84 protein-coding genes and 2 rRNA genes (2 of these 86 running past the window's edge) are annotated in these 115,343 nt (G+C 59.8%); 35 read left to right on the top strand and 51 right to left on the bottom strand.

The window, feature by feature from the left end; genetic code table 11:
* On the top strand, nucleotides 1-431 hold the 3' portion of the coding sequence (locus SFUM_RS04080; RefSeq protein WP_041439800.1) for a hypothetical protein. The gene continues 862 nt to the left of window position 1, outside the view; the window shows 431 of its 1,293 coding nt (coding positions 863-1,293); its start codon lies off the left edge, out of view; its stop codon occupies nucleotides 429-431.
* A gap of 26 nt (nucleotides 432-457) precedes the next feature.
* On the opposite strand, the gene SFUM_RS04075 is transcribed toward SFUM_RS04080, so the two are convergent.
* From SFUM_RS04075 to cysC, 10 genes are all read right to left on the bottom strand, one after another.
* On the bottom strand, nucleotides 458-1,498 hold the full coding sequence (locus SFUM_RS04075; RefSeq protein WP_011697655.1) for an IS630 family transposase: 1,041 nt from the start codon (nucleotides 1,496-1,498) through the stop codon (nucleotides 458-460).
* A 366-nt stretch (nucleotides 1,499-1,864) separates the two neighbouring features.
* Nucleotides 1,865-3,364: an O-antigen polymerase gene (locus tag SFUM_RS04070; RefSeq protein ID WP_011697654.1), complete on the bottom strand. Its 1,500-nt coding sequence runs from the start codon at nucleotides 3,362-3,364 to the stop codon at nucleotides 1,865-1,867.
* Between the two features lie 331 nt (nucleotides 3,365-3,695).
* Nucleotides 3,696-4,646: a hypothetical protein gene (locus SFUM_RS04065; protein ID WP_011697653.1), complete on the bottom strand. Its 951-nt coding sequence runs from the start codon at nucleotides 4,644-4,646 to the stop codon at nucleotides 3,696-3,698.
* Nucleotides 4,647-4,648: 2 nt separating this feature from the next.
* Nucleotides 4,649-6,121: an MBOAT family O-acyltransferase gene (locus tag SFUM_RS04060; protein WP_011697652.1), complete on the bottom strand. Its 1,473-nt coding sequence runs from the start codon at nucleotides 6,119-6,121 to the stop codon at nucleotides 4,649-4,651.
* Between the two features lie 213 nt (nucleotides 6,122-6,334).
* Nucleotides 6,335-8,251 carry an alpha-amylase family protein gene (locus tag SFUM_RS04055; protein ID WP_011697651.1) on the bottom strand — a complete coding sequence of 639 codons (1,917 nt, stop codon included), beginning with the start codon at nucleotides 8,249-8,251 and terminating at the stop codon, nucleotides 6,335-6,337.
* Between the two features lie 313 nt (nucleotides 8,252-8,564).
* On the bottom strand, nucleotides 8,565-9,332 hold the full coding sequence (locus tag SFUM_RS04050; protein ID WP_208597105.1) for a sulfotransferase domain-containing protein: 768 nt from the start codon (nucleotides 9,330-9,332) through the stop codon (nucleotides 8,565-8,567).
* A 233-nt stretch (nucleotides 9,333-9,565) separates the two neighbouring features.
* On the bottom strand, nucleotides 9,566-10,474 hold the full coding sequence (locus tag SFUM_RS04045) for a sulfotransferase domain-containing protein (protein ID WP_011697649.1): 909 nt from the start codon (nucleotides 10,472-10,474) through the stop codon (nucleotides 9,566-9,568).
* A 193-nt stretch (nucleotides 10,475-10,667) separates the two neighbouring features.
* A complete protein-coding gene (locus tag SFUM_RS21370; protein WP_049766282.1) occupies nucleotides 10,668-12,011 on the bottom strand; it encodes an oligosaccharide flippase family protein in 1,344 nt (447 codons plus the stop codon).
* Nucleotides 12,012-12,578: 567 nt separating this feature from the next.
* On the bottom strand, nucleotides 12,579-14,237 hold the full coding sequence (locus tag SFUM_RS04030) for a capsule assembly Wzi family protein (RefSeq protein WP_167321313.1): 1,659 nt from the start codon (nucleotides 14,235-14,237) through the stop codon (nucleotides 12,579-12,581).
* 309 nt (nucleotides 14,238-14,546) lie between these two features.
* Nucleotides 14,547-15,137 carry an adenylyl-sulfate kinase gene (gene cysC / locus SFUM_RS04025; protein WP_011697645.1) on the bottom strand — a complete coding sequence of 197 codons (591 nt, stop codon included), beginning with the start codon at nucleotides 15,135-15,137 and terminating at the stop codon, nucleotides 14,547-14,549.
* Between the two features lie 872 nt (nucleotides 15,138-16,009).
* Here cysC and SFUM_RS04020 point away from each other — a divergent pair.
* From SFUM_RS04020 to SFUM_RS22330, 6 genes are all read left to right on the top strand, one after another.
* Nucleotides 16,010-16,306 carry an HPr family phosphocarrier protein gene (locus SFUM_RS04020; RefSeq protein ID WP_011697644.1) on the top strand — a complete coding sequence of 99 codons (297 nt, stop codon included), beginning with the start codon at nucleotides 16,010-16,012 and terminating at the stop codon, nucleotides 16,304-16,306.
* Nucleotides 16,307-16,442: 136 nt separating this feature from the next.
* Entirely contained in the window at nucleotides 16,443-18,287 is a 1,845-nt protein-coding gene (ptsP, locus tag SFUM_RS04015) for a phosphoenolpyruvate--protein phosphotransferase (RefSeq protein WP_011697643.1), read from the top strand.
* Nucleotides 18,288-18,304: 17 nt separating this feature from the next.
* Nucleotides 18,305-18,790, top strand: coding sequence for an SsrA-binding protein SmpB (gene smpB / locus SFUM_RS04010; protein WP_011697642.1), 486 nt, complete (start codon nucleotides 18,305-18,307; stop codon nucleotides 18,788-18,790).
* 133 nt (nucleotides 18,791-18,923) lie between these two features.
* Nucleotides 18,924-19,889, top strand: a complete 966-nt coding sequence (locus SFUM_RS04005) for a zinc-dependent alcohol dehydrogenase (RefSeq protein WP_011697641.1) — start codon at nucleotides 18,924-18,926, stop codon at nucleotides 19,887-19,889.
* Between the two features lie 421 nt (nucleotides 19,890-20,310).
* Entirely contained in the window at nucleotides 20,311-21,378 is a 1,068-nt protein-coding gene (gene trpD / locus SFUM_RS04000) for an anthranilate phosphoribosyltransferase (RefSeq protein ID WP_041439790.1), read from the top strand.
* Between the two features lie 577 nt (nucleotides 21,379-21,955).
* Nucleotides 21,956-23,296 carry a HEAT repeat domain-containing protein gene (locus SFUM_RS22330; protein ID WP_011697639.1) on the top strand — a complete coding sequence of 447 codons (1,341 nt, stop codon included), beginning with the start codon at nucleotides 21,956-21,958 and terminating at the stop codon, nucleotides 23,294-23,296.
* Between the two features lie 331 nt (nucleotides 23,297-23,627).
* On the opposite strand, the gene SFUM_RS03995 is transcribed toward SFUM_RS22330, so the two are convergent.
* The gene (locus SFUM_RS03995) at nucleotides 23,628-24,761 is read right to left on the bottom strand and encodes a metallophosphoesterase (protein WP_011697638.1); all 1,134 of its coding nucleotides are present in this window, start codon (nucleotides 24,759-24,761) and stop codon (nucleotides 23,628-23,630) included.
* Between the two features lie 202 nt (nucleotides 24,762-24,963).
* Nucleotides 24,964-26,739 carry a type IV pilus assembly ATPase TfpB gene (gene tfpB, locus SFUM_RS03990; protein WP_041441658.1) on the bottom strand — a complete coding sequence of 592 codons (1,776 nt, stop codon included), beginning with the start codon at nucleotides 26,737-26,739 and terminating at the stop codon, nucleotides 24,964-24,966.
* A gap of 264 nt (nucleotides 26,740-27,003) precedes the next feature.
* Between tfpB and SFUM_RS21365 the strand changes: the two genes are divergently transcribed.
* The 5 genes from SFUM_RS21365 (at nucleotide 27,004) to SFUM_RS03965 (ending at nucleotide 34,433) form a co-directional block, all read left to right on the top strand.
* Nucleotides 27,004-27,690, top strand: coding sequence for a TetR/AcrR family transcriptional regulator (locus SFUM_RS21365; protein WP_011697636.1), 687 nt, complete (start codon nucleotides 27,004-27,006; stop codon nucleotides 27,688-27,690).
* Nucleotides 27,687-28,844, top strand: coding sequence for an efflux RND transporter periplasmic adaptor subunit (locus SFUM_RS03980; protein ID WP_011697635.1), 1,158 nt, complete (start codon nucleotides 27,687-27,689; stop codon nucleotides 28,842-28,844). Before SFUM_RS21365 ends, SFUM_RS03980 begins: the two co-directional genes overlap by 4 nt.
* Nucleotides 28,844-31,963, top strand: coding sequence for an efflux RND transporter permease subunit (locus SFUM_RS03975; RefSeq protein WP_011697634.1), 3,120 nt, complete (start codon nucleotides 28,844-28,846; stop codon nucleotides 31,961-31,963). Before SFUM_RS03980 ends, SFUM_RS03975 begins: the two co-directional genes overlap by 1 nt.
* A 102-nt stretch (nucleotides 31,964-32,065) precedes the next feature.
* Nucleotides 32,066-33,406, top strand: a complete 1,341-nt coding sequence (locus tag SFUM_RS03970; protein ID WP_011697633.1) for a TolC family protein — start codon at nucleotides 32,066-32,068, stop codon at nucleotides 33,404-33,406.
* Nucleotides 33,407-33,650: 244 nt separating this feature from the next.
* Nucleotides 33,651-34,433: a sulfite exporter TauE/SafE family protein gene (locus tag SFUM_RS03965; protein WP_011697632.1), complete on the top strand. Its 783-nt coding sequence runs from the start codon at nucleotides 33,651-33,653 to the stop codon at nucleotides 34,431-34,433.
* A gap of 95 nt (nucleotides 34,434-34,528) precedes the next feature.
* On the opposite strand, the gene SFUM_RS03960 is transcribed toward SFUM_RS03965, so the two are convergent.
* Nucleotides 34,529-34,969 carry a hypothetical protein gene (locus SFUM_RS03960; protein WP_011697631.1) on the bottom strand — a complete coding sequence of 147 codons (441 nt, stop codon included), beginning with the start codon at nucleotides 34,967-34,969 and terminating at the stop codon, nucleotides 34,529-34,531.
* A 533-nt stretch (nucleotides 34,970-35,502) separates the two neighbouring features.
* Here SFUM_RS03960 and SFUM_RS03955 point away from each other — a divergent pair.
* Complete coding sequence (locus SFUM_RS03955) at nucleotides 35,503-35,976, top strand: hypothetical protein (protein ID WP_150109423.1); 474 nt, start codon at nucleotides 35,503-35,505, stop codon at nucleotides 35,974-35,976.
* A gap of 34 nt (nucleotides 35,977-36,010) precedes the next feature.
* Here the strand turns inward: SFUM_RS03955 and bamA are convergent, their stop codons facing one another.
* From bamA to SFUM_RS03900, 10 genes are all read right to left on the bottom strand, one after another.
* The gene (gene bamA / locus SFUM_RS03950; protein ID WP_011697629.1) at nucleotides 36,011-37,843 is read right to left on the bottom strand and encodes an outer membrane protein assembly factor BamA; all 1,833 of its coding nucleotides are present in this window, start codon (nucleotides 37,841-37,843) and stop codon (nucleotides 36,011-36,013) included.
* 204 nt (nucleotides 37,844-38,047) lie between these two features.
* Nucleotides 38,048-38,842, bottom strand: coding sequence for a tol-pal system protein YbgF (gene ybgF, locus SFUM_RS21360; protein WP_011697628.1), 795 nt, complete (start codon nucleotides 38,840-38,842; stop codon nucleotides 38,048-38,050).
* A 231-nt stretch (nucleotides 38,843-39,073) separates the two neighbouring features.
* Entirely contained in the window at nucleotides 39,074-39,643 is a 570-nt protein-coding gene (gene pal / locus SFUM_RS03940) for a peptidoglycan-associated lipoprotein Pal (RefSeq protein WP_011697627.1), read from the bottom strand.
* Nucleotides 39,644-39,672: 29 nt separating this feature from the next.
* Complete coding sequence (gene tolB, locus SFUM_RS03935; RefSeq protein WP_041441646.1) at nucleotides 39,673-41,016, bottom strand: Tol-Pal system beta propeller repeat protein TolB; 1,344 nt, start codon at nucleotides 41,014-41,016, stop codon at nucleotides 39,673-39,675.
* Between the two features lie 33 nt (nucleotides 41,017-41,049).
* Entirely contained in the window at nucleotides 41,050-42,003 is a 954-nt protein-coding gene (gene tolA / locus SFUM_RS21355) for a cell envelope integrity protein TolA (RefSeq protein WP_011697625.1), read from the bottom strand.
* Nucleotides 42,004-42,217: 214 nt separating this feature from the next.
* Nucleotides 42,218-42,652 (bottom strand): protein TolR, encoded by a 435-nt coding sequence (gene tolR / locus SFUM_RS03925; RefSeq protein WP_011697624.1) that lies wholly within the window; start codon nucleotides 42,650-42,652, stop codon nucleotides 42,218-42,220.
* Between the two features lie 38 nt (nucleotides 42,653-42,690).
* Nucleotides 42,691-43,497 carry a protein TolQ gene (gene tolQ, locus SFUM_RS03920; protein WP_011697623.1) on the bottom strand — a complete coding sequence of 269 codons (807 nt, stop codon included), beginning with the start codon at nucleotides 43,495-43,497 and terminating at the stop codon, nucleotides 42,691-42,693.
* Between the two features lie 12 nt (nucleotides 43,498-43,509).
* Nucleotides 43,510-44,256 carry an SIR2 family NAD-dependent protein deacylase gene (locus tag SFUM_RS03915; RefSeq protein ID WP_011697622.1) on the bottom strand — a complete coding sequence of 249 codons (747 nt, stop codon included), beginning with the start codon at nucleotides 44,254-44,256 and terminating at the stop codon, nucleotides 43,510-43,512.
* A 171-nt stretch (nucleotides 44,257-44,427) separates the two neighbouring features.
* On the bottom strand, nucleotides 44,428-45,708 hold the full coding sequence (locus tag SFUM_RS21350) for a lytic transglycosylase domain-containing protein (RefSeq protein WP_049766280.1): 1,281 nt from the start codon (nucleotides 45,706-45,708) through the stop codon (nucleotides 44,428-44,430).
* Between the two features lie 488 nt (nucleotides 45,709-46,196).
* Nucleotides 46,197-46,703, bottom strand: a complete 507-nt coding sequence (locus tag SFUM_RS03900) for a lytic transglycosylase domain-containing protein (RefSeq protein WP_208597104.1) — start codon at nucleotides 46,701-46,703, stop codon at nucleotides 46,197-46,199.
* A 162-nt stretch (nucleotides 46,704-46,865) separates the two neighbouring features.
* Here SFUM_RS03900 and SFUM_RS03895 point away from each other — a divergent pair, with 162 nt between their 5' ends.
* The 8 genes from SFUM_RS03895 to SFUM_RS22845 all read left to right on the top strand — a co-directional run bounded on the left by SFUM_RS03895 (nucleotide 46,866) and on the right by SFUM_RS22845 (nucleotide 57,759).
* Nucleotides 46,866-47,510 (top strand): hypothetical protein, encoded by a 645-nt coding sequence (locus SFUM_RS03895; RefSeq protein WP_041439784.1) that lies wholly within the window; start codon nucleotides 46,866-46,868, stop codon nucleotides 47,508-47,510.
* 217 nt (nucleotides 47,511-47,727) lie between these two features.
* The gene (locus tag SFUM_RS03890; RefSeq protein ID WP_011697617.1) at nucleotides 47,728-49,632 is read left to right on the top strand and encodes a bifunctional acetyl-CoA hydrolase/transferase family protein/GNAT family N-acetyltransferase; all 1,905 of its coding nucleotides are present in this window, start codon (nucleotides 47,728-47,730) and stop codon (nucleotides 49,630-49,632) included.
* A gap of 359 nt (nucleotides 49,633-49,991) precedes the next feature.
* A complete protein-coding gene (gene acs, locus SFUM_RS03885; RefSeq protein ID WP_011697616.1) occupies nucleotides 49,992-51,944 on the top strand; it encodes an acetate--CoA ligase in 1,953 nt (650 codons plus the stop codon).
* A 713-nt stretch (nucleotides 51,945-52,657) separates the two neighbouring features.
* The gene (gene pgm / locus SFUM_RS03875; RefSeq protein ID WP_011697615.1) at nucleotides 52,658-54,310 is read left to right on the top strand and encodes a phosphoglucomutase (alpha-D-glucose-1,6-bisphosphate-dependent); all 1,653 of its coding nucleotides are present in this window, start codon (nucleotides 52,658-52,660) and stop codon (nucleotides 54,308-54,310) included.
* Between the two features lie 326 nt (nucleotides 54,311-54,636).
* Complete coding sequence (locus SFUM_RS03870) at nucleotides 54,637-54,972, top strand: hypothetical protein (RefSeq protein ID WP_011697614.1); 336 nt, start codon at nucleotides 54,637-54,639, stop codon at nucleotides 54,970-54,972.
* Nucleotides 54,973-55,296: 324 nt separating this feature from the next.
* Nucleotides 55,297-55,851 carry a hypothetical protein gene (locus tag SFUM_RS03865; RefSeq protein WP_041439775.1) on the top strand — a complete coding sequence of 185 codons (555 nt, stop codon included), beginning with the start codon at nucleotides 55,297-55,299 and terminating at the stop codon, nucleotides 55,849-55,851.
* Between the two features lie 149 nt (nucleotides 55,852-56,000).
* Nucleotides 56,001-57,527, top strand: coding sequence for a bifunctional metallophosphatase/5'-nucleotidase (locus SFUM_RS03860; RefSeq protein WP_011697612.1), 1,527 nt, complete (start codon nucleotides 56,001-56,003; stop codon nucleotides 57,525-57,527).
* Nucleotides 57,514-57,759 carry a hypothetical protein gene (locus tag SFUM_RS22845; RefSeq protein WP_011697611.1) on the top strand — a complete coding sequence of 82 codons (246 nt, stop codon included), beginning with the start codon at nucleotides 57,514-57,516 and terminating at the stop codon, nucleotides 57,757-57,759. Before SFUM_RS03860 ends, SFUM_RS22845 begins: the two co-directional genes overlap by 14 nt.
* A 100-nt stretch (nucleotides 57,760-57,859) precedes the next feature.
* On the opposite strand, the gene SFUM_RS03850 is transcribed toward SFUM_RS22845, so the two are convergent.
* From SFUM_RS03850 to uvrA, 9 genes are all read right to left on the bottom strand, one after another.
* Complete coding sequence (locus tag SFUM_RS03850) at nucleotides 57,860-60,523, bottom strand: M1 family metallopeptidase (protein WP_011697610.1); 2,664 nt, start codon at nucleotides 60,521-60,523, stop codon at nucleotides 57,860-57,862.
* Between the two features lie 110 nt (nucleotides 60,524-60,633).
* Nucleotides 60,634-61,821, bottom strand: coding sequence for a DNA polymerase IV (locus SFUM_RS03845; protein WP_208597102.1), 1,188 nt, complete (start codon nucleotides 61,819-61,821; stop codon nucleotides 60,634-60,636).
* A gap of 86 nt (nucleotides 61,822-61,907) precedes the next feature.
* On the bottom strand, nucleotides 61,908-62,324 hold the full coding sequence (locus SFUM_RS03840; RefSeq protein ID WP_011697608.1) for a universal stress protein: 417 nt from the start codon (nucleotides 62,322-62,324) through the stop codon (nucleotides 61,908-61,910).
* 125 nt (nucleotides 62,325-62,449) lie between these two features.
* Entirely contained in the window at nucleotides 62,450-63,700 is a 1,251-nt protein-coding gene (gene ilvA / locus SFUM_RS03835; protein WP_011697607.1) for a threonine ammonia-lyase, read from the bottom strand.
* A 36-nt stretch (nucleotides 63,701-63,736) separates the two neighbouring features.
* Nucleotides 63,737-64,948, bottom strand: a complete 1,212-nt coding sequence (locus tag SFUM_RS03830; protein WP_011697606.1) for a PAS domain-containing sensor histidine kinase — start codon at nucleotides 64,946-64,948, stop codon at nucleotides 63,737-63,739.
* A 171-nt stretch (nucleotides 64,949-65,119) separates the two neighbouring features.
* The gene (locus SFUM_RS03825) at nucleotides 65,120-66,544 is read right to left on the bottom strand and encodes a hypothetical protein (protein ID WP_011697605.1); all 1,425 of its coding nucleotides are present in this window, start codon (nucleotides 66,542-66,544) and stop codon (nucleotides 65,120-65,122) included.
* Between the two features lie 431 nt (nucleotides 66,545-66,975).
* Nucleotides 66,976-67,179, bottom strand: coding sequence for a cold-shock protein (locus SFUM_RS03815; RefSeq protein ID WP_011697604.1), 204 nt, complete (start codon nucleotides 67,177-67,179; stop codon nucleotides 66,976-66,978).
* Nucleotides 67,180-67,638: 459 nt separating this feature from the next.
* Complete coding sequence (locus SFUM_RS03810) at nucleotides 67,639-67,941, bottom strand: hypothetical protein (RefSeq protein ID WP_011697603.1); 303 nt, start codon at nucleotides 67,939-67,941, stop codon at nucleotides 67,639-67,641.
* Nucleotides 67,942-68,014: 73 nt separating this feature from the next.
* Nucleotides 68,015-73,702: an excinuclease ABC subunit UvrA gene (gene uvrA, locus SFUM_RS03805; RefSeq protein WP_011697602.1), complete on the bottom strand. Its 5,688-nt coding sequence runs from the start codon at nucleotides 73,700-73,702 to the stop codon at nucleotides 68,015-68,017.
* Between the two features lie 228 nt (nucleotides 73,703-73,930).
* Here uvrA and mutS point away from each other — a divergent pair, with 228 nt between their 5' ends.
* The 3 genes from mutS to SFUM_RS03790 are packed head-to-tail and all read left to right on the top strand — an operon-like array spanning nucleotide 73,931 to nucleotide 80,090.
* The gene (gene mutS, locus SFUM_RS03800) at nucleotides 73,931-76,600 is read left to right on the top strand and encodes a DNA mismatch repair protein MutS (protein ID WP_011697601.1); all 2,670 of its coding nucleotides are present in this window, start codon (nucleotides 73,931-73,933) and stop codon (nucleotides 76,598-76,600) included.
* Nucleotides 76,597-78,051, top strand: coding sequence for an N-acetylmuramoyl-L-alanine amidase (locus SFUM_RS21345; RefSeq protein ID WP_011697600.1), 1,455 nt, complete (start codon nucleotides 76,597-76,599; stop codon nucleotides 78,049-78,051). The genes mutS and SFUM_RS21345 overlap by 4 nt, the downstream gene beginning before the upstream one ends.
* On the top strand, nucleotides 78,048-80,090 hold the full coding sequence (locus SFUM_RS03790) for a ribonuclease catalytic domain-containing protein (RefSeq protein ID WP_011697599.1): 2,043 nt from the start codon (nucleotides 78,048-78,050) through the stop codon (nucleotides 80,088-80,090). The genes SFUM_RS21345 and SFUM_RS03790 overlap by 4 nt, the downstream gene beginning before the upstream one ends.
* Nucleotides 80,091-80,445: 355 nt before the next feature.
* On the opposite strand, the gene SFUM_RS03780 is transcribed toward SFUM_RS03790, so the two are convergent.
* The 9 genes from SFUM_RS03780 to SFUM_RS03735 all read right to left on the bottom strand — a co-directional run bounded on the left by SFUM_RS03780 (nucleotide 80,446) and on the right by SFUM_RS03735 (nucleotide 90,268).
* Complete coding sequence (locus SFUM_RS03780) at nucleotides 80,446-81,795, bottom strand: ammonium transporter (RefSeq protein ID WP_011697598.1); 1,350 nt, start codon at nucleotides 81,793-81,795, stop codon at nucleotides 80,446-80,448.
* Between the two features lie 68 nt (nucleotides 81,796-81,863).
* Entirely contained in the window at nucleotides 81,864-82,202 is a 339-nt protein-coding gene (locus SFUM_RS03775) for a P-II family nitrogen regulator (protein ID WP_011697597.1), read from the bottom strand.
* Between the two features lie 562 nt (nucleotides 82,203-82,764).
* Nucleotides 82,765-83,610 (bottom strand): undecaprenyl-diphosphatase UppP, encoded by an 846-nt coding sequence (gene uppP / locus SFUM_RS03765; protein WP_011697596.1) that lies wholly within the window; start codon nucleotides 83,608-83,610, stop codon nucleotides 82,765-82,767.
* A gap of 92 nt (nucleotides 83,611-83,702) precedes the next feature.
* Nucleotides 83,703-84,837 (bottom strand): peptide chain release factor 2 gene (gene prfB / locus SFUM_RS03760; RefSeq protein ID WP_150109422.1). Its coding sequence is split into 2 segments (ribosomal slippage): nucleotides 83,703-84,770 and nucleotides 84,772-84,837, totalling 1,134 coding nucleotides; the frame shifts between segments, so codons are not numbered across the junction.
* A gap of 13 nt (nucleotides 84,838-84,850) precedes the next feature.
* Nucleotides 84,851-86,383, bottom strand: a complete 1,533-nt coding sequence (lnt, locus tag SFUM_RS03755) for an apolipoprotein N-acyltransferase (RefSeq protein ID WP_011697594.1) — start codon at nucleotides 86,381-86,383, stop codon at nucleotides 84,851-84,853.
* Between the two features lie 133 nt (nucleotides 86,384-86,516).
* Nucleotides 86,517-87,389, bottom strand: a complete 873-nt coding sequence (locus SFUM_RS03750; RefSeq protein ID WP_041439764.1) for a hemolysin family protein — start codon at nucleotides 87,387-87,389, stop codon at nucleotides 86,517-86,519.
* Between the two features lie 101 nt (nucleotides 87,390-87,490).
* On the bottom strand, nucleotides 87,491-88,414 hold the full coding sequence (gene speB, locus SFUM_RS03745) for an agmatinase (protein ID WP_011697592.1): 924 nt from the start codon (nucleotides 88,412-88,414) through the stop codon (nucleotides 87,491-87,493).
* A 7-nt stretch (nucleotides 88,415-88,421) separates the two neighbouring features.
* On the bottom strand, nucleotides 88,422-88,889 hold the full coding sequence (gene speD, locus SFUM_RS03740; protein ID WP_208597101.1) for an adenosylmethionine decarboxylase: 468 nt from the start codon (nucleotides 88,887-88,889) through the stop codon (nucleotides 88,422-88,424).
* A gap of 455 nt (nucleotides 88,890-89,344) precedes the next feature.
* Nucleotides 89,345-90,268 carry a GGDEF domain-containing response regulator gene (locus tag SFUM_RS03735; RefSeq protein ID WP_011697590.1) on the bottom strand — a complete coding sequence of 308 codons (924 nt, stop codon included), beginning with the start codon at nucleotides 90,266-90,268 and terminating at the stop codon, nucleotides 89,345-89,347.
* Nucleotides 90,269-90,535: 267 nt separating this feature from the next.
* On the opposite strand from SFUM_RS03735, the gene SFUM_RS03730 reads away from it, so the two are divergent.
* Complete coding sequence (locus SFUM_RS03730; RefSeq protein WP_011697589.1) at nucleotides 90,536-91,387, top strand: NAD(+)/NADH kinase; 852 nt, start codon at nucleotides 90,536-90,538, stop codon at nucleotides 91,385-91,387.
* 34 nt (nucleotides 91,388-91,421) lie between these two features.
* On the opposite strand, the gene SFUM_RS03725 is transcribed toward SFUM_RS03730, so the two are convergent.
* Nucleotides 91,422-92,291 carry a radical SAM protein gene (locus SFUM_RS03725; RefSeq protein ID WP_041441614.1) on the bottom strand — a complete coding sequence of 290 codons (870 nt, stop codon included), beginning with the start codon at nucleotides 92,289-92,291 and terminating at the stop codon, nucleotides 91,422-91,424.
* A gap of 143 nt (nucleotides 92,292-92,434) precedes the next feature.
* Between SFUM_RS03725 and SFUM_RS03720 the strand changes: the two genes are divergently transcribed.
* Entirely contained in the window at nucleotides 92,435-93,367 is a 933-nt protein-coding gene (locus SFUM_RS03720) for a PP-loop family protein (RefSeq protein WP_011697587.1), read from the top strand.
* Here the strand turns inward: SFUM_RS03720 and lon are convergent.
* The 7 genes from lon to SFUM_RS03680 form a co-directional block, all read right to left on the bottom strand.
* Nucleotides 93,340-95,712 (bottom strand): endopeptidase La, encoded by a 2,373-nt coding sequence (gene lon, locus SFUM_RS03715; protein WP_011697586.1) that lies wholly within the window; start codon nucleotides 95,710-95,712, stop codon nucleotides 93,340-93,342. The genes SFUM_RS03720 and lon overlap by 28 nt on opposite strands.
* Before the next feature lie 169 nt (nucleotides 95,713-95,881).
* On the bottom strand, nucleotides 95,882-96,478 hold the full coding sequence (locus SFUM_RS03710; RefSeq protein WP_208597100.1) for a GNAT family N-acetyltransferase: 597 nt from the start codon (nucleotides 96,476-96,478) through the stop codon (nucleotides 95,882-95,884).
* Nucleotides 96,479-96,488: 10 nt separating this feature from the next.
* Nucleotides 96,489-97,487: a D-alanine--D-alanine ligase family protein gene (locus SFUM_RS03705; protein WP_208597099.1), complete on the bottom strand. Its 999-nt coding sequence runs from the start codon at nucleotides 97,485-97,487 to the stop codon at nucleotides 96,489-96,491.
* A 71-nt stretch (nucleotides 97,488-97,558) separates the two neighbouring features.
* Nucleotides 97,559-98,539, bottom strand: coding sequence for a D-alanine--D-alanine ligase family protein (locus tag SFUM_RS03700; protein ID WP_011697583.1), 981 nt, complete (start codon nucleotides 98,537-98,539; stop codon nucleotides 97,559-97,561).
* Between the two features lie 4 nt (nucleotides 98,540-98,543).
* Nucleotides 98,544-99,926 (bottom strand): KamA family radical SAM protein, encoded by a 1,383-nt coding sequence (locus SFUM_RS03695; protein WP_011697582.1) that lies wholly within the window; start codon nucleotides 99,924-99,926, stop codon nucleotides 98,544-98,546.
* 101 nt (nucleotides 99,927-100,027) lie between these two features.
* A complete protein-coding gene (locus SFUM_RS03690; protein WP_011697581.1) occupies nucleotides 100,028-100,321 on the bottom strand; it encodes a hypothetical protein in 294 nt (97 codons plus the stop codon).
* 514 nt (nucleotides 100,322-100,835) lie between these two features.
* Nucleotides 100,836-102,884 (bottom strand): acetate--CoA ligase family protein, encoded by a 2,049-nt coding sequence (locus tag SFUM_RS03680; RefSeq protein WP_011697579.1) that lies wholly within the window; start codon nucleotides 102,882-102,884, stop codon nucleotides 100,836-100,838.
* A 622-nt stretch (nucleotides 102,885-103,506) separates the two neighbouring features.
* On the opposite strand from SFUM_RS03680, the gene SFUM_RS03675 reads away from it, so the two are divergent.
* From SFUM_RS03675 to ltaE, 9 genes are all read left to right on the top strand, one after another.
* Entirely contained in the window at nucleotides 103,507-104,190 is a 684-nt protein-coding gene (locus SFUM_RS03675) for a response regulator (protein WP_011697578.1), read from the top strand.
* A 3-nt stretch (nucleotides 104,191-104,193) separates the two neighbouring features.
* Nucleotides 104,194-106,029, top strand: coding sequence for a HAMP domain-containing sensor histidine kinase (locus SFUM_RS03670; protein ID WP_011697577.1), 1,836 nt, complete (start codon nucleotides 104,194-104,196; stop codon nucleotides 106,027-106,029).
* Nucleotides 106,030-106,323: 294 nt separating this feature from the next.
* Nucleotides 106,324-107,316 (top strand): PstS family phosphate ABC transporter substrate-binding protein, encoded by a 993-nt coding sequence (locus tag SFUM_RS03665; protein ID WP_011697576.1) that lies wholly within the window; start codon nucleotides 106,324-106,326, stop codon nucleotides 107,314-107,316.
* The gene (gene pstC / locus SFUM_RS03660; RefSeq protein WP_011697575.1) at nucleotides 107,303-108,214 is read left to right on the top strand and encodes a phosphate ABC transporter permease subunit PstC; all 912 of its coding nucleotides are present in this window, start codon (nucleotides 107,303-107,305) and stop codon (nucleotides 108,212-108,214) included. Before SFUM_RS03665 ends, pstC begins: the two co-directional genes overlap by 14 nt.
* A complete protein-coding gene (gene pstA, locus SFUM_RS03655; protein WP_011697574.1) occupies nucleotides 108,214-109,059 on the top strand; it encodes a phosphate ABC transporter permease PstA in 846 nt (281 codons plus the stop codon). The genes pstC and pstA overlap by 1 nt, the downstream gene beginning before the upstream one ends.
* A complete protein-coding gene (locus SFUM_RS03650; RefSeq protein ID WP_011697573.1) occupies nucleotides 109,053-109,811 on the top strand; it encodes a phosphate ABC transporter ATP-binding protein in 759 nt (252 codons plus the stop codon). Before pstA ends, SFUM_RS03650 begins: the two co-directional genes overlap by 7 nt.
* Before the next feature lie 10 nt (nucleotides 109,812-109,821).
* Nucleotides 109,822-110,574, top strand: coding sequence for a phosphate ABC transporter ATP-binding protein PstB (pstB, locus tag SFUM_RS03645; protein WP_011697572.1), 753 nt, complete (start codon nucleotides 109,822-109,824; stop codon nucleotides 110,572-110,574).
* Nucleotides 110,575-110,839: 265 nt separating this feature from the next.
* The gene (gene phoU / locus SFUM_RS03640) at nucleotides 110,840-111,499 is read left to right on the top strand and encodes a phosphate signaling complex protein PhoU (RefSeq protein WP_011697571.1); all 660 of its coding nucleotides are present in this window, start codon (nucleotides 110,840-110,842) and stop codon (nucleotides 111,497-111,499) included.
* A gap of 171 nt (nucleotides 111,500-111,670) precedes the next feature.
* Nucleotides 111,671-112,732, top strand: a complete 1,062-nt coding sequence (ltaE, locus tag SFUM_RS03635; protein WP_011697570.1) for a low-specificity L-threonine aldolase — start codon at nucleotides 111,671-111,673, stop codon at nucleotides 112,730-112,732.
* 326 nt (nucleotides 112,733-113,058) lie between these two features.
* Here ltaE and rrf read toward each other — a convergent pair.
* Nucleotides 113,059-113,175 (bottom strand): 5S ribosomal RNA (gene rrf / locus SFUM_RS03630).
* Between the two features lie 81 nt (nucleotides 113,176-113,256).
* Nucleotides 113,257-115,343: ribosomal RNA gene (locus SFUM_RS03625) — 23S ribosomal RNA — on the bottom strand; it runs 916 nt beyond the window's last position.

Raw genomic sequence — 115,343 nt, 5'->3', positions numbered from 1 at the left:
ATAATGGGCTTTCCATCAGCAGTGCAGCCCTGCAGATTATTGGAAAGCACGTCGCGATTAAACATCGAATGTGGCGCGGGCAGTCGGAACTGGTCCTCCCCATGATTGATGCGCTGCGCTTGCGGGTTTGTGATTACATGGCCGGAAAACATGGATGTGATTGGCCCATAGCCCATGTTGAGCCGAAGGACCTTCAGGAATCGGTGGCAGTTCGCCAGACACACTACAACTGCCAACTGGGTCACATGGAAACCGTGCTTGCCAGTTGGCCGAGCAGGCAGCCGGTCATGCGCGAGACAGCTGCCTGCATCCGAGGTCTCAGACCTCTTCGAAATGATCTTGCTCACAATCGCGTTATGACCTTCTCAAAGTACCAGGACCTGTGTGAGCGGATCGATAGGGTACTCAACCTGCTTAACCGCAGCAGCTAGTGTAGCATTTCTTAAGTTCATTGATATTATGCGACCAACGGTTTGCCCGTGTACGTCCAATTAAACGGGGCCGCATTTGTTTCGTTATAGCGTTTTATGTACAGCATGGTCTGCTTGACCAGTGCCTGCTTGCTTTGCCAGATGCCACCGCGAATGACATCGCGAGTGAAGATGCTGAACCAGATCTCAATCTGATTCAGCCATGATGCGTAGGTGGGCGTGAAGTGAAGTGTGAGTCTTTTGCGCTTTGCCGCCCACTCCATCACCTTCTGGTGCTTATGGGCACTGTAATTGTCCACTATCACATGAAGGTCCCGATGGGGGAATTTCCGATACAAGTGCTTCAGGAAGCCGAGGAACTCCGCATGGGTATGGGAATCGACACATCGTCCCTCGATGAGACCTTCGTGAACGAGCAGGGCGGCCAACAGACAGGTCGTGCCATGGCGCGTGTAGGTATGGGTTTGCCGCCTGGCCTGGGTGGGACGCAGGGGCAACATCGGTTGGGTTCGATCAAGTGCTAGGATTTGGGATTTTTCGTCCACCGAGATCACCAAGGCGTTTTCCGGAGGGCTGAGGTAAAGACCAAGAATGGCTGCCTGTTTAGGTTCAAATTCGGGGTCCGGGCTTTTTCCGCACCACTGGTCGATTTTGTGTGGTTTAAGGGAAGCCTCGTTGAGAATGCGGAAAACCGTCGCCCTGGAAAAACCCGACGCATCGGCAAGCTTCGTCATGGTCCACTGGTTGCTCGCGTCGTCAGGTTTAGTGCAGGCAAGTGCCATCACCTGCACACGCTCCTCGGGAGTGATGACGGCGGGCCTACCCCTGCGGGGGATGTCCCTCAAGCCCTTAAGTCCTTGCTCAACAAAGCGCTTGCGCCATTTCAAACAACTCTGCCAAGTCAGCCCGACCTTGGTTTCCATATCCTTGAGCCCCATCCCGGCGGCGGCACACAAAATCACCTGTGCCCGTTTGGCAAGTCGCTGCTCGGTTTTGCCGGCCGTAACCCACATGAGCAAAGTGGAACGCTGTTCATCGGTCAATTCGACACTGGAAGGTCTTCTCATTTTTCGCCCCCTTTTGGGAGGCATATTATATAGAATTATTTATGAAATGCAACACTAGGACCCTCGGGTATCCGTGCGGCGGACGAAATTCGGGGGCATCCGCACCTTCTCCATGCCTCCGTCACAAGATGGCATGGCTCCACCCGGGGCCCGAACGTGTGTTGCCCGCCGCACAGCCTGGCGAACCGGTGTCGTGTAATTTTGAACGCACCTCCGGATGAGGTGTCGCCTCCCGGGCTGGTGGATTGTCTCGATCATACGAGGAGGCACCCGGCCTGAGGAGGTTCATCCGAGGGCACCACGGCATTCGCACCTCCTCCGGAGCGCTTGCGTTCCGTTTCCGAAAGCCTGCGGGCCGGCAACAAGCTACCCTTGGGCGGGAACGGGTTCTCGATCCTGGTTGCGGGAAGCGGGGGCCGCCCGGATAAACCACACGGCCGCGAAAAGAGGAATCGTCTGAGTGAGCGTCTGAATGATTGCTCCGCTCAGCGTTCCCCCCATGAGGTAGAAAGAGAAGCTCGTCATCGTTGTTACATATATGACCAGGGCGGCTTTGTTCGTGCGGATGTAAGGTTCGAAACTGCGGTAAAGGAATTTGAGCCACCCGCCCAGCAAAAAAACACCCACTATGGTTCCCGGCACGCCGCAATTCCAATACAGTTCCGGAATGAAGCCGGGGGGTACCCCGGCCCCGCTTCCACTCGGGTCTTTGGTTTCGTAGACGAGTTGGCCGATAGTCGCACCCGCCAGTATGATGGGTTTATCGGGCCATGACGTTCTCGGCACGGGGGCGACAACCCAGGTCACGAGCGTGCTTCCGAACTCGTAGGGCAGCTTGTCGGGTATGGCGTTCACGATCTGGCCGGCTTTGTCGATTCCGAGATAGTTCCGATTCCCCACCGTCTTGTCCAGGATGGTCTCCCCAGTCAGATAGCCGGCGACCTCGCTCCATCCTGAGGCCCGCGCCCGCAATGCCAGCATGACCACAAGCAGGAGTATGATCATCGTGGCGGTCAACAGGATGGTCCGCACTTTGACCTCCCCGCGTACATAGTGCCAGAGGACCATGGCAATGACGATGATGATCACCACATCGTGGCGACTGCTGTTCATTATCGGAAAGACCGCGGCCAGCATGCAGGTAAGAACCACCAGGAAGCCCATCGGCGATATCCAACGCCGACTGGTGCCGGCAAACCAGCACAGGAGCAGATAGAATGCCGGGATGATCAGCGAGGCAGCCCATCTGTAATAACCCAGCACGGTCTTCTTGTAACCCTGTGATTCCGAGATGGTGTAAAAATGTTTGGTGGAGATGGTCGAGAGCACGAACTCCTTGAGTCCCATAGTCTTAAAATAGAAATACATGGCGACCAGGGCGACTACGGTATAGAATCCGATGACAAGAAAAAGGCGCCAGGTAATCCAGGGTCTGTTGCCGAGCAACGGATAACGCTCGACTCTTACGACCGGCAGATTCAACATATATCCGGCGGTAAGAAAGAGGAGGGCGATCAGTATGAGCGCGCCTCCCCCGATCATGGCGCCGGGGTGCTTGTACAGAAGCAGCTCTTGAGTAATGGTCGCATTCTCGTACAGAGCCATATAGATCGCACGCAACGTGACCCCGAACACCGTCGAGAGCATGATAAAGCTGATCGGCTCAAAAACGTCGTATTCCCGGCGGAACAGCGTCGGGAGTGTCATGACCAGCAGGCAGCATACTCCCTCAGCCCACAACACGGACCTTTCCAGGCCAACCCACGCGAGAGAGAATGGAAACGCCACGATGGCGCCGACACCCAGAAAGAGACACAATCCCTGGAGAAGCGCCAAAGAGTTGTAGCGTTCAACCGTTTTTTCCATGTCCACTCCCAAAGCGGTCGGTTGGCGTGGTCGGATCAAACCGGCCTGTGCGGGGTTCTCCCCGCTCTACGGAACGACTTCCCGCACCAGGATTTCCAAATGGGCACCGACCGGGCACGGGCAGGAATATACCAGGAACGGCGGCCGGCAGCAAGTTCGTTGGCAAGGCAGTTCGTTGGCAAGGCAGTTCGTTGGCAAGGCAGTTCGTTGGCAAGGCACAGTTCGTTGGCAAGGCACACTCATCGTGGAATCGCGTGCGACCGGAGCCTGCAATCGCATCCGGGCCGGACGGGAACGCTCCGACGACACTCTACCGCCGGCACAGCGACCTTCATTGCGATCTCCATTTTCGTTCCGACAACAAATCCGCCATCCGTTCCGTGAACACCTCACGTCCTGTTCTGGAAAGATGGTTGTTATCCACGAACAGCGACGGATTCCGCGTATCGAAACCCACGGCGCCGTCCACGTAAACAAAACCTTCGTTCCGGATCAGATCGCCCACATACCGCTTATTGAGTATAGTCCCAGGGTCTTCTTCCACCGGAGCCGGCATAGGGGTTTCAACGAAAACAGCTTCCAGATTCCGTTCTTTGACGTACTGAAAAATGTTCCGGAGAGAAGCAAGCTGCCTGGGGTCGGGTCTGACTGCGTCGATGCCCGGCATGGGACTTTTCAGGTTGTCGAACTCGTCGGACCGGAGCGCTCTTCTTTCCCTCTTCAGGTATCCCCCCTTGTAGGAGCCTCTCGAAATCAAAGGATTGCTGACGGGAGCCGTGAGGATCAGATCGTTGTTGCTCACCACCACCAGTTCGTAAAGGCTGTAAAGGTCGAAACCCGGAATGTCGTTCCAAGCCAACCGCAAGATCCGATGTTTCAAAGTCCGGGGAGCGTCGAAAAACAGGCGGGTATCCTGCAGCGCGGGGGGGTGCAGGATACCGAACACCCGAACCTCGAGCACATAAGTCTTGATCCTCACCCGGTCGTTTTCAGCGACAAAACGGATCAGAGGCTCCATGAGAAAAGGGCCGAGGCCGTTGTAGGAAACGAGGTAGGCGGACTTGCCGGTGTGCCTTTCCAGGAGTTGGACATCGTAGCTCTGGCGCGTGTGGGATGATCCGATGAAAAGGAAGTCTACTTCCTTTTCCCGGAGAAGTCCTCCCAGACCCAGAGTCTGAGGGGCCAACCGGTCGGAAAAACAATATTTCATGGCCACGAGCGCCGACAAACAAGCCGTCACGACAAGGACGAATGCAATGGACTTGAACCAGAATACTCTCATGGCTAGAACTGACGATAGATAAAGGTGGTGGATGAAAATTCCCCAAAAAGAAGGATGATCAGGGCCAGCCCCACCAGGCAGCCTCCCCTGAACCTTCCCGATGAACGCCACAGTTTGAGAATCCGCGCGTCCCCTGTTTCATTGATGAATTCCACGTACTGCATGAAAGCGATGAACAGGACTGAGACCAGGAAAGCCGCCACGGCCGAACTGTCGTTGGTGAACGGTAGAATCACGAGGCCGGCGTAATTCAGATTGAACTGCCATCCGCTGAATATCTTTGTGACAATGGTCCACGCTTCGGCAATCGACGACGCCCTGAAAAAAACCCATGCCATGGATACCATATGAAAGGTGAGAACCACCTGGACGATTGCCGCAAGCTGCCCGTGGTTCTTCAAGCCCATGATCGTGACGGCGCGTTTTCTGAATCCGGAGGTCCATTCGGCGAGGATCACGCCCAGGCCGTGGATGCCCCCCCACGCGACGAACGTCCAGTTGGCCCCATGCCACAAACCGCTGACCAGGAAAACAACGGCGAGGTTGAGCACGTGTCGGGCGCGGGATACCCGGTTGCCGCCAAGGGGTATGTAGAGGTAATCCCGAAACCACGTGGACAGGGAGATGTGCCACCTCGTCCAGAATTCCCGCAGTGACCGGGAAAAATAGGGACGCCTGAAATTGATCACCAAATCGTAACCGAAGATGCGCGAGGCTCCGACCGCAATGCTGGAGTACCCCGCAAAATCGCAGAATATCTGATACGTGAACAGGTAGGAGGCGAGCAGGCAATGCCCTCCGGAATATGCATGCGGATTGTTGAAGACGGCATTGACGTAGACGCCGATGCGATCCGCGATCACCAGCTTCATAAAGAAGCCCCAGAGCATCAGGGTGAATCCCTCGGTGAACTTCTCCGGGTCGAAAGTTTTCCTTTCGTGCAGTTGCGGTATCAGGTGAGGAGACCGTTCAATGGGGCCGGCGATCAACTGGGGGAAAAACGAGACGTAGAGGGCGAAGACCCCGAGATGCTTCTCTGCCCCAACTTTGCCTCGATAGACATCCACAAGATAGCTGACCGTGCGGAACGTGTAGAAGGATATCCCCAGCGGCAGCAGCAAGTCGATGCGGGGTATGTTGACCGAAACGTTGATTGAGCTCAACAAAGCCGTGATCGAGGTGCCGAAGAAGTTGTAGTACTTGAAAACGAGCAGAACGGAGACGTTCAGGCCGATGCACAAACCAAGGAGAATCCGCTTCTTTCTTTGAGTTCCGGCATCCTGCATAGCCTTGGCAAAGGCAAAGGAAACCATGGTCGTCGCCATGATAAGAGCAAGATACCCGGGCTGGCAATACCCGTAGAAGAAGTAGCTCCCGGCGAGAAGCAGAATCCAGCGCAGGCGATGGGGCAGCGCAAAGTACGCGATGACGACGGTGGTGAAGAACACGAGGAAACTGATGGAGTTGAACGACATACCGCGGGATTCCCATGAGCCTCTGATGCGTCAGGCGGAATTGTGAACCGGCCGGACTGCACGTCCCATTCCCGACAGCGCCTGCGTCGATGCGCCTCGATCGGAGTTTTCGTGCAATCGCAATTCTAATGGTCAATCCATGCAACTGCCCGGGTCGACAGACCTCGGGCAGTTCGTCATCACTTCGGACGCAAGCCGTGTACTTAGCACGGATCAGCCTTCCCATTCAACAACCACGACGGCCATGTATTCAAAACGGGGCACGTCGATAACGGTATCTTCACCCGATGCCCCGGTGGACAGGCTCTTTCCGGACACTGCCTCGAAAATCTTCCGAGGCGGCCTTTTCCCTCGCAGCAGTATCTTCACGCCATCGCACGGCGACGGAATACCGTCCCTCTCCGAAAGACCTCGCGCACGCTCCCGCCAGTTCGCGGGACCGCCCGTCGGGACCCAGGAGAAATCGTTGCACAGCGAAACCGTAAGCCGCGTTCCCGCGGGGTTGGTGAAAAAGACCGCGTGCATCTTCTCGGGGCCGCCCGATACCCTGACCGGCACCTTGGACATTTGCGGCCCGAGCGCCGCGAGGAAATCGTTTACCGCCCTGTCGGATCCGACGTTCGCATGCCAGGCCCATTCGTCCCTGTTTTCAACGACCAGGTTGCCCTGGTCCCTGAACTTTTGAACGGACTGGGCCATCGTCCCGGTCAGCGTCTTCGGAGCGGGGAGAAACAAAACCTTGTAGTCTTCCAGGTTTCCTTCTTCCAGTTGGCTGTCACTGATGACTCCAACGGGCACGCGGGACCTCAGCAATGCCCGGTAGGCGCCGTAATACGGATAGAGGACCCGTGTCAGGGCCGCCTCCGGCGAAGCGAGGTACTGATCCCGTCCATGCTCCGTAAAATGGACGGCCGCCCAGCGCATCGGCCGGCTCCCGGAAAAATAGGGCGAAACCGTATTGCCGAGCGCCACGGCCTTCTTGAACGGGTGGGCGGAGATGCTGTTCTCCGGAATATCGAGGTTTGCGATGCAGCCGTGGCTGACAACGCCCGCCACCGCATAGAGCGACGACAAGTCGTCTTTGAGACCGTATATCCAGATGTGTCCGGGCCTTCCATCGGCAACATCCCTGATCATGGTGTATCCGAGTGCGATTTTTGCGTCCGTCTCGAATGGTTTCATGTCACTGCTCAGGTGGTAGAGCCTCCACTTCGGGAACTCCCTGGCGGGCAGACTGAATTCGCTCTTGCCGGAATCCGCGATTCGGAAGACGCGATCCGTCAAATGCCTGTCGACGATTGCCGGCCAAGTGTTCCCGGACACCAGCAACACCACGTTGGGATTCTCGTTGTGCAACCCATGGGACCACTTCCGGAATGCCCTCTCGATGGTCCAGTTGTTGAAATCGATCAATTTGTTCCAGACGGGATCGCGGGCATCGGGCCTGCGCGGGTGGGCCTGGCCGGTTTGCTCTCTGAACAGTTTTCTACAATACTGGCACCAGCATCCTGTTTTCGGCATGTGAGAGTCATCGAAATAGAAACCGTCGGCGCCCATTCTCACCAGCTCCGTGACCCGCTGGAGGTAGTAGTCCGTATAGGGTGAGTTCAGGCACATGTATTTGCCCCTGCGGGTACGCATCGGCCTGCCGAGCCAGTCCTTGCACACCCAGTCCGGATGCGACTCGGCCATGTGGTCGTCTTCCATATGCCGATGGTAGACGATTATGTTGAGCCCTTCACGGTGCGCGCTCTCGATGATTTCCCTGGCGATGTTCCGGTTCTTCGCCTCCGGAGCCGTTGCACCGACCGCACTGGGCCACCACGCTCCTTCGCTGCCCGACTTGATATGCCTGACGACAACATGAACCCCCATTGCCCTGAAGTGTTGGGCCGCCCTGGAGAATACATCCTCACCCAGCATGCGCAACGTCAGGCGGGTATGAGCGTGCACCCGGTATTTCTCAAACCAGGCGGGCGCACTGCGCGGACCCGGCTGCGCGCGGTCGGCGGGACGTGTTGGCGAGGCCGCCTCGGCAAGGAAACGAGCTCCCGGCAGGATCGAGTCCAGCCACGGGGCGCTCTGGAGCCCCAGCAGTCCAAGAATCTTGAGGAAAAATCGACGTTTCATTGTTTTCGATTTCCTTCTTCTTAGGTTTTCACCTGGGTTTCAGCCCTCCTCCCCGCTTCCCCGGGGGACGGCCAAAACACCAATGTGTCACGATGAATCGGCGGGCCTGTGCCGCGTCGCCCCCCTCCGTCCTGCAGGCCTTCGTTAACTCGTTCGTAATGCGGCCTGAATCGCCGACTGATACGCCTGCAAGTGCTCCCCAGCGGGAAAAGGCCCTTCCGGAAACCCCTTCCCCGGAACATTGCGCCAAGAGAACGTCGCTCCAGCACTGCGCTCCGGTCCGACCGGATCGCGCTTCCGCCTCGGAGAACCATCAATAGTGTGCGAGCCGATACTTCCGACTCAATTCGGTATAGTATTCCAAGTCCTCATTGGAGAAGTAATCGTGCCAGCCCCCGGTTTCTCCGCTGCGCGCAAACATGTAGTCTGCTTTGAACCGGTCGGTTTTGGTCTGCCCGAATTGCCTCTCGATCTTCTTGACCCTGCCGAACCTCGACCGTTCGGCGGCGGCCGCCAGGAGGTCATCGCTCATACGGATGCTCAGCGCGTCGAGCATTCGTCTGAAATGCGCGATGTCGTCCACTTTCAAATCCTCGTACCTGAGAAGAACCGTACAGTGGTCGACCCACGAACGATAGTGCCTGAACCACCTCTCGAGCCCGAAAGCTTCGCTCCTGATGAACTCGGAAAACGTCCCCTTGAAACGCGGGGTTTTCTTCCCATTTTCGAAATGGAAGAAGGAGACCATTGTGTCGCGGGGGTCCCTGATGACCAGAACGCTTTTGCGGTTCCTGAATATGGGCCAGCAGCCCTTATGCGTCTTGACGATTCGAGGGATCGTCGTGTGTTGCCACGGAAGGAGCAGGTTGTTCACCCCCAACTCGGGCATGGTCCTGTCGAGAGTGGGAAAATCAACGACCCTGTCCCCCCACTCGGCCAGGGATATGACATGGCAGAAGAAAAACCTGACCCAGGTATTCCCCGATTTCGGAAAGGACGTGAGAATGACGTCGTCCTTGCGCAATCCGAGGATCCCCTGGGCATAGCGGATCGCTCTCCTCACTTTGTCTCGGTCCGGCATCGCAAGCATGACTTCCTCCAACGCGGAAAAACACGATATCACCGAGGGCGAGCCAAAGGGAGGGCCACGCTTCGCTCATCGCGCACTCGGTCATATCCTGCCTGAACATCGATCATCGAATAGCCCCGCGGCCGCTTCAGGAGCCTTGAGGCGGCACCGGAAAACACCGCCTCACGGAAACCCCTTGCCGTGCCCGGTTCCCAGGCGCGGCAGGCGGTCGGCGCTGCGACATCCTAAACGCGGCCCCACGTCCTGGACCAGGCTTTCCTGAGATCGGGAGTCAGCGGCCGCCGTTCGCGGGAAACCCGCTCCAGAATTCTCTGGGTTTGTTCGACATGCGGACGGTAGAGCGCTCGAAGCCCATCCGTCGTCGCGCCGGACAGGTCCGGTTTGCGGGACTCGATACCCAGCCGGTGAGACCACTTGTTTGCGATGTCCATCACCTTCCCCAGGGCACGCGACCTTGGGATGATCCGTTCGAGACTGATCAGCGGCCGCAGGTAGGTGTTGTGCTTCGGCCTCTCGTTGAGGCTGGGCGGTTCGAAGTCGGGATTCACCCCGATGAATTCGTAAATCCTGCGCAGTACCGCCATGGGCTTCTCGCTTATGTCCTCATAAAGAACGAACAGGAACCGATCCAGATCGAAGTGCCCCAGATACCTTTCCATCTGCACGTCATAATATCCGCGATGGATGATATCGCGATACTGCATCTTCACCCCGGGGTCCCCCTCCGCGGAATCCGCATTCATCGCCCGGTTTATTCCTTCTTCCAGGGGCAGGTCGGGAATGACGCCCTTCCTCAGCACCCAATGATAGGCGGAAATGACGCGGTCGATGGGATCGCGCATCGACAGGATGAACTTCACGTTCGGGGCGTGCTCCCGGACCGCCCCCGGCGCCCTTGGATCATAGATATACTCCACCGAGACATCCCCCAGCTTTTTCGCCTCCGACGGTTGCCCCAGCAGCCCGAAATACCAGTCCGCGCCTCGCGCTTCGTACAAGTCCCCACCAAGGTATTCGACTTCCCGCTTCTTCGCGGGCAACTGCAGTTCGGGATGCTCCCGCAGGCAGTAATACAGCCAGGAAGTCGCGCACTTCTGCGCGCCGACGACCAGAAAATCCAACCTTCCCGCCATCTATTCGACTCCTTGTTCCGTCTCCCCGGGAACGCTCGAGCGGTTTCCCCGGAAGGCAGGATTACCATAAGGGTGGTTTTCGCCCGCAGCCGTGGACGGGCGACGATGCAACCCGACGACTCGAATCCGTTTCATCGGTATACACCCGCCCTTTTTGCTCTCCACGTCAACCGCACATTGTCTGAGACTGAATTCATCGTTGGGCCCTCTTCGAAAAAAGGCCCGGAATGGTCATGATTCCCAACAGCCGCCAGACCATTACCACGCCGAGAAGATTCTGCGCAATCAAAGTGATTGCCGTCGCCGCAGCCGCTCCCAGAACGCCCCAGAAAGGGATGAGCGCCAGGTTCGCGACAACGCAGCACAAAGCACTGAAAGCCATGATGTTGTTGGCCACCCGTTCATACCCGCACATCATCAGCACGGCAGTCACCGAACCGGTCGCCACGTTCACGAACTGCCCGAGCGCCAGGAGCGCGAGCGAAGTACCCCCTCCGGCAAATTGCGGGCCGAACAGGCCCATCACCAACCCGGGAGCAAACACCAGGGGGATGATAATCGGTACGCTCATGATCGTCATCATCTTGGCGGAACCCCTCGCCAGGCGTCCAAGTCCCGAAAGATCACCGCGACTGTAAAGCGCGGCGAATTTCGGAGCGGAAATGCTGTTCACGGCGACCAGGATCAGCGTGGTCAGGCTGGCCGTGCGGTTCGCCACCGCGAAGATGCCCACGTCGGCGGAGGTGCTCCATACCCCCAGAAAGCAATTCGAGCACCATTGCATGATCAGTTGCCAGCAGGACGCGAAAAAAAGCGGAATGCTGCTCGCGAGCAGTTCCCCGGTCTCGAAGTGCCCTTTTATTCCTCTCAGGCAGGGTGTCTCGCGTCGCCAGACCCACATCGCGATCAGCGTGGTGAGCACCGTCGCCAGAATGTAGGCCCATACCGCGCCGCGGGGGCCAAAAGAGGGCGCGAGCGCGACCGTGCCGACCGTGAAGAACAAAGGCACCCACGCGCTCAAAACCATCATCGCATCCCGAATATTGTCCACCGCCCTGAGAAGCTGGGCATAGAGAGCGGAAATCGCGAGGGGAATCGCGGCCAGTGACATCCAGCGGAGCAGGCCGGTGAGCTCGGGGTTGTTGAAAAGCCTTTCGGCCACCACGGGAGCGGACACAAACATGAGGATGCCCGTCAGTCCGGACGCACCGACCGCGAATCCGATCCCTTTGGCGTAAACCCCTTTGACGGATTCCCAGTTGCCCTGGGACACGTTCGCCGAGGCGAACCTCAGGATCGTATTGTTCAGCCCCATGCGGCCGAAAACCGCCGCGACGGTCACTACGGTCAGGACAAGGAAATAATGGCCGGCCCCTTCCGCTCCGAGGCACCGGGCCAAAACGATGTTGGACGCGAATCCGACGCCGGCTGCCAGGATCTTGATCAAAAATGCCGTCGATGCACCCCGGACGACCTCTTGCATTCGTCCGTCAAGGTTTTTGAGCGACAGCAAAGCCATGATTCGCTCACCCAACATCCTGCGGCTCTTTTCCTTTCACGAGACTGTCGGCTGTTGCGGGTCCGCCTCAGGCGCAAAGAATGAACGCCCTTCAACGGATTCTCGTCTCGAAATCATATTGAATCAATCAAAAAAGAACAAAACCTCGCCGACTGCCGCCATCCCGGCCATGCCATCCGCTGCGCTCCCTGGACGACCGCAGCGCTCGGGCTTGCGACCGGACTGGCCCGGCTTCCCGAAGGCCGGACCGTACACGATCGCCTCCTCCCCCCCCGGCCCACGCTTCGATTCGCAACATTGCAGCGCATTGTCGCCGGACGGACGAGAACATTCAATCACGGAGCGGAGCAACGGCAGGCACATCACGAATTCCCGGTCACAGGTGGTTGGATTCCCGGCGGGGGGTGAATCGGCTGGGGTGAACGGCTCAACATCATGCAAGGCGTCCCGCACGGTCAGGCCATCCGATTGTTCTCGGGCATGAGCGTGGGCATGGTGCCCACAATCGATCAGACAGGCGGCGTTCATCGGACTCAAGAAGAAAATCCATCCGTCGAGCGAGATCCGTCGTGCCGGACCGTACCGCTAGAATTCCACTTTCAGCATCGTCATCACCAGATTGTTGTGTCGTGTGTCCCCCTCGACCAGATCGAAATTATCCACTATCTCGAAGCCGTAGCGGGCGGTGACGCTGAAATGGGCGTTGATGTCGTAAGTGATGTCCACACCCCACTGGTTGATCGACTCCTGAACGGGGCTCAGCGTGATTCCCCTTTTCATGTAATCGTAGTCGAGCCCCACCAGCAGGTCCTTGTTCAGGTACCGGGTGATGCGTACGAAAAGATCCTCGGCGTCGCCAAACATATGATGGCCGATCATGAGGTCGTCATGCGCGTACCCCCCGATGAAAATGTTGTGACCGTACCAGACGCCGGGCGTCGGGCCCACGATGTGAGCATTTTTCGCCCATTCCACGCGCAGATCGGTCATGCCGTCATCCGTCAGTCGGGGCACATAGAGTCCCAGGGAATATCCCACGTCGTTGAACAAGCTTGTATACCAGGGGCCGCCGATACCGCCCGCATCCTCTCCGGCGTACTCGCCGTAGATCACCGAATTGCGAAGCCACGGCAGCCGGAGCCGGAAATCAAAAGAACCCAACTGGTTGATCTTGTTGTTGGCCGCGGTGACATTGCCCAGTCCGAACAATCCCAGCACATCACCGAAGTCGAGGCTCGGAATGCCCGGTCCTCCGAAAATGAAGGTCGAGCTCACACCTAATTCAAACAGCGGATGCGGTTTACAGTCGACCCGCCACCCGCCGAAACTGGAGGTCCCGACATAGACCGGCCTCTCGTCGATGGGGCCCGGCGCCAGGGGACGAACCCTGTAATCTTCAAGCCTCGATAAGAAAATGGTGTACTTGAAAGGTCCCAGGTAGCTGAAGTACCACGGAAGGAGCACCGGCTCGGGATTGGAGAGCTTGAGCATGTCAAACGGGGTGGCGTTGTTCGTCATGAGCAGTTCCCCATGCCGCCCCGGTCCCCACCACATGGAATCCCTGCCGAATTCCAGTTCGACGTTCCAGCGCGACAGCTTCCCGTAGCCTTTGAGCAGGTCGGCACTCACCGTTCCCGGTACATTGTCGTTGTGTCCCTCATTCTCCTGGACGAGAAAAATCGGCTCGATGGAACCCGCGAAGAAATCCCCTACCCCGAATGTGGAAGCGAACTGAACGGAGAAATTGTTGTACTTGCCGTAGACGACGCCCTCGTTGTTGTACACCAGGGGAGTGCCCTCGGTCACGTCCGCCTCGAAAACGCTGCCGGGATACCCGGTGTAGCGGCGCGGATCGCCGTCCGTATACACGTAGCGTATCTGCGCTTCTTCGATGGGCTTGAGGTAGCTGCTTCGAGCGCATTCGGTCCCGTAGACGTCGAGTTCGGGCTTGAATTCGCGCTGCAGCTTTTCCAGCAGATGCATGATGATGGGCGGCAGGGGCTTGCCGGAAGACTCCTTTGCCGTCAGAGCCTCCTTGATCAGACGGGCCGTTTCCTCCCGGCTGAAAGGACGCGTGCCGTGAAGGCTCGAATGGATCAACCCGAAAGCTTCAATTCGCTCGAGGGCCGGATACGACCAGTGGTCCACCGGCACGTTCGGCGAAGCCGCGGAGAACGCGGACGGGCACCATCCGGGACAGACCAGAATACACAGCACCATCAGCTGCGATACAGACTTCCTCAACCATGCACCAGTCCCGTCCAACATCCCCACCTCTCGATCCTCTCTAACTCCGGCCATATGCGAAGCCCGATTCGCGATCAACACCCGGGGCACAATCTCCGAGAGTTGCAGGTTGCCGGGTTCCTCCCGGTTTCACATGCCGGGACCCGGCTGAGCCGCTTTCACCTATTCCTTTGAACACACAGGAGGCTTTCCGGGCGGAAAGCCTCCTGTGTTCGTGCCAACGACGATTTTGCCGCGGATATTCCCGTCGGAAGAGAACCGGATGTCCCTGCATCCTCTTCCCGTCGCAAGATGTGGAGGCCAGGGCTAGTCGATCATCTTTTGAGCCTGAAGAAACGCGATCACGGCGTCCACGGAAGCATCGAGGGAATTCCGATCGGTCTCCACGATCAGCTCCGGGTTTTCGGGTTCTTCATAGGGGGCCGACAGACCGGTCATGTTGAGGATCTCGCCGGCCCGGGCCCTTTTGTACAATCCCTTGGGGTCTCGTTGTTCGCACACTTCGAGCGGGCATTTGACGTAGCACTCGTAGAACGGCCACTTCGACATCAATTCCCGCACGAATCGCCTGCTCTCGCTGTACGGCGCGATGAAAGCCGTGAACACCAGCAGACCGGCGTCGACCATCAACTTGGAGACTTCCGCGATGCGGCGGACGTTTTCCATCCGGTCCTCGGGGGTCAAACCCAAATCCTTGTTCAGCCCGTGCCGAATGTTGTCGCCATCGAGCACGTAGCTGCGCACCCCTATTTGAAAGAGTCGCGCTTCAACGGCATGCGCCAGGGTCGACTTGCCGCTCCCGGAAAGCCCGGTGAACCACAGCAGCCCGCTCCTGTGCCCATTCAGAATGTACCTGTCGGCACGACTCACGGAAGATTCAAAACGGTAAAAATTCACTTGGTTGAGCTCCTGTCTCGAACAAAAGAAAAACTCCGAACGAGTGCCTCTTATACCACAGCAAACCTTTCATGGGGCGCAAAAAAAGCTGCCTTGGGCCCGCCGCCTTTTCCCATGCGGTTCTTCATCCTTTCCGGGGCCCATGCGGGATGAACCTCGCAAGGCTCAACCCGTCCTTTTCGGATTTTACGGGCTTGGAATTCGACCGCCGGGACAGCCCCGTTGCAAATGGCTTCGAATTCAGCTAAACGTATATATCCAGGAGAAAACATGATCGTGGTCTGCCGTAACCGGGAACTCCGTCGGTCCGCGAGAGGATCATCGCGCCGTCAATTGCGAATCGGAGCGAAGCAAAAAGCGCGGTGCTCATCCGACGGGTTGCCCCACGAATGGACGCTTCCGGCGGAACCGCCGTCGACGTGCAACACGGCCTGTGCCCACCATGGGAAGGACGCGGGCGCGGGTTGTTCATCCGCTTTGGGTCGGCGCCTTGACTTGACGACAAGACACGCTTGGTCCCGGCCCGGCCGCCGACGCAGTCCGCATGCGGCTCTGTCCTCCGTTCGATCCGTAAACATGGAATTGGGGCAACGCATTCTGCGCCGCACGGGCAAACGGGTTTGGATTTCCACCCGGTCCCGTCCGCTTCGGACAGTGCCGCCGCCGGCATCCCATTCAGGCTTGCCTGCCGGTCTCGGTGAATCTCCCCCGTGCGCGCCCGAACGGATGCTTTCAGACGCCTCCGTCGAGGCGGCTTCCTCCAGGTCGAGCCGACACGCAGCGCCCACTGCGTGCTGCATTCGAGTGTGAGTTGACTTCGGATAACCCGTATGCTAAGAGACGGCGGGACTTTTTAACGAGGGGATTTTGCTTTGAACCATGATTCCAGAGAGACAGTCACTTTGGAGCAGGAATTCACAGTAGCAAATCGTTTGGGAATACACGCCCGGGTTGCCGCTCAAATCGTCAAGGTTGCAAGCCAGTTCGAAGCTGAGGTCTGGGTTTCCAAGTGCGATAACCACAAGGTCAACGGAAAGAGCATTCTCGATCTGATGACCCTCGTTTGTCCGCACGGAAGCAAGGTGCGAATATACGCCAGCGGTCCCGATGCCGGTCAAGCCATGAACGCTCTGGCGGCTCTCTTTCAAACGAAGTTCGGTGAGCTTTGATCGATGCCCCCGGTTTCATTCCGGCCGGGGCGCTCGTTCTGAATCCGCCGGACTCAGGGCCGAAAGGCTCATCGATGATTTTGCATTTGGGCTCTGAAGCCCTTCCCGCTGAATACTCGCACCCTGGGATGTCGACATGAATCGATCCTCGAGAATCATCCAGGGCATCGGGGTCTCTCCCGGAATCGCCATCGGCAAAGCGTTCCTCCTCGAACGGGGGCGTGTCCCCATTCCCAAGGACAAGGTGGAGGGGGAAGACGCCGTCGCCGAGGAATGCTTAAGGTTCGAGAAAGCCGTTTCAACGGCTGAAAGAGACCTCGAAGCCATAAGGAAAGGCATACATCGGGATTTCAAGGAACAGGCCCACGTTCTGGAAGTCCACCAGATGATCCTGCGGGATCGGCTCATCTATTCCGAAACCCTCCGCCTGATCCGCGAGGAATCGCTCAACGCCCAATGGGCGCTCATGCGTTGCCTCGCCAAGGCCAGGGACCTCTTCGACTCCCTGGGAGACGAATACATCCGCAGCCGCATCGTGGACATAGAAGCCGCGGGGGAACGCGTTCTGAGGATCCTTGCCGGGCAGGAACGCAACGTCCTTAACGATATCCGGGAACGGGTCATCGTCGTCGCGCACGATCTTTCGCCCGCCGATACCGCCCAACTCCAGATCGAACGCACCCTCGGCCTGGTCACCGAAATGGGCGGGCGCACCTCGCACACCTCCATCATCGCCAGGTCGCTCAACATGCCCGCCGTCGTGGCCGCCGAACAGGCCACCAAGTGGGTCCCCACGGGCGATATCGTCATCGTCGACGGCACATCGGGCAAGGTCATCGTCAACCCGACGGACGAGCAGATCAGTTTCTACTACGAACGGCAGCAGGAGCTCGACAACTATCTCCAGGAGATCAACCGCACCGCCCACCTGCCCGCCCGCACGATGGACGGCCACCTCGTGAAGGTGGAGGCCAACATCGAGCTGCTCGAGGAAGTGGTGGGCGCAAAGGACTTCGGAGCGGAAGGGATCGGGCTCTATCGCACCGAGTTCTTCTTCATGAACCGGGCGGACCTGCCCGACGAGGATACGCTTTTCAGGGAATATCGCGATCTCTCCGAGCTCATGGCGCCCCAGTGGGTCACCATGCGCACCCTCGACCTCGGCGCCGAGAAGCTGGCCACGTGGTATCCCAGGCTCGACGAGCCCAACCCGGCCCTGGGGCTTCGCTCAATCCGGCTCTGCCTCCACTACCGCGAAATCTTCAAGACCCAGCTCCGCGCGATCCTGCGGGCAAGCGCGGTCTGCAGGAACACGCGCCTCATGTTCCCCATGGTGTCCGGGCTCGGTGAGCTGATCGAGGCCAAGAGGATGCTTCAAGAAGTCCGCGAAGAACTGCAGCGCGAGAGGATCCCGTTCGACGAACGGATGCCGGTCGGGGTCATGATCGAAGTCCCGTCCGCCGTGGCGGTGGCGGATATGCTCGCGCCCGAGGTCGATTTTTTCAGCATCGGCACCAACGATCTCATCCAGTACAGCCTCGGCATCGACCGCGCCAACGAGCACGTCGCCTACCTGTATGAGCCGCTTCATCCCGCCGTGCTGCGGTTCATCAAGCACACGGTGGACGTCGGCCGCAAGGCCGGCATAGAGGTGGCCCTCTGCGGCGAAATGGCCGGAGAGCCGCTCTATGTTCCGATTCTGCTCGGTTTGAAAGTGAACACCTTCAGCATGAACCCCCAGTCCGTTCCCCGGGTCAAGAACCTGATCTGCCGCTCGTACATGAAGGAGTGCACCCGGTTCGTGAACAAGGTGCTTCGCATGGGCACCGCCGATGAAATCAACCGGGTCCTCGAAAAAGTGGTGACTCGGTACTTTCCCGAGGAATTCCGGGTATTCGATCCGAGCAACCTGGTTCCGGGCGGCATCGCCCCGTCATATCGGCGCAACAGGACCAGGACGGACCCCAACCACAGAAAGTAGACGCTCCGGCTTCGCCTATGACCAAGAACAAGCCCTCGACCGCTGAAAAGACCCGACTGATCTGCCAGAACAAGAAGGCATATCACGACTACGATATCCTGGAGAAATTCGAGGCGGGAATCGTCTTGCTGGGCACCGAGGTGAAGTCGCTGCGGGAAGGCAGGGCGAACCTCAAGGACAGTTACGCCCGGGTGAGGAAGGGGGAGGTTTTCCTCCAGGGGCTTCACATCAGTCCCTACACTCACGCCTCCTACAACAACCATGAACCCGAACGGGTTCGCAAGCTCCTGCTCCATGCCCACGAGATCAAGAGACTGACCGGCAAGACCCAGGAGCGGGGCCTCGCGCTGATTCCTTTGAAACTCTACTTCAGCAAGGGAAAAGTGAAGGTGGAGCTTGCCCTGGCACAGGGCAAGAAGCTCTACGACAAGAGGGAGAGCATCAAACGGAAAGAAGAGAACCGGGAGCTCGACCGCCTGAGAAAACGCCGCAGGCAGGAATGACAAGCACGTCCGCGGCACGGGTCGGGCGCTCCCCTGCCCGCTTGATTTCCTCAACCGCTTGCGACGCCACCCCCCGCGGCTGCACCGGAATGTCGGCCTCCCCCGTTGCCGTAACCCATCGAACGGATGTCCCATGAAATCACTGGTGCTCGAATCGCCCGGCGTTCTGAAACTCACCGATATGCAGGTTCCCGAACCGGAGCCGCACGAACGGCTGCTTCGGGTCACGCATTGCGCCGTGTGCCGCACCGATGCGAAAATGTGGAGCCAGGGACACCGCGACCTCAGGCTGCCCCGAATCCTCGGGCACGAGGTCTGCGTCGTTCCTTCCGATTCGTCGGGCCGCTTCGTGGTCTGGCCCGGAACGGCCTGCGGAACCTGCGAATACTGCCGCAAGGGGTTCGAGAACCTGTGCTCGGCCATGGAGATTCTCGGGTTCCACCGCCACGGAGGATTCGCCGAATACCTTGCGGCGCCTGCGGACAGCCTGGTTCCCGTCCCACCGGAGCTGCCGGGGGCAATCGCCTGCCTTGCGGAGCCCCTGGCCTGCACGTTGAACGCGCTCGACCGGGTGGGAGCCGCGCCGGGGGAGAGGCTCCTCATCTACGGGGCCGGGCCGGTCGGCCTGCTGATGGCGCTGGCCGCGCGCTCGAGGGGCGCCCTTCCCTTCCTGCATGAAATCAACGCCGAAAAGCTTGCCCGCAGCCATGATTTCAGAGGGCAGATCGGAGCGGAGCTCCATCGCGAGGACCGTCCCGGCGACTACGACGTCGCGGTGAACGCCGCCCCGGCGTGGGAGACCCTCGGCGCGGGCCTCCGGAATCTTGCGGCGGGCGGCCGTTTTTGCGTTTTCAGCGGGTTTCCCGCGGGAGATCCTGTACCGGCCGGGCTCATCAACGAAATCCATTACCGGCAACTGGTCGTTTCCGGCGCTTACGGCTGCACGCGGGACCAGATGCGGGAGGCGGTGGGCATCCTTTGCGCCTTTCGGGAAGCGGCACAGCGGCTGATTGAGGACACGATCGGGCTGCCGCGGGTGGCGGACGCCTTTTCTTCCATATTGTCCGGCATGGTTTTGAAGTTCGTGGTCGCACTGTAGAATGCGATTTTGTATCGGATTTCCTTGAAAACGCAAGGGGTCGATGCGCTCCGAGGCGGGCGGGCGCAGGCAGCAGCGTAAGAAGAGGATTCCCGGGTGAACCTGTTTTCATTCTTCGTGCGCGGTGCCTGCATCATTGGCGATTGTATTCAACGTGACGGCATCGGGCGGGAGAGCATGAAGCGCTTCACCACGATTGCCCCCGGGCGCCGCGGTTTGTGCCTCAGCGCCCCACCTCCCAATTGATCCCGAGCGCGTGTGATCCGGGAGGCTGTTTCCCAGGCGATTGGCCACTGTGCGGCAGCGAACGGGGAACGTTGGCGGCTCCGGCCGGATACGGTGTTCGGACCGGTGAGCGTTGCGTTTCGGGCGTTCCGGACCATCCGGGCGTTCAGGATATTTCTCGAACCAGGAATGAATGATGAGCGATGAATCTCGATTGCGCGAATTCGGCCGGATGATCTGTTCGGTCGCCGCGGGCAACCATCTCAGCCGGGAATCGGCCATGGAAGCCTACCGCCAGGTCATTCTCAACGAGCAGCCCGAGCTTCAACAGGGGGCGTTTCTCATGGCCCATATCGCGCGGGGGCCGTCCATCCCCGAGCTCTCGGGGGCATGGGACGCCCTCGACCGGTACGACACCGCCAAGATCCACACGCGCCTGACCGGCCCCGTGTGCGACATCGTGGGAACCGGGTCGGACGCCATGAAGACCGTCAACTGCTCGACGCCAGCGGCCCTCATCGCCGCCGCTGCAGGCCTTCCCGTCGCCAAGAAGGGAGCGCGGCTGGTGACCGGCGTGTCGGGCGCCTCCGACATCATGGAGATTTTCGGAATCGACCTGGGCGCGCCGCTGTCCAGGGCCGAGCAATGCCTGGAGCGCTACGGGATCTGCTACCTTCCCGGCGAGGCGTTCCTCGAATCCGGCTGGGCGCGGCTCATCCAGTCCATGCGGTTCACCTCCGCGTTCAACATCATCGGCCCGCTCACCCGTCCGTGCGAACAGAATAACTGCATCGTCATCGGCGCGTACGGCCCGACCGTCTGCAACCAGTTGATCGCCGTGCTCAGGGAAATCGGGATGCCCGCAGCCCTCGCCCCTTACGGCATGGTGGAAGGCGGAGATCCGAAACGGGGCATGGATGAATTTTCGACCGCGGGTCCGACGCGGGTGGTCGAATTGAAGAACGGCGAAATCGAGACCTATGAAGTCACCGCGGAGGATTTCGGCGCGATTACCGGGGATTTCGCCGCAATCGCAAGTCACGCGACCGCCCGCGATAACGCCCGGGCGATCCTGCGCGTCCTGGAAGGCGAATACGACACTCCGCTCGCCGATTTCTTCTGCGTGAACGCCGCAGCCGCCCTCTACGTGGCAGGGTTTGCCAAGGACTACAGGCAGGGGTTCCACACGGCAAAGGAAGCCCTGAGCTCGGGCAAGGCGCGGGAAAAACTCCGGCAACTCACGGAGATTCAAGGAAAAAGCTGAGACCGCCCCGCAATACGACAGCATTGGGCGGGGTCAAACCTACACTTTTCACATTTGCACCTAAATCGACCATCAGCGGTGCCGGCCCGGCGAAACTGCGCGGGGCTTAAAGAGCGGTACGGCACGGGGTGGTCTTGCGCACAAGCCCGGCGGGGCCTTATGCTCTCCCTTGCATACCGATTCGCGCTCAGAATTATACAACAACTGTAAGCCAACTGACTAGTGCACCCAGCTTAGAGCTTTAAATTATTCTTACCTAACACTTTTCAGCACTCAAACTAGCCTCTCTACTAATAACCCACAACGACTGCGAAACATTTTCGCTAATCCAAATGCTCCAATGGTGCTACTGCCAAGTATAATCTATACACTTGCGATTTTTCTCAATCATGGTACAATGACACTAATAATACTCAATCGCCAATAATAGCAATTATAAAATACTTTCATCGTTATTAAGATTAACCATTTACAGTTGTCTATTTCAAGTTTTTGTAGAGCATATTATTATTTCATGCATATATTGCAACTTATTTTACTTTAATGTTTTAAATACTAATTAAATTGGAGGACGACAATGAGCAAAACGACGCAAATAAGTATTTGGAGAAATAAATATATATTACTAATTATAAGTTGCATAACAATATACATACTATCTAAAAATGTTATACCAAAATATAGTAATGCCCTTAGTTCTATATATTTTGGAGTATCAATTACATCATTTGTATACTTCTCACTAACTATAGCGATATTTATAAGTATAGTACTAATTATTATTGAATTGAGCCATTTGTCCAAATATAGAATTGTAAATATTTTTATTTCCATTTTTAAATGGAGTTTGGCGACATTGATAATATCACCACTAATTGTGATTATTCTTAATATATGGATTATTCCAACAATAAAGATCTATCAAGACACCCCAAAGTACAAGAAACTTGCTTATTCGATGATTCTTCAGGCTCTTAAAACAGACCCAGATCTTGAAGTTAGAAAAAATGCCGTCTTGGGATTGCGGAAGATTGGTGACTTGGAATCTATTAACACTTTGTCTGAAGAGATGACTAAACAACCGGCACTTGCTGGTCTTATAGGTCAACGCATCTCCAAGCCCAAGCAGACAGAAAAAATCGATAAACATCGCTTGCTTGGCATATTAAAACAGATGGAAACTGACGATACATTATCTGTAATAGAATATAAACAAAAGATCCTCCGGGAAGCAAGTCAAACCCGACGTGTGCTGAGGAATTTGAAAGAAGTCTTTTCAGGATCAAGGTTAACTGATGCTGAGCGTACTATTGTTCAGGTATCTGGACTTTCAAATAGTATTAGCGAAGCAATAAATCAATTAAATCTTATTTCAAAAATATATTCCACCATTGAGTTAAACGATGATTTTCCAAAAACAATAACACACTTGAATTCAGTTATCAATGCATTTGACAAGACATATGGTGATGAATCCGCTATTGCACAGTCAAATTCGCTTCTTTCAGATCTAGGTTTATTAGTAAAAGTATGTAGAACGTCAGCAGAACAATTCGGTCAGTCACTTCAAAGAAAACCATCAAAACTAACGCAATATAAACATATAATTGTTATGTTAACTCGCATAGCCCCTGATGAATCATTAGAATTGTTTCGAAAGATAGTCAAAAACGACAAGGTCCCTGTTTCAATAAGAAAAGCGGTGACGCTTGCGATAGGAGATATTGGAAAACCTGAGGACTATCAACTGCTTACCGAATTATTTGATTCTCCACATTCAGATATCAGAATATCTGCCATTCAATCCATTTCATTTATGTTATACAGAGAAAGTCATCCAAAAGTCAATAACATGAGTGATTCGGAAGATGAGACAGAGTTTTATTTAGATTTTGAAAATGAAGAAGAAGATGAATAATGTATTATTTGTATTGATCATTTGGAGTTAAGTACTCTATTAACCTATATATTGGATTATCAGACTATTAAATACTTTTTAAAACACCAAGGATATACATATTTGTTGGCACCAACAAAACCGAGTTTTTAATGAATGGCACCATATTTTTTGCAGGTTTACAGCCGCAAAACGAGCGTTCTCTCTTAAGGAAAAGCCCGGCTTTCTCGCTTGTCCACTTTCCCTTGCCGGCCCAGTATAGACTTTATACGCTTCGCACAGCTTGGCCGGGCCGGTACCGCTTTGTTGGGTGGGCACACCCCCGTCGCACCGGCAGGGCACCCCTTCTCCTCTATTGTGCGGCGGCCTCGGGGCGCACCAACTCGATGACGGTCACCTCAGGGGGCGCGAGCAGGCGCATGGGCGGGCCCCAGGTCCCCGATCCGCGGCTCGTGTAGAGGGCCGAGCCTTTCTCCAACTGGTGGAAACCGTTTTGCAGGGGATGTGCTCGTCCGGTGATGTAGCGGAAGGGAAAGATCTGCCCCAGGTGCGTGTGCCCCGAGAGCTGCAGGTCGAAAAGCCCCAGGCTTTGCTCCAGCGGATCCGGGCGGTGTTTGAGAAGCAGGGTGAAAAGGCCGTTCCCGCCCACGGCAAGCAGTTTTGCTTCGTCGGGTGCGGCCCCCCCGATCACCGGGTCATCGACGCCGACGATGTTGATGGTGTTCCCGACGACCCTGGCCTCGCCTCTGAGCAGTTTGAACCCGTAGCGACCAGTGGTGGCGATGGATTCCTCGAGCCCCGCGTACATTTCATGATTGCCCGTCACGGCGAATTTCCCCAGCCTCGGGTTCAACGCCTGAAACTGCTCGGTCACCCCGTCGTGTTTGCCGGCGTTGCCGTCCACGAGATCCCCGGTGGACACCAGGAGATCGGGATTCTCCTCCCGCACCCGGTCCAGGATGAGGCGAACGCGCCCGCTCCCGACGATGAGCCCGATGTGCACGTCGGAGATCTGCGCGATCTTGAGCCGATCCACTCCCGGCGGCAGCTTCCCGGTGTGAACGACCACCCGTTCGACCCGCACGGATCGGGCTTCGAAGACCCCGTAGACGGACAGGACGAGCACGATGGAAAGGAGCCCCGCCGTGGTACCCTTGCCCGACAGGCGCGGGATGTGCGCGGGGAGCAGCAGTCCGAGACCCATCCCCGCCAGGTCCACGAGCATCACCGCAAGGAAGATGCAAAACGCGATGAAAACGAAGCCCATCCAGAAATAGCCGCTGCACGCGAAGACGCGGGCCGCCCCGTCGTAGCCGCTCCTTTCCAGGAGCCGCGTGCAGATCGGCGAAACGATCATCAGCAACAGGAAGCCGATGTACGGTCCCCGCCAGAGCCATTGATCGGGGAACAGAATCCGGGTCTTCACGTAGAACAGGGCGTTCATGCACGTGTAGATCGAAACGAACGTCAGCAGAAAGAAGAACATCGCGAAGAATCATCCCTGTCAAAGGGTAGGACCGTGGGTTCCCCGGCTCGGATTTCACTCGTCCGAATGCGCTCCGGCCAGGAAAGGGAATTCCATGATTCGCCCTTGTCGGCGGCGGCTTCGGCCCTGCGAGCGTCCGAATGCGCTTCGGCCAGGAAAAGAAACTACATGGCTGCAAAAGAGTGGAACCGGGGGGCTCGGTTCAGATTTCGCTGCCTGCGCCGGCGACCCTGAGCACCTCCTCAACGGTCGTCAGCCCGGCGCAAACCTTCTTGGCGCCCGCGATGGCCAGGGGGTACATCCCCTCCTTGATCGCCTGGGCTCGAATCTGGGAGATGTCCGCATCCGGCTTGATCAGCTGCAGCAGGGCTGGACTCATGGTGAAAATCTCGTAGATGCCCATACGCCCGCGGTAGCCGGTTTCGCGGCATTCCAGGCACCCCGCCGGCTGGTAGAAAGCGTTCGAGCGGGTCATCTTCCAGGGACTGATGAGCGCCTGCCAGAGATCCTCGTCGACGGCGCCTTCCTGCTTGCAGCTCGCGCAGAGCGTGCGCACCAGGCGCTGCGCCACCACGCCGAGCACCGTGGCGCGAATGAGGTAGTGCGGAACGCCGATGTCCATCAACCGGATGATGGCGGAAACCGCGTCGTTGGTATGGAGCGTCGAAAACACCAGGTGGCCCGTAAGGGCTGCCTGGACGGCCATTTCAGCGGTTTCGAGATCGCGGATCTCGCCCACCATGATGATGTCCGGATCCTGGCGCAGCAACGTTCGCAAACCGTTTGCAAAGTCCAGCCCGATGCCGTGATGGACCTGCATCTGGTTGAACCGGGGCTCAACCATTTCAATGGGCTCCTCGAGAGTGCACACGTTCACCTCGGGGCGCGCCAGGTGTTTCAGTGTGGAATACAGGGTCGTGGTCTTGCCCGATCCCGTCGGCCCCGTGACCAGGATGATTCCGTTGGGCCGGCTGACCATCCCTTTCCAGGCGCTGATTTCGCTCTTGCTCAACCCGAGGTCCTCGAAGCTCCGGATCGTAACCTCGGGATCGAAGATGCGCATCACCAGCTTTTCACCGAACACGGTGGGCATGGTGGACAACCGGAGCTCGATTTCTCCGCCGGCCGGCGATTTCGTCTTCAGACGGCCGTCCTGCGGCCTCCGCTTCTCCGCCAGGTCCATCCTCCCCAGCACCTTGATGCGGCTCGTCACCGCGCTCATGACCACGGTCGGCAACTGATACACCAGGTGGAGCACGCCATCGATGCGAAACCTGATGTCGCTGTTGTCCCGGCGGGGTTCCAGGTGTATGTCGCTGGCGCGCTGGTCGTATGCGTATTGCAGGAGCCAGTCCACGATGTTCACCACGTACCGGTCGTTGGCGTCCAGCTTCCCGGCGCGTCCCAGTTCCAGGAGCTGCTCCAGGTTCATCGTCCCGGCCAGCCGCGTCTGGTCGGCCATTCCGAAAGCCCGCTTCACCGATTCGTTGAGGGCGTAAAACTCCACGAGGTATCGGCTGACTTCAACCGGATTGGCGACCACCTTGACGATCTTGCGATGCAGGATCCGGTGCAACTCCTCTTCCCACTCGGTGACGAACGGCTCCGAAGTCGCGATCACCACCTGCTCGTCCGTGACCTCGATGGGGAGAATTTTGAACCGGGAGGCGTAAGCGTAGGACATGATGCCGGTGACGCTCGTGACGTCGATTTTGAGCGGGTCGATGCGCTGGTACGGGAGGTCCGCCGTCTTGGCCAGCCACGCGGTGAGTGTTTCCAAGGTGAGCAGTTCGTGGGGCGGCGATGCGCGGTTCAGCCTGCGATCGGCTATGATTTTTAAAGGATGGACTTCGGCTTTGTCCTTCGTCGGGGCCAGCCGCGGAATCCTCGCGGCATCCGCCTGCGCAACCATTCCGTCGGCGACGAGATCTTCGAGCAACTCGCCGAGATCGAGCCGGTGCGGGCCGTGATTCTTCATGATCGCATTCGTCAATGGCTTGTCCTCTTCAGCGGAACGCGGGCCAACGTCCCATGTAATTAGCCCATATCGGCGGGCATTTCAATTCCCTATCAAAATCGGGAAGACGGCGCCCGCACTTTAACAGCCCTCTTCCGACCGCGGGTTTGGATGCGGAGCGCTACAGTCTGGATGCGGAGCGCTTGACACGGCGCCCGGATAGCGCTACCATACCTACCGTTAGGTAGGGTCCGCCCGTTCACTCGACGTCGCGAAGGAAGGCCCATGAACCCCGACGCACGGAACATCCCCGGAGAACGCTTCCGCGCAAAGGCGCTCGAAGTGATTTCACCCGGTGCTCCCCCCCAGGAACAAAAAACGAAGATGCGCATCTTCCTCGCCGCCGCGCAGCTTTTTGCACAGCGAGGATACAACGGGACCGCGGTGCGGGAAATCGTCGAGCTCGCGGGGGTCACCAAACCCACTCTCTACTACTATTTCAAAAACAAAGAAGATGTCTACATCAAGCTGATGGATTCCGCGTTCGCGGTATTCTCGCAGGTCCTGGAGGAATCCGCGCGGCGACCGGGGTCCATGAGGCAGCGCCTGACGGCGCTTTTCACTTCCATATTCCAGCTGTTCGAGGAGTACGTCGACCTCGTGCGGCTCGTCAATTCCACCATCTACGGACCGCGCGGGGCCACCCCGGACTACGATCTCGATCCCGGAGACACCCAGATCATCGGCGTTTTCACCGATATTCTGCGGGCCGGAGAGGCGGAAGGCGAACTGGCTCCGCAAGACCGCCACATGATCCTCGTCCTCCTGCTCGGCCTCTTTCGCAGCATGCAGTTGCCCCTCCTGGTCGAACCCGCCCACGCCGTCTTTTCTCAAATGGACATTCCCCGACTCATCGACCTCGTTTTCGACGGTGCCCGCCATTCCATCCACGGGGAGGCCGCCCGCACATGAAGAAACCCGTTTTTATCATTGCAGGTGCCGTCGTTCTCCTGGCCTTTACCGTTCTGATTGTCGCAACGAAAAAGGGGCGGCAGGTCCAGGCCAACCACGCCCATGTCGTCGCGGTTGAGCTCGTCAACCCGGCCAGGAGCACCCTGAAAAGCGTTGTGGAAGTGTTCGGAAGCCTCTCGCCCAAGACGGCCACCGAGGTGAAAAGCGAGCAGCCGGGGCGCATCTTGAAAGTCCAGGTGAAGGAATGGGACCGGGTCAACCCGGACGACGTGCTCCTTGAGCTCGACCCCACCGATTTCAAGCTCGTCGTGAACAAGGACGAGGCCGGGTTGAAAATGGCGCGCGCTCAACTCCTCCAGGCCAAGGTCGACCTGGACCGTGCCCGGCGCGAGCTCAACCGGGCACAGAAGCTCAAGGACGGCGGGCTCGTCACCGGGCAGGAGCTGGATGAGCGGCGGACCGCCATGGAATCCGCGGCTGCGCGGGTGGCGCTGGCGGAAGCCCAGGTGGGACAGTCCGAGAGCCAATTGGCCGAATCACGTCACAACCTAGCCAAGACGATTGTCCGGGCCCCCATCCAAGGCACGGTCTATCAGCGCAAGGTCGACGTCGGGGACTGGGTGGACAAGGGGACGCCGTTGTTCTCCATCGTGGACAATCGCGTGCTCGATTTTACGGCCAACGTGCCCGCCGTCGATCTCGCACGCGTGAGGGAGGGACAGTTGCTGACCTTTCTCGTGGACGGGCTGCCGAACCGCGTCTTCGAAGGCAAGATCAAGCGCATCAACCCCATGGTGAACAATTCCGATCGTTCGGGAAGGGTCCAGGCGGAGGTGCAAAACGGCGACGAGGTTTTGAAGGGCGGGGTTTATGCCCGAGGGCAGGTCCTCGTCGCGGAGTATTCCGATGTGCTCACTCTGCCCAAGGCGTGCCTGATCGGCTGGGACATGGACAAGGAAACAGCCAGGGTTTTCCTCGTGGACGACGCCGCAACCGCCCGTTCGAGGTCCGTCACGACCGGGCTTGTCAGTGACGACCTGGTGGAGGTGCGCTCCGGCGTGAATGTATCGGACCGGGTTGTCGTCAGGGGAGGCTTCAATCTCCGCGAGGGGGACAAGGTGCGTGAGACGACCCCCGGGGAGGCCCGCAGCTGATGTTCCTCTCGGAGCTTTCCATCCGCAGGCCGGTATTCGCCACGGTCATGATGCTCGCCCTGGTGATCCTGGGAATCTTTTCCTACCGGCATCTGAACATCGACATGTATCCCGACGTGGAAATCCCCGTGCTGACCATCACCACCGTCTACGAGGGAGCCCCCCCGGAATCGGTCGAACGCGAGATCACCCGCAGAATCGAAGAGGCGGTCAATCCCATCCAGGGCGTGAAGCACATCTCCTCGACCTCCCAGGAAGGGATATCGAGCATCGTCATCGAATTCACCCTGGAGACCAGGATCAATGACGCCGCGCAGGAAGCCCGCGCGAAGGTGAGCGCCATCCGCGGGGATCTCCCGAAGGAGTCCGACGAATCCGTCATTCAAAAGCTGGACTTTTCCGCCGCTCCCGTGGTCTCGCTGGCCGTGCGCTCGGCGGTGCTCGATGCGAAGGCGCTCACCACGCTCGTCGACAAGCGCGTGAAACGGCGCATCGAGAACGTGGCGGGAGTGGGCCGGGTTGACCTGGTGGGGGATTCCAAGCGTGAAGTGAATGTGTGGCTGGACCCCACGCGTCTTGAAGCCCTGGGGCTCGGAGTCAATGAGGTCATCAGCGGCCTCGGGCACGAGAACGTCGACACGCCCCTGGGACGCCTCAACCGCGAGGGCGTTGAGATGCCCGTGCGGGTCTCGGGCAAACCGGCCGAGGTGTCGGGATATCCGGACATGGTGGTTGCCTGGAGGGACGGTCGTCCCATACGGTTGAAGGAAATCGCCCGGGTCCGGGACGGCGTCGAGGAACCCCGGTCGCTTGCGCTGGTCGATGGTGTCCCGTCGGTTGCGCTCGACGTTCTCAAGCAGTCCGGAGCCAACACGGTTGCGGTGGCCGACGGAGTCAAACGCATCGTCGGCGTTCTGGCTCCCGAGCTGCCCCAGGGCGTCGAGATCCAGGTGGTCAGGGATTCCTCCAAGTTCATCAGGGATTCCGTCGAGGACGTGGAGACCACGATCCTGCTCGGGGGACTGCTCACCATCCTGATCGTGTTCTGCTTTCTCAACTCGTGGCGCTCCACCGTGATCACCGGTCTCACCCTGCCGATAAGCGTCATCAGTTCCTTTATTGTCATGAACGCCCTCGGCTTCACCCTCAATGTGCTGACCCTCATGGGTCTGTCGCTTGCCATCGGCCTGCTCATCGACGACGCCATCGTCGTGCGCGAAAACATCGTGCGCCACCTGCAGCAGGGCAAGGACCATGTGCGGGCATCGCTGGAAGGCACGGCGGAGATAGGCCTTGCGGTCATGGCCACGACCTTCACGATCGTGGCCGTCTTCGTTCCCGTTGCCTTCATGCGGGGCATCGTCGGAAAATTCTTCTACCAGTTCGGGATCACCGTAACGTTCGCGGTGTTGTTGTCGCTGTTCGTGTCGTTCACGCTCGATCCCATGCTTTCCTCGCGCTGGGTCGATCCCGACGTGGAAGGCGGTGCCGGCACAGGTCGAAATTTCATCTACCGGGCTCTCGTCCGTTTCAATGAGCTTTTCGAACGCGTCGCGAGTTTCTACCGCCTTGTGATCTCCTGGTCCCTGGACCATCGGAAAACCGTTCTGGGAATAGGCGGCGCCGCATTTTTCAGCGCCGTCTCCCTCTCCCCTCTCCTCGGCAGTTCCTTCTTTCCCGTTTACGACCACGCGGAGTTTCAAATCAACTTCACGTGCTCGCCCGACGCCGGACTGGACGAAAGCCGGGGCAGAACGTACGCCATACTCAATGCGTTGCGCGGGGTCCCCGGCATCGAATTGACCTATGCGACGGTGGGCGCCGGGGAAACCGGAACGGTGCGGGAGGGGGCCGTGTACGTGAAGCTCAAGGATCGCCGCGACCGCGAGTACGACCAGGCTGAATTGGAAAGCATGGTGAGGGAGCGCCTGGCGAGGATAGCGGGTATCATTCCCGGAATCGTCTATGCCGACAGCATGCACGGGGGCGCCCCCATCAACATGAATCTCAAGGGCGACGACATCGGCACCCTGAAGTCCCTGTCCGAGGGATTGAAGAAGCTGATGACGCAGGTGCCCGGAGTGGTGGACGTGACGTCGAGCCTCGACGAGGACAAGACCGAAGTGCGCTTGCAGGTGGATCGTGCCAAGGCGGTGGACGTCGGCCTGTCAACCCTTCAAGTGGTCGAGACGCTCGGCCCCCTGGTGGGAGGCAAGGTCGCCGGCACCTACGAGGATCCGGACGGCGACTCCTACGATGTGCGCCTGCGGCTCCCCGACGATTACCGTCGAAACCCTTCCCAGGTCGGCCGGTTGACGCTCCTTTCCGTCAAGGAAGACGGGACGCGGACGTTGGTGCCGCTGGGCGATATCGCCCAGTTCAACCTGGACATTTCGCCCGCGCGGATTCAGCGGCTCGATTTGCGGCGACAGGTCACGCTGTCGGCCAACAACGCGGGGGTCCCCCTGGGCGACGCCATCGACGCCATCCGGAACAAGGTCGAAGCGGTGGGGCTGCCGCCCGGTTACGTGATTTCGTGGAGCGGCGAGGCCGAAGACATGGCGGAGACGTTCCAGTACATTTTCGAAGCGCTGGCCCTCGCCGTCATCCTCATCTACCTTATCCTGGCGGCCCAGTTCGAAAGCTTCATCGCACCGCTTTCGATCATGATCTCCCTTCCGCTGTCCCTGGTCGGCGTTGTCGTCATACTCTTTTTCACCAACGACACCCTCAACATCATGTCGCTCATCGGGCTGATCATGCTCATGGGTCTGGTGACCAAGAACGCGATTCTCCTGGTGGACTATTCGAGAGTGTTGAGAAAAACGGGGATGGACCGCCGGACGTCGCTCATCGAGGCGGGGCGCACGCGCTTGAGACCCATCATCATGACGACCCTGGCCATGATTTTCGGAATGCTTCCCCTCGCCCTGGCCCTCGGTCCCGGCGCGGAAATGCGAGCACCCATGGCAAGGGCGGTCATCGGCGGTCTGATCACCTCCACCCTGCTCACGCTCATTCTCGTGCCCGTGGTCTATACCGTTCTGGATGACGTCATGCTCGCCCTCGGGAGGAGGTTCCGGAGAAAAGCCCCCGAGCACGGCGCCGTCGCGGGATGAGCGCCGGAAACGCTTGCCTGCCGGAGCTCGGTCGCCTGCCGGCGGAGCCCCGAAACCCGGCGAGGAGTCGACTATGAGAACACCATACCGGAGTTCCCGCCGATGCCGCACGCATTGATCCTGTTGCTGACGCTGCCGGTTTTCGTCGCCTTCACGATTCAGCCCTGCAGCGCCGATTCCGAGACCGCGCCGAGAGAAATCACCCTGAAGGAATGTCTCGAGCGAACGCTGGCCTACAGCCGTGACGTGCTCATCGCCAACGAGGGCCGCAACATGTCCAGGGGGCGATACATCGAGGAGCGCTCCGCCGCGCTTCCCCAGTTCCGCGCAGACGCTCATGTTGCGCGGGCGCACAACGATCAGTATCCACTTCAGGGCTTCCCGGTTGAGCTCACCGAGTACGCGGGCAACGTCAAGCTCACCCAGGCCCTTTTCACGTGGGGACAGATCGGTGCGGCCATAAAAGCCGCCGGGTACGACAAGACATCCGCCGAGCACCAGTTGCGCGAAGCAAAGCAACTCGCGCTTCGGGAAGCCGCCACCAGTTTCTACGACCTTCTGCTGACCCTGGAACTGGCCAAGGTGGCCCGGGACAACGTCGCACAAAAGCAAAGACACCTGGATGAGACGCAACGGCGCCACCAGATGGAAGTCGCCACGGATTACGACGTGCTGTCGGCGAGCGTGGCCCTTGCCAATGCTCAGCCCGCCCTGGCACAGGCCGAGAACGACATCCGCCTCGCCGGAGACCGGGTCGGGTATTACATGGGAATCCGCGAAGACTTCAAGGTGAGCGGGAGCCTCATTTGCCGGACGCGGCGCCCCGAAACGCTCGAAGTCGTTCTCGAGAGGGCCAGGACGAATCGCCCCGAAGTCGCTTATTATGAGAGCAGGGTCGGTGTTTTCAAGGAGCTTCTCAGGGTCGCCAAGGCCGGGGACAAGCCGCGTCTCGATTTTCAGACCAACCTGGGCTGGAGCAGCTACGACACGATCACGGACCAGCTTCCCGGGCAGCATTGGGACGCGGGCATATACCTGTCGTTTCCGATTTTCGACGGGTTCCTGACCAAGGGCAAGGTGATTCAGGCCAAGAGCCGCCTGGCCACCACCGATTTCGAAATGAAGAAACTCCTGGACAACATCGCTCTCGAAGCCCGGAGCGCCATCAACCGGGTGGATGAATCGATCCGGGTGATCGAGGCGCTCGAGGCCACGACCACCCAGGCCGAACGTTTGCTCCACATGGCCGAGCTCGGATACAAGAACGGCGTGAAAACGAAACTCGAAGTGGACGACGCCGAGTCCAATCTGCTTGCGGCTCGAATCAACCTGGTGAAAGCTCAGCGCGACTATGTCGTCGCCCAGACCCGGCTGCTCTGGATCATGGGAGAAGATCTGCAAACCGCTCTGACCACCTCCGATTTCCTGCCCGCATGTCGGTAGGCACGGCCGCCAGCCTCCTCCTTCCCCAAACGAAAGCCGATACGCGTCAACTTCGCATGCGACCGTGCTTCAAACACGTCTGCGGCCATACATTACGCTTGCCAAACGCAGTCCCGCCGAATAAAACACCCCTCATCGAACCCACAGCCTCCGGCTCGACTTGAGGGCGCCGAACCGCGGGCCGTAACCACGGGCTCGAAATCACCCCTGCCGGGTTTTCCCGGTATTTTTTTGGAGTTGCGCGATGAGTCTTATCGCCGGAATCATAGCGGGAATATTTGGCGGTCTGGTCGGATTGGGCGGAGGAGTCATCATGATTCCGATCATGGTGGATTTTCTGAAAGCCGGCCAGCACGAGGCGCACGGCACCAGCCTGGTCGCGATCATCTTCGCGGGCCTGGCGGGAGCGTTGACCTACCAGCTTCACGGGTCGGTCGATTGGGCCGCCTCGGTGCTCCTGGCCGCCACCGCAATGATCACCGCTCAATACGGGGCGCGATTCGCCGGAGTGCTCCCGGAATGGAAATTGAAAAAATCCTTCGGAGCCTTTCTGCTGTTCGTTTCCGCGCTCATGCTCGTGAAACCCTACCTGCCCCATTTCGCTCCCGACGCTTTTTCGCGATGGTCGCAGGTCCTGATCCTGCTCTCCACGGGGACCTTTACCGGGTTTCTGTCCGGCATGATGGGAATTGGCGGCGGAACCGTCATGGTGCCCGCCATGGTGCTGCTTCTGGGATTCAGTCAGCAGACGGCCCAGGGCAGCTCGCTCCTCGCCATGGTGCCCGCGGGGGCTGCCGGAGCCTTCACGCACCAGCGCCTCGGAAACGTCAGGGCCGCGCTCCTCACCGGCCTGGTTCCCGGAATTCTGGTCGGTACCTATGTCGGGGGCAGTATTGCGAATATGCTTCCGGAAATGCAATTGCGGCTGATTTTTGCCGCCGTGATCGTCTTCACCGGGGTTCGTTACCTGAGGACACCCACTCCGCCGTCGACCGAATCCCCGGCCACGAAGCAAGCGGATGCCTGAAACCTGCCGTTACCCTGCATGGGGATCGCGCGTGGGCGCCTGGGTGAAAATGTTTCCGCCGGGCGGGTCTTCATGGCTCGTCTCGAGCCCCCGGTTCATGGAGTTTTGTGAAAAGTGTAGGTTTGACCCCAAGTTTCGAGCTCGCGGTATGAAGTTTCTCCGAGGAAGTCTTTGAGCCTGGCCGCCTGCTTGCATCGGCCGCGGAATTCCTGCCAGAAGGCCCCGATCTCCGGAAAGTTGCCGTCGGTGCCGAACACCAGGGGCTGTGCATCCACGCAGTCCGCGTATCCCTTCATCATGCTGCACCCCGAGGCATCCATGGCGAGCATGTAGAGGACGTCGGCCAGGGTGAGCGTTCCCTCCCCGGGTCCGATGGAAAGGTAGACGTCAAGCTTCCTTCCGGGACGATAGAGCCGGCACTGATAGTGTTCCACCCCTTCGATCGCATCGACGTTCCCGATGATCGGGTTCGATTCCACCCTCGCCATCTCCATGGAGAGGTTGTTCTTTGCAATGAGGCTTTCAAAAGAGCGCATCCCCGTCACCTCCTTCAAAAGTCGGCACCTGCCCCTCACCCTGGAAAACCGGGAAGCGGAACATCCAAACGTCGCCTGCGGGCACATGGGAACCGGGAGCGATTTCAGAGGAAGACCAGAGGGGAAATTCCATCGACCAGGTCATTCGCTCCCGTACTCGAACCGATCCGTCAGGATACAGATACGACGGAACGCCACGAAAGATAAATACGGTGAACAGAGTATTTGTTTTCTCCGAACATGTATTTTCCCCCTAGTGTATCCGGGAGAATACGCGCTCCGAAAACCCTCTCGACCGTGTGAGGACAGTGTCCACAAAGAGCGCAGGTATTTGTGAAGCAATGGTTATCATTGTGTTTTCGATTATCCCGGGATTCCGGGAGGGTCGGCTGTTCAGTTTCTTCCCGTCCGACACCGGCTGCGGTATTTTTCAATTGGACGCGAGACGCGAATGGGGTTATCAGTACTCTCACAGGTGGAACGAGGCAGTGATCCCGTCAGCAACCTTCCCGTTCGTTTTTCCGGGAAACGTCGTGCCGGAGAATGAAATGGCCGTGGAAAGCAAGCTCATACCGATTCTGAGAGAGGGCGTGGACCTCGTCAAGATGATCCTTTTTCGGAGACTCAGGCTTCACCTGGCGAACGCCTACCCGGAACAGGACGCTTCTTACGTCAACCGAATGGCCGGTGCCGTCATCAACGACCTTTTCGGCGATTCCCCGCCGGCCGAACCGTTTGCCGGCTTCGCGCGGGACCACGCCGAGGCCATCGACAGGGAGGTGCGGCGCATTGCCGTGTCCATGAGCGACATGCTCATCCCGCTGACGGATGCCCTGCGCATCCAGTTCCTGTGCGATTACCAGGAAGGCGTCGACAGTACGCCGGTCCTCGCCCGCGCCAATGAGCTCGGCATTCTGCTGAGCGACCGCGAGGTGCCCTTGCCGGCCCGCTTCATCAGCATGGTGCGAAAACTGGGCAGCTCGCTCCAACTCGTGCGGAAGACATGAGAGGAGATTTGCGGCACAGCAGCTCCCGGCCCGCCTAGAACGCCTGCCCGATGCTGAAGTGAACCTGGAAGGGGCTGAAAAAGTCTCCCTCGGGCGGATTCAGCGCGTAGCCGAAATCGAGTCGCAGAGGTCCGACAATCGTATTGTACCGGATTCCGCAGCCGGCGGAGTAACGCAGATCGTCCCAGAGGATCTCGAAGCTGCTGGAATAGACGTTGCCGAAATCGAAGAAGAGCACGCCATCGAATTCCTTGTAGACCGGGAATCGCCACTCAAGGCTCCCTTCCACCAGGGTCATGCCCCCGATGGGATTCCCGTCCCCGTCCAGGGGACCCAGACGCTGATAGGGATAGCCCCTGACGCTGTCCGTGCCGCCTGCAAAAAACCGTTTGAAAATCGGAATATCGGGGGTCCCTTCCATCGGCCGGATGCCTCCCCACTTGAGCTTGGCGGCCAGCACGCCGAAATCCCGCACGGGAACGTAGCCCCTCCCCTCCAGTGTGAACTTGACGAATTCCACGTTCGAGCCCAACTCGGCGGAGGCAACTTCGAGATTGGGCAGCACGCGCCACCCCTTCTTCGGGTTCAGAGTGTTGTCCACTTTCTCCCACACCACTCCGCCGAGGAACGAGGAGACGAAGTACTCCTCCTGTTCCTGATCCGCGGCGCTCAGTGCGGGGGCGTCCAGCTTGACGTCCAGCAGCCGGTTCGCTTCCAGGTCATGCCCGATGAAAGTGGAGAGGGTATCGGTCCATTTGTAGTTGAGCACGGGTTTCAGGTAAAATTTACGATTCTCGTAGGATTCCTGGTCTTCGTGCAGACCGCCTCCCTCGACGGTCAGTGTGCTGCGCGGGTAGAGAAAATATGGCTGTACGAACTTGGTTTCGGCCAGCTGAACCAGTGAGCTGGCCTTCATGTTGACCTGCAGCCGCCGGCCATCCCCCAGGAAGTTTCGGATTTCCCATTGAGCCTGACCCCGAAACTGATCCTCCGTTCCGTAACCGGCACCCACCCGGATCGTCTGGGGCTTCGATTCCTTGACCAGAACTCGAACCGGAAGCACCGTCTCGTTCGTGTCGAGCTTCTCCACCGTGAAATCAACCAACTGGAAGAGGTCGAGGTTGAACAGCCGTTGCTGCGTCTCCTGCACCTTCGCGGCGCTGAATCGTTCGCCCTGGTGGAAGGTGAATTCCCGCAGAATGACCTCGTCGGAGACTTGCTCGTTTCCCTCTATCTTCACGGCGCCGAAAAAACACACCGGGCCCCGCGTGACGTCGACGGAGACCACGCCCGTATTGCTCTTTTTGTCGAGCCTGGCCCTGACGTCGATGCGCACCTTAGGAAATCCCCAGTCGGAGAAGTGGAGCAGCACCCGTTTCTCGATATCCTCGTAAGCGGGAATGGTGAAACGATCGCCTTCACGCAGGGGCAGCACCGAAACGACTTCCCTGTGCCAGGGACCGGAAGACGCCCCGTCGACCACCAGGTTCATCCTGGACACCGTCATCGGCGGCCCCTCTTCGACCCTGATCAGGAGACGGACCTCGCTCCGGAAAACCCGCTGCACCTCGTGATGGACCCGGGCGTGGTAGAATCCGTGACTCACAAGATACTTCTCGAGTCGCTCGATATCCTCGGCCAGTGTCTTTTCTTCCAGGGGCGCCTTGGTGAACCATCCGAACTTCTTTTCCCTGGTGACGAGCACTTTTTTCAGTTCGGCGGGGGAAAAGGAATGCAGACCTTCAAACCGGATGACTCGCACCTGGAGCGGGGAGACGGGCTCGGATCGGGATTCGCCGGCGTGGAGCACACACCCGGCCACGAGCACAACGATGCACAAGGTTCTGGTAAGAAACTGCGGTCTCAAAAGGGATGTACTCCACAAGACCGGGGTTGGCGCGCACAGCGAATCTCGGCGCCGGTCCCGACGGCGGTTCGTCTCACGACCCTCGAAAACGCACGACCGCCCGGTCCGGGAACAAGAGCCCATCGGACCGAGTGATCCGGCGCGCGTTCGCGCTTCTTCTCGAGGGTTGCCATACGGTTTCCGGGAGGCGGGGATTGCCGGACGTCAGCGCATCTGCTTGAGTTTTTTTTCGGCAGCCTGGGCCTGCGGGGTTCCGGGATACTTCTCTACCAGGCGTTCGTACAGGATCCGCGCTGCCGTGGAATCGCCCAACTGCTGAAAGGCAGTCCCCTGCTTGAGCAGGGCGTTGGGCACTTTGTTCCCGCGCGGATACTGGTCCAGGACCTGCTGATAGACTTCGATGGCGTCCTGATAGCGTTTTTCCGAGAAGTAGCATTCCCCCACGGTGAAGAGTGCATTGTCGGCGAGCTCGGATTTCGGATATTTCGAAAGGAAGCTCTGGAATTCTTTCCTGGCGACTTCATATTTTCCCGATTGGTAAGCCCGGGTGGCTTTTTCGTACTGGATCTTCTCCGGGTTCTCCCGCTCGGGGGGAGGCGTCACAGGCGGAGGAGGTGCGGGGGCGGGCGGCGGTGGAGGGGACACGGCGACCGGGGGCGGTGCCGACCCGTGGTCCGGCGGAGGCGAAGCTGCCGTGGCCGGAGGAGAGGCGGCTGCCCTGCTCAGCTGCTCGATCTTGTGCTCGAGCTCTTCGATGCGCCCGTTGAGCCGCCCGACTCTCACCTGCAGTTCTTCGATCCGGGCGTACAAGTCCCCGCCTTTGTGGGACTGGGCGTCGAAACCTTCCAGACGCCGTTCCATTTTTTCCTGACGGTCGTAAAGGATCGTCATGCTCTGCTGGAGGGTGGACGTTTCCTGGGTGGAGGCACATCCGCCGCAGGTGCCGACAACACACAGGAAGACGAGTATCCCAGCAAACCTGAAGAAATTGCCCCTCATACCTTCCCCTTTTCTCGCCCGGGGTTCCGCGCCCTCTTGCCCGCTCTGCCCCGCGCGGAACCCGTGAGCCGTGGCTTTCCGTTCGCCGCCGGACATCCACGCCGTGTTGCGATGCGCGTCGTTCACGCACCGCTCGGACCGTGTCCGGCCTTTTTGCGGAAACTCGACGCCCGTCCGGGCCGCGCGCGGGTGAACCCGGAGCCGGTCCGGACAGGCTGACCGCCGAAACTTCTAGAAGTTCAGCACGAAATGCGCCCGTCTGTTCTTCGCCCATGAAGCCTCGTCATGACCCATGGCGGCGGGACGCTCCTTCCCGTAACTGACGGAAGTCAGATTTTGAATCGACAACCCCGAATTCCTGATGTATTGGAGAGCACTGTTGGCCCGCCTTTCACCGAGAGCGAGGTTATATTCCGTCGTGCCGCGCTCGTCGCAATGCCCTTCGACGGTGACCCGCACCCTCGCGTAGCGCTTCAGAAACGAGATCTTCTCGTCCAGGATGCGCTTTGCCGGTTCGGTCAGCACGTAGGAATCATAATCGTAGTATATGTCCTGGTTTTCGAAAGCCGCCCTTCTGTTCTCGAATTCCCTTATTTCTTCCGGGGTGTTCAATCCGAGCTCCCTGTACTTGGCCTGGTTCATACCTCCCATGTCGCCCGAGCCGAATCCCCCGCCCATGGCCGCGCCTTCACCGCCCATGGCTCCACCGGAAGAAGCGGGCTTCTTCTGACATGCGGCCATCCCGCCAATGAGCACCAGGATCAACAGAATTCTGCACAGACTTCCGCAACTCAATCTCATCCTAATCCTCCCTCACTTTTTCAAGAATGTCAGCGCCCACTCATGCGGGGCGACCAGTCGGGCAACTCCTGTCCTCCCCCCTGTCGAGTGAGCCGCCTGACGCCGATTCCATTCACTGATGAGACCCAGATGGCCGAACCGCCCTGCCTGGTTGAGCTGAACGCAATCATGCGTCCGTCCGGGGACCACGTCGGCGAAACATCGTCTCCGTCGCCGTCGGTCAACTGGCGATTGCCGCTGCCGTCGGTCTTCATGATGAAAATGTGGTGCCTGCCTCCCACCGTGCCGCTGTAGGCGATAAAGTCTCCCTTGGGCGACCAGCTCGGCGAGGTGTTGTAGGTTCCACTGAACGTCAGTCTTCTTTTCTGGCCGCTCCCCACATCGATCGCGTAGATCTGGGGATTTCCCGACTCATCGGAAACGAAAGCCAGGCTTCTGCCGTCCGGCGACCAATCCGGGGATACATTGATCGAACGCCCCTGTACCAGCTTCTGGAGAATCTGGCCTGAAGAGGCGGACACCAGGAAAATGTCGGGATTGCCGTCCCTGGTCAGGGTCACGGCCAATTCGGGCCTGCCCGGACGCCAGGCCGGCGAAATGTTCATGCCGGGATAACCGCATAACAGGCGGCTCGATCCGTCCTGCAGATTCAGCAGGTAAATCTTGGCATTGCCGTCGCGGTAGCTGACGTAGGCGATCTGGCTCATCTGCGGGTTCCAGGCGGGCGACAGGCTCAGCGAGTTGTCGCGAGAGGCCTGAACCGGATTGCTCCCGTCAAAATCCGAGATGAAAATTTCCTTGTTCTTCCCCATGCTCTGGACATAGGCGATCTTCGTGTCGAAAACCCCTCTTTCGCCCGTCAGGGCATAAAGGATTTCATCGGCAAAGCGGTGGATCATTGCGCGCCATCCCCTGACGTCCCCCTCGTAGGCCTTGGCGATGACCGGCCGACCTGCGGCCACATCGAAAAGGCGGGCCTCAATCTTGACCGTTCCGCCCTGAACCAGGTAGTTCCCGCGCACCATGTAATCCGCGCCGAGCCGCCTCCAGTCCGGGAACTTGATCTCCGGAGCATTCAATCCCATGGTCTGCGGATCCTCCAGGAACCCTTTGGGATCGAGGGGGCGGAAGATTCCCGAGAAATCGAGATCGCCCGCGAGGGTTTCGCCCATCTCGCGGGCGAGTTGCGTTTGCTCCGAGGACTGGCGTTTGAAATCGGGAATCGCGATGGCGATTCTCTGAAAGTTGGGGTTGGTGAGATCCAATTCGAAGCGTTGGGCTTGTGCGTGCGCCAATCGGCTCATACCCACCGCCAAAACGGGCAGAATAAGGAGCAGGCGCAACCATGGCCGACAATGTCTCCAACAGAACATGGCTTGAAACGATCCTTTTCTGAAGATCATCGATCAAGATAATCCTTCCGGCCTGAAATTGATGACGAATTCTATTCTCGGACTTGTGTAGGTCTCGGGAATCGGGGGAAGAGGCGCGGCTTTGCGGACCGCCCTCACGCACGCCTCGTCAAAGAGGCCGTTGCCCGAGGGTTTCTCCACCTGCAGATCGAGCACCCGTCCGTCCCGGCTCACCGCTATCAGGAGCCTGGCCTCAAGACGCGTGCTCTTGAGCGAATCCAGGATCGACCACTGGGAGTTGATCGCGTTCTTGACCTGGTTTGCGTACAGAGCCAGCAAGGCGGAAGCAACCCGCCCGCCGTCGGCCTTTCCCGACGCTTCGGGGTTGCCGCGCGCTGTGGTGTCGGCCGTTCCCCCGGCATGTCCGTCCACGGCGCCACGGGGATTGCCCTGTGCCGGATTTTCCTGGGTCGAGGACGGTTTGACCCTGGCCTGTCGCTGTTCCTGTGGAGCGGCCGACGGTTCCTGGCTCGACGCCTGGGCAGCCTGGGCGGGTTTTGCGGGTGCCTTGGGCTTGGGAATCAGCTTTTCCAGGCTCTTTTCCACCGACATCGAGGCGGGAGCGGTCTCCGCAACCTTGGGAATATCGCGGGATTCGATTTTCTTGATTTCCGGTTCGGTCTTCTTGACCGGATCTTCCATGCGCAGCCGCCTGATCGGGACCATCGGCCCCGGCTTCGCAGTCGGAACCGGCTTGGCGGCCTCCTGAGTCCGCGGCCCTTCGGCTCCCTTGGTCTGAAGCCCCTTCTTCGGAGCCGCTCCGGCGACATCCTGCATGGAGACCAGATTGACCGTCGTGAAAGCGGGAGCGACACCCTTTTTCGGTATATGCCAGGAGACCGCCACCGCCAGCACAATCACACCAATGTGTACGAGAATGGAGCCCCCCACACCGGTGAGGAACTCTCCCTTCGACAACCTGCGAGGTGTACAAGTCAAAGATTCCATGTACACTCCTTCTGAACCTCACAAGACGGTTCTTCTTTTCGGACACCCGTCAACCCGGATACCGCCCGCGCACGGAGCGCGGTCCGGCCCTCATCGATTGTGTCCATCAGAACACCGCACACGCCGCGTAATCTAACACAGGAACTCCGAAATACAATAAAATCCGGCAAACCAACGTCTCTCGGGCACCCACATGAAAAAAGTTTTATCCCGTTCACCGTTGTGTGGATTTTATCGGCCCCTTGAGCGGTTCGGTGACCATCCCGATCTGGTCTATTCCCGCCTGCCGTATCGTCCCCATGACCTGGACCACAAACCCGTACGGTATCTGCTCATCGGCGCGAAGGAAGACGCCCTTGTGCTCCTGACGATTCTGATAGATGGCGGCCAGTTTCGTCCCCAGGGACGCAATGTCCACCGCATTGTCGTTGATGTAGATCCGCTTGTCCTGCGTGACCGTGACCATCAGGCGCTCATCCTCCGAAGGAATGGCCGGCGCCGACGATTCCGGAAGCTTCACGTCGATGCCCTGAGTCATCATCGGAGCGGTCACCATGAATATGATCAACAGCACCAGCATCACGTCCACAAATGGCGTGACGTTTATCTCGGAGAGCATCCCCTTGGATTCACCGCCGTTCGCCTGCATGCTCGTCCCTCCACCGATCGGAAATCCGTCAACCCCGGCTAGTCCTGCGCGGCAGCACGCTGCTGTTCCGACAGCGACTCTTCCTGTCTTCCCCTGCGCATCAGGTCTCTCTTCAGAATATTGAGGAAGTCCGCGGCAAAATGACTCATCTCGATTTCAATCATCTTGATCCGGTTTGCAAAGTGGTTGTATGCGACCACCGCGGGGATCGCCGCGGCGAGGCCCATGGCCGTGGCCACGAGCGCCTCGGAAATGCCCGGGGCAACCACCGCGAGATTCGCGGAGCCCTTCAGCCCGATTTCGTGAAAACTGGTCATGATTCCCCACACCGTTCCGAACAGGCCGATGAACGGAGCGGTGCTGCCGGTGGTCGCCAGCAGCGGCAGAAAACTCTCGAACCGCTGCCGCTCCGCCATGATGCCCCCGCGAATGGCGCGATCCACGTTCTCGAGCACAACCTCGGGGTTCGTGGACAGCTCCTGCAGATTCTTCGTCTCCAGCGATTTGCCCAAGCGGTTCAATTCCGCATACCCGATGCGGAAAATCTGGGCCAGATGGCTCTCATCGAGCGGCTCGCTTTCACGGTAGAGCGTCGAATAGTTCTTCCTCTGCCGGAAGTAGTTCACGAAAAGTTCGGACTCCTTCTGAGCGCGTCGCACCAGCCGCGCCTTGAGGAGAATGATACACCAGCAGGCGATCGACAACACCACGAGGGACACCATGATGAATTTCACCATGGGACCGGCGTTGCGAACCATGTCGAAAAACCCGTCCGCATTTCTCTGGTAAGGTGCATTCACGACATCCGAAGCAGCCAAAGCCACACTGGTCCATATGTGTGTCATCGCATTCATTCCTTACGAGTGCCATCCGCCGTCCAGGGCGGCCATGATGGCCTCGAACGCCCTGGTGGCGCGTTCGCAGATGTGAAGGTCCGTAGTTCTCCGAGTAAGCTCCGAATCCATTGGATTGATTTCAAGAATAAAGGCCCCCCTGCTTTTGGCCACGAGGGGCAGCTGGGAGGCCGGCGCGACACTGGCCGAAGTGCCGACGATCATCATGAAGTCGCACTTCTGGGCCGCATTCAGCGCGGAGCGATAGGCCTGCGGGGGAATGTCCTCGCCAAAGAACACGATCTCCGGGCGCAACGCATTGCCGCACGCGCAGGCAGGGGGCAACGTCGCCAGCGAAACCGATTCGCGCGCATACACCTTTTGACAGCGATCGCACCGGAGCGAGCGGTTGTGCCCGTGGAACTCGATAACGTTCTTGCTGCCCGCACGCTGGTGAAGGCTGTCTATATTCTGGGTCACGAGTTCCTTGACGATGCCCCGCTTCTCGAGGTCGGCCAGGGCGAGGTGCGCGAAATTGGGCCGTGCCTGCCTCAACACCGCATCCATCTCCGTAAGCATCGTCCACACTTTCGCCGGATTCGCCCGAAAGGAGCCGATATAACCGTATTCCGCGGGATCGTACTTGGACCAGAGGCCGTCTTTGCTTCGAAAGTCCGGGATCCCGCTTTCCACCGAGATTCCAGCCCCTGTCAATACGACCGTGTATCGACTGCGAAGAAGAAGTTCGGCGGTTTTTTCATACTGCTTCATAATCCTCCAAAAATCTTGAATTTTTAATGCCTTATCAGCAGAGTATCGTAATTCGGTCGATCACCCTTGTCAAGCATAACCTGCTATCATCGCGCATCCATTCAGGATTCGAGGAAACCGTCATCCGCCCCCCCAATGTCGAAAGCGACCCGGGCGCCCACTGCATCGATGCTACCTGTTGATCTTGAGCACCTGCCCCACTTTCACTCGGTCGCCCTTGATCCCGTTCCACCGCCGCAGATCCGCGGAGCTCACCTCATAGCGTTCGGCTATCCCGCTCAGAGTCTCCCCCCTTGCCACCTTATGCGAGACGATCCTGCGCGAAACATCCTTGTGAGAGACGCTCGCGGGAGGCGAAGGCGCGACCGCCGGCAACCGATTCGCTCTCAGGGCTTGAATTCGAGCCTCGACGTCGGGTCCCTTTCCTTCGGGCACCTTTATCCTGTGGGTCCCCGAAGGGATGGTATCCGATGTGAAGGCGGGGTTGAGCCTTTTGATCTGCCTGTAAGTCGTCCCCGCGCTCTCCGCCAGCGCCTGGACCGGAACCGGGCACGTGGTGTTCACGCTCACATGATCCACACGGAAAGGAGGATATCCTCCGCCTTTGGGCAAAACGTATCCGTACTTTTCCGGCCGGCTCAGAACTTCCTTTATGGCCAGAATCCGAAACACGTATCGTTCGGTCTCCAAAGGCAGCTTCAACTGATAGTAACTGCCGACTTTCTGCCTCGCCATTTCGTCCTGGACTCTTTTTTCTCCGCAATTATAGCCGGCGGCGGCCAGCGTCCAGTTGTCAAAAAGTCTGTGAAGGTCCGAGAGATATCGGAACGCGCCTGACGTCGCCAGTTCGAAATCACATCGCTGGTCCAGCCCGGTCGATTGATTCAAACCGTATCTGAGGCCCGTGCTCGAGATGAACTGCCATGGGCCGACGGCACCCGCGGAAGACACCGCGGTAGTATTCAGGTCGCTTTCGGCCACGGCCAGGTATTTGAGGTCGTCGGGCAGTTTGTGCATCGCCAGTTGGTGCTCCACCCAGGGGAAATACCTTTCCATCCGTTTGAGCCAGAGATAAACCTGCGAATGGGCATACACCACGATGGTGAACTCCCTGTCAAACCGCTCGCGAACCTCCTGGTTGTCCAGGGGAACCGGCTCGCCGCAGAACTCGGCATATGAGGGCGGAGCAAAATAGGGAACGACGTAAGGAGCCGCAGCCGCCGGAACGACCGCGGGAACGGGAGCGGTCGGAGCGGGGGGAGCAACCGCCGCGGGCGCCGGGGCGGGTTCCGCGTGTTCTTTCACGTCGATGGCCTGCCTCCTGAAGGTCAAACCGTTTTCCTGTGCGGCGCCTCCCGAAACGTATTCCCCGTGCCCCCTGGTGAAATGCCCGATCCAGGGGACCAGCAGCAGCATGACGACGGCAATCCAGCAACTCCTCTCGCTGATCATAAAATCCCCTTCCGTGAGAAAGTGCGCCCGTCCTACAAGCGCAAGCCGGGCCCCGCGGCCTTTGACCGCATTCCCGCGTGCGCGGAAGCCACGATGACAACCCTCCTATCACACATCGCCTGTCCCTCCGTCCAAGGCCCTTTGACGGCCCCGGGAAAGGCCCGCGTCATTGCAGTCCCGGCCAGGGAGCTCAGGCCAAGCGTCGGGACAATTCGAGAAAACATCGCCGAAAATCCGCGTCTCGGCAAGCGTCATTTCCAGTCGCGGCATTCACCACGCGTGATCCGCCCCTTGCGCGACGCGGCGCCCGCATCCCGCAAAGGCGGCTCGTGGGCCGGGCACGGCAGTCGTCTGCGGGAGGAGAAGAAACCCAGGCAACAACTCATTCGGAGAGCAGCCGGTTTCCCGCCACGGCATCTTGATCCGGACTTTGCCACACGGTGCTCCACCTCACATCGAAAGCTCCCATGTCCCGCCGCCGTCTCGACCTACTTTCCCGCCACGGCGTTCTTCTTGTATTCGGCATAGTGTTTCATCACCTTCATGAGGTAGAGCCGTGTTTCCCTGTACGGCGGCACCCCCCGGCAGCGCTTCACCGCTTCGGGTCCGGCATTGTAGGCGGCCAGCGCCAGCGGCATATTGTTCTTGAACCTGGTCAGCAGCGACTTCAAATAGCGGGTCCCGCCGTGGATGTTCTCCTCGGGATTGAAAGGATGCCGAACTCCCATCTCCAGGGCGGTGGAAGGCATCAGTTGCATGAGCCCGACGGCCCCCCGTGGGGATACGGCTCGGCAATCGAAATTCGATTCGGTTTTGATGACCGCTTTGATCAGCCGGTGATCGACCGCATAGCGCACGCTGACGTTACGAATATGGATGTCATAATGGGATTCGCCGTCGCGGAGTGACCCGATCAGAGGATCGAGCATATCGGCATCGTATGGAAAATAGATCAGACCCAGCAAACCGCACAGGGTGATCGTAACCAGCCACACTCGCCGCACCGCGGGCAGGCCGGACCCCGGGGCGAAACGCTTCGCCGTGGTTTTATCTTCCCGTCTTTTCCTAATTTCCGGACAGCCGAGGCAGAGACTTGAAATGTTGGTTTCCTCCCTATACACTGAAATTGCAGCTGCATGCCGACGAGCGGACAAACGATGAACGACTCTTCCCGAAAAATCGAAGACCTGACGTTTCTGGGACGACCGGTCTGCGTCCTCTGTGTGGATGTGAGCCGAGAACGGATGCCCGCGTTTTATCCGCTTCTCCAGCAGGGCTTCGTCCTGGAGAACCGCGGCGATTATACCGTAAAAATGTTTTTGAGCGAAGTCCTGCACCTCCCCCCGGAATATATTGAAAACCGAATTCAGACGGTCTTCCTGGACGGCAAGGTGGTGGACGATCTCGATTCGGAGGTCCCCGCCGACCGCGCGGTGCTCGCGCTTTCCGCGGCAATGCCCGGCCTCGCCGGTGCGGTCCTGCGCAGGAACACGCCATATGGTGCCTTTCGCCCCTCGATCACTTCGCGGCAAAACGCCACCCGCATGAAGGGTTTCACCGGGATTCTCTTCGTCAAGCTTTTCAACCTGATTGCACGCGATCTCGGACCCGCCTTGTTCGAGCGCGGCCTGATGTTCGATTCGGAAAGCATCAGGTCCTTTTTCGACTCGCCGCCGGTGGACTCGCCAAAATGTTTCAATCGCATCCATGCGAACGGCGTCCCCGTGACTCCGGATTTTCCTTGCGGATGTCGCTGTTTGCAGGACCAATACGTCATGCTCAGGGTTGTCTCAGGCGGCTGAGCAGTCCGGACCCGTCATGAAATCCTTGACCCCGGACCCTTGCCGTGCAACTGTTGAGCTGATCGAACGGGTGAGTCGTTCGCCCCGTCAGGCGTTCACCGATGATCCAGAACCGGACCGCAGCAGCATGAAACCATTCCTGTCCCATGCCGCTGCTGCAATCCCCGGTGTTTTCGCCGGAGCCGCACTGCTCACGTTCCTCCAACCCGAGGAGTGAATGGATATGCTGAAGACCTACTGGCCCGACGACTATCTTTCAAAATCGCGCACCACGACCGAAGCGATCCAAATGATCCAGCCCGGTCAGCGGGTATTTATCGGGACTTCGTGCGGCGAACCGCAGCACCTCGTCAGGGAATTGGCCCGGCAGTACAGGAACTTCACGGATATTGAGATCGTGCGGTTGTTGAGCCTGGAGACTTCACCGCTTACCCTGATCGCCGGCGAATCTTCCTCTCAGTCCTTCACCATCAGGTCTTTCTATTCGGGGTCCACGATTCCCGAGAGCATGGTCAGGAATCGCCGATTTTTCACACCCATCAACCTGTCGGCGATTCCGCACCTGTTCGAGAGCAGGCAGATTCCGGTTCACGTGGCCATGATCCAGGTTTCGCCCCCCGATGATTTCGGGTGGATGAGTCTCGGCATATCCGTGGACATCACCCTTTCCGCCGCGCTGTCGGCCGACCTGGTGATCGCCCAGGTGAATTCGCGGATGCCCCGCGTGCTCGGACAGAGCTTCCTGCACGTCAATGACGTCGACGTCATCGTCGAACACGAGGAGGATTTGCTGACGACGGCCGCTTTCGAGCCTCTGCAGGCCTCCTGGACCATTGCCGAATACGTGTCGAAGCTCGTCCCCGACGGCTCGACCATCCAGATAGGAGTCGGGTCGACCCCTCAGGCCGTGCTCCATGCGCTTTCCGACAAGAACGACCTCGGGGTTCACACTCAGGTCGTCACCGACGGCTTCATGGAACTGGTCTCCAAAGGGGTCATCACGAATCGCAGCAAAGGCGTGAACGACGGGAAACTGGTGGCCAGTTTCGCCATCGGAACGAAGGACCTCTATGAATTCCTGCACGACAACCCCGGCATCGAATTTCATCCCTCCGATTACGTGAACAACCCCGTCGTCATCGCCGGGCATAACGGGATGGTTTCCCTCAATGTGGCCACCATCATGGACCTGACCGGTCAGGTCGCGGTGGATGCCCGACCGTTCAACTATTTTACGGGAGTCACCGGAATGCTGGACTTCCTCAGGGGGGCCACGCAATCGCCCAACGGCAAATCGGTGCTGATGCTTCCTTCCACGTCAAGGGACGGGAAGCTCAGCCGCATCGTGCCGATGCTCAGCGACATGGCGGTGGTTGTTCCCCGAAGCGACGTGTACTACGTCGTGAGCGAATTCGGCGCCGTGAATCTCTTCGGCAAGAGCCTCCAGGAGCGGGCCGTGGCCATGATCAGCCTGGCTCATCCGGACTTCCGAGACGAATTGTTCTTCAACGCGCAGAAGGCCGGCCTGATCGGCACCGAACGCACCCTCAAGGAATCCATCCACGCCGTCTATCCCCTGAAACTGGAAGAAATCACCAAAGTTGACGGAATCGAGGTCACCATCAGGCCGATCAAACCGGTGGACGAGCGCCGGCTGCAGGAACATTTTTACAACCTGGACAAGACGGACGTCATATCAAGGTTTTTCCACAAGAAGACGACGTTCGTCCGAGACGACGTCGCGACCATGTACCAGATCGATTACGTCCGGGAAATGACGATCGTGGCGGTGACGGGCGAATTCGGCTTCGGCAGGATCATTGCCGTCGGCGGGTACGTGCTCGATCCCAAACAGAATATGGCCGAGGTGGCGTTCTCCGTATCCAAGGACTGGCAACGCAAAGGACTCTCCCGGCTCATCATGAGGAAGTTGATCGAAGCGGCTCGCGGAAGCGGCATCGGCGGCTTCACGGCGTACACTTCGGTCAACAACCGCTCCATGATAGGCTTGTTCCGAAGCCTGCCCTACAATGTGACAACCGCTTACGAAGAAGACATGATCGTGATGAACTGCAGGTTCGACAATCCGAAGGTCCCCGCCAACTCCGCTGAAACGCGGTGAAACGGGATCCCGGGCACTGCGGCGACGACTTCGCACCATTCGTAACCAGCGCCGCAGGGAGTGTTGTGCATTTATAAATAGATCGTCGGATTGGGATGATCGCACAGTTTAGTGTTGACACCCTATTTTCCACTTGCTAATTTATAATCGAAATGTCAGATTCCAGTTATCCCCTGCGGTTCAGAATCTTCTTCTCACTTACTCTCCATTTTTTGAACTCGTTGAGCTGTTGAAGCCTAAGCGTAATATCTCCTCTTCGTTGGGCGTGTTTTCCACTCGTGCCTGCGAACGGTGTTCGGAAGCCGTCCCCGGCCGGGTGTTATGGCAATAACCATTGTAAGCCATAAGGAGGGACTCTGATGGCAGGCAACATTTTTCCCGTTCCCGAGTCGTGGGCCAAGTCGGCATTCTGCGACAATGAGACGTATTTGAAGATGTATGAGCAGTCGGTCAAGGATCCAGAGGGATTCTGGGGGGAACACGCGAAGCGCATCGACTGGTTTCAGCCGTGGACGAAGGTAAAGAGCGGTTCCTTCGAAGGAGACGTCCGGTTCAAGTGGTTCGAGAACGGCAAGCTCAACGTAGCCTACAACTGCCTTGACCGGAACCTCGCCAAGCGGGGCGATCAGGTGGCCATCATCTGGGAAGGTGACGACCCGAAGGTGAGCAAGTACATCACCTATCGCGAGCTCCACGACCAGGTCTGCCGTTTTGCGAATGTGCTGAAGGCACAGGGCTTGAAAAAAGGCGACCGGGCGACCATCTATCTTCCCATGATCCCCGAGCTTGCGGTGGCGATGCTGGCCTGCGCCCGCATAGGCGTAGTCCATTCCATCGTATTTGCCGGTTTCTCTCCGGAATCTCTGGCCGGGCGTATCCTGGACTGCGGCGGCAAAGTGGTGATCACGGCCGATGAAGGACTGCGCGGCGGCAAGCCGATTCCATTGAAGGAAAACACCGAGGAAGCCCTCAAGAAGTGTCCGGATGTCCAGAAAGTCATCGTCGTCAAACACACCGGCGGGAAGGTTCCGGTGGTGCCTGGGCGAGACGTCGACTGGACCGAGGCGATCAAGGCTGCGTCCCCCGACTGTCCGCCGGAAGTCATGGACGCCGAGGACCCCCTCTTCATTCTCTACACTTCCGGTTCCACCGGCAAGCCCAAGGGTGTTCTGCACACCACGGGCGGCTACCTGGTATATACGGCTCTGTCGCACCAATATGTCTTCGACTATCACGACGGGGACATCTACTGGTGTACGGCCGATATCGGCTGGGTCACGGGCCACAGCTACATCATTTACGGGCCGCTGGCCAACGGCGCCACGACGGTCATGTTCGAAGGCATCCCGAACTATCCGGACTGGTCCCGGTTCTGGAACGTGGTCGACAAGCACAAGATCAACATCTTCTACACCGCTCCAACGGCGATTCGAGCGCTGATGCGCCAAGGCGAAGCCCCCGTGAGGGCGACGTCCCGCAAGTCGCTGAAACTGCTCGGGACCGTCGGGGAGCCGATCAACCCCGAAGCCTGGCTCTGGTATTACAACAACGTGGGCGAGCAGCGGTGCCCCATCGTCGATACATGGTGGCAGACGGAAACGGGCGGCATCCTCATCACTCCCCTGCCCGGCGCCACCGCGCTCAAACCTGGCTCGGCCACCAGGCCCTTTTTCGGAGTCCAGCCCGCCATCATCGATCCCGAAGGCAAGATGCTCGATGGTCCGGGGTCGGGCTATCTGATCATCAAGGAATCGTGGCCGGGAATGCTCAGGACCGTGTACGGCGATCACGAACGCTTCAAACAGACCTACTTCTCCAATTACCCCGGACTCTACTTCACCGGGGACGGGGCACGTCGCGACGAGGACGGCTACTACTGGATCACGGGACGCGTGGACGACGTCATCAACGTGTCGGGGCACCGCCTCGGAACGGCCGAAGTCGAAAGCGCCCTCGTTGCCCATCCCGCCGTGGCGGAATCGGCGGTGGTCGGCTTCCCGCACGACATCAAGGGCCAGGGGATCTACGCCTACGTGACGCTGAAGGCGAACTGGGAACATTCCGATGAGCTCCGCCAGGAACTCGTCAAGTGGGTTCGCAAGGAGATCGGGCCCATCGCCACGCCCGATTACATCCAGTGGGCGCCGGGCCTTCCCAAGACCCGGTCCGGCAAAATCATGCGCCGCATCCTGCGTAAGATCGCCGCCAATGAAATCGACAACCTCGGCGATACGACGACCCTCGCCGAACCGGCGGTGGTGGAAGACCTCATCAAGAATCGCCAGGCGGTCGCCTCGTCCGGCAAGGCGTAGCGTTCGACCGCGGTTCCGGCTCCTGCGAAGGGGGAGGCTCAGGCCTCCCCCGTTTCATTTTCCGTCCGGTGGCGACCCTCTCGGTTGCCTGCGGTGGGCATCCGGAAGAAAACGCCCGCCGCGCGCCTGGGTCTCCCCCCCGGGCCTTGTACAATCTGCGCAGAAAATAGATTCCCGGGTGAGTCTGTTTTCATGCTTCGCGGGTGTCGCAGGGGGCATGGATAATTGCGTTCAAAATGAGTGCATTGCGCGGGCTGGAGGACAAACCCGCGCGAGCGTCTGACCGGTACATCGGTCCGTAGCAACTGTGTTCCTTGTCAACTCGTGAGTCGAGTAGGGTGAGATGCGCCGCAGCGCAGTCCACGGTCACGGCACCCTTGCCCCAGCGCTTCGCGCCGTGAACGACCTGGAGCCGACATGTGGAGCGCCCCATTGAAGAGGCTGGTGGCCGGACGCTTTCGCAGCGATCATGACGAGTGCGGGGGCACGAGGCCCGGCCTGATCGTGGGCACGGAGGAACCGTGCCCACCCTACGGATCCGCACGGTCCGCCGGGTTCCCGACAGTCCCGCCGGCCGGGCGCAACGTCGTGGCGGTGATTGACAATGATATTTGGATGAATATAGGTATAAGCAGTGGCTTCCAGGAATTCCACGCCACAACACACAACGGTACGCACCGGTTCGACGGCATACAAAGATGGAGGGGGTAACGATGGAGGTGCACGAACTGGCCGGGAAAAAAGCTCCCGGGTCCATGCTGACAGACCTTCCCAAGCTCGTTACGGCTTATTATACACTGAGGCCGAACGTTCACGATCCCGCCGAGCGAATCGCTTTCGGAACCTCCGGTCATCGCGGTTCGTCGTTGAGGAGAACCTTCAACGAAGATCATATCGTTGCCGTGACACAGGCCATTTGCGACTACCGGGAAGCCAACGACATCACTGGACCCCTCTTTCTTGTCAAGGACACCCACGCTCTTTCGGAGCCGAGCTTCACCACCGCTCTCGAGGTTCTGGCGGGCAACGGCGTCGATGTGTTCATCCAGGAAGATCTCGGCGTCACGCCGACCCCGGTTGTTTCGCACGCCATTCTTACCTTCAATCGAGAGCGCGACTCCGGCCGCGCCGACGGAATCGTGATCACCCCATCCCACAATCCCCCGGAGGACGGCGGTTTTAAATATAACCCTCCGTCGGGCGGACCCGCCGGCACCGACGTCACCCGATGGGTTGAAGACCGGGCGAACGAAATCCTCAAGGGCGGGAATACCGGCGCGATTCGCATTCCCTATGAAAGGGCGCTCAAGAAGACTTCGACCCGCCGCTGGGATTATGTCGGGCGTTACGTGGACGATCTGCGCAGCGTGCTCGATTTGGAGGCGATCCGAGCCGGGGGCGTCCGCATGGCCGTGGACCCCATGGGCGGCTCTTCCCTGCCGGTCTGGAAATCCGTGGTGGATCGCTACGGCTTGAGCCTCGAAATCGTAAACCCGGTCCTCGATCCCGCTTTCGGGTTCATGACCGTGGACCGCGACGGCAAGATCAGGATGGATTGTTCCTCGCCGTATGCGATGGCAGGCCTCATCCACCTCAAGGAAAGCTACGACGTGGCCTTCGGCAACGATCCGGACGCCGACCGTCACGGCATTGTCACGCGCGGGGCGGGGCTGATGAACCCCAACCACTATCTTTCGGTGGCCATCTGGTACCTGTTTCAGAATCGGCCCGATTGGAACCCCGGCGCAGCCGTCGGCAAGACCCTTGTCAGCAGCGGCATGATCGACCGGGTGGCGGCTCATCTGGGCAAGCGCCTTCTCGAAGTCCCCGTGGGATTCAAATGGTTCGTGGACGGACTCATCGAAGGTTCGTTCGCTTTTGCTGGAGAGGAGAGCGCGGGGGCGTCCTTCCTCAGGAAAACGGGTCGCGTGTGGACCACGGACAAGGACGGCATCATTTTGAATCTTCTCGCCGCGGAGATTGTCGCGAAAACGGGCAGGGACCCCGGCGAGATTTACACGGACCTCACCCGGCGGTTCGGCGAACCTATTTACGAACGCATCGACGCCGCGGCAAACGCCGAGCAGAAGACCGCTCTCTCGCGCCTCTCCCCCGAGCACATCGCCGCGTCCGTTCTGGCCGGCGAACCGATCCTGGCGAAGCTGACCAATGCGCCGGGGAACGGGGCGCCCATCGGGGGCATCAAGGTGATCGCGGAAAACGGCTGGTTCGCGGCCCGGCCGTCGGGCACAGAGGATGTCTATAAGGTCTACACGGAAAGCTTCAAGGGCCGGGAACACCTGCTCAAAATCCAGGAGGAAGCCCGCCGGATCGTGCTCGACGCGTTTCAAGCCGCAGGACTGTGACAACCGGAGCTCGTGCCGGAGCCATCAGAGATGATCGTCTGCCCCCGCTTTTTGTTGTCTCGAGGCGCCTCCGGACGGTTCGACCCAGCCCTGCCCTTGTGTCATGGGCGGCACCTCCGCGCAGTCTTCGGCAAAACGCCTTCCCTCTCAGGACTGCCGCCCGGCGCCGGCGATTCCGCCATGAATAACAGTCCTCGAAGTTTTGGATCCTCATTGCAGACTGATTTTCCGTGATCGTCGATGTGAAAGGGTGTAGACTTTCGAGCATGGAACAACGTCCTATCTATCGAACGCGGCAAACCCCTGAACCGAGGGAGAAACGGTCAATGGATCGCGCGGGAGAGGATTTTTTCGTCAAGGAGTTCCAACGGCGGCGGCGGCGTGTACTCCGGTATTTCGCCTCCTCGACGGCGCTTGTCATCGTGGCCCTGGGGTTGCTCGAGATCTCGGATCATGCACACGGTTTTTTCACTGTCGGAGGCGGGTTCGGGCGTGCCCTTGCCGCTTCTCAGCTCGCGGCGGCCCTGGTGTTCGCGGTGATCGGCTACAATCAGTATCGATGCCCTTCGTGCAGTGAGCTTATCAAGGGGCACGATCGATACTACCTGGGGATCGTTTTCGATCCCGAAGAATGTCCCCGTTGCGGCAAGCCGCTCAAGTGAAGCGACCGGCTCGCCCGAAAAAATCGATTGCCGGACCGACGACGAAGTCTCGGACGCGAAGCGGAGCCCGTGCAGGGCGGGCTTTGGGAGATGATAATCCCGGGATGGGGTTTGTTCGGTATGGGAATGCACGCCATGGTCGCTTTGTCGCCGACCAGTCGAAGATCCGCGCGCGTTCCGGCTTCCGAATCAGTGCTCAACCGTCGATGCAGTAAAGGAGGAAACCCAAGCGATCGTCCGAGTGTATGGAGGGAGGCATCGCCTCCGTTCAGTCCGTTGCCTTGTATTGTAATGTCCCCGAAGAACCATGAAAGGAGAATCATCATGCGTCATGCAGCAGTCGCAATCGCTGTTCTGGCAGCCTTTTTGTTCGCCGCCGCGGTACCCGCGGACGCGGGAAGCCAGATGGCCTTGAAGCAGTCAATCATCTCCTCCGTTCAGTCCCACAATCGCGCGTGGAAGAACTGCGGTTCGGTGTCTTTCACGGCCCCGTCCAACGGATACGTTGTGGTTACCGCGAGCGGGCAGGCCGGTTTCGACTCCGGTGATTACGAAGCCGACCTCTACCTGAGCATTGCAAAGTCCGCCGGCGTTGAGGGTCCGTGGGTTTTCGGGATCACGCCCGGCAGTGAACCGGTCCAGACCTACACCGTTCGGAGAGCCTTCACAATAAATGAGGGCCAGACCATCACCTTTTACCTGAACGGAAGTTCCATGTGGGGGGCGGGCAGGACCATCAGTGTCGAAACCAGCATCCTGTCGGCCGAATTCTACCCGAGGTCCAAAACGTTTCCGCAGAAGGCTACGGAAGCTCCTCGGGAAGGTAAGGGGGGCGCGGTCGAATCGAAAGACGGCAAGGTGCTTTCCAACGCCCACTAGAAAAACCCGCCTTTGTTCTGTTAAGATGGGCGGTGACTCGGTTTAATGTCGGAGTCCCGGCTCCATCATGATGCCGGGTGGGGAACCTCGATTTTCCGGTTCCTCCCCGGCAGGTTTTTTCCCCCGGACGTGCGAAGGGAGTTCTCCGCATGAAGAAGCACATCGCCTCCGTTTTATGTGTCCTTCTCATTCTTGTCTTGGCTCCCTTTGCCGCCGCCTCGGGCGGTCCCCCGGTCCGGGAACTGACCGTCCTGCACGTCAACGATTTTCACGGACGCCTCATGCCCTTTCTGGAAAAGAGCCTCGACTCGGCGACGGCCATCGGCGGAGCCGCCTACCTGGCGGAGATGATCCGTCGGGAGCGGGACACCGCCGGCCCGCAGAGCACCTTCTTGCTTTCAGCCGGAGATATGTTCCAGGGGATGGCAATCTCCAACGTATTCAAAGGACGCCCGGTCATAGAGTTCATGAACGCCGTCGGATTCGAAGCCATGACCGTCGGCAACCATGAATTCGACTGGGGACGGGATACCCTGAACACCCTCATCGCATCGGCCGCGTTCCCTTTTCTCGCGGCCAACGTCACCGACACCGACGGCACCCCGCTCCGGGGCACTCGGCCTTACATACTGCTGGACAAGAGCGGCGTGAAAGTCGCGGTCATCGGCATCACCACCGTCGAAACTCCATACAGCACCAACCCGACCAATGTCGCCGGCCTGGTCTTCCGCAAACCGGAAAAGGTCCTTCCCGGGCTCATCAGAAAGGTCAGGCGCCAGGGCGCAAAGCTGGTGATCGTGCTGTCCCACCAGGGCCTCGACGCGGACAAGAGACTCGCCGGTTGCGTTCGCGGAATCGACGTGATCGTGGGAGGACACAGTCACACCGCCGTCACCGTCCCGGTGAAGGTCCGCAATACGATCATCGTACAGGCCGGCTCCTATGGAATGTACCTGGGCGTACTCCATCTGAAAATCGACCCGACAACGGGAAGGGTCCTTCATGCCGCCGGTGATGACGAGCTCAGGCTGGTCAGTGCCGGGCCTGACGATCCCTACGACCGTACCGTCGCCGGTATGGTCAACCAATACGGTGAACTCATCGGCAAGGAATTCTCCGTGGTGGTCGGACGGACTTTGACGGACCTCGAACGATCGCCCGACAAGGAGTCCAACGTGGGAGACCTCATTGCGGACGCGATGCGGGAGTCGACGGGGGTTGCCGTCGCCTTCCACAACAGCGGTGGGATCAGGGCCAACATACCGAAAGGGGACATCCGCGTGGAACAGATCTACGCCGTCCTTCCCTTTGACAACGCCCTGACCGTCATGGACCTGACAGGTCGCCAGATCAGGGAAATCCTCGAATTCAGCGCCGGTTGGAGAAAAGACGTGCTCCAGGTTTCCGGCCTTCGGGTCGTCTACGATCCGTCGCGACCGGCGGGTTCGCGCGCCGTCCGGGTTACCGTAGGTGAGAGCCCGCTGGATGATCGGAAGACCTACAGGATCGTCACCAATGACTTTCTGGCAGCCGGCGGAGACCGGTTCGAAACCTTCAAGCACGGGAAAAACATCACCTTCGGGGACAATTTGCGGGATGTTCTGGTGGAGTATCTGAAGAAACATTCGCCGGTCGCTCCCGCAGTCCAGGACAGGACCACCTTTGTCAACCGCTGACGCACGCATCACCGTATACGTCGACACACGCCCGGTGACGCTCTACCGGGGAATGCAGGTCCGCCACGCCCTGATTTCCTGCGGGCAGTCCCTCTATGAAGCGGCACTCAAAGGAGCGCTTTACGCCGTAGACGAACACGGCTTCCGCCTCGGCCTCGAAGGCGCCTTGAGCGACGGCGCGCGCATCTTCCTCAGGAGAGTGGGCTCGCAATGCTCTGATTCCGGGTCTTGACCGTCGACCGGAAACACCGCTGATTCTCCCGACATCCCTGCACCGCGGTGCGGACTGCGAGTCGCATGCCGGCCTGCCTGAATAATGGGGTCCCGCAGTATCAGGCGCCTCTCAGGTAAGCTTCGGCCTGGCCATGGACGGTCGGGCTCACCCTTTCCGAAACGCTCCCGACGATGTGCTCCAGGGCGGGCACGACTTTGGCGCGCAGTTCCTGTTTGAGCTTGTGGACGTGCTGGAAGGTGTTGAGCATCCGGCTTGCCGTGGTTGCATTGACCGGCGCGACTTCCACGACGGCATCGGCCAGCCGGCGTATGCCGTGGTCCGTCCAGATTATCTTGTTGTTTGCCGCCATGGTGACGAACAACGCCCTGCACCAGGTCGGCTGGGTGATCTGAAACGAAGGCCGCCGCTTCTCCGTTTCGATCATGTCGAACACGTCGGGCCGGGTACCGCCGGATATGATTCGAAGATAATTGGCGTATCCGCTCAGATGCGTGTGCCAGGAGTGGTAGACTTCTTCAAGGAGCGGCCTGCGCTCGGGGGAGGAACTCCGGTTGAGTGCCGTGAGTGCCGCCACCCGGTCGTTTGCGGTGGTTGCGGCTCGGAAGTGGTCCACGATCAATCGATGGCTGTCGGCGGAGTCGTCCGAGACGATGAGATCCAGCAGAACGTGCTTGAGCATCCGCTCCTCTATGCCATCCCGCGGGGTCTTTCTTCTCTCGGCCGAATACGTGTCGAGACGATCGAACTCCTGCAGCAGCGTCTTCCGGTAGATCTTGTTCACGGCCAGCATCATGCGTTCCCGGGCGCACACGAGCTCCGGGTACCAGGTTGAGTAGTCGCGATCGGCCGGCTGCTCGTCGATGCGCAGAAAAAACGCTTTCACGGCCGGCGGCAACGATCGGTCGGCCAGCACCTCCCCGAATAGCGCCAGCCATTTCGGAGACACCGACGCATCCGCATTCAACAGCAGGTCGATCCTTTCCCGGTCCGTCAACTGCCGCATGGCGTCCACTCGAGCGGTGATGTTCGGATCGAGCCGCACCTGCATGGCCAGGACTTCCGGAGACGCGTTCAGCCAACGGAATGTCCCGTAGAAGGAATAGTCCCGGTTCATGGACGCGAAGGCCGGCGCCTTTTCGATCCCGTCGAGCACCAACTCGCCGGTACTTTCCTCGAGCTCGAAAACACGCGCGGTCCCCGGGACATCGCCGCCCTGGCGGTCCACCAGAGCCAGTTGGATGGGCAGGTGAAAGGGATCGAGCCCCGGAGGAGCCTGCTGTTCGAATCGAATGCGGTATTGCCGCCGCACCGGATCGTATTCCGTGTCCGCGGTGACTTTAGGATATCCGAGGGTGTAGAGCCATCCCTTCTTGAACCGTTCCAGCGATCTCCCGCACTTTTCTTCGAAGCAGGCGAAGAACTGGTCGGTGTTCGCATTGGAGTGGCGGTACCGCGAAAAATAAAGCTCCTTGCCCGCTTTGAAACACTCCGCTCCGATCACCAGCCGAAGCATGCGGATGACTTCCGCGGCCTTCACATAGGTCACGCCGTCGATCAATTCGTCCGGATTGTTGAAACCTTCCCGGACGATCCTCCCCGCGTGCCCGCCGTCTTCGATGGCCAGAGGGCCGAGCAGCGGATTCCGGATGCTCTCGATCTGCTGCAACCTTGCGTAATCCGGGTTGAACCGATCGGCCATGAACTGCCGTTCGACATCCACCGTGTAAGCCTCGTTCAGCCAGACGTCAAAGGGAGTCTCCATGGTCGTTTCGCTGCCGCACTGGTTGTGTTCGAACTCGTGCACGATCACCGCATGGGCGTACTGCAGCCCGATATCCAGGGTGTGCTCGTTGAGCAGCGCGGCGTCGGTCACGATCGTCGTGTTCCCGACGTTTTCCATGCCTCCGAAATTGGATTTGTTCATGCAGATGGTGCGGTAGGTGTCTGCGGTATATTCGTATCCCTGGGTCTTTCGTATCCACAGGACGGCTTCCTTGAGGATTTCGAGGGGGATTCGCGCCCCCTCGACGGCTCCCGGAGGCACCAGGTATTCGAGTCTCACCTTCCGTCCGGAATCATACGTGACCTCACCCGGCAGAGTATCCCAGGTGCCGGCGCACGCGATGAACAGGTACGGCGCCATGGGGATGGGATTGTCGAAGGTGATGATCTGCCGCCCGGGTTCGCCCGGCTTCGGAACCGGCCTGCCCTCGGGGTTGGTCGCCGGATCGATGTTGCCGTTGCTGATCAAGTGCGTGTACCGGGCATCGGCTTCGAGGGTCGTGGTCATCGTGCACTTGGCGCGACAGTCGTCGAAGATGGGCATGATGCGCTGAAAACCCCATTGCTGGCATTGGGAAATGTATTGCTGCGGGGCGTCCGGCGGCGTGGTGTCCTTGTATATCCCTTCCAGGATGTGATCGGACGGGCGGCACCGGGTGAAGGTCCTCAGCCGGAACCTGTCGCCGGGTTTCACGGGCCGGGGAAGGCGGACCCGCAGCTTGTTTCGATCCTTCTCGTATTCATATCCCAGCGGAATGGCGGCGCCCCGTTCCGAATCGGGCAACCATTGGACCTCGAGAATCTCGAGATCCGCCGCATCGAGCTCCAGTTGCGAGCATTCGGTTCTGGCGGTCATGTCCAGCACGTTGCGGGCTTCCACCGTGTCGCCCGTAAAATTCAGATAGATGGTCAGATGGTGAAGATCGACCGGAAGCTCTCCAAAATCCTCGCGCCTGTACTTGAACCTGCGGTCCGTCAACTCACGTTCCTCCTGTTGCGATTGCCTTCAAATCGGATCGAACGCGAACGCCCTCATGAACGTCGAGTCCGCATGCCGTCCCGAGACCGGGAAAATCCGGGCTCCCGCCCTCAAGGGTCTCCCTCCTCATCCGCCGGGCTCTCGAACCCGAGGACCCTTCCCCTCCTCAGCGCCCCGTGGCCGAAGCGTTCGTGGATTCGATCCATTGCCCGATCCAGCTTCCTCTGCCGCACGAGCATGGAGTCCGAAAACACCGGCTTCTGCTCGGGCATCGCGGAGAGGTTGGACACCCCCACGCCCACGAGCCTGACCTTGCGATTGAGCTTGAGCGCCCGGAGCAGGCGCGAAGCAGTGCCGAAAATCAACTGGGTGCAATCGGTGGCTTCGCGCAGCGTATGACTCCTGGTGATGGAGCTGAAATCCGCGAATTTCACCTTGAGGGTCACGGTCCTGCCCCGGAACGACTCCCGGCGCAGTTCCTTGCCCACCTCTTCCGACTGCACAAACAGCCATTTCTCCAGGGTTTCCACATCGTCGACGTCTTCGGGGAACGTGTCTTCCGCGCTGCACGATTTCGCCTGCGAGTAAGCAATGACGGGAGCGGGATCAACCCCCCGCGCCCTTTCATGGAGCTTCACCCCCCAGGCGCCCAGCCGCTTCACCCAAAACGACGCGGGAAACCTCAGTACATCCCCTATGGCGCGAACGCCGAGACTTCTCAACGCTTCGGAAGTCTTCTTCCCGATTCCCGGAATCCTTTCGACGGGCAGCGGGGCAAGAAATGCCTCTACCCGGTCGTCTTCCACGATGGTCAACCCGTCGGGCTTGTGGATGTCGGATGCGATTTTGGCAACGAACTTGCCCGGCGCGATTCCAACGGAGCAGGTCACCCGTGTCGCCGCGCGGATTTGACTCTTCACCCGGCGGCCCAGCGACTCGGGCGAACCGTGAAGCGCTTCGGTGCCGGTGATGTCCACGAACGCCTCATCGATGGAAATCTGCTCCACAAGGGGAGAAATACCGCAGAGGATGTCCATCACCACTTTTGAGACTTCCTTGTATCTGCCCATGCGCACGGGCAGGAATATCCCCCCCGGGCACAGTCGCTTCGCCTGAAACACGGGCATGGCCGAATGGACGCCGAACCTGCGGGCTTCATACGATGCCGCGGACACCACTCCCCGTCTCGCCCCCCCGACAATCACGGGTTTTCCCTTAAACTCGGGTCGATCCGCCTGTTCCACCGAGGCATAGAACGCATCCATGTCCACGTGCATGATGCGGCGCGCCACGTTCACGCTCCAATCCTGCCGTTCCCCCTCTTTCGCGCGGCGGCGTCCCGCCGCGACCCCTTCCGCGCGAAAAGACGAAAATTCCCGCTGGCTCATTTCACCAGCAACACCGGGCACTGGGACAGGATGCCGACCTTGTAGCTGATGGTGCCCCATCCCTGCACGGCGTTGTCCACGTCCACCCGGTGCGAGCTCAAAACGATCAGGTCGATCTCCTTTTCGGCGGCAAATCGAATGATTTCCCTGACTCGTTTCCCGTATATGATTTCCTTGGCGATCGCCGGCCCATTCACACGGAAATCCTCGATGATCTCGTTCATCTTCTTTTCCGCCGCTTTTCCCAGCTTGCTGTAAAAACCGCTGAAATCCTCCTCGGTGTCTTCGATCGTCTCTATGACGTGCAGGAGGGTGATCGAAGCTCCGTCGTGCACGGCGATCTTGAGCGCGATATTCAGCGCCTTGAGGGTTCTTTCCGTTAAGTCCGTCGGAACGAGGATACGCTTGAACATCTTGAGACCTCCAGGATCAACCCTGTTCGGGTACGGGCTCGTGCGGCCGGTGAGCGCCCGTGCATCGCCGGGAAGCTCGTCGGCCGCCGGGCAGGAAGGGGCCCTTGCCGCTCCCCGGCTCGGGCTCAGCGGCAGCTCTCGACGAAGGGCTGCCACTCGATTCGGTATCCCCCCGCTCTTAGCTGTACGCCGATTTCCTCGCTGTGTTCCGGGCCTCGCGTTTCCAATTCGAGCTCGACCATGCTCATCGAGACCGGAAGATCCCTGGCTCCCCGATTGTGATAAATGTGCAGGACGTTGGCTCTCGCCCTGGCGATAACCCCCAGCAGACCCGCGAGCGAACCGGGGATGTCGTCGAGGCAAACCGAAACGCGCATGATTCTGCCGTTTCGGAACAATCCCTTGCGGAGCACCCTCCCGAGCAGAGGACTGTCCATGTTGCCGCCGCTGATGACCAGCACCACCGTGCCTCCCTTCGGAACCTCGAAGGAGCACGACATCAGCGCCGCCAGCGGAACGGCTCCCGCGCCTTCCGCCAGCAGTTTCTTGCGTTCGAGGAGCATCAGGACGGCGGCGGCGATCGCGTCTTCTTCCACGAGCACGATTTCGTCCACCATTTCCTTCATGACGGCAAAAGGCAGCGCGCCCACCTGCTTGACCGTGATGCCGTCGGCCAGCGATTTCTGCGCTTCCACGGAAACAACGCGCCCCGACTCCAAGGACCGGCAGGCGGATGGGCACGCCTGCGCCTGTACCCCGACGATCCGGGTCTCCGGTCGAACGGACCGGCAGGCGACTGCGATGCCGCCGATCAACCCGCCTCCGCCCACCGGGACGACGACCAGGTCCGGTTCCGGCAATTCTTCGAGAATCTCCAGCCCGATGGTCCCCTGCCCCGCCATGACGTCGGGGTCATCGAAAGGATGGATCAGGGTTTTCCCCCGTTCCACCAATTGTCCCGCTTTTCGAATGGCGTCGCTCAGGCTCTGTCCCTCGATGATCACCTCAGCGCCGTAATTGCGGGTCGCCTCCTGCTTGGAAATGGACGCCCACTCCGGCATGATCACCGTCGACGGCAGCTTTGCCCGGGAAGCGGCCAGCGCGACTCCCTGGGCGTGATTCCCGGCCGACGCGGCCACAACCCCGTCGGGGCCGATCCTGTGCAGGTTGGACATTATCTTCCAGGTGGCGCCCCGGAGCTTGAAGGACCCCGTTTCCTGCAGATTCTCGAGCTTGAGGTAGACCTTCGCTCCGCACAAGCGACTGAAGGTGGACGAATAGACGAGCGGGGTGCGCAGAACCCTGCCCTTGAGGGCTTCCGCGGCCTTGCGGATCACACTCGGCAATATGGGCGCATTCCGGCTCGTGGTTTCCATTTTTTTCGTCTCTCCCCTTCGATGCACGGGCGCGGATCAGAGCGGTTCCTTGGCGATGGTGAGCACGAAATCGGAACCGTCGGGCCTGGCTTCATACCAGATGTCGCCGCCATGCTTGCGAATGATCTCCTTGATCAGGTACAACCCCAAACCGACCCCGTCGGCAGGTCTTGCGCTTTCGATCCTCCCGAATTTGGTGAACAGTTTTCCACGGTGTTCTTCGGGGATCGGAGTTCCGCTGTTGTAAACGTTCAACCTGTAGAACTCGCCGTGGTCTTCGAATCCGAAAGCGATCCGGCACCCTCTCCCGCCGTATTTTATGGCGTTCTTGAAAAGATTGCGGAAAACGGTCTTGAGCCACATCTTGTTGACGTTCACCAGAATGGATCCGGCGGGAATCGCGCCGAGGCGGTTGTCGATAAGGATTTCCTGCGTCTGGATTTCGTTGGACAATTCGTCGAGAACCGGGTCGATGATGGCCTGCCGGAGATCCAGCATCTCCCGTTCGATCTTGAGCGTGTTGTCCACGGAGTGAGCCTTTCCCAGGCAGTCCTCGGCGATCCCGATCAACTGCGCCACCCTCGTCAGGAGATCGTGAATGGTGTTGGCCACGCTCTGGTCCATTCCCCCGTAAGAACCTCGCTCCAGGAGCTTGAGCGTCGCGGCCATCGAAACCAGGGGGCCGCGGATGTCGTGAGAAACGACCATCAGCATGTGAAGAATGTGCTCGTTGAGCTTGCGGATCCGATCCTCGGAATCGATCAACTCCTGGTTCTGGCGGCAGGATTCGGCCAAGGCCCGGACCCACCTGCGCCTCTCGGTGATATCCTGAAGAATCCCCTCACAGATGATGGACCCGTCCTGGGCAAACTGCAGGCATGCCGTGACGCTGCCCAGGAACAGGCTGCCGTCCTTGCGCCGCATGTTGACTTCCCGGGCCTTGACGAAGCCGTCCGTTTCGATCTGCCTTTGTATGAGGACACCTTCTTCCGGATCCGAAAAAAGGCGCGCAACGGAAGGCAGAGCGAGCATCTCCTCCCTGCCTCCGTAGCCGAAGAGCAGCACGCCCGCCTGGTTCACGTCCAACAGTTGCCCGGACCGCCCGGTACTGAACATCATGTCGCGGGAAGTATCGAAGGGACGCCTGTATTCCAGTTCGAACGCCTGCAGGACTTCCCGCATCCGGGCTTCATCGCCGGCACGATCCGCCGTCTGCCCGGACGCGTTGCGATGGTTCAAGTCCTTCATGCCGCATCGCTCCTTCCATATTCACCGATTCCGGTATTGAGCGGAAGCACCGAAATCCGCCACCCAGAGACATCCGCGAACCCGCCGCCCCCGCAGACTCGGGCGGCACCCGGTGCGCCCCCGATGCACGCACGCGGACCACACCCCGCAGAGGGGAACACGCCAAGTGCTTCAATCCGATAAGACCGAACCCTCAGGAAGAGCGGAACACGAATCGAACGCGGGAATCTCGCAACGCCCCCCCGCGATTCCTTTCTCGACATTGTTTCCGTACCGTAGAGACTGAATCATCCGGTTCGCCTTCTCCTCCATCTCCGGAATGATCTCCACCAGGACTTTCAGGGACTGGAGGCTCTTTCTGATCTGCAGTCTCCGGGCCACCGGCAGTGCGGGATTCTCCAGGAACCTCAGGAGATCGTCCAGGACGCGGAGTCGATCCGCGGTGAAGTCGACGTAAGAGAGCCGAACCCATTCCTCCACAAGACTCCGGGGGATGTGACCGATTCTCCCCGCCAGGTCGGGGTCCTGCCCCAGCGCCAGCGAGCGCTTCAATTTTTCGAGCAGCCCCGATATCTCCATTTGTTCCCGCTCCCAAACCGATGAACCCTCCATGAGTTTACGCCATTTGGGCCAAATCCGGTTCATCAGCCATGATTGTTCCTGAGCGGGCAACAGGCTTTGAAGGGCTAGTTCCTCCTGGGCCGCCAGCAATGCTTCGCATTGCCGCGTCAGCGCGCCTCCGGCATCCCGAAGGGGCAGCTTGGAGCGAATCAGTCGGCTGAGACGATCAAGCAGCGCCTGCTTCCATTCCAGGTCAGGGAACGCCTTGCGCAACTCCTCTTCCCACGCCTGCCGGATCATGCCGATCTGTGCATTGACGACGCTGAAGACGAAGCCGAACTTGATCATGGTGTTGCGCAGCTCGTGAGCCAGTTCCTGGCAGCTTTCCAGCCGTTGACGGGCGAAATCCTTCTGAGCGGTGAGCAGGTCTTCGTGGAGGTACAGGGACAGCAGCTCCGTTCCCAGGCTCCGGGAGAGCTCTCGGATGATCTTCGTCGAACGGTCGTCGCGCCGGATCGTGAATGGCCTGAAATGAATCTTGATCACCGCTGCAACCACGAACTCGGTGTCCTGCCAGATGCGTTTGCCCTGAAAATCCAGCGGATATTCAAGGCACGCCGTATCGGCGCCGTAAAGGTCCGTCTTTTTGACCAGCACGGGTTCCATGTGGTAGAAGTCTTCCGGCTCGCCGCGCAGCTGTTTGCGAACGCTGCGCACGTCGTCGAAGGGGTTTTCCGCGGTCCAGCTCTCCTGTTTCTCCACGCACCAGCCCATCGCCTCGAGCACGTGGTCGGGACGGTCCTTGTATTCCTCCCAGCTTTTGCCCGGATAGGCGTAGTCTGAAGCGGTAGGGACGCCCCACACGATTTCATCGCTCCCCTCCAGGCGCTCCCCCGAAGTCCTCCGAACGGCCTGAAGGGTCGGCATCGGGCCGATATTATAGATGGTCACCTTGGTGGCGTCGCCAAGGCACGTGAGCAGGGCTCTGATCATGCTCCGGTGCGTGTTGTCCAGCAGATTCTCGATGGAGGACATCCTACGTCTCCTGAACCGCGTTCTCCCGCCGACTCGCAGTTGCCCCCGCCCCCGAATCGTTGCCGCCTGACTTTACGGGCCAAAACGCGACAATCAGAGGAAATCGAAACACCTTTGTGCAAATGTTTGAAACAGATTGCTACAATTGGTTATATTAAGCTGAAAAAGCAATTTAATCAAGACAATAGCACACGCCATCCGGAAAACCGGGAAAATATCGGCGGCCAAAACGCCTCTGTCTTTTCGATGCGCACCGGCGGAAAGCATGGACCGTTCGGGAAGATCGGCGGTCGTGCCGAGCTCGGCGGGAGCTTCGCGGTCGGTTTCGACCGCTTCGAAGTCGGGGATCAAACAGACTTGCGCGGCGGGTCACCCAAGCAAGAAAGCCAGGGCAGACCCTGGCTTTGTAAGCGATTTGAAAGGATCGTTGCTCATGGAATCTTTTTCACTCTGACCGCCTGCGGCCCTTTGGGTCCTCGTTCCACTTCGAAGGAGACTTTCTCCCCTTCGCTCAGGGAGCGGAAACCTTCCGCTAATATTGCGCTGTGGTGTACAAATACATCCCCTTGATCCTTGGTCTCGATGAAACCATACCCCTTTTTGTCATTGAACCACTTAACTCGGCCTTCCGGCATTTCTGGATCCTTTCTAGCTTGCTGTTTCACTCCCGCCGGCGCCTTGCCCCCAAAGCACCCTTGAATCAACCCGGACAGATATCCGATCGATTCGGCGAAGGCCCCGAATTACCAAACCCCTCCGACTTGGCGTCTATAGAGCCACCCTATCCGATAAAGATCCGGGTGTCAAGCATCGAAGAAACATTTGTGAATTTAAGCATAAGTTTTTTATATTGATATTATACAGAAAATCATGTCTACAGCAGGAGACGCCGCATGCGATTGAGCATTCCGTTTCCCGGGGTCAAACCTACACTTTTCACTTTTCGCATGCGCACCATCAGACATCGAGCACCGAACGATGCGAACAGGCCGGACGGGGCTTACATGAACCAACACCAGGACCCCGCGCATTGTCATCGTTCGTAGCAGGCTCACGGGTCATGGAGATATGTGAAAAGTGTAGGTTTGACCCCGTCAGTTGGCGGCATTTCCCTGGTTCCAGAAGGAGGATTTGTCAAGAAACTCCTGCTCGCTCGAAAATTCCAGGTAGTGCGCGATCTGGTCGAGCGCGACGCCCACGGTCTGTCCCGAGGACCAGTCGTCAAACATGTTCGGCACGGTGCCGACCACAAAACAGCGCCCGTTGTTGTCTTCAAGCACGGGATCGCAGATGGCGATTCCTCCGCTGAACTCCGGAGCGGCGTTCATCATGTATACCAGGACGACCTTGCCTCTAAAGAGCCTGTTTTCAGCCATTTTTCCCTTCTGAATCAACATATTTCTCCTCTTGCACATCCTTAGTGAAATGAATCCTCACGGATCGTTATCCGTATCCCTTTGCCCACGCCGATCATCCGGTTCCCCTGCTCCCCCGTCGTACTTCCTGCTGCGCACACCCCTTGCCTTCGATCCCGTAGTGGTCGACAAGTGCCCGCGCCGTGGCGGAGCGTTCCCCCTGAGCGAGGAGCTCGGCAGGGGCGCCCTTCGCCACGACTCGTCCTCCTTTCGCTCCACTGCCGGGACCGATATCGATGACATAGTCGGCGGCCCAGACGAAGTCCATGTTGTGCTCGATGACGAGCACGGTGTGACCGTGAGCGCTGAGGGCACGAAGCACATCGACCAGCTTTTTCACGTCCGCGCGGTGCAGGCCCGTGGTGGGCTCGTCCAGAACGTAGAGGGTGTGGGTCCGGTTGTTTCCCAGTTCGCTCGCCAGCTTGATCCTCTGGGCCTCGCCACCCGACAGGGTCGGGCTCGACTGGCCGATGGCGAGGTACCCCAGCCCCAAATCGGTCAACACCCGGAGCGGCTTGGCGACCCTGGGGTAGGCATCGAACAGCTCCGCGGCTTCGTCGATGGTCATTTTCAACACGTCGGCGATGCTTTTTCCCTTGTAACGGGCAGCCAAGGTTTCCGTGTTGAAACGCGAGCCGCCGCACGTCTCGCACGGCACCGAGACATCCGGCAGAAAGCTCATTTCCACCCTGATCTCCCCCTGCCCTTTGCACGACTCGCACCGACCGCCCTTGACGTTATACGAAAACCGCCCCGGGTTGAAGCCCCGGGCCCGGGATTCCGGAAGCATGGCGAAGATCTTGCGGATTTCGTCCCAGATTCCCACGTACGTTGCGGGGGTGGAGCGAGGGGTGCGACCGATGGGGTTGTGGTCGACTTCCAGCACGCGTTGCACGGCATCGTGCCCGGACATGCTTTCGAGCTCCGCCGGAGCCCGCACCTTGTACCTGCCCCCGAGCCTCTCGCGCAGCCCGCGGTAGACCACTTCGTGCACGAGCGTGCTCTTCCCGGCCCCGGAGACCCCGGTGACAACGGTGAGCGCGCCGAGCGGAACGCGAACGTCGATTTTCTTCAGGTTCCGCGCAGAGGCGCCCTTGATTTCCAACCACCCGGACTCCCCGGGCGTTTTCCGGTCCGACGCCAGGTAGAGGTCGTCCAGGGACCGAGAGAACCACGCCCCGGTGAGAGTGCGCGCATCCCCGCACAGGGCCTCGAAGCTTCCCTGCGCGGTGAGCCGCCCCCCGCCTCTTCCCGCTTCCGGTCCCAGCTCCACAAGGGTATCGGCCTGCCGCATGGTATCGGCGTCGTGTTCGACCACGAGTATCGTGTTCCCTTTTTCCTTCAATCGCGCGAGACTTTCCAGCAGCCTGCCGTTGTCCACCGGGTGGAGTCCGATGGTGGGCTCGTCGAGCACATAGCAGACGCCTCGCAGGTTCGACCCAAGCTGCGCGGCAAGGCGTATGCGTTGCGTTTCGCCGCCGGAGAGGGTGTCGCCCGCGCGGTCGAGAGCGAGGTAGTCGAGGCCCACCTTCTGCAAAAAGGACACACGTTCGGCGACCTCCCTGGAGATTGGTGCAACGATGGGCCGGTCCTTGGGATCGAACCGGAAACGCTTCCATTTCCGGAGGAAATCGGAAATCGCAAGAGACGTCAGGTCTCCGATGCCCAGCCCCTGGACCGCGACGGAGCGGGCCTGCCGGTTGAGGCGCCGCCCGCCGCACTCCGGGCAGACCACATCGTCGTGGAACGGCTCGAGGCTGCTCCACGCGGAATCTTCCTCCTTCACCCGCTCGAGCACCGCGAGCAGGCCGGGGGCGCCTCTGCCACGCCCGTGCAGCATCGCTTCCCTTGCATCTTCGGGCAACTCCCGCCACGGCCTGCCCGGGTCGATTCCCAGCCGGTCGATCCAGAAGCGTTCCAGCTTCCTGCCTTCAGTTTTCAGCCCTTTTGGCCAGACCTGGCTCCTCAGAAACCCCAGGAGCCCGTCCTTGAGGGGCATGTCAGGCGGCCCCAGGAGCCGCTCCACGCTGAATTGCCTCACGGTTCCCAGCCCCGTGCAGGAAGGACACGCTCCGTGCCTGCTGTTGAACGAGAAGAGCCGAGGGTCGAGGGGCGCAAGGCCCTTCTCGCAAGCGGGACAATAAAGGCGTTGGCTGTAAACTCTGGATTCGTTTCCTTCAAGGTGAAGGGTCCCGGCCCCCAGCGACAGCGCCTGGCGCACCCTTTCGGCCAGTGTCGCACGGGGACCTTTTTTCGTTCCCGCCGCCGAAACGAGCACCTCGATGTCGTGTTCCCGGTGCCGGGCGATTTCAGGCACCGGATCGAGCGGCATCCATTGCCCGTCCACCCGCACCTTTTCGAAGCCCATTTTCCGCAGCCGCATGAACAGGTCCCGGTAGATGCCCTTGCGTCCTCGGACCAGCGGTGCCAGCAGGAGGTTGTTGCCCTTCCGGGCTTCGGCCTCGACCATGGACAAGATCTGATCGTAGGTGAGTGAGGCCAGCTCGCGGCCGCAGTCCGGGCAGTGCTGGCGCCCGAGCTTCGAATAAAGCAGGCGCAGAAAATGGTATATCTCGGTGATCGTCGCCACGGTGGACCGCCGGTTCAGGCGGCTGGTGCGCTGCTCGATGGCGATGGTGGGCGGCAGCCCCAGGATCTGTTCGACGTCGGGCTTTTCCATGATCTTGAAATACTGCCGGACGTAGGCCGACAGGCACTCCAGGTATCGGCGCTGCCCTTCGGCGAACAGTACGTCGAAGGCGAGCGACGACTTTCCGGAGCCGCTCAACCCCGTCAGCACGATCATCTCGTTTCGCGGCAGCCGGATCTCGTCCACCTGCAGGTTGTGCTCGCGCGCCCCACGAATCACGATCTCGCGGGAAGGCGAGCCGGCAGCCCCGTCTTCGCCCGGATCGAAGGGCGCGGCCTCGGCCCGCGCTCCCAGGGCGCCTTCGAGCTTCTCCCGCAGGAATCGGCCGGTGCAGCTTTCGGGATGGGCGGCCACCGCTTCCGGCGGCCCCGTCGCCACCACTTCGCCGCCGTGCTCGCCGCCTCCCGGGCCGAGATCGATCAGCCAGTCGCAGGATTTGAGGAAGTCCAGGTTGTGCTCCACCACCAGCACCGAATGCCCCAGGTCGACCAGCCTCCGGAGTACGACCACTAGTTTTTGAAGGTCGTGGGGATGGAGCCCCGTGGTGGGCTCATCGAGGATGAACAACCTGTGCCGCCCGTTTGACGACGGGCGACCGGCCGCCAGGAAGTGGACCAGCTTCAGCCGCTGCGCCTCACCTCCCGAGAGGGTGCTGAGCGGCTGTCCCAGCCGCAGGTAGCCGAGGCCGATGTCCTGGATGGGCTGAAGCGCCTTCACGAGCGGTTCGTGGTCCGCAAAGCGGTCCATCAGCTCCCGAGCGGTGGCTTCCAGCATATCCCCGATGGACAGGCCGCGCGCCCTGACTTCCAGGATTTCGTCCTTGAAGCGCAGACCGTTACACTGGGGGCACCGGATCAGCACATCCGCAAGGAACTGCATCTCCACGCGTTCGAATCCTTCGCCCTTGCAGAGCTCGCATCGCCCCCCCGGCACGTTGAACGAGAAATGACTCGCCGGGTAACCGCGCGCGACGGCTTCGGGGGTCTGGGCCAGGAGTTTTCGAATGGGATCGATGGCCCGGCTGTAGGTGAGCAGGTTCGCCCTGGGCGTCCGCCCGATGGCCTGCTGGTCAACCAGGACGACCTCCTCGATCCATTCCGCCCCCTCCATGGCGTCCAACGCTCCCGGGGCTTCCGTCGCGCGGCCCATCTTGCGCAGCCAGTTGTAGTAGAGAGATTTCTCGACCAAGGTACTCTTGCCCGAGCCGGAAACCCCGCTCACTCCGACGAGTATTCCCAGGGGAAATTCCACCGTGACGTTTTTGAGATTGTTTTCCCGCGCGCCCCGCAGTACCAGGCTGCGGCCGTTTTCGGGTCGCCTGCGCCTGCGAAGCTCGCAGCCGACCTCGAGCCTCCCGGACAGGTACCCCCCCGTGAGGCTCCGCTTTTCACGCTTCATCCCCTCGGGAGTGCCCCGGTAGACGATCTCGCCGCCCTTCTCCCCTCCTTCCGGGCCCATGTCGACCACGAGGTCGCAAAACCGGATCATGTCCGGATCGTGCTCGACGACGACCACGGTGTTGCCGATGTCGACGAGGCGGCGAAGCTGCCCCATGAGCCGTTTCTGGTCCCTGGCGTGCAGCCCCACGCTCGGCTCGTCGAGCACGTAGAGCACGTTGACCATGGCCGACCCGAGCGCCCGCGTGAGGTGCACCCGCTGCACCTCGCCACCGGAAAGCGTGCGCGACTGCCGGTCCAGGGACAAGTATTCGAGTCCGACGGCGCGCAGGAATTCGAGCCGGCTCCTGACTTCCTTGACCAGCAGCTCGGCCGCGGGATCCCGGGCGAGCTCCGGCCAGCCGCCGCTGAAGAACTCGGCACACTTCTCGATGCTCCAGGCGCTCAACGCGCCGATGGTCTCGCCATGCAGCCGATACAGCAGGGTCTCCGGCCTGTACCGCGTGCCCGCGCAGCTCCTGCATCGGGTGTATGCCCGGTACCGCGACAGGAAAACGCGCACATGCATCTTGTAGGTCTTGCCCTCGAGCCATTCGAAGTAGCCCTTGATGCCGTAATAATCCTTCGTGCCGTTGATGATTTTTTCCCGGTCCTTCTCGTCGAGATCCTCGAACGGGACGTCCACGGGGATTCCCTCCCCGGCGCAGAATCGCATCAAATCTTCGGTTTCCATCCGATCCGTGCCGAAGGGTTTGATCGCCCCCCGGCGCAACGTCAGCCTCCGGTCCGGAATGACCAGGTCCAGATCCACGCCGATGGTCCGGCCGAAACCCCGGCACTCCGGGCACGCGCCGAGCGGGCTGTTGAAGGAAAAAAGGTTGGGTGTGGGCGGGGAAAAAGAAAGGCCCGGATTGCAGTCGGCGCAGCTGAGGTCCGAGCTGAAACGTTTCACCGTGTCGGGCAGAACGACGACCGCGGCGTGGCCGTTCCCGGCATGGAAGGCGGTGGCGAGGGAATCCGCGACGCGTTCCCGGGCCGCGCTCCCCCAGGAAAGCCGGTCCACGACCACGAGGACCTCCCCCCTGCCGTATTCCGACGCCGCGTCGCCGATCTCCTCGAGCTCCACTGTGCGGCCTCCGACGTAGAGCCGCAGAAAACCGGAAGCCACCAGGCTACGGACCCAGTCCCCCGAATTGTCCGGCAGGAACGGGAATGCGATCAGAACGCGGCTCCGGTCCGGCAGTTCCTGCAAGCTCCGGTAGACGCTCTCAGGCGTATCCCTCGCGACCGGGCGGTCGCACTCCGGGCAATGCAGAACCGCCAGCCGGGCATAGAGGAGCTTCAAATGGTCGTTGATTTCGGTGATGGTGCCCACGGTGGAGCGTGAACTGCGCACGGCCGTTCCCGATTCGATGGCGATGCCGGGGGGAATCCCCTCGATCAGATCGGCCTCGGGTGGATCCATTCGCTCGAGGAACTGCCGCGCGTAAGGCGAAAAGGTCTCCACGTAGCGCCTCTGCCCTTCGGCGTATAGCGTGTGCAGGGCGAGGCTCGATTTCCCCGAGCCGCTCAGACCGCTCACCGCGATGAGCTTGTTCAGAGGCAGATCGAGGTCGATATTCTTCAGGTTGTGCTGCCGCACGCCTCTCAGGCGTATCAACGGCTCGTTTCCGTTTGGCGAGCTTTTCTTCGGCATCTTTTTCTTTCAACACAAAAGGCCGCGCCTCCTCAGGCACGCCGGCCCGTTCGTTCGTTCACGTTTCCGGGAACCGCCCTCCGGTCTCGTTCCACCCCAATCATTCCCCGACGGTTTCGATTTTTCAAGGCGGAAGTATTACTCCTTGATCTTGCCGGTGCGATAGATGAAAATTCCCTGGATTCGGAGGGAGCAGCATTTCCTTTCAACGTCCCGGCTGGAGTAAAGATGAACAAAATCACCCCCATGATGCAGCAATATCTCGAAATCAAGGAGAAGTATCCGGACGCGCTGCTGCTGTACCGGATGGGGGATTTCTACGAGATGTTCATGGACGATGCGGTGACGGCATCTGGGCTCCTCGAGATCGCGCTCACCTCCCGCGACCGGCAGTCGGAAGTCAGGATTCCCATGTGCGGCGTTCCCTATCACGCCGCCGAGGGGTACATCGCCAGGCTCGTCTCGGCCGGGAAAAAGGTGGCCATCTGCGACCAGGTGGAGGATCCCAGGAAGGCGAAGGGGCTGGTGCGCAGGGAAGTCACGCGGGTGATCACTCCCGGGCTGGTCCTGGACGCGCAGAACCTCGCCGCCAAGCAGCCCAATTACCTTGCCGCGGTCTCGAATTCCACGGCGGGCGAACGTTTCGGGCTCGCCTTCCTGGACGTCTCCACGGCCGAATTCAAGATGGTCGAGATTGAATCCCGCGAAGCCCTCCTGGAGGAGCTGATCCGGGTCTCGCCCCGCGAACTGCTCCTCTCCGATGACGACGAACATCCATGGGCCGAGGAGCTCCCGAAGCTTTACGGAATCGCCCTCACCCCCCTGGGTGCGGACAGATTCGACGGCAAGCGCGCCGAGGAAGCCCTGGTCGGCCACTTTCGGGTCCATTCCCTCGAGGGATTCGGCATTTCGGGGATGGACCTCGGAATCCGGGCGGCGGGGGCCATCCTTGCTTACATGCAGGCGAATCTCCTCGGGTCGTGCGATCACATCACGCGGCTTCTCCCATACAGCCGCGGCGACTTCATGATCGTGGACGAAGCCGGCGTCCGCAACCTCGAGATATTCCACTCCCAGAGCTTCCAGGGCCGCAAGGGCTCGCTCATTGACATCCTGGACGAAACCAAAACCGCCATGGGCGGGCGCAAGCTTCAGCAGTGGCTGCGGTATCCCCTGCTCGATCTCGCGCGCATCAACAACCGCCGGGAGGCGATCGCCGAACTGGCGGCGAACGCGCCCATGCGCGGCGAAACCCTGGGCCTGCTCAGCCGGATAAGCGACGTGGAACGCCTCAACGGCCGCAACAGCACGGGGACTTCGACGCCGCGGGACCTGGTGGCCCTCAAGAAGTCCCTGCAGAACCTCCCCGCCCTCGGCGCGGCGCTTGCCGAGCTCACCTCCCCAAGGCTCTCCGAGCTTCGAGCCCGCTGGGACGATCTCGCGGACGTCGCCGACATCATCGAGCGGACCCTCCTCGATCCCCCTCCACCGGGACTTGCCGCCGGGGGCGTCATTTCCGCCGGCGTCAGCGAAGAGCTCGACCATTTCGTGCGGCTGAGCCGCGACGCCAAGGGGTGGATGGCGGACTACGAGGTCCAGCAGCGCCGGGATACGGGCATTTCCTCGCTCAAGGTCCGCTACAACAAGGTGTTCGGTTATTACATCGAGATTTCGAACGCGAACCTCAACTCCGTCCCTGAACACTATTTTCGCAAGCAAACGCTGGTGAATGCGGAACGATTCATCACCGAGGAGCTCAAGACCTTCGAAACTCAGGTGCTCCAAGCCGAGGAGAAGCGGCTCGAGCTCGAGCAGCAGATCTTCGCGGATCTGCGCGCCCGGATCGCGCGGGAGGCCGGGCGCATCCAGGCCGCGGCCGACCGGATCGCCGACCTCGATTGCGTGTCCGCCCTGGCCGAGGTTGCGTGCCGCTACGACTACTGCCGCCCGGTGATGGACGAGTCCGACGCGATCCGCATTCGCGACGGCCGTCACCCGGTGATCGAGCATTACCTCAAAGACGGGACCTTCGTTCCCAACGACCTGGACATGGATCAGCGGGATCAGCAGGTGCTCGTCATAACCGGGCCCAACATGGCCGGAAAATCGACCATTCTCCGGCAGGCCGCCCTTATCGTCCTCATGGGACACATCGGGAGTTTCGTCCCGGCATCGGAAGCGCACATCGGCCTGGTGGACCGCATATTCACCCGTGTGGGCGCATCCGACGACCTGGCCCGCGGGCGTTCCACCTTCATGGTGGAGATGCAGGAAACCGCCAACATTCTCCATCACGCCACACCGCGCAGCCTTATCATTCTCGACGAGATCGGCCGCGGCACGAGCACCTACGACGGGCTGAGCATCGCCTGGGCGGTTGCCGAACATTTGCACGACTTCCAGGAAAAGGGTATAAAGACGCTTTTTGCAACGCATTATCATGAACTGACGGAGTTGGCCCGCAGTCGTCCGAGGGTCAGGAATTTCAACGTGGCCATCCGGGAATGGCAGCAGGAGATCCTGTTCTTTCACAAGCTGGTCCAGGGTGGAGCGAGCCGCAGCTACGGAATCCAGGTGGCGCGACTGGCGGGCTTGCCGGAGGAAGTGACCGGGCGCGCAAGGGAAATCCTCCAGCAGCTCGAATCCGGTCATGCGCCGTTTGCGGCCGCGCCGTCCGGCGCGGCCAGGCGCGGCCGCCCGGCGCGCGAGAAGGAACCCGGCATCCAGATGAGCCTCTTTCAGCGTTCGCCGGAATGGCTCCGGGATCGCATTTTGGCCCTCGACCTGGACAACATGACACCGATTGCCGCGCTGCAGAACCTTCATGCACTGAAAGAGCAGATACGGGGCTCCGCCGGGGAAGAACCGGCAAGCTGCGCTTCCAGGGGAAAGCGATGAGACGACCCGTAAACCGGAACCTCCTGTTGTTTCTTGCGGTTCTGCTGCTGTTCGCGGTCCGGAGCGGAGGCGCGTACGCCGCGGCGGATCCGGTCGAACGGCAGTACCAGGAGGTTTTGAAAAGGTACCGGGCGGCGCTCTCGGATCCCGAGACCACGCACCGCCTCCGGGAGCTCGACCAGTGCATCGCCGGCCTGCGGGAGGTGATGCGGCAGGATACCCGGGAAAAGCTCGGTGACCGGAGCCATTATCTGCTCGGACAATGCTATCACGCTCGATACGACGCAACGCGTGACAGGGACGACTTCCGGTCGGCCCAGGAAAACTACCGGAGCGTGGTGCAAAAGCACCATGACAGCCCCCTGGCCGACGACGCACAATACCTGATCGGGGTGATGACCCTCAACGAAGACCCCGCGCAGGCCTACATCGAGTTCGCGAAGGTGGGCATCTTCTTTCCCGGTGGAGACATGCACCGGAAGTCGTCGGAAATGACGACGAAATTGCAGAAAAGCCTCCAGGAGGAACGCCGAGCGAAGAAACCGGAGGCGGTTGGCCGGGATTCCCGGAAGACTCCTGCGGCGCAATCCGGCGGCGCCCGGTCGGCCGGCGATGCCGCCACGGCGAAATCGATCCGCGGCAAAGGGACTCCCGGTTCGAAGGGAAAACCGGCTTCGGCTTCGCCGAGAGCCGGCGTGGCCGGACGCAAGGCCGGCCCGTCCATGCCCAGCCTTGCCTGCCAGTTCGGCCTCGAGGTGAGGCGCATTGTGATCGATCCGGGACACGGCGGCAAGGACAAGGGGGCCTCCGGTCCCAACGGCATGCATGAAAAGGACCTGACGTTGGCCATTGCCAGGGAGCTGAAGAAAGCCATCGGGCGCAAAACCGGGTGCGAGGTGATCCTCACCCGCACGGACGATCGATTCATGTCCCTGGAGGACCGCACCGCCTTCGCCAATAAGCACAAGGCCGATCTATTCATCTCGATCCACGCCAACGCCCACGAGGACAAGACCCGTCGCGGAACGGAAACGTATTTCCTGAACCTTGCCAAGGACAAGGAATCGGCGCGTGTCGCCGCGCTCGAAAACGCAGCGTCGCAAAAGAAGATGAGCGATCTCGAAGGAATCCTGCGCGAGCTGATGCGCAACACCAAGATCAGCGAATCATCGCGACTTGCAAGAGACGTTCAGGCAAATATCGTCCACAAGGTCCGGCCCCAGTACAGGGAATTGAGGGACCTTGGGACCAAGCAGGCCCCGTTCTTCGTCCTGGTCGGCGCCGAAATGCCGAGCATTCTCGTGGAGACGGCATTCATCACCAACGACGCTGAAGAGCGACTCCTGAAGGACAAAAGCTTTCAGAGGAGCGTGGCCGCCGGAATATCCGGCGGCATTGAATCCTATATACGCAAGATGCACGGTTACGCCAGGATCGGAGACAGATCATGAGCCGGCCGACCCAGCCCGAGATCGTTGCCGGCACGATCCTGGAGTTTTTCGAATCCAAGGAAGTCGTCTGCGCCGTCTGCACGGGGGTAAAGAACAATCGTTTTTCCGCGCTGACGGAACAGAACCGCGAAGTCAGCCTCGCGCCGAGCAGGATCATCTTTGCGGGCAGCGCGCTGTTGGACCTCAAGTCCGGGCGTGACGACCTGGTGGCGCGGCTGCGCGCCGCGGGGCAGGAGCGGGAAAGACTGACGGGGAGCGTCGACATCGCCGAACTGTGGTCGCTGTTCGAGGGCGAGGAGGAAGGATTCGAAGCCCGGGACCTGGCCGGGTTCGTTTTCAGCGGCGCGCTGAGCGACGACCACGTGGCCGCGGTCCAGAGGGTCCTTCTCCGGGACCGGCTCTATTTCCAGTACAAGGACGGATGTTTTTACGCACGGGCGCGGGAAAAGGTGGAACAGCGCCGGGAGGAACTGGCAAGGGAGGCCGAAAGAGAGGCACGGCTGGACACTTGGGCCGGGTGGCTCGAAGGGGCATGGAACCGCAAACCCAGGTCGCCCCTGGCGGATCAGCAGGCGTTGATCGAGACCCTGAAAGACTACGCGCTTTTCGGGCAGGACTCCGCGGAAATCGTCTTCATCAAGGAACTGTTCAAACGGGCCGGGATTGCCATTCAACCCCAGTCGGCTTTTCGTATCCTGGTGCGGCTGGGCGTCTGGCAGGAAAACGAGAACCTTTACCTCCACGAGCAGGGCATTTCCCAGGATTTTCCGCAAGAAGTGGAGGAGCGGGTGGAAGTCATCCTGCATTCGGCGCGCCCCGGAGCATCCGGCGAGACGGAGCCGCAACGCCGCGACCTGCGGCACCTGGATTGCCTCACCGTCGACAGCGCCCTGACCAGGGACTACGACGATGCCTTGAGCTTCCGTGCATTGGACGGCAACCGATTCGAAGTCGGAATCCACATCGCCGATGCCGCGGAGTTCGTCCTGAAAGGGGATGTGCTCGACCGGGAAGCTGAACGGCGGGCGACGTCCATCTACCTGCCGGACGCCAGGATCTCCATGCTGCCCGTCCCGCTGTCCGAAGATCTGTGCAGTCTCAAGGCCGGCGAAGACCGACCCGCCCTTAGTTTTCTGTTCGTCGTCCACGGCGACGGAACCATCGCCGGGTCCGAAATTGTCTCGAGCACGATCCGCGTGGCGGAGCAACTCACCTACGAAGAGGTGAACGAGCGCATACGGCTCGACGATTCGCCTGCCGCGCTGTCCGCCCTGGCGATGAAGCTCAGGAACGCGCGGCTCGACCGCGGAGCATCGATCCTTCCCCTTCCCGAAATCCAGGTCTACGTGAACTCGGCGGGAATGATCCAGGTTTCCCGGTACGAAAAGGAAACGCCGAGCCAGATCATGGTGTCGGAATGGATGATTGCCGCCAACGCTGCCGCAGCGGCCTTTCTCGCCGAACGCGACCTGCCGTCGGTGTTTCGCGGCCAGGGGGAATGCAAGCAGGAAACCGATTTCACCCAGAGCGAACACGAACTGTTTCGCATCTACCGGCAACGGCGTCTCTACGCCCGGGCCGAGCTGGACACCCGCTCCAAACAGCACTGCAGCCTGGCCCTGGAGCACTACACCACTGTAACCTCCCCCATCAGGCGGTATACGGACCTGGTGGTGCAGCGCCAGATCAAGCAGGCGCTCCAGGGCGGCCCTCCCCTCTACGACGAGGACGAGTTGCGCGGTCTCATCACCAGGCTGACCGCGCTCCAGTCCAGGATCGCGTTCATTCAACGCAAGTGGACCCGGTACTGGATCCTCAAGTATCTCGAGCAGGAGGACATCCACTCACTGAACGCCCTTATCCTCGAGCAGAACGAACGCTATTCGCACCTGCTCCTCCCCGATTTCCTCATCGAGACCAACGCACACCTGCCCGAAAACGTGAAATTCCAGCCCGGGGAAATGGTGAGGGTAAAGATCGACCGGTTGAATCCCCGGGAGGACATCCTGCGCGTCCAGCTCCCCGATTTCGGAAAGTAGTGTTTCGGGGTCTGATCATCACTTTTCACAACAAAACCGTCTTCCGGGAAATGAGCGGCTGCGAGGTCGCCAACAGGCAGCTCTTGATGAGGCGCCGTGCCGCGGAGAGGGTATCTTCGCTTAATTTCACGAGGGTCTCGGCCCCAAACAGGCAGCGGATACGGTGTGCGACCAGCGCGCCGGGTTTGGGGCGATTCGCGTTCAAGAGCGCCGAACTGGAGATCGACCAAAACACGGCGGGCGGGGAAACCCCCGCCCTTGTATGCACCCCACGCAATTGGGCGGGAGGGCCTTGTACCCTCCCGCCCAATACTGTGGACTTGAACGCAACCCGGACTTTGATGCAAGCCCGGGTTTACAGGGTATACCCGGCCTCCCCGTGCTGGCTCAGATCGAGTCCTACGGATTCATCTTCCTCGGTCACCCTCAAGCCCATGACCTTGTCGAGTATCTTGAGAAGGATGAAGCTGACCGCAAAGGAATAGACCCAAGCGCAGACCACCGACAGCGCCTGGATGCCCAGTTGGCCCGGGTTCCCGAAGAACAGCCCGTCGGCACCCGCCGGGTTGACCAGCTTGGATGCGAAGAGCCCGGTGAGCAGGGCGCCCAGGGTTCCCCCCACGGCGTGGACTCCGACCACGTCAAGCGAGTCGTCGTAGCCGAACTTCGGTTTGAGGCTCACCGCCATGTAGCACACCGCCCCGCCGATCAGCCCGATGACCAGCGATGAGAGCGGCCCGACGAAACCGGATGCGGGCGTTATGGCAACCAGCCCCGCGACCGCACCGGAGGCCGCGCCGAGAGCGGTGGGTTTCCCCCGGTGAATCCATTCCGTGAACATCCACGACATGGCCGCCGCCCCCGTGGCGATATGCGTGACCACGAAGGCCGACGTCGCCAGGGCGCCCGAGGCGATGGCGCTCCCCGCGTTGAACCCGAACCATCCGAACCACAGCAGGCATGCGCCGAGAATGGTGAACATGAGGTTGTGCGGGGCCATGAGATCGACGCCGTACCCTTTCCTCTTTCCCACCACGAGGGCACAGGCCAGGGCGGACACACCGGAGCTGATGTGCACCACGAGCCCTCCCGCAAAGTCGAGCGCCCCGAGTTCCTTCAGCCAGCCCCCGGTGCCCCACACCCAGTGAGCGAGCGGATCGTACACCAGGAACGCCCAGAGCGTCATGAACACCACGTAGGTGCTGAACTTGAACCTTTCCGCGATCGCCCCCGAAATCAAGGCCGGGGTTATGATGGCAAACATCATCTGGAAGATCATGAACGCCTGGTGCGGAACGGTGGCGCCGTAGTCGCCGTTGGGTTCCAATCCGACTCCGCGAAGCCCGATCCAGTCGAGATTGCCTATGAAATGCCAGACGTCGGGACCAAACGAGAGGCTGTAGCCGAAGAGGACCCACTGAACCGTTATGATTCCCATCGCCACGAAACTGTGCATGACGGTGCCCAGGACGTTCTTGCGCCGCACCATTCCACCGTAGAAAAGCGCGAGGCCGGGGGTCATCAGCAAAACCAGTGCCGAACAGGCCAGGAGCCAGCCGGTGTCCCCGGTGTCCACCTTGAGGGGTGCCGCAGAGGCCGCAGCCGCCTCGACCGCCCCCGCCTGCGGTCCAGATTCCGCCGCGAAGCCGGCGCCCGCGCTCAGTGCCAGAAATACAAGAACCAAAATCACCAGCGTTCTGTTCATCTCGTTTCCTCCGGATCTCCAGACGAATTGCTTGAAACCTCGTATCGAGCCAATCCCGCTCTCGAGCACTAAAGCGCCTCGGGGCCCGTTTCCTTCGTTCGAATGCGCATAACGTCATCGATATGCGAAAGGAAGATTTTTCCGTCGCCGATTTTCCCCGTGCAGGCCGCTTTCTGTATGGCTTCCACGGCCCGTTCGACCAGGGTGTCCGGAACCACCGCGAGGACCATAAGCTTCGGAACGAAACTCACTTTGTATTCCGCGCCGCGGTAAAGTTCCACATGCCCTTTCTGCCGCCCGAATCCCTTCACCTCAAATACCGTCATTCCCTGCACCCCCAGAGACGACAACGCCTCCTGGACCTCCGTCAGCCGAAAAGGCTTGATGACCGCTTCAATTTTCACCATGTTCCGACACCTCCCGTTTTCTTCAAATCGCCTCCGGCACATTCCGTCCGAGCATCATACCGCCCGGCGCCGACTCTTTTTCTGGCAGAGGATGGCGCCCGCAAGCCATTCACCTGAATTCACTCCAGACCCCGGGCCGACCGCGCTCGCGGGCCGCCATCCTCTCGCGTGGAGAATAATCAAAGGGCGTGCCAACCGCTTTTCGCGGGTGCTGGATCAATGAGATAACCTGTGGAATTTCTTATTTGAATTTTCTTGGAGGGAGGTTTCCGAAGAGGCACCGGAGTGCCTGAAACGCAGTGACAAGATTGTTGGTATGCTTGAATTTTACATCAGGAAATGAACATTTTTGTATCGAACTGGCCAGGCTGATTCCCCGTGACGAAACGGGAAACGGCTTGTCCCGGAACGGCCGATGAAGGATTCCGCCCGCTTTCCCTCGATTCGCGGACCAGGAAAACAGGAGACTCGCGCCCCGAGCGGTCCGGCTGCGCCGCCGGGCACCGGCCATGCGGAACCGGAAAACCTTCCGGGAGGCTTTGGTTGGCGACGCACATCCGCCTCATACGACGCCGTGCCGGAAGACCATCCACAAGAGTGCGCCGCCCAAAACCACCCGGTAGACCACGAAAACGTTCGTGGAGTGGCGACGAAGGAATCGAAGCAGAAAAGCGATGGTGAGGTATCCGCTCACGGCGGACATCAGTGTTGCCGAGGCAAGAACCAGAAAGTCCTGCGAACCCATGAAGTCGAGGCTTTCCCTGAACTCCAGCAACCCGCTCGCCATCACCGCCGGTATGCTCAGTAGAAAGGAGAACCGCGCCGCGGTTTCGCGTGTCATCCCCATGAAGAGGCCGGCGGTTATCGTCGTTCCGGATCGGGACGCGCCCGGAACCAAGGCCATGACCTGGGCGAAACCGACCACCAGGGCGTCCAGCCAGGAAATCCGCTTGATGCTCTTGGAAAACCGTGCGACCACCTCTGAAACGCCGAGCAGGATGCCGAAGACGATCAGGCTCGCCGAGATCACGATGAGGCTCTTGGTCAGGCTCCCCTCGATGACCTTCTTGAAAACGAGACCGAATGTCGCCACCGGCAGGGAACCCAGAATCACGTACCAGCCCAGCTTGGAAACGTGAGATTGATCTTTGAACCGCATGCGTCGGAATACGTTTTCTTCCAGAAAGGTAAGGGAGATGTCCAGGACGTCCCTGGCGAAATAGATCAGCACGGCGGCCATCGTGCCCAATTGGATGACCGCTATGAAGGCTGTCCAGTGTTCGGGATGTTCGGCCGAGACGACCCCCATCCATTTTCCGGCAAGGGTCAGATGCGCCGTGCTGCTGATCGGAAGGAACTCCGTCAGCCCCTGGATCAATCCCAGCAACAATCCCTGCAACACGTTCATTCAGGCAGATTCCTTTCAGCTTCTCATCAGCCGCCGCCGGCATCTCAAGGCACGGCGCGGCTTCCACCGCGCCCGCCGCAATTCACTCATCGTCAGGCCGTGACGGCCGCACGGCCCCTGGCATTCGCCAGGTTCATCAGGTAGCCTTCAATGAAATCGTCGATTTCGCCGTCCAGAACGCCCTCGACGTTGCCCTTCTCGATGCTTGTCCGGTGGTCCTTGATCAACCGGTAGGGTTGCAGCACGTAGGAGCGGATCTGATTGCCCCAGGCGATGTCGTCGAGACTGTCGTGAGCTTCCTGGAGCTTTTCCTGCTGAGCCCTCTTTTCGCGCTCGTAGAGCCTTGCCCGTAGTATCTTCAGCGCAATGTCGCGATTTCTGTGCTGTGATTTTTCATTCTGGCACTGCACCACGATCCCCGTGGGGAGATGCGTGATCCGGACCGCCGAGCTGGTCTTGTTCACGTGCTGGCCGCCGGCGCCGCTTGCGCGGTAAGTGTCGATCCTCAAATCCGCCTGCTTGATTTCGACCTCGATCTTCTCGTCCACCTCGGGAATGACCAGCACCGCCGCGAAGGAAGTGTGCCTCCGGCCGCTCGCATCGAAAGGGGAAATCCGCACGAGGCGATGGATGCCGGATTCCCCCTTGAGCAGGCCGTAGGCATGGGAGCCCGACACGGTAAACGTACCGCTCTTGATTCCCGCCTCTTCACCTTCGAGCATATCGACCATCTGGACAGTGAAGCTCTTCTTCTCACACCACCGCAGGTACATCCGCAGCAGCATCTCGGCCCAGTCCTGGGCTTCGGTGCCTCCGGCGCCGGCATTGATGCTCACGATAGCATTCTTGTCGTCGTTTTCCTCGCCGAGCAACTGCTGCAGCTCGACCGTCCGCAGCTCCTTCTGAAGGCTCAACGCCTTGCGATGGACATCCTTGAGGACTTCCCGATCTTCCTCTTCGAGCGCCATTTCGAGCATGAGCTCGTTGTCCCGTAGCTCCTCCGACAGGCGCTGCCAATTCTCCACGATCACGTTGAGATCGGATCGTTCCTTGAGAACGTGTTTGCTTTCTTCCGGACTGTCCCAGAACCCGGGTTTGAGGAGTATCTTCTCGAGCTCCTTGAGCCGTTTTCGTTTGCCTTCGATGTCAAAGATACCCCCCGAGGGTCTGGAAGCGTTGAGCGAGTTCCCTGAGCAAAGTCTTGAGATCGCTGATGTCGATGGTCATACGCGCACCCTCCTCACTTGAACGCCACACGGCGTTGAAACGTCGAATAGATGATTCCTGAAAGCGTGATCAAAACGCACAGCCACGCAAAAATATCGCCGAACCTGGTGTAGAAGGTCACCAGCCGGAACGGCCGCACGCTACAGACAAGATAACCTTCCTGACCCAACGGAATCAAGCCGCACGGGGTTCCCGTCGCATCGTAGATCGCGCTGATTCCCGTGTTCGCCGCGCGGATCATGGGCACCCGACATTCGATCGCGCGCCAGCGGGCCATTTCCAGGTGTTGATACGGGGCGCTGGTGTTCCCGTACCATGCATCGTTGGTGATATTGACCAGGGCCGTGGCCCCGGCCCGGACCGTGGCCCGTGAAAGCTCCGGGAAAATCCCCTCGTAGCAGATCAGCACGCCCAGCGGCCGCTCATCCAGCCGAAGCGGATCGGGATCCTTACCGGCCATGAAATCCCCCGCGGCATGAACCAGGCGATGCACGAAGAACAGCACGCGGGCATACGGCACGTACTCACCGAAAGGCACCAGGTGCTGCTTGGCGTAAGTTCCCTTGAGCTCGGCCCTGCCGTCCACCAGGTAGGCCTTGTTGAGCAACCGGATTTCACCGTCCGCCCGGATCGCGCCGGGACTGCCGAACAACAGGGGAATACCCGCCTGTCGGACGAGCTCGTTGAGTTGCGGCGTCAGCTTGTCATCGATTCCGTAGAAAAAGGGTGCAGCCGTCTCGGGCCACACCAGCAACTCGGGCGCGGGAACACGCACCGAAGCCTCCATGGACAGCCGCTGGTAACGTCTCAGCGTCTCCTGCTGAAACGCGGGATCCCATTTCTTGCTTTGATCGATGTTCCCCTGGACCACGCCCACCGTGAACGGAGCAGCCAGGCTCTGCAGTCCTTTGACCACCTCCACGCGCCACGCGCCATAGGCTGTCGCACCCGCCACACACACAGCCAGGGCGATAACGGCGGTCTTCATGTGAAACCGGTAGAGGAAGGCGGCTATGGCGGTATTGCCGAGCACGACCAGCCAGCTGACCCCGTACACGCCCGTGATGTCCGCCACCTGGATGAGCGAAGCCAGCGGGGCCTGGGTATACCCAAGGTTCCCCCAGGGGAAACCCGAAACCGCATAGGCACGTATGAGCTCGAGGGTCACCCATGCCGAAGGCAATCCAAACAGCCAGAAAAAAAAGTTGGATTCCCATTTTCGCGCGAGCGCGCTGAACACCGCCACGTAGACCGCCAGGTAGGCACTCAGGAGCAGCAGAATGAGGACCGCCACGGCGAACGGCAGACCGCCGTAGTAGTCGATGACGTACCAGATCCAGTAGAGCATGGATGCAAAGTGCACGATTCCGCAAAGGTAGCCCAGCCAAAGGGCCTGCTTCACGGTCTTCCCGCGAATGGCCGCAAACAGCGGAATCAAGGCCACCCATGAACAGTAAAAGAGCTCGAGCTTCGGCAGGCCCACGGTCAGCAGCACGCCACTCAGAACGCTCAGCGGGACACTCAAAAACAGCTTGTTCGACGACATCTTCCTCGTTTCCCTGGAAGTTGTGGAGCGAGCGGGACCGCCGGAACGGAAAAGCCGGGACTTCCCCTGCCGCCGCAACGTGCCCCGGAATCCCTTATTGCCCAATGTCCCACGCCCGGGAAGTCTCGCCGCGTCAGGATGCGGCCCCGTTCGGGAGAGCGGCCGCCGCGGCCTCGGGATCGACCCTGCGAATCCGTATCTTCTCGATCTTCCGGTTGCTCGCCGCTTCGATCACCATTTCCATATTCTCGAAAACGATTCGTTCGTTGACTCCCGGCACCCTTCCCACAAGGCTGATGACAAAGCCCCCCACGGACTCGAACTTGCCTTCCGGCAGCTTGACGTCCAGGAAATCCTCCAGTTCCTCGACGTCCAGCCTCGCGTGCACCGTGATCGAACCGTCATCGTGCTCCACGATCAGCTTCACATCGGCATCGTACTCATCCATGACGTCGCCGATGATCTCCTCGATGATGTCCTCGAGCGTCAGGATCCCGGCCGTCCCCCCGTATTCGTCGACCACGATGGCCATGTGCGACTTGTTGTCCCGAAGATCCTCGAGCACCTCGCTGATCTTCTTGCTCTCGGGAATAAAATACGGACTGCGAATGATCGCCCGCAGGTCCACATCGTCGCTGCCCCAATACTTGAGCAGATCCTTGGCGTGCAGGGTTCCGATGATGTTGTCGATGCTGTCCTGGTAGATGGGAATGCGCGAATGACCGCTCTGGATGATCAACTGAATGACGTCGGCCGTCGTAGTCTCCGCCCGCGCGTAAACCGCGTCGGTACGAGGGACCATGATTTCCCGCGCGATCGTGTCTCGAAAGGAAAAGATCCCCTGGATCATCTCCCCTTCGTCTTCGGAAATGAGCCCGGCCTGTTCGCCTTCGTCGATGAGCTGTTGGATTTCCTTTTCGATGTTTTCGCTGCTTCCAATCCGGGATAGTCTACGGAAGCACATTCTAAGCCAGTTCTGAAATCCTTTGGCTGACCCCTCTTCCAATTTCCAGTCACTTTCCTGATGAGAGTAAGATGATGACCCGTACCCGAAAGACGTTCTAACTGTGCAAAAAATCTTAAGTATTTTACCCGATCGAACGTCCGTTAGCAAGGCGGACGAGCGGCACCCGCAAAAAAGAACGAAAGCAGCTTGTACACCAAGCGGGCGGCCAGGAAATCCGGAGCGGCAAAACAGGGCACCGGCAGCAGCTCCATCACATCGAATCCGACCACCTGCCGTTCCCGGAAGACGGCCCTGAGCAGGTCGATCACTTCATACCACGACAGACCGCCCGGTTCGGGTGTACCCACCGACGGCATCACCGCCGGGTCGAAGACGTCCAGATCGATGCTGAGATAAACCCGCTTTCCGAGGCACGGGATGACACGAGCGTACAGCGACGGATCCCGGTGGAGGTCATGCGCAAAGAAGCAGGGGATCTTCTTTGCCCGGATGAACTCATGTTCTTCGGCGGTCAGCGATCGTATCCCGACCTGCACCACGGGAGCCAACGCCGCGCCGTGCCGCATGATGCAGGCGTTGCTGTAGGGACTGCCCTGGTATTGCTCCCGCAGGTCCGCGTGGGCATCAAGGTGGAGAATGCTCAAATCCCCGAAGTGATCGGCCGCCGCCTCGATCATGCCCAGCGACAGCAGGTGCTCGCCGCCGAGCAGCACGGGCAGCTTTCCCGAGCGAAGGACTTGCGCCCCCACAACCCGCACGCTGTCCAGCATATCGCGCGGGGAGCTCACCACCACCGGCAATTCCTCCAGGGTGGCGATCCCGTGCCGATAGGCCTCGGTGCACGTTTCCTCGTCGTAGGGTTCGAGTTCCCTGGACGCGGCCAGAATGGCTCGCGGCCCTTCACGCGTCCCCGCCCGATAAGTCGTCGTGGCGTCGTAAGGCACCGGGATGATGACCGCTCCGGCATTCTCGAACGCACACTCGGGAACGGCAAGGCCCAAAAATGAACAATGGGGTCCCAGGCATTCCCTCAGCCCGGACCCCACCGATTTTTCGGAAGTCATAACCACTCTACCTGGAGCGCTGCATCAGCATCCGGTCCATACGCACCACCTGGGCGGATTCATGGATCGTATTGGGAAATTCCTGCCCCCGGTCCAGCACCTTCATCTCGAACTTTTGTATTTTAAAATATTTCTTCACCTTTTCCACCGCCTTCTGGGTGTCGAAAGGCTTGCAGGAGAACATGTCGAGGCTGAGGTACTGTTTTTCAGGGAACGTATGAATACTGATGTGGCTTTCTGCGATCAAGACGAATCCCGAGACTCCCCAATCCTCGGGAACCGACCCCTTGTAGCGGAATACGTACGGCGGCATGATTTTCGTCATGTCCATTTGCACGGGATATTCGTCCAGGAAACTGTAGATCAGACTCATATCCTGAAGCCCCACCGGATCACAGCCGTAACCATCCACCATCAAGTGCACACCAAAGCCGAACTCCGGTTTGCCCATGCCCATGGCAGTCACCTCCTGCATTCATTGGAGAACCGTCCGTTCTCAGTAACCCAGATCAATTCTTGCCGCCCAATATTGGAGATGCCACCGTGAGACTCCTAAAAGGCGTTGCAGGGCTTGCACGCTTTTAGCCATTCATAATAATGGACTCACTTCCTGAACCAGGGGCGGACCAGCTTCCACATTCGTGCCTGATGGGCTCGATGAACTCCCGAACTGAAGAAGCTCACTCTCTCAGCCAACCCTCAGTCTATCTCTTTCGCCACTATCCGGCGCCGTGTTCACGGGTGACGAAAATCATTGTGTTTTTCAGAATTCTCCACCGCTTACCGAAGATGGACCTCTATGCAAAAGTCAGCACTATATAAAGGACAGCTTGGCATGTGTCAAGGGAAAACCGGGGTCGAGTACCCGCCTGCACAAAAATAATCACGGCCGTTCAGACAGCGTGTATCGCGGTGTCGCAGCCCATGAGATCAAACGGCGGATTCCTTGTCGAGATAGACGCGGTCTCGTCCCAGGCCATGCTTGGCATGGTAGAGTGCCTGGTCTGCGCGACTGATCATGTCCCCGATATCATCGTCGATGCTCACCGATTTTTCGAGGTACCGGGCGATACCGACGGACAGCGAGGTGGGTACCAGCAGGAGTTGTCCGAAGTTCTCCCGGATGCGTTCCGCCACCGGCAACGCCTGCTCCAGGGGCAGATAGGGAAGAAGGACCATGAACTCATCCCCGCCGTAGCGGAAAGCGGTATCGACGTCCTTGCGAATGGACTGTCTCAGCACGGCTGCGAACTTCACCAGCAATTCATCCCCTGCCTGGTGCCCGTTCTGGTCGTTGTAGTCCTTGAACCGGTCGATATCCAGGAAAAAGAGAAACAGTTGGTGCTGATGGCGGATTGCACGGATCGATTCTTTGCGCACCAGTCTCTGGAAGAAACGCCGATTGAACAGGCCGGTCAGGGGATCGCGCACCGCAAGGCGTTCCAGCTCCTCCCTCAGGTGCCGTTCCCGGATCAACCGGTTCAACTTCGCTTCCAGCTCGTTCATGGTGAAGGGTTTCGTGATAAAATCGGAGGCTCCCGCCGCCACCACGTCGGTGTACTTGTAGTCCATGGCCAGACCGGTGATGGCGATGATGTCCACCTCGTTCTGGTGTTCGCTGAGGTAACGAATGAGCTGCATCCCGTCCATACGAGGCATCACCATGTCGGTGATCACGACGGAAAAATCCGAATCCTCCATCTTCTCCAACGCATCCCGGCCATCCACGGCCGTCTGTACCTCATGTCCCATGGACTCCAGCGCTTCCGCCACAAAATCGCGCACGGGCTGCTCATCGTCGACGACGAGTATGTGTTGTGAAGGCGTCTTTGCCCAAAATTCTCTGGCTTCCATGGTCAACCTTAATCAGCTGCGCTCAAGGGAGACGTACATCCAGACAACTCATTCGAGCGGCCAAATCCTGCAACGAGGGAAAGACGTTCAACAGCACTCGTGCACGGAGGGGAATGCTTCCACGGGAGCACGCACCGTCGGGAACGGGCTCCTGCGTGCTCACAGGAATTCTAATTAGTTCAATTGACTTTTTTTTACAAATAGTTTTCATGTATCTTTCAAATCAATTTGCCGGTGATTATCACCCAACTCTTCACGGAGCACGACATGCGACACATAGCCGTCGTCTACAAGCGCATGCGACCGGAGGCCGCCAGACTGGCCCAGGATATCAAATCCTGGCTCGCAAAGCGCAACGTCCTGGTATTCTGCATGGAAAACATCGACAGCGCAGGGGTGCTTTCCTCTCATCAACGCGTCGATTTTCCTCAAGATACCGATCTTGTCATCGTCCTTGGAGGCGACGGCACCCTGCTGAGCGTGGCCAGGCTCATCGAGAGCCGCAAGATCCCCGTCATCGGCGTGAACCTCGGCGGCATGGGGTTTCTGACTGGAATCACCATCGACAATTGCTACATGGAGCTTGAAAGAATTCTCGGCGGCGACTACGAAATCGAAGAGCGTATGCGCCTCAGGGTGCTGGTTCGCAGGGAGCACCGTGAAATCTTCAGTCACAGGGTTCTCAACGATGCGGTCATCAACAAGGGTGCCCTCGCGCGCATCATCGACCTGGTCACCGTCATCGACGGTCGCTTTCTGACCCACTATCGCGGCGACGGCCTCATCTTCTCCACCCCCACCGGCTCGACGGCCTACAATCTCGCAGCGGGAGGCCCAATCGTCTTCCCTACCGCGCAGGCCATCATCATCACTCCCATTTGTTCCTTCACCCTGACCAACCGCCCGATCATCTTTCCGTCCCACGTGATCATCCGCATCGAACTGGGCGAGCCGATCAAAGACGTCACGCTCACCTGCGACGGCCAGGTCGGCTGCCTCCTGGCGCCCTCGGACCGGATCGTGATCACCGCCGCGGCAAACCCGCTCCGATTGATCAAGACCCCTACCGTGGATCATTTCGAGATCCTTCGCAACAAGTTGAAGTGGGGCCAAGCCTGAATCCCACGCCAACTGAAGCGGATGAGGCGATCGGCTACAGGCCCCGCATCCATTCAGGCCTCAGGTGGATGCCCCCCTGGAGCGCATCGTCGATGGTCTTGAGCGCCCGCTCCTTTTCGCCCGGCATTCTCACTTTCAAGGGAAGGTAATTGGACGCGTGGTTTGCGAAGAAGAGTCCCCTGGTCATGGTCGTATGCCGCAGGATTTCCCGCAGTTCTTCGAGCATCTCGCGCGACGAAAGCAGCTCGAACTCCCCCCTTTGAATTCGGGCGTAGAGCTCGGTGTTGGGCAGCACCATGAGGGTCAGAACGCCCACGTAGTTGGGGTCCATCGCCGTCAGCGCCTCACCGGTGGCCCGCGCGTGGACCAGGGAGCGCTCACGCCCCGCCAGTCCCAGGATCGCCATGACCGACAGTTTGATCCCGGCCTCGCGCACTCTCCTGGCGGACTGGATCATCCGGTCGAGGGAAACGCCCTTGTTGATTTCCCTCAGGACCTGTTCGTCACCGCTTTCCAGCCCCTGGTACACAATGCCCAGCCCAAGCTCCCGGAGCTCGGCAAGTTGTTCGGGCGTCTTTCGCAGGATGCTCTTGGCATTGCCGTACAGGCCGACCCTTCTGATCCAGGGCATCTCTTCCCGGATTCGGCGCATGATCCGGACCAGCCGGTCCTGGGGAATGATAAGGGCATCTCCGTCGACCAGGAACACCCGGTGCAGAAAGGAAAGGTTCCCGGCCGCGTACCGGATGTCCGCATCGATCGTGGCGTCGTCCTTGATCCTGAACCGTTCCCCTTTATACGTGCCGCAGAACGTGCACTTGTTGTGCGAACAGCCGACCGTGACCTGCAGCAGAACGCTGTCCGCCTCGCTGGGCGGCCGGATGATCGTTCCTTCGTAGTGCATCCCGTCCATCGAATACCTCCTTGCCGTGTCTCGCCGCGATGACGATTCTCATGATAGCCTATCCCGCATCGATAGAGTATGATTCCCGGTGCGAAACACGACGGTTTTTCTCACTTCCTTCCACGTGACGTCGAGAGGACAGCATGCGCGGATTGTTCCCGGAGCTTCCCAAGGGAGCCAAATGCACGCGGTGCAAGGCGCAGGCCACGATCCGCCTGCCTCACCATCATGCGATTTTCTGTTCGGAATGTTTCCTTCAGTTTTTCCGGAATGCCGTCGCCAAGGCGCTCAAGAAATTCGGCACCACTCCGCGCACGCCTCTGCTGGTGGCCGTGTCGGGAGGCAAGGATTCTCTGGCGATGTGGAACGTCCTGCGGGATCTCGGGTACGAGACCAAGGGGCTTCACATCGATCTGGGCATCGAGGCCGGGTTTTCCCGCGCCTCCGCGGAAGCGATCGAACGCTTCGCCTCGCCCAGAAACCTCCCGTGGGTCACGTACTCCCTGAAGGAAACCATCGGCTACAGCATCACCGACATCCGTCGCAAGACCCGGCGCAAGATCTGCTCGGTGTGCGGTTTCCTCAAACGCCAGATGCTGAACCGTCTCACCATTCGGGAAGACTACCGGGCGCTCGCCGTCGGTCACAACCTCGACGACGAGGCCGGACGACTCCTCGGGAACATAGTGCGGCACCGCACCCGGTACTTCGAAAAACAGTACCCTTATCTGCCGTCCGACCACCCCCGGCTTCCGGCCAGGCTGAAGCCCCTCTATCGCCTGGAAGCCGATGAAATCCGCATCTACTGCGCCGAGACGGGCATAATGCCCCTGGATGACCGATGCCCGCTCTCCCGTGGAGCCACCAGCCACATGTTCAAGGAAGCGCTCGATTTCCTGGAAGACAGAATGCCCGGGACGAAAAGGGACTTCCTGTTCTCCTTCCTGAAAAAGCGGGAGCAGCCGTCGCTCGACCCGGACATCGGTTCCTGCACCCGGTGCGGAGAGCCGTGCTACGGGGAGACGTGCAGCGTATGTCGCCTGTTGAATCAGCTGCGGGGCGAGGACCCGCCCTGACGCGGCGACGGCAGCAACGCCAGTTGCAGCACGTCGGATATGGTCTGCAGTTCGTGAATGGTCATGTCCCTGCGCAGATGGTCCGGGATGTCCGCCAGGTCTTTCATGTTGGCATGGGGTATCATGATTTCCTTTACCCCGGCTCGACGGGCCGCCAGCACCTTTTCCTTGATTCCCCCCACGGGCAGGATGTCCCCCCGCAGCGTGATCTCCCCGGTCATGGCAACGTCTTTCCTCACCTCTCTGCCCGTCATCAGGGACGCCAGCGCCACAACCATCGGCGCCCCCGCCGAAGGTCCGTCTTTCGGGGTCGCTCCGGCCGGCACATGCACATGGATATCGGAACGATCGAATTCCTCCCCCTCTATCTCCAAATCCGCGGCATGCGCCCGGACGAAGGTGAGCGCGGCCGTGGCGGATTCCTTCATCACCTCGCCCAATTGGCCCGTGAGAAGGAGTTTGCCGTTGCCGTGCGTTCGCAGCGTTTCAATGAAAATGAGTTGCCCGCCGCTTGGTGTCCAGGCCAGGCCCGTGGCGATGCCGCACCCCCACGAGCGGGTGGCGGTTTCCGGAAGGAATTGAACCGGACCGAGGATCTCGGGAATCCCGGATGCATCGATGTGAATCGGTCCGGAGGCGCCCTCGGCGATTGCCTTGGCGGTATTGCGGCATACCGAAGCGAGGTTTCTCTGCAAAGACCTCACGCCGGCTTCCCGCGTGTAGGAACGGATGATCTCCAGGATGGCGTCTTCACCGATTCGGATATGGTCGGACGTCAGGCCGTGATTTGCGGTTTCGCGCTCCACCAGAAACTTCCGCGCGATTTCCAGCTTCTCCTCCGCCGTATAACCGGGGATTTCGATGACTTCCATCCGGTCTTTGAGCGCCGCGGGAACCGTGTCCAGCAGGTTGCCCGTTGCGATGAACATCACCCTGGAAAGGTCGAAGGGAACGCCGAGATAATGGTCGGAAAAGGAGAAGTTCTGCTCGGGATCCAGGACTTCGAGCAGCGCCGATGAAGGATCCCCTCGAAAATCCATGCCGATTTTGTCGATCTCATCCAGCATGAAGACCGGATTGTTGCTGCCCACGCGCCGCAGCCCCTGGACGATCCTGCCGGGCAGCGCGCCGACGTATGTTCGTCGATGACCCCGGATCTCGGCTTCGTCCCTGACACCGCCCAATGAAATGCGCAAAAACTTGCGACCCAGCGTCCGGGCAATGGACTGGCCGAGTGAGGTCTTCCCGACTCCGGGCGGCCCCACGAAACACAAGATCGGCCCTTTGAGGTCCTTTTTGAGCTGCAACACCGCAAGATATTCCAGGATGCGCCGCTTGACCTTCTCAAGGTCGAAATGATCTTCGTCGAGGATCACAGCGGCCTGACGAACATCGATCCGGTCTTCCGTCGAGACGCTCCACGGCATTTCCAGCAGCCAGTCCAGGTAGTTTCTCGAGACGTGGTATTCCGGGGCGCTGGGCGACATGCGCCCGAGTCGTTCGATCTCCTTCTCGGCCGCGCCGCGCGCTTCCGCAGGCATCTCCAGGTCGCGCAACCGGGCGGCAAGCTCATGAACTTCCTCGCTTGTATCCTCCCCCTCCCCCAATTCTTTCCTGATCGCCTGCAGCTGTTCCCTCAGGTAGTAGTCGCGCTGACGCTTGTCCATCACCGATTTGACCCGGTCCTGGATCCTCTGGGCAAGCTCGAGTTTCTCCAACTGCCTGGTCATGTAAAACGTGACGTGTTCCAAAGCCGCCTTGGTTTCGGGCATTTCCAGTATCGATTGCCTCTCGACCACCGAGAGCGCAAGATGTGACGCCACGGCATACACCAGTTGCATGGGACGTTCGGCATTCAGGGCGAAATTCGCCAGGTCCAGGGGAAGACTGGCCAACGACACGAATTTCTGGAAGCCCATGCGCAGATTGAGGGCCAGCGCCTCGATCTCCGGGCTGGTGCTCCGATCCTCCGGGACTGCCTCCACTTCGGCCTCGAGGTAATCCCCGGCCTGCGAGATGTTTCGGAGGCGCACTTTCTCGCTCGCCCCGACAATGATCTGGTAGGTTCCGTCCGCCTGTTTGAGCAGCTTGATGATGCTGCCCACCGTTCCCACCTGGTAGATATCCGCGGGCGAAGCCTCCTCGGCCTCTTCGTTCCTCTGGGCCACGACCGCCAGCAGACCGTTTTCCCGGTAGACTTCATCGGCGAGCCGCCGGTAACCGGCGCGCGTCACGTGCAGAGGCAGCACCAGGTCCGGATAGAGGACCATGTTCCGCAACGGCAGAATTCTCAGCTTTTCCGGCAGACCCTCTTTCTTCAACACCCCTTCGCCCTCCGAAGCCATGACCAATTTCCCCTTTCAGCAACGTCTCCGCGCCAATTAACCCCAGCCCTCGATCGATACCGAAATTCGCCTTCTCATACCTTCAGGTTAATGATTGCTTCAAGAATTGGAAGAGCCGCTCGCAACGATCCGCAGAAGCCGCGACGTGTCGATTCGGGCTGCGCCCGGCTCAAGGGGCGGTTCCGAGGTCGCCGGAACCTTGCGTGCCGCTTCGCTCGTATTCGCCCGCGCGATCAGGCGTGTTCTCTCCAACGAGGACCTTCCGATAAATCGCCTTGTCTTCCCCCGGTGCGTAGTAATCCTTCAATACCGCTTCCAACCGGTAGCCGCACCTCTCGTAGAAGGCCCTGGTGGGCTCGTACTGACCGCGGCACGAAGTTTCCACATAGACCCGAGTGCCGCCCGCGGCGGCAATGACGCGTTCGGTTCGCGCGAGCAGCCGCTTTCCGAGCCCCCTTCCCCGGAATTCATCCAGCACGACGATCCAGTACAGATCGTAGCCGGCAAGCGTGCACGGGATCGGTCCGAAGCAGGCGTAGCCGACCATTTGGCCTGAACGCTCCGCGAAGATGAAATGGTAGCCGCTGTCGCCCCCTTTTTCCATCCGGGTTTCGATCAATTCAACGGCGACCGCCACTTCTTCAAGGGAGAAGAAACCCGTCGATCGCGCCAGCCGGCCCACCTCCGCCGGGTCGCCGGATCGCGGGTCGGCCCTGAAGACGATATCTGAAAGCTCGATCGGGTGTTTTCCCCGTGTAGACCGCACACACGCCCTTTCATCCGCATCGCGCGCCGGACGCGATTCTGTCGATGACGTCCGTGTAACTGAGTCCGGCCCTCGCGGCTGCGGCGATGAAACCGGCATCCGGCGACAGGCAAGGATTCGCATTGACCTCCAGGACCCACGGAACCTCCACCCCGTCGACCCGAAAGTCCACTCTCGCGTAACCGTTGAGACCGAAAAGCTCCCAGCAGTTCATCGAGATCTCGCTCAACCGGCGCAGGAGCCCTTCGTCTTCCGCGGCGAATTCAAATGTCCTGGGTGTGTTCCGGAACTCGAATGAGCCGGTTTCCCACTTCGCCCGGTAACCGACAATCTTCGGCGTGTCGGATGGAAAGCCCCGGAACAGGATTTCCGCGGGCGGAAGGACTCGAACCCGGCCGGCCTCCTCGATCAGCGAGATGTTGAATTCCCGCCCTTCGATAAACGATTCGGCAAACCATTCCCCTCCGAGCATCGCTTCACGCTGGAGGATCGGTTCCATCAGGTCCCCGGCGTCGCGGGCTTGAACCAGCGAATTTTCGTCGATTCCAATGGATGCGTGTTCCCATACGGACTTGACGAGACAGGTGCCGGCAGGAAAGGGACTGCCCGGATGACGCCGAGCCCCCCCCGGTTTTTCAAACCATGGCGGAGTCCGAATCCCCGCTCGATCCAGGAGTCTTTTTGCCAGCAGCTTGTTGGAGGTCGACAGGATGGCGTCGGCTCTCGCCCCGGTAAATGGTATGCGCAGGTGTTCGAGAATTGACGGAGCGAAATGAATGAATCTGCCCGATCCGTTGATGCTTTCCACGAGGTTGAACACCAGCCGGGGCCGGATGCCCAGCAACTCGTCGATTGCAGCCTGCAGGTCCATGTTCAGGGCGAGAAGGCGCGGGAGATGCCCGAGAGCGGCGAGTGCGGTCGAAACGGCCCCGGCCTGAACCAGCACGTCCGCCTCGTCCTGCGCCGCCCCTTCCGGGACCAGACCGTGCAGCACAATTGTGTTCATCATGAAAAGGCACTTTGGGAAACGATCGTGCACGGCACTCGGCGCAACAACCGGCGTCCCGGGCCGCGCGCGACTCATCCGGAATCGACGCGCTCCATGGCGGACGCCATGATCCTGCCGATCAGTTCAACATAGGACATACCGGCGAGCCTCGAGAGAATGGGCAGATCCGAGTGCACGGGATGCAGTCCCGCAAGCGGATTGAGTTCCACGAAGCTCGGCACGTTTCTTTCATCGCAACGCAGATCGATGCGGCCGCCGTCTCGACAGCCGAGCTTCCTCCACGCCTCGACGGAGATTCTTGCCGCAAGCCTGGCAATGGAGCCTTCCGCCAGACGGTATTCCACCCTCCGTTCGTAGTGTTCCTTGTTGCTGTAGGAATAGGCGTCCCGCTCCGCCCCGTCCTTGAGGATCACCTCCATCACGCCGACGACCTCGGTCTTCGCCCCCGTCCCAACGAGTCCGACGGTAAACTCCCTGCCGGGCAGAAACTTTTCGATGAGGACGGGCTGCCTGTAGACTTCCAGGAGTTGACGGCATTTCGCAACCAGTTCCTCTTGAGTGCCTATCCGGGATGCAGCGTCGATCCCCTTTCCGGTTCCTTCCGCCACCGGTTTTGCGAATACCGGAAAGGGGATCCCGATCGCTTCCGTTTCCGACACGTCCTGGATGACGACGAAATCGGCCGTCGGGATGCCCATGTTGCGGAGCACGTTCTTGGCCATGCCCTTGTGGAGCGACAGGGAAAGAACCAAAGGGTCCGAGAAGGTGTAGGGAATCCCGTAGGCATCGAGCAGCGCGGGGATCGCCGCTTCCCGTCCGAAACCCGCCAGTCCTTCGGCAATGTTGAACACCAAATCCCATCGCTCGCCCACAGCCAGCCTTCGCACAAGGTTCCGAACGTGCCCTATGCGGTCCGTTTCGAATTTCAGGTCGCGCAGGGCCGATTCGATGGCATCGATGGTCTCCGGGCGGTCGAATTCGGCGGTTTCTTCATCGCTATAACCCTCCGCAAGGTATTCCTGCCTCAGATCGTAGGCAATACCCACCTTCATGGATCTATTCCTTCAATGGTCCCGAACACATCCGAAATCCGCTCCCCGCACTTTCGCCGGTGTTTCCCGCCGGGTCGGGATACCGGTAGAGATCGCCGGCGTAGTTGCGAAGCAGGAGATCGTCGCCGTCGCGACCGGCAACGTACTCCGGAAGCAACGGAACCTTGCCGCCGCCCCCCGGTGCGTCGATCACATATGTGGGAACGGCGTATCCCGAAGTGAATCCCCTCAGTCCCCGAATGATTTCCAGACCTTTACTCACCGGAGTCCGGAAATGCGATGAACCCGGAATCGGGTCGCATTGATACAGGTAATAAGGTTTGACCCGTATTTTCAGCAGGCCGTGGAACAACCTCGTCATGGTTTCGACGTTGTCGTTGACGCCGGACAACAATACGGTCTGGCTCCCCAGCGGGATCCCCGCATCGGCGAGACGGGTGCAGGCGTGAGCCGTCTCGGGCGTCAATTCGTCGGGGTGTGTAAAGTGGATGCTCATCCACAGGGGATGGTACTGCTTCAACATGCGCACCAGTCCCATGGTGACGCGCTGAGGAAGGACCACCGGCACTTTCGTCCCGATGCGCAGAAATTCCACGTGGGGAATGCGCCGCAGACGCGACAGCAGCCACTTCAGATGGTCGTTGGGAAGGGTCAGCGGGTCTCCACCCGACAGCAGAACATCACGGATGGTGGGGGTCCGCTCGATGTATTCGATGGCCCTGTCCCATTCGCGATGGCCAAAACGGTAGGTGCCCCGGTTGCCCACCATGCGCGAGCGGGTGCAATAGCGGCAATAGGTCGAGCAGTACCCTGTCACCAGAAAGAGGACCCGATCCGGATAGCGGTGGACCAGGTTGGGCAGCTGGCTGTCTTTTTCCTCTCCAAGAGGATCCTCGGTTTCGCACGGATGATGAAAGTACTCACGATCCACCGGCACCACGCAACGCCGCACGGGTTGCGACGGATCGTTGCAGTCCAGCAAACTGGCATAGTACGGTGTGATGGCGACGGGCAACGGTCCCCGCCCGGACGTCACGGCTTTCAGCTCATCGTCGGACAGACGGATGATCCGCGCCAGAGCCTCCCGGTCCTGGATCCGATTCCTGAGCTGCCAGCGCCAATCGTTCCATTCCGCAGTCGACACACGAGGGAAATGCGTCCTCCGAAAAGCATCGGCTCGGGGATTGATGCTGAATGCGGCATTCTCGTTCGGGAATCTGGATTCCGACCGGCGGTTCCGGCGGCGGGGTCCGAGAGGTTGTGTGCGTGACCTGTTATCCGTGAGGCCTATCGTGGGAAAAATGGAGAGTTGGACAACTCTACCGGGAGGTTCCGTTTCTTCGTTCGGAGGTTCCACTTCCTTGCCAAGACAGACATTGTCTTCCATCTGATCAGCTCCTCACCCTGCGGCAAAACTCCAGCTTCAAGCCTCGTAGCAGGAACGGCAGAGGTACGGGACTGCATGCCGCGTCCCGTACCGACTGCTCGCTATTCCCTGATTTCTTCGAACGATTTCACATCAATGGTATCACCCTTCTCGCCTTCGGTGATCACTCCGGTTGCCTCGATCATCTTGCCGGCCATCTTGGAAACGTCTTTTCCCTTCACGAGGTAGTCTCCGTCTTCGGCTTCGATGATGTAGCCCTTATCGGTCTTGACCACCGTTCCCACGATGGTTTCCTCCTGAGCACACCAGGCCGCCGGCCCCATTACAACACCGGAAAGCACCGACACTGTGACAAAGAGCATCGCTATGCCCGCAAATCTTCTCAATCTGGCCATCTCGAAATCCTCCTCTGCCGAAAACATTGCTAAAATGGCCCGGCGATTCTCAGCTCCAAATCAGATACGACGCAATCTCCCAAAGCCATTAGCGAAAATTTCAACACGATCCGACATTTGCAGCCACATCCCCGGAATCCCGCGTCGGCTGCCGAGCCGAACGGTTTTCCGGGGTCTCCGAATTTCGGCGTATGTTGATAACAGAAACGCTTCTCAAAGTACAACGATAATTTCTTCTCACTGCCTGCGACCTCGGCGGCCATGGCTGCATGCTCCGCGGTTTGGCTCCGGACCGCTCCCGGATGCCCTTGGAACGGACCCGCGGATTCCATTGGAGCTCATGCACACCGGGAGCATCCTCCTCCCCCTTCTGATTTCAATAGAAAATAATGTGCCGTTTCCCCCATGCAAGCATATCGCCGACAAAAACGTCCCATTCCTCCATCGGCCGCGTGCGAACGTCGGCCGGCTCCCGGAGCCGCCCCTTTCGAGCCGGTGCACCCGGCTTCGGACGTCACTCGACGGTCGCGCGCCAATCCAGGGCCAGGCACCCTTGCTCGTATACTCGGACCGGATTCAGATCCAGTTCCCGGATTTGCGGAAAATCATGCAACAACCACGAAACCCTGACGATCACATCGAGGAGCGCCTGTCGATCCAAGGCTTTGTCCCCGCGCAAGCCCGCCAGGAGCATGCTTCCCCGGCATTCGTCCACCAACCGGGAGGCCTCTTCGCGTTCAATCGGCGCAACGCGGATTCCGGTCTCCTTGAAGACTTCCACGTAGACGCCGCCGAGTCCCGCCACCACGACCGGGCCGAAATTCTCATCCCGGCGCCCTCCCACCAGCCATTCCAGGCCCGGACCGGACATCTTCTGAACGAGCACGGCCGGCCCCAACCGGCTGATTTCCCCGTAGGCTTCGGCAAGCCCTTTTTCGTCTGCGAGGTTGAGCCTCACCCCTCCAACGTCGCTCTTGTGCACCACGTCAGGTTCGGCGGTCTTGAGCGCCACCGGGAACCCCAGGCGATGCGCCGCCGAGGTCACGGAATCCAGGCTGTCCGCAAATTCCCATTCGACGCAGGGAATCCGGTACGCGGACAGAAGCGGCGCCAGTCTTTCGGCGGGGATCGGTCCGGGGTTCAGCCCTTCCAGGGTCTTTCGAGCGCGGGACGGATCGATATCGGAAGGACAAACGCCGGCGAGGGGAATCGTTTGCAGGCTCCGGTGGTCGCGAACCTGCTTCAGTGCCCTTGCGGCTTCGCGCGGATCATTGAAAATCGGAAAGTCGACGGCATGCTTGATCGCCTCGAACTCGTCCCGCGTGGTGAAAACACAGGAGGCCAGCGGCTTCCGATACTTCCTGATCAGGTCCCCGAGCGATGATATGAGTTCCCTGGATTCCTCGACATTCAAGTTCCCCTGGTAGTTGTGAACATGAATCATTCCATCAATATCCTCCCGCTCCAGGGTCTTTTCGATCAGGGTTCTGTACAGGGCGATATTGTATACGTCCCCCACGTCCAGAGGGTTGTGAAAAGAGATGACGTTGGCCCTCGATTGTTCCCTGATGAGTTGAAAGAAATCCTCCGGGTACGGCGGCAGCACGAAACCATATTCCTCGGCCGCATCCGCGGCAAGCACGGCGTGCCCCCCGGACCTCGATATGACGGCAAGCCGGTTTCCGGCCAGCGGCGGCAGGGAGTACGCCTTCAGCACCTCCACCGCCTCCCTCTGCTCCCGCACGCGGATGATTCCACTCTGCCTGAACGCCGCGTCCACAACGCGATCGTCGCTGGACAACGAAGCCGAATGCGAGCGGGCTATGGCCGCCCCGCACTTACCCGTGTTCGACTTGTGAACGATAACCGGCTTGGGCGTTTCACGCGTGATCCGCATGAGCTTACGGCCATCGGCGATACCCTCCAGATAGCACAGGATCATCTCGGTTTCCGGGTCCCGCGCGAAATACTCAAGCAGGTCGTTCTCAGAGACGTCGAGCTTGTTTCCCACGCTTGCAAACCTGCTCAGACCGAGGTTTTCCGCTTCCAGCAGGTTGACCATCATGGCCCCCACCCCGCCACTTTGCGAGATAATGGAGATCGGGCCGGCTCCGACATTGGCCGCCAAGGGGAAGAAGGGAACGGCCAGCCCCGTCCGCCGGTTGATCACCCCCAGGCAGTTGGGGCCGATCATCCTCATCCGGTAATGCTCCAGCAGGTCCCGGACTTTGCCTTCCAGCTCCAATCGCTCCTCTCCCAGTTCTCTGAATCCGGCCGACTGCACGATCACCCTTGGGATTCCTTTTTCGCCGCACTGCCTCAGAACCTCCGGCACCGCGGGAGCCGGCACGAGAATTGTCGCAAGGTCTATCGCATCGTCAACGTCAGTGATGCGCGCATGGATTTTGTGCCCGAGGAAAGAACCTCCTTTGGGACCGACCAGGAAGATGTTCCCCTGAAAATGGAACTCCATGAGATTTGCCGCCATCAGCCTGCCAAGATTTCCGGGAGCGTTCGAGACACCGACGACCACCACGTTCCGCGCTTCGAAGAACTTGTCCATATTCCCCTTCCCAATCGATTTCCGACTCAACAAAAGCCAAAAAAGGCGCCCGGGAGCCCCAGACCCCGCGATGCGGCCGATCTCACAGGCGAAAATGGATCCCGGGGCATCCGGGACAGGGAATCGCGTAAAAGACCCGGGCAATTCCCGCCCCCCCGTGACTCAACCGTTGCAGCGCCAGATGCAAACCCTCCTCGCCGTCTCCCCCGATGTGGGGGCACACGAAAACCATCCCCACTCCGGCTTCGGCCGGAATGACGTTCGCACTTTCGCAGAGCGCACCACGGAAGAGGCCGACCGCGGCAAACCCGGGAACATTGAAGCTCCGAACCGCTTCCGCCCCTTCGCATGCGCTGCAATCTACATGATGATCCCTTTACATGCAACTTGAGTTGGGGGAATCCACGACGAAAACGGGACAGGGCGGGCATGCGTATTCCGGCCTTGGATACGCATCTTCCGTGCGGCATGGCACAATAATCGGGTGTGATTCGCTTTTGCTTTCGGATACAGTTGCTCTTTCACCGATCCCCGGATTAGAATGATTTTGGGATCATGGCAAAAACACAGCCTGGCCGTCGCCATTCCCCGGCCTGCGCTCTTGTTCGACAGGAAGCGGCAAATGTCCGGATCGAGTGTGCTCATTGTCGAGGACGACGATGATATTCTTCATCTCCTGGCGTACAATGTCCGCGCGGCGGGGTTTGCAGTCTTCACCGCGCAGGAGGGGTACGAAGCGCTCAGGATTGCGAAGGAACGCCGGCCCGGGCTGATCGTCCTGGACCTGATGATCCCGGGGGCGGATGGGTTCGAAGTTTGCCGGGAGCTGAAAAGAGGCTCGGACACCAGGGGCATCCCGGTCATCATGTTGACGGCCCGGGGTGAGGAAGTGGATCGCATCGTGGGGTTGGAGCTTGGAGCCGATGATTATGTCGTCAAACCTTTCAGCCCCCGGGAACTGATTCTCCGGATTCGCGCCGTGCTGCGAAGATCCCCGCCGGACGGCGCGCAGGGGTCCGTCTGGCAGCTTGAAGGTTTAAGAATTGATTTCGATGCGCACAAGGTCTTGATCGACGGCGAAGATGTCCTTTTCACGGCAACGGAATTCAAACTCCTGGTGGAGCTGATCCGCAGCCGCGGGAAGGTGAAGTCGCGCGATTACTTGCTCGACAAGGTCTGGGGTTATCATTTTGAAGGTTACGCCAGAACGGTCGACACGCACGTGAGGCGGTTGCGGCAGAAGCTGGGGCCCTACGCCGATCGGGTCGAAACCGTACGCGGCATCGGGTATCGTTTCCGGGACTGATCCATGCGACAAAGCAGTCTATCGATTCGCGCACGTCTCCTCCTCTCCATGTGGGCGCTCCTCGCCCTGGTGCTCATTCTGCCGTCCTGGCTCTACTATCGCTCCCTGACCGGCGAAGTCATCGAAAACGCCAAGCAAACCGCCATTCGCCAGCTCAATCATTACCATCGGATGCTGTCCCAGGAAAAACAGTTCCAGGACCTGAACGAATTTCAGAAGTGGGTCGTCCAGGCAGCCGCGGATCTTAATCTCCGTCTGACTTACGTCGCCGACGGCGGAAAGGTGATCGCCGACTCTCTGGTTTCGGACCTGAACAGCCTCGACAACCATGCCACCCGTCCCGAAATCGTCCAGGCCCGCGAACGGGAGATCGGTCTCATCATCCGCCGGAGCAGAGTGAGTTTGCACGAACAGATATTCGTCGCCAGGAGAATCGAACCTCGAGGCATCGTCCCGCCGGGTATTCTGAGGCTTGCGACGACCTACACCGATGCTGCCGGTTTGCTGGACCGCCTCTGGAACAGCTTCATCGTCGTCACGGGAATGATCCTGGCGGCAACCCTGTTTCTCAGTTACGTCCTCATCCGACAGATCAAGACTCCGATCAACACCCTCGTCCGGGCGGCGGGAGTCATCGGTTCAGGCGATTTCAAACTGCGCACGCACTTTCACCCGGGACAGGAGTTCTATCCCCTGGGCGAAGCCATCAACAAGATGGCCAAGAACATCGACGATCAGGTCGAGTTCGTTGCGGAACAGAAACAGAAGCTTGAAGCCGTTTTCGACGGGATGCAGGAAGGCGTGATGGTGCTGGACTCGAGGGGGAAGATCCAGAGTTTCAACCGGGCATTTTCGGAGCTGGTGCCGAATGCCTCCCTCAGCCTCGGGCGACGTCCCCTCGAAACCATCATGAACCTGGAGCTTCAGGAGGCGTGTGACGCCGCCCTGACCTCAGACGATGCCGGCGGCACCCGCTCGGCCAGTCTCCAGATCATCCTAGACGGCGGCCGGATTTACGACGTTCATGTCGTTCGGCTCGAGGAGGAGCGAAAGGGTCTGGGAGCCATTGTCGTGTTTCACGATATCAGTGAGCTCAAACGCCTCGAAAAGGTGCGCCAGGACTTCGTTGCAAACGTTTCACACGAGTTGCGCACGCCTCTGACCGCCATCAAGGGTTCCGCGGAAACCCTGCTGTCCGAACCGAGCCCGGAGTCCGGCACCCTGGCCTCCTTTCTGGGAATCATTCTTAGAAACTCCGAGCACATGGTCAAGATGGTGGACGACCTGCTCCAGCTCGCTCGATTGGAATCCCGGCAGCGCGGGTTCAAGCCCGCACCGGTGAATCCCGCGGATGCGCTCGCCACCGCCTGGAAAGCGTGCGCTCCCCAGGCGGACGCGAAGCAGGTCGGTCTCGAAAACGCGCTCCCTCCGGCAGGTCTCGAGGTGCCGGCGGAGTTCGACCAGTTGGTGCAGGTGTTTCGGAACCTGCTTGAAAACGGGATTCGGTACGGCCCCCCGGGAAAGAACCTGGAAGTGTTCCACAAGATGGAAGGGAAAAACGTGGTGTTCGGGGTCCGCGACCAGGGACCCGGCATTGCCAGGCAACACCAGCAGAGGATATTCGAACGTTTCTTCCGACTGGAGAAGCATCGGAGCACCCTCCCCGGCAGCACGGGGCTCGGCCTGGCCATCTGCCGTCACATCGTCAGGAACCACGGCGGAAGGATCTGGGTGCAGAGCCCGAACCCGGACGGCACGGAGGGAACCACTTTCTTTTTTTCATTGCCGCTGGCGGGCGAGAACCGAGCCGAATCCAAGGATGGCGCTCCCTCGTCGTGAGGTGCCGGAATGCACTCCGTTGAGAGTTCTCCGCCGATGCCCTCCGTGACAAATTATTGGTCGGGCCGATCAGGAATCTTGTTGAATTACTCACCCTCATTTTGGATAATCCAGTGACTTTTTCCGGAGCACGCCCGGGAGCGGCGGCCTCTTTTCGCCCGCTCAACGACCGCTGCCCTCGGAAGGATCGCCCGGAGCGCACCGGACTCCAGGCGACTGAGGCACGGCGGTTCTCGCTCGACTCCGCCGGGCCGCTTCTCACGGTGACTTCCGAAAGTGCAACGGTGACGATCAGTGAATGAGAACCCCAGGACACTCCTTCCCCTATCCGCCGATACGGTCTCGGGGACTGGCACGAACGCCCCCGTCCCTTCGCCGAAATTCCGGTCCCTTTTCGCCGTCGGCCTGCTCGTCCTCCTCCTGTTCTGCCTTATGCCGGGTTGCAGACCTGGAGCGGACTCGGGAACACAAACGGAACCTTCGACGCAACTCATCGAGAACAAGGGATCGGACACGCTGGTCAACCTGGCGCTGGCCTGGGCCGAAGCCTACATGCCGTCCCACCCCTCGATACGCATCTCGGTCACCGGAGGAGGCACGGGCACCGGGATAGCCGCCATGATCAACGGCACGGTCGCCATCGCCAATGCGTCGCGCATGATGAAACCGGAGGAAATCGCAGCCGCCGAGCGCAACGGCATCAAGCCCGTCGAATTCGTGGTGGCGATGGATGCCATAGCCATTGTGGTCAACCCGTCGAACCCGGTAACGGGCCTCACCATGGATCAGATTTCAAGAATCTACACGGGACAGATCGGCAACTGGCGCGAAGTTGGAGGCCAAGACCGCCCCATCGTCCTGTTGTCCCGCGAATCGAACTCGGGGACCTACGTTTATTTCCTCGAGAATGTGATACGTTCGGGAAGGAAGGAGAGCACGCTGCTCTTCTGCTCCGATGCTCTGCTGATGCCGTCATCCGAGGGCATCAGTACCGAGGTTCGCCAGAATCCGAACGCAATCGGGTATGACGGGCTGGGTTACGTGACGCCCGACCAGAAGGTTCTGGCCGTGGCCAAAGACGCGAACAGCCCTTACGTTTATCCCTCCGTCGCCACGGTCAACGACGGTTCCTATCCGATCGCCCGGCCTCTGTGCATGTACACGGCCGGAGACCCGACCGGACCTCTCAAGGCCTATCTTGACTGGGTGATCAACGACGGCCAGCTTCTCGTGTCCAAGCTGGGGTTCGTGCCGCTGCATCGGGATGAGAGAAATGTCGCCAAATAGAGATTCCCCTGCCCCCGGGTTTCCTTTCGCGGAACAGATTATCGAGAGCACCATAAAGGTGCTGGGTTTTTCCACCATCGGACTGGTGGTGTTGATCTGCCTGTTTCTGGTCCGGGAGGGTATGCCCGCTTTCTTCGAAGTGAGCCCGGGCAACCTGTTCGGGACCCGCTGGTATCCCACCTTCGACCTGTACGGCACGCTGCCGTTGATCCTCGGTTCGGCGATGGTCACCTTCGCGGCCATTGTTATGGCTCTGCCGCTCGGTGTTGCGACCGCCGTTTTCGTGCGCGAGGTGGCGCCTGACTGGGCACGGGAATTTCTGAAACCCCTGATCGAGGTGCTGGCCGGAATTCCCTCGGTCGTTCTCGGGTTCTTCGGCATGCACATCATTGCGCCGCTCGTGCGCGAGGTTCTCGGCGCACCCACCGGATTGACGGTTTTCACCGGGGCGCTGATTCTCGCGTACATGGCCCTGCCGACGATCATCAGTGTGGCCGAGGACTCCCTGGACGCCGTTCCCAAGAGTTACCGGGATGCCGCCCTCGCCATGGGAGCCACCCGATGGCAGACCATATGGCGCGTGGTGGTGCCCGCCGCCCGGTCGGGCATCGTCACTGCCGTGATGCTGGGAATGGGACGTGCCATAGGCGAGACCATGGCCGTGATGATGGTGACCGGGAACGCGGCGCGCATGCCGCTCAGCCTGGATTCTCTGTTCAGGCCCGCACGCACCATGACCGCCACCGTTGCCGCCGAAATGGGCGAGGTCGCACAAGGGAGCGTTCACTACCACATTCTCTTCGCCATCGGAATCATCCTGTTCGTCATCACTTTCCTGATCAACCTCGCGGCGGCTGCGACCATTTTCGAGAAAAGACGCCGGGGAGGGCTGCGCTGATGAGCCGCTACGGGGTGCAACGGATCGGCTTCGCGTTTCTGGCTTTGACCACCCTGGTCGTGGTCGTCCCCATCCTGTGTGTCGTCGGGGTCGTGATTGTCGGAGGCATCCAGGCGATCTCCTGGGAATTCATCACCGCCATCCCCAGGGACGGAATGAAAGCCGGAGGCATTTTCCCCGCAATCGTCGGAACGCTTCTGCTGACCCTGGGAACGGCTCTGGCGGCGATTCCCGTGGGGGTCGGCGGAGCGATATACCTTGCCGAGTACGCGCGCGACACCTGGTGGACCCGATCCATTCGGCTGGCCATCGTCAACCTTGCGGGGATTCCGTCCATTGTATACGGGCTGTTCGGCCTGGGGCTCTTCGTGCTCATGATGAAGATGGGCACCTCCATTCTCGCCGGCTCGCTCACCCTGGCCATCATGACCCTTCCGATCATCATCAGCACCGGGGAAGAAGCCCTGAGGGCCGTTCCCACGGAATTTCGAACGGTGAGCGCGAGTCTCGGGGGATCCCGGTGGCAGGGCATCCGACATGTCATCCTTCCGCAGGCGCTCCCGGGCATGATCACCGGCGTCATCCTCGGACTGCTGAGGGCCGCGGGAGAAACCGCTCCGATCCTCTTCACCGTGGCGGCGTTCTATCTGCCCCGGCTGCCCCAGTCTCCCTTCGACCAGACCATGGCGCTTCCCTATCATCTCTACGTGATCAGCACACAGGTACCCGGCATGCCGTTCAGCATCCAGAACGGCACGGCGATGGTGCTCCTTGCCCTGGTCCTTTCCATGAATCTCGGGGCAACGATCGTGCGCAGCTATTTCCGGCGGAGAAGACAGTGGTAGGCCCCAAGATTCGCATCGATCAGGTGAGCTACTCCTACGGGAATGAGCAGGCCCTGCGCGACATCAGCCTGGACATTCCGGCCAACCGGATCACCGTTTTCTTCGGTCCCGCCGGCGGAGGCAAGACGACGCTGCTGCGCCTCGTCAATCGGCTCAACGACCTGGTGGAGGACACCCGCATGTCGGGCCGCATCCTCATCGACGGCGATGACATCTACTCCCCCGGCGTCAACGTTCCCAATCTGCGCCGAAGGGTGGGAATGGTTTTTGCCCTGCCGCTGCCCCTTCCCGGCACCATTCGAGAAAACATCGTCTACGGTCCCAAGCTCGCCGGCATACACGACCGCGGCCGACTCGAGGAGATCATCGAACGCAGCCTCATCCAGGCCGCCCTCTGGGACGAGGTGAACACGCGCCTCGACAGTCCCGCCGGCGCCCTGTCCGGAGGCCAGCAGCAACGGTTGTGCATCGCCCGCAGTCTGGCTCTCGAGCCGGAAGTCCTGCTCCTGGATGAGCCCACGTCCGGCCTGGATCCGATTTCCACCCGGAAGGTCGAGGAGTCCCTCTTCGAGCTCCGGGACCTGTACACGATCGTGATCGTTCCCCACAGCATTCAGCAGGCGGCCCGCGTCGCGGATTACGCCGCATTCTTCCTTATGGGTGAATTGATCGAATTTCAACCGGGTTCCGAAATCTTTACGACAACTCGTGACAAGCGGACTGAAGACTACCTGACCGGCCGCTTCGGATAGACAGAGTCCCATGGCAAAAATCACGGTGGAACACCTCAACTTCTATTACGGCGAGAAACCGGCGCTGTCGGATATTTCGATCACCATCCAGGAACTCCAGGTGACGGCGCTGATCGGTCCGTCGGGGTGCGGGAAATCCACCTTCTTGCGTTGCCTCAACCGGATGAACGACACCATCAAGGGCACGCGCGTTCAGGGACTCGTGAGCCTGGAGGGGCACAACATCTATTCGCCGGGGTTCGACGTGGTGGAGCTGAGAAAGCGGGTGGGGATGGTGTTCCAACGGCCCAACCCTTTTCCGCAATCCATTTTCGACAACGTCGCGTTCGGCCCCAGGGTGCTCGGATCGGCCAGGACGTCCGAGATCCCCGGAATTGTGGAAGAAAGTCTTCGCGCCGCCTTCCTCTGGGACGAAGTGAAGGATAAACTCAAAGAGGACGCTTTGAGCCTGTCACTCGGGCAGCAGCAACGGTTGTGCATCGCGCGCACCATCGCGGTGAAACCCGAAGTGATCCTGATGGATGAACCGTGCTCCGCGCTCGATCCCATCGCCACGCTCCAAATCGAGCAGTTGATGGGCTCATTGAAGCGGGACTACACCATTGTGGTCGTTACCCACAATATGCAGCAGGCCGCTCGCGTGTCCGATCGAACCGGCTTTTTCTGGCTGGGCCGGTTGGTCGAATTCGATGCGACCGAGACGATCTTCACCCGTCCGGGCAACAAGCTGACCGAGGATTACGTCACCGGGCGGGCGGGATGACGGTGCCCGTGCCGAAAGGACCCTTCGTGCCGGAGGGAGCGGCGGCGCCGTCGCGACCGGCGGGGAACCGGTTTTCGTACCAATGCGGGAGCAGAAGCGGGATTGCGCCGGGGTCGGATAGCCGCACCGAGTGCGGTATTCGGATATCTCATGGCATGTCCCGGGCAAATCCGAAAAGTTGAATCGAGCCTGTTTCGGTCTTTGTGTTTTCTCGTTCCGATTGCCGCGCGATGGATGATGCTGATTCGATCAGGAGGCCACCCCCATGGAGAGTCGTTTTCATCAAGAGCTGGATCAACTCAAGCTGACCATCCTGAAGATGGCGGCTTTAACCGAAACCGCATTGGAAAAAGGCATCCACGCGTTATTCGAGCGCGACGTCGAGATCGCCGACGAGGTGATCCGTGGAGACCGGGAAATCAATCTGCTCGAGATCGACGTGGACAAGTACTGCCTCAGGCTGCTCGCCCTGGACCAGCCCATGGCGCGGGACCTCAGGTTCATCATCGGCTGCATGAAAATTTCGGTCGATCTCGAACGAATCGCGGACCAGGCCGTCAACGTCGCGGAACGGGCCATCGTTCTCAGCCAAAGCCCCCCCCTGCCCCGGAACCCGCTCATGCTCGAGTTGGCGGAAACGGCTCTCGATATGGTCCGTTGCGCCATCAGCGCTTTCGTCCAGGAGAACGTCACGCAGGCCAGAGACGTGTGCCAGTTGGACGATAACGCGGACGAGCTCAACGTGACCGTTCTCAAGAACCTTCTCAATTACATGGTCAAGGAAGTACCGGCCGTGGAACGATCCGTGCAAACCATCATCGTTGCGCGGTGCCTCGAGCGGGTGGCCGATCAGGCGACCAATATCGCGGAAAGCGTCATTTTCATCGTCCAGGGCATGAACATCAAACACCATTGCGACCAGTGACCGGATCGACGGGCCCGTCAAGGCGGATTCCCCGGCAAACCCGGGCGACGGTCGAGTGACTGAGAGCGTCGTTTCCCCGTGGTGAATTGCAGTGGTGAGGAATACTCCGCGGACGGCCATGGCGCGCGCAATAACGGTCTGAGCTCCGGAGCCGCACAGGAGAAAAGGCGAATGCACATCATCGATCTGCGTTCCGATACGGTCACACAACCGACCCAAAGCATGCGCCGCGCCATGGCGGAAGCGAAAGTGGGCGACGACGTTTTCGGTGAAGACCCAACCGTCAACACGCTCCAGGAAAAGGCCGCAGAACGCCTGGGCAAGGAAGCCGCTCTTTTCGTGGCCAGCGGCACCATGGCCAACCTGGTGAGCCTGTTGACTCATTGCGGCCGCGGCGATGAGGTCATCCTGGGCGACCGGTCCCACATCTTCCTGTACGAACAGGGCGGGACCGCGGCTCTTGGCGGAATTCATCCCCGCACGGTCCCCAACGAACCGCACGGCACCATGAGCGTCTGCGGCATCGAAGCGGCCATCCGGGAAGAGAACGTGCACTTCCCCCCGACCCGCCTGATTGCCCTGGAGAACACGCACAACCGGTGCAGCGGCAGTCCGCTCGGCCCGGCCTACCTGCGCGAGGTGAGAGCGCTGGCGGACCGATACGGGCTTAAGGTCCACGTTGACGGCGCGCGCCTTTTCAATTCCTCCGTCGCCCAGGGCGTCGACGTCCGGGAATTGAGCGCCGCGGCCGACACCGTCACCATCTGCCTGAGCAAGGGGCTTTCCGCGCCCGTGGGTTCGCTCGTTTGCGGCACGCGCGATTTCATCGCACGGGCACGACGCACTCGAAAGGTGGTTGGCGGCGGCATGCGCCAGGCGGGCATCCTTGCGGCCGCCGGCATCGTCGCCCTCGACGAAATGGTGACTCGCCTCGCCGAGGATCACGCCAATGCCCGCGCGCTCGCCGAAGGCCTCTCCACCATGACCGGCCTGTCCGTCGATCTGGAATTCGTTAAAACGAACATCGTTTTCATCGACGTGGAACGCGAAGATCTCACCGCCCCGGTTCTCGCCGCGCGGTTGAAACCCGACGGCGTTCTCGTCCAGGTCACCGGACCCCGGCGGATGAGAGCGGTCACTCACTACGGGGTGAGCGCCGAGGACATCGACTTCACCCTGACGGCATTCAAGAAAGCCATGGGGTCAAACCTACACTTTTCACATTTTCCATGAGCCGGGGGATCACCGACGAAGCCTGACAATCTCCCGGGCCGAGGGTGTTTTCACGCCGAAGGGTGAGAATGAACTCCGGCCCGCTTGGAGGTCTGGTCGAGTTGACGCCGGGGTGCAAGGGCGATTGGAGAAGACCGCAAACCCGGGAGGGCGCGCGAATGCGCCGCGCAGCCATAAGCCGGCGGGCATACTTGAATGCCCACGGATCCGCCCGGAAGGTGGGGTTTACCGGACGCTTACTGAATGCCTGCGGATGCGCTGCATGCGGATGGGGCAGGGGAACGTTTTGCAGGGGGAATTGTAGAGGGGGGGTTAAAAAAGGATTGGGGCGGCGATGCCCTACTCTCCCACGCAGCTTCCCGCGCAGTACCATCGGCGCAGAGGAGCTTAACGACCGTGTTCGGGATGGGAACGGGTGTTTCCTCCTCGCTCTTACCGCCGCCCCAAATGGTTATGGGGGTGACCGAACAGGGGTTTTGATTCGCGTGCGGCCCGGTCTTGATCCGTTGTCCCGAGAGGGAGGTATGGTCAAGCCTCACGGCCCATTAGTATCGGTTAGCTCAACGCATTGCTGCGCTTACACACCCGACCTATCAACCTCGTAGTCTACGAGGAGCCTTCAGTCCGGATCGCTCCGGAGGGGAATTCTCATCTTGGGGTGGGTTTCCCGCTTAGATGCTTTCAGCGGTTATCCCTTCCGAACGTAGCTACCCAGCGCTGCCCCTGGCGGGACAACTGGTACACCAGAGGTTCGTCCATCCCGGTCCTCTCGTACTAGGGACAGATCCCCTCAAAATTCCTCCGCCCACGGTAGATAGGGACCAAACTGTCTCACGACGTTTTAAACCCAGCTCACGTACCGCTTTAATCGGCGAACAGCCGAACCCTTGGGACCTGCTCCAGCCCCAGGATGCGATGAGCCGACATCGAGGTGCCAAACCTCCCCGTCGATGTGAACTCTTGGGGGAGATCAGCCTGTTATCCCCGGCGTACCTTTTATCCGTTGAGCGACGGCCCTTCCATGTGGAACCGCCGGATCACTAAGACCGACTTTCGTCCCTGATCGAGATGTCTCTCTCACAGTCAGGCTCCCTTATGCCTTTACACTCTACGGCTGGTTTCCAATCAGCCTGAGGGAACCTTCGCGCGCCTCCGTTACTCTTTTGGAGGCGACCGCCCCAGTCAAACTACCCACCAGGCACTGTCCCCGATCCGGTTTACGGACCCGGGTTAGAACTCTAAACGCATAAGGGTGGTATTTCAAGGTTGGCTCCATGAGAGCTGGCGCCCCCACTTCACCGCCTCCCACCTATCCTACACATACACGCCCAAAATCCAATGCCAAGCTGTAGTAAAGGTGCACGGGGTCTTTCCGTCTAGCCGCGGGTACTCGGTATCTGCACCGAGACTGCAATTTCACTGAGTCCCTGTTTGAGACAGCGCGGAAGTCGTTACGCCATTCGTGCAGGTCGGAACTTACCCGACAAGGAATTTCGCTACCTTAGGACCGTTATAGTTACGGCCGCCGTTTACTGGGGCTTCGGTTCAACGCTTCTCTTGCGATAACATCTCCCCTTAACCTTCCAGCACCGGGCAGGCGTCAGACCCTATACGTCATCTTGCGATTTAGCAGAGTCCTGTGTTTTTAGTAAACAGTCGCTACCGCCTCTTCTCTGCAACCCCCTTCGGCTCCAAAAGCAAGTCTTTTCACCTGATGAGGGCACACCTTCTCCCGAAGTTACGGTGTCATTTTGCCGAGTTCCTTAAACAGGGTTCTCTCACGCGCCTGAGGATTCTCTCCTCGCCTACCTGTGTCGGTTTGCGGTACGGTCACCTGGCCAACTCGCTAGAGGCTTTTCTTGGCAGCTTGGGATCAACCAGTTTGCGGGATTGCTCCCTCCACATCACCTCTCGGCGTTAAAAAGGCTCCGGATTTGCCTGGAACCTCCGCCTACGGGCTTATACCGGGACTTCCGTCACCCGGATGGCCTACCCTTCTGCGTCCCCCCATCACTCAAACGCCGGCTCGGTGGTACAGGAATATTAACCTGTTTCCCATCACCTACGCCTTTCGGCCTCGGCTTAGGGACCGACTAACCCTGGGCAGACGACCTTTACCCAGGAAACCTTAGGCTTACGGCGAGCGGGATTCTCACCCGCTTTATCGTTACTCATGTCAGCATAATCTCTTGCGGGACCTCCAGCGCTCCTCCCGGTACGCCTTCAACGGATGCCGCAATGCTCCCCTACCCCTGATCCCCGAAGGAATCAAGCCGCAGCTTCGGTAAGATGCTTAAGACCCGTTACATTTTCGGCGCAGGCACACTAGACCAGTGAGCTGTTACGCTTTCTTTAAAGGATGGCTGCTTCTAAGCCAACCTCCTGGTTGTCTGTGCGTCCCCACATCCTTTCCCACTTAGCATCTATTTCGGGACCTTAGCTGACGGTCTGGGCTCTTTCCCTCTCGACCACGGAACTTATCTCCCGCAGTCTCACTCCCGAAGACGACATAACGGCATTCGCAGTTTGGTTGGGTTTGGTAATCCGGTAAGACCCCTAGCCCATCCAGCGCTCTACCTCCGTTATTCTCACTTCGAGGCTGCACCTCAAT

The organism is Syntrophobacter fumaroxidans MPOB (assembly GCF_000014965.1).
Lineage (GTDB): Bacteria > Desulfobacterota > Syntrophobacteria > Syntrophobacterales > Syntrophobacteraceae > Syntrophobacter > Syntrophobacter fumaroxidans.
The sequence above is the reverse complement of the archived record's forward strand: the minus strand, read 5'-3'. Positions and strand labels throughout refer to the sequence as shown.

Bases quoted from the DNA above. Each gene is read 5' to 3' on its own strand.
- lnt (WP_011697594.1), bottom strand. From the start codon at position 86,383: ATGTCGTCGAACAAGCTGTTTTTGAGTGTCCCGCTGAGCGTTCTGAGT.
- phoU (WP_011697571.1), top strand. From the start codon at position 110,840: ATGGAGAGTCGTTTTCATCAAGAGCTGGATCAACTCAAGCTGACCATC.
- acs (WP_011697616.1), top strand. From the start codon at position 49,992: ATGGCAGGCAACATTTTTCCCGTTCCCGAGTCGTGGGCCAAGTCGGCA.
- tolQ (WP_011697623.1), bottom strand. From the start codon at position 43,497: ATGACACACATATGGACCAGTGTGGCTTTGGCTGCTTCGGATGTCGTG.
- smpB (WP_011697642.1), top strand. From the start codon at position 18,305: ATGACCAAGAACAAGCCCTCGACCGCTGAAAAGACCCGACTGATCTGC.
- pstC (WP_011697575.1), top strand. From the start codon at position 107,303: ATGTCGCCAAATAGAGATTCCCCTGCCCCCGGGTTTCCTTTCGCGGAA.
- SFUM_RS03995 (WP_011697638.1), bottom strand. From the start codon at position 24,761: ATGTTCTTCTTTCTGCTGACGTTCGTTTCGATCTACACGTGCATGAAC.
- SFUM_RS21345 (WP_011697600.1), top strand. From the start codon at position 76,597: ATGAGACGACCCGTAAACCGGAACCTCCTGTTGTTTCTTGCGGTTCTG.
- pstA (WP_011697574.1), top strand. From the start codon at position 108,214: ATGAGCCGCTACGGGGTGCAACGGATCGGCTTCGCGTTTCTGGCTTTG.
- SFUM_RS03890 (WP_011697617.1), top strand. From the start codon at position 47,728: ATGGATATGCTGAAGACCTACTGGCCCGACGACTATCTTTCAAAATCG.
- uppP (WP_011697596.1), bottom strand. From the start codon at position 83,610: ATGAACGTGTTGCAGGGATTGTTGCTGGGATTGATCCAGGGGCTGACG.
- SFUM_RS03840 (WP_011697608.1), bottom strand. From the start codon at position 62,324: ATGTTCAAGCGTATCCTCGTTCCGACGGACTTAACGGAAAGAACCCTC.
- SFUM_RS03825 (WP_011697605.1), bottom strand. From the start codon at position 66,544: ATGTCCTCCATCGAGAATCTGCTGGACAACACGCACCGGAGCATGATC.
- SFUM_RS03675 (WP_011697578.1), top strand. From the start codon at position 103,507: ATGTCCGGATCGAGTGTGCTCATTGTCGAGGACGACGATGATATTCTT.
- SFUM_RS03830 (WP_011697606.1), bottom strand. From the start codon at position 64,948: ATGAAGGACTTGAACCATCGCAACGCGTCCGGGCAGACGGCGGATCGT.
- trpD (WP_041439790.1), top strand. From the start codon at position 20,311: ATGAGCGATGAATCTCGATTGCGCGAATTCGGCCGGATGATCTGTTCG.
- SFUM_RS03870 (WP_011697614.1), top strand. From the start codon at position 54,637: ATGGATCGCGCGGGAGAGGATTTTTTCGTCAAGGAGTTCCAACGGCGG.
- SFUM_RS03680 (WP_011697579.1), bottom strand. From the start codon at position 102,884: ATGGACAAGTTCTTCGAAGCGCGGAACGTGGTGGTCGTCGGTGTCTCG.
- SFUM_RS04060 (WP_011697652.1), bottom strand. From the start codon at position 6,121: ATGTCGTTCAACTCCATCAGTTTCCTCGTGTTCTTCACCACCGTCGTC.
- SFUM_RS03860 (WP_011697612.1), top strand. From the start codon at position 56,001: ATGAAGAAGCACATCGCCTCCGTTTTATGTGTCCTTCTCATTCTTGTC.
- SFUM_RS04050 (WP_208597105.1), bottom strand. From the start codon at position 9,332: ATGCCGGACCGAGACAAAGTGAGGAGAGCGATCCGCTATGCCCAGGGG.
- pstB (WP_011697572.1), top strand. From the start codon at position 109,822: ATGGCAAAAATCACGGTGGAACACCTCAACTTCTATTACGGCGAGAAA.
- SFUM_RS04045 (WP_011697649.1), bottom strand. From the start codon at position 10,474: ATGGCGGGAAGGTTGGATTTTCTGGTCGTCGGCGCGCAGAAGTGCGCG.
- SFUM_RS03965 (WP_011697632.1), top strand. From the start codon at position 33,651: ATGAGTCTTATCGCCGGAATCATAGCGGGAATATTTGGCGGTCTGGTC.
- SFUM_RS04075 (WP_011697655.1), bottom strand. From the start codon at position 1,498: ATGAGAAGACCTTCCAGTGTCGAATTGACCGATGAACAGCGTTCCACT.
- speD (WP_208597101.1), bottom strand. From the start codon at position 88,889: ATGCAGGAGGTGACTGCCATGGGCATGGGCAAACCGGAGTTCGGCTTT.
- lon (WP_011697586.1), bottom strand. From the start codon at position 95,712: ATGGCTTCGGAGGGCGAAGGGGTGTTGAAGAAAGAGGGTCTGCCGGAA.
- SFUM_RS03690 (WP_011697581.1), bottom strand. From the start codon at position 100,321: ATGGCCAGATTGAGAAGATTTGCGGGCATAGCGATGCTCTTTGTCACA.
- speB (WP_011697592.1), bottom strand. From the start codon at position 88,414: ATGACTTCCGAAAAATCGGTGGGGTCCGGGCTGAGGGAATGCCTGGGA.
- SFUM_RS03980 (WP_011697635.1), top strand. From the start codon at position 27,687: ATGAAGAAACCCGTTTTTATCATTGCAGGTGCCGTCGTTCTCCTGGCC.
- SFUM_RS03960 (WP_011697631.1), bottom strand. From the start codon at position 34,969: ATGCGCTCTTTTGAAAGCCTCATTGCAAAGAACAACCTCTCCATGGAG.
- SFUM_RS04070 (WP_011697654.1), bottom strand. From the start codon at position 3,364: ATGGAAAAAACGGTTGAACGCTACAACTCTTTGGCGCTTCTCCAGGGA.
- SFUM_RS22330 (WP_011697639.1), top strand. From the start codon at position 21,956: ATGAGCAAAACGACGCAAATAAGTATTTGGAGAAATAAATATATATTA.
- SFUM_RS03865 (WP_041439775.1), top strand. From the start codon at position 55,297: ATGCGTCATGCAGCAGTCGCAATCGCTGTTCTGGCAGCCTTTTTGTTC.
- tolR (WP_011697624.1), bottom strand. From the start codon at position 42,652: ATGCAGGCGAACGGCGGTGAATCCAAGGGGATGCTCTCCGAGATAAAC.
- SFUM_RS03790 (WP_011697599.1), top strand. From the start codon at position 78,048: ATGAGCCGGCCGACCCAGCCCGAGATCGTTGCCGGCACGATCCTGGAG.
- pgm (WP_011697615.1), top strand. From the start codon at position 52,658: ATGGAGGTGCACGAACTGGCCGGGAAAAAAGCTCCCGGGTCCATGCTG.
- SFUM_RS03975 (WP_011697634.1), top strand. From the start codon at position 28,844: ATGTTCCTCTCGGAGCTTTCCATCCGCAGGCCGGTATTCGCCACGGTC.
- ltaE (WP_011697570.1), top strand. From the start codon at position 111,671: ATGCACATCATCGATCTGCGTTCCGATACGGTCACACAACCGACCCAA.
- SFUM_RS03815 (WP_011697604.1), bottom strand. From the start codon at position 67,179: ATGCCGGAAGGCCGAGTTAAGTGGTTCAATGACAAAAAGGGGTATGGT.
- SFUM_RS03700 (WP_011697583.1), bottom strand. From the start codon at position 98,539: ATGAAGGTGGGTATTGCCTACGATCTGAGGCAGGAATACCTTGCGGAG.
- SFUM_RS03915 (WP_011697622.1), bottom strand. From the start codon at position 44,256: ATGAAGCAGTATGAAAAAACCGCCGAACTTCTTCTTCGCAGTCGATAC.
- SFUM_RS03695 (WP_011697582.1), bottom strand. From the start codon at position 99,926: ATGGAAGACAATGTCTGTCTTGGCAAGGAAGTGGAACCTCCGAACGAA.
- tolA (WP_011697625.1), bottom strand. From the start codon at position 42,003: ATGGAATCTTTGACTTGTACACCTCGCAGGTTGTCGAAGGGAGAGTTC.
- SFUM_RS03810 (WP_011697603.1), bottom strand. From the start codon at position 67,941: ATGTTGATTCAGAAGGGAAAAATGGCTGAAAACAGGCTCTTTAGAGGC.
- SFUM_RS03730 (WP_011697589.1), top strand. From the start codon at position 90,536: ATGCGACACATAGCCGTCGTCTACAAGCGCATGCGACCGGAGGCCGCC.
- SFUM_RS03970 (WP_011697633.1), top strand. From the start codon at position 32,066: ATGCCGCACGCATTGATCCTGTTGCTGACGCTGCCGGTTTTCGTCGCC.
- SFUM_RS03895 (WP_041439784.1), top strand. From the start codon at position 46,866: ATGAACGACTCTTCCCGAAAAATCGAAGACCTGACGTTTCTGGGACGA.
- SFUM_RS03705 (WP_208597099.1), bottom strand. From the start codon at position 97,487: ATGATGAACACAATTGTGCTGCACGGTCTGGTCCCGGAAGGGGCGGCG.
- SFUM_RS03735 (WP_011697590.1), bottom strand. From the start codon at position 90,268: ATGGAAGCCAGAGAATTTTGGGCAAAGACGCCTTCACAACACATACTC.
- SFUM_RS03775 (WP_011697597.1), bottom strand. From the start codon at position 82,202: ATGGTGAAAATTGAAGCGGTCATCAAGCCTTTTCGGCTGACGGAGGTC.
- ilvA (WP_011697607.1), bottom strand. From the start codon at position 63,700: ATGGAAACCACGAGCCGGAATGCGCCCATATTGCCGAGTGTGATCCGC.
- ybgF (WP_011697628.1), bottom strand. From the start codon at position 38,842: ATGAGGGGCAATTTCTTCAGGTTTGCTGGGATACTCGTCTTCCTGTGT.
- tfpB (WP_041441658.1), bottom strand. From the start codon at position 26,739: ATGAAGAATCACGGCCCGCACCGGCTCGATCTCGGCGAGTTGCTCGAA.
- ptsP (WP_011697643.1), top strand. From the start codon at position 16,443: ATGAATCGATCCTCGAGAATCATCCAGGGCATCGGGGTCTCTCCCGGA.
- SFUM_RS04055 (WP_011697651.1), bottom strand. From the start codon at position 8,251: ATGAAACGTCGATTTTTCCTCAAGATTCTTGGACTGCTGGGGCTCCAG.
- SFUM_RS21370 (WP_049766282.1), bottom strand. From the start codon at position 12,011: ATGTTGGGTGAGCGAATCATGGCTTTGCTGTCGCTCAAAAACCTTGAC.
- SFUM_RS21365 (WP_011697636.1), top strand. From the start codon at position 27,004: ATGAACCCCGACGCACGGAACATCCCCGGAGAACGCTTCCGCGCAAAG.
- SFUM_RS03720 (WP_011697587.1), top strand. From the start codon at position 92,435: ATGCGCGGATTGTTCCCGGAGCTTCCCAAGGGAGCCAAATGCACGCGG.
- pal (WP_011697627.1), bottom strand. From the start codon at position 39,643: ATGAGATTGAGTTGCGGAAGTCTGTGCAGAATTCTGTTGATCCTGGTG.
- SFUM_RS04065 (WP_011697653.1), bottom strand. From the start codon at position 4,646: ATGAGAGTATTCTGGTTCAAGTCCATTGCATTCGTCCTTGTCGTGACG.
- mutS (WP_011697601.1), top strand. From the start codon at position 73,931: ATGAACAAAATCACCCCCATGATGCAGCAATATCTCGAAATCAAGGAG.
- SFUM_RS03780 (WP_011697598.1), bottom strand. From the start codon at position 81,795: ATGAACAGAACGCTGGTGATTTTGGTTCTTGTATTTCTGGCACTGAGC.
- SFUM_RS03670 (WP_011697577.1), top strand. From the start codon at position 104,194: ATGCGACAAAGCAGTCTATCGATTCGCGCACGTCTCCTCCTCTCCATG.
- SFUM_RS04005 (WP_011697641.1), top strand. From the start codon at position 18,924: ATGAAATCACTGGTGCTCGAATCGCCCGGCGTTCTGAAACTCACCGAT.
- uvrA (WP_011697602.1), bottom strand. From the start codon at position 73,702: ATGCCGAAGAAAAGCTCGCCAAACGGAAACGAGCCGTTGATACGCCTG.
- SFUM_RS03725 (WP_041441614.1), bottom strand. From the start codon at position 92,291: ATGCACTACGAAGGAACGATCATCCGGCCGCCCAGCGAGGCGGACAGC.
- SFUM_RS21350 (WP_049766280.1), bottom strand. From the start codon at position 45,708: ATGATCAGCGAGAGGAGTTGCTGGATTGCCGTCGTCATGCTGCTGCTG.
- tolB (WP_041441646.1), bottom strand. From the start codon at position 41,016: ATGTTCTGTTGGAGACATTGTCGGCCATGGTTGCGCCTGCTCCTTATT.